Annotated in this window: 97 protein-coding genes (2 of these 97 running past the window's edge); 49 read left to right on the forward strand and 48 right to left on the reverse strand. The window is 65.7% G+C overall.

Going from position 1 to position 113,530, the window contains the following annotated elements; all coding sequences use genetic code 11:
- A protein-coding gene (locus tag AC3FMM_RS11575) for a 2OG-Fe(II) oxygenase (protein WP_488686632.1) crosses the window boundary here: on the reverse strand, nt 1-695 show its 5' portion. It extends 112 nt beyond the left edge of the window; the window shows 695 of its 807 coding nt (coding positions 1-695); the start codon lies at nt 693-695; its stop codon lies off the left edge, out of view.
- A gap of 193 nt (nt 696-888) precedes the next feature.
- Here AC3FMM_RS11575 and AC3FMM_RS11580 point away from each other — a divergent pair, with 193 nt between their 5' ends.
- Nucleotides 889-1,368, forward strand: coding sequence for a nuclear transport factor 2 family protein (locus AC3FMM_RS11580; protein WP_116314280.1), 480 nt, complete (start codon nt 889-891; stop codon nt 1,366-1,368).
- A 53-nt stretch (nt 1,369-1,421) separates the two neighbouring features.
- Here the strand turns inward: AC3FMM_RS11580 and AC3FMM_RS11585 are convergent, their stop codons facing one another.
- Complete coding sequence (locus tag AC3FMM_RS11585; protein ID WP_488686633.1) at nt 1,422-3,194, reverse strand: dipeptidase; 1,773 nt, start codon at nt 3,192-3,194, stop codon at nt 1,422-1,424.
- Nucleotides 3,195-3,447: 253 nt separating this feature from the next.
- Here AC3FMM_RS11585 and AC3FMM_RS11590 point away from each other — a divergent pair, with 253 nt between their 5' ends.
- The 3 genes from AC3FMM_RS11590 to AC3FMM_RS11600 all read left to right on the forward strand — a co-directional run bounded on the left by AC3FMM_RS11590 (nt 3,448) and on the right by AC3FMM_RS11600 (nt 6,389).
- Entirely contained in the window at nt 3,448-4,179 is a 732-nt protein-coding gene (locus AC3FMM_RS11590) for a glutathione peroxidase (RefSeq protein ID WP_116314282.1), read from the forward strand.
- 158 nt (nt 4,180-4,337) lie between these two features.
- Nucleotides 4,338-5,729 (forward strand): dihydrolipoyl dehydrogenase, encoded by a 1,392-nt coding sequence (locus AC3FMM_RS11595; RefSeq protein ID WP_488686634.1) that lies wholly within the window; start codon nt 4,338-4,340, stop codon nt 5,727-5,729.
- 111 nt (nt 5,730-5,840) lie between these two features.
- Nucleotides 5,841-6,389 carry a TetR/AcrR family transcriptional regulator gene (locus AC3FMM_RS11600; RefSeq protein WP_115683161.1) on the forward strand — a complete coding sequence of 183 codons (549 nt, stop codon included), beginning with the start codon at nt 5,841-5,843 and terminating at the stop codon, nt 6,387-6,389.
- 15 nt (nt 6,390-6,404) lie between these two features.
- Here the strand turns inward: AC3FMM_RS11600 and AC3FMM_RS11605 are convergent, their stop codons facing one another.
- A complete protein-coding gene (locus AC3FMM_RS11605; protein WP_115683160.1) occupies nt 6,405-6,743 on the reverse strand; it encodes a BrnA antitoxin family protein in 339 nt (112 codons plus the stop codon).
- Nucleotides 6,727-6,996 (reverse strand): BrnT family toxin, encoded by a 270-nt coding sequence (locus AC3FMM_RS11610; protein ID WP_240072014.1) that lies wholly within the window; start codon nt 6,994-6,996, stop codon nt 6,727-6,729. Before AC3FMM_RS11610 ends, AC3FMM_RS11605 begins: the two co-directional genes overlap by 17 nt.
- Nucleotides 6,997-7,254: 258 nt before the next feature.
- On the opposite strand from AC3FMM_RS11610, the gene AC3FMM_RS11615 reads away from it, so the two are divergent.
- Entirely contained in the window at nt 7,255-9,465 is a 2,211-nt protein-coding gene (locus tag AC3FMM_RS11615; protein ID WP_116314284.1) for a TonB-dependent siderophore receptor, read from the forward strand.
- 157 nt (nt 9,466-9,622) lie between these two features.
- Here the strand turns inward: AC3FMM_RS11615 and AC3FMM_RS11620 are convergent, their stop codons facing one another.
- Nucleotides 9,623-10,297 (reverse strand): SOS response-associated peptidase, encoded by a 675-nt coding sequence (locus tag AC3FMM_RS11620; protein WP_115683158.1) that lies wholly within the window; start codon nt 10,295-10,297, stop codon nt 9,623-9,625.
- A gap of 233 nt (nt 10,298-10,530) precedes the next feature.
- Between AC3FMM_RS11620 and AC3FMM_RS11625 the strand changes: the two genes are divergently transcribed.
- Nucleotides 10,531-12,195, forward strand: a complete 1,665-nt coding sequence (locus tag AC3FMM_RS11625; protein ID WP_116314286.1) for an AMP-binding protein — start codon at nt 10,531-10,533, stop codon at nt 12,193-12,195.
- A gap of 176 nt (nt 12,196-12,371) precedes the next feature.
- Nucleotides 12,372-13,103, forward strand: a complete 732-nt coding sequence (locus AC3FMM_RS11630) for a BON domain-containing protein (protein WP_115683156.1) — start codon at nt 12,372-12,374, stop codon at nt 13,101-13,103.
- A 17-nt stretch (nt 13,104-13,120) separates the two neighbouring features.
- Here AC3FMM_RS11630 and AC3FMM_RS11635 read toward each other — a convergent pair whose 3' ends face one another.
- Nucleotides 13,121-14,212: a GlxA family transcriptional regulator gene (locus tag AC3FMM_RS11635; RefSeq protein ID WP_115713447.1), complete on the reverse strand. Its 1,092-nt coding sequence runs from the start codon at nt 14,210-14,212 to the stop codon at nt 13,121-13,123.
- Between the two features lie 182 nt (nt 14,213-14,394).
- Between AC3FMM_RS11635 and AC3FMM_RS11640 the strand changes: the two genes are divergently transcribed.
- Together AC3FMM_RS11640 and AC3FMM_RS11645 are read left to right on the forward strand one after the other, a co-directional pair.
- Entirely contained in the window at nt 14,395-15,654 is a 1,260-nt protein-coding gene (locus AC3FMM_RS11640) for a M20/M25/M40 family metallo-hydrolase (RefSeq protein WP_115713446.1), read from the forward strand.
- Nucleotides 15,655-15,780: 126 nt separating this feature from the next.
- The gene (locus tag AC3FMM_RS11645; RefSeq protein ID WP_115713445.1) at nt 15,781-16,044 is read left to right on the forward strand and encodes a hypothetical protein; all 264 of its coding nucleotides are present in this window, start codon (nt 15,781-15,783) and stop codon (nt 16,042-16,044) included.
- Nucleotides 16,045-16,067: 23 nt separating this feature from the next.
- Here AC3FMM_RS11645 and AC3FMM_RS11650 read toward each other — a convergent pair whose 3' ends face one another.
- The 3 genes from AC3FMM_RS11650 to AC3FMM_RS11660 all read right to left on the reverse strand — a co-directional run bounded on the left by AC3FMM_RS11650 (nt 16,068) and on the right by AC3FMM_RS11660 (nt 19,450).
- Nucleotides 16,068-17,645 carry a phospholipase D family protein gene (locus tag AC3FMM_RS11650; RefSeq protein WP_488686635.1) on the reverse strand — a complete coding sequence of 526 codons (1,578 nt, stop codon included), beginning with the start codon at nt 17,643-17,645 and terminating at the stop codon, nt 16,068-16,070.
- Between the two features lie 142 nt (nt 17,646-17,787).
- Nucleotides 17,788-18,360, reverse strand: a complete 573-nt coding sequence (locus AC3FMM_RS11655; protein ID WP_115713443.1) for a superoxide dismutase family protein — start codon at nt 18,358-18,360, stop codon at nt 17,788-17,790.
- A 154-nt stretch (nt 18,361-18,514) separates the two neighbouring features.
- A complete protein-coding gene (locus AC3FMM_RS11660) occupies nt 18,515-19,450 on the reverse strand; it encodes a LysR family transcriptional regulator (RefSeq protein ID WP_326347127.1) in 936 nt (311 codons plus the stop codon).
- A gap of 417 nt (nt 19,451-19,867) precedes the next feature.
- Between AC3FMM_RS11660 and AC3FMM_RS11665 the strand changes: the two genes are divergently transcribed.
- The 6 genes from AC3FMM_RS11665 to AC3FMM_RS11690 all read left to right on the forward strand — a co-directional run bounded on the left by AC3FMM_RS11665 (nt 19,868) and on the right by AC3FMM_RS11690 (nt 29,060).
- Nucleotides 19,868-20,776 (forward strand): alpha/beta hydrolase, encoded by a 909-nt coding sequence (locus AC3FMM_RS11665; protein WP_115714255.1) that lies wholly within the window; start codon nt 19,868-19,870, stop codon nt 20,774-20,776.
- 246 nt (nt 20,777-21,022) lie between these two features.
- Nucleotides 21,023-22,264 carry an efflux RND transporter periplasmic adaptor subunit gene (locus AC3FMM_RS11670; RefSeq protein ID WP_115683149.1) on the forward strand — a complete coding sequence of 414 codons (1,242 nt, stop codon included), beginning with the start codon at nt 21,023-21,025 and terminating at the stop codon, nt 22,262-22,264.
- Nucleotides 22,265-22,483: 219 nt separating this feature from the next.
- Complete coding sequence (locus AC3FMM_RS11675) at nt 22,484-25,669, forward strand: efflux RND transporter permease subunit (RefSeq protein ID WP_115713441.1); 3,186 nt, start codon at nt 22,484-22,486, stop codon at nt 25,667-25,669.
- 88 nt (nt 25,670-25,757) lie between these two features.
- Complete coding sequence (locus tag AC3FMM_RS11680; protein ID WP_172581831.1) at nt 25,758-27,275, forward strand: efflux transporter outer membrane subunit; 1,518 nt, start codon at nt 25,758-25,760, stop codon at nt 27,273-27,275.
- Nucleotides 27,276-27,381: 106 nt separating this feature from the next.
- A complete protein-coding gene (locus AC3FMM_RS11685) occupies nt 27,382-28,503 on the forward strand; it encodes a YbhB/YbcL family Raf kinase inhibitor-like protein (RefSeq protein WP_488686636.1) in 1,122 nt (373 codons plus the stop codon).
- An 89-nt stretch (nt 28,504-28,592) separates the two neighbouring features.
- Nucleotides 28,593-29,060, forward strand: a complete 468-nt coding sequence (locus tag AC3FMM_RS11690) for a DUF2127 domain-containing protein (RefSeq protein WP_115683145.1) — start codon at nt 28,593-28,595, stop codon at nt 29,058-29,060.
- Here the strand turns inward: AC3FMM_RS11690 and AC3FMM_RS11695 are convergent.
- Complete coding sequence (locus tag AC3FMM_RS11695) at nt 29,012-30,823, reverse strand: ExeM/NucH family extracellular endonuclease (protein WP_488686637.1); 1,812 nt, start codon at nt 30,821-30,823, stop codon at nt 29,012-29,014. The genes AC3FMM_RS11690 and AC3FMM_RS11695 overlap by 49 nt on opposite strands.
- Nucleotides 30,824-30,977: 154 nt before the next feature.
- Here AC3FMM_RS11695 and AC3FMM_RS11700 point away from each other — a divergent pair, with 154 nt between their 5' ends.
- Nucleotides 30,978-31,268 (forward strand): antibiotic biosynthesis monooxygenase family protein, encoded by a 291-nt coding sequence (locus AC3FMM_RS11700; protein ID WP_115683143.1) that lies wholly within the window; start codon nt 30,978-30,980, stop codon nt 31,266-31,268.
- Between the two features lie 9 nt (nt 31,269-31,277).
- Nucleotides 31,278-31,916 carry a CDP-alcohol phosphatidyltransferase family protein gene (locus AC3FMM_RS11705; protein WP_115683142.1) on the forward strand — a complete coding sequence of 213 codons (639 nt, stop codon included), beginning with the start codon at nt 31,278-31,280 and terminating at the stop codon, nt 31,914-31,916.
- Nucleotides 31,917-31,999: 83 nt separating this feature from the next.
- Here AC3FMM_RS11705 and AC3FMM_RS11710 read toward each other — a convergent pair whose 3' ends face one another.
- Nucleotides 32,000-33,304: an MFS transporter gene (locus tag AC3FMM_RS11710; RefSeq protein ID WP_326347129.1), complete on the reverse strand. Its 1,305-nt coding sequence runs from the start codon at nt 33,302-33,304 to the stop codon at nt 32,000-32,002.
- A gap of 108 nt (nt 33,305-33,412) precedes the next feature.
- Nucleotides 33,413-34,006 carry a TetR/AcrR family transcriptional regulator gene (locus AC3FMM_RS11715; protein ID WP_116314290.1) on the reverse strand — a complete coding sequence of 198 codons (594 nt, stop codon included), beginning with the start codon at nt 34,004-34,006 and terminating at the stop codon, nt 33,413-33,415.
- Between the two features lie 279 nt (nt 34,007-34,285).
- Between AC3FMM_RS11715 and AC3FMM_RS11720 the strand changes: the two genes are divergently transcribed.
- A complete protein-coding gene (locus tag AC3FMM_RS11720) occupies nt 34,286-35,626 on the forward strand; it encodes an MFS transporter (protein ID WP_488686638.1) in 1,341 nt (446 codons plus the stop codon).
- A gap of 24 nt (nt 35,627-35,650) precedes the next feature.
- On the opposite strand, the gene AC3FMM_RS11725 is transcribed toward AC3FMM_RS11720, so the two are convergent.
- The gene (locus AC3FMM_RS11725; RefSeq protein WP_488686639.1) at nt 35,651-37,489 is read right to left on the reverse strand and encodes a bifunctional metallophosphatase/5'-nucleotidase; all 1,839 of its coding nucleotides are present in this window, start codon (nt 37,487-37,489) and stop codon (nt 35,651-35,653) included.
- Nucleotides 37,490-37,617: 128 nt separating this feature from the next.
- Here AC3FMM_RS11725 and AC3FMM_RS11730 point away from each other — a divergent pair, with 128 nt between their 5' ends.
- Nucleotides 37,618-38,049, forward strand: coding sequence for a hypothetical protein (locus AC3FMM_RS11730; protein ID WP_488686640.1), 432 nt, complete (start codon nt 37,618-37,620; stop codon nt 38,047-38,049).
- A gap of 40 nt (nt 38,050-38,089) precedes the next feature.
- Here the strand turns inward: AC3FMM_RS11730 and AC3FMM_RS11735 are convergent, their stop codons facing one another.
- From AC3FMM_RS11735 to tssJ, 9 genes are all read right to left on the reverse strand, one after another.
- A complete protein-coding gene (locus tag AC3FMM_RS11735) occupies nt 38,090-38,527 on the reverse strand; it encodes a hypothetical protein (protein ID WP_473704473.1) in 438 nt (145 codons plus the stop codon).
- Between the two features lie 76 nt (nt 38,528-38,603).
- A complete protein-coding gene (locus AC3FMM_RS11740) occupies nt 38,604-38,864 on the reverse strand; it encodes a hypothetical protein (protein WP_147309753.1) in 261 nt (86 codons plus the stop codon).
- Between the two features lie 98 nt (nt 38,865-38,962).
- Nucleotides 38,963-39,760 carry a PoNe immunity protein domain-containing protein gene (locus tag AC3FMM_RS11745; RefSeq protein ID WP_116314293.1) on the reverse strand — a complete coding sequence of 266 codons (798 nt, stop codon included), beginning with the start codon at nt 39,758-39,760 and terminating at the stop codon, nt 38,963-38,965.
- Between the two features lie 101 nt (nt 39,761-39,861).
- Nucleotides 39,862-40,956, reverse strand: coding sequence for a PoNe immunity protein domain-containing protein (locus AC3FMM_RS11750; protein ID WP_116314294.1), 1,095 nt, complete (start codon nt 40,954-40,956; stop codon nt 39,862-39,864).
- Nucleotides 40,957-40,965: 9 nt separating this feature from the next.
- A complete protein-coding gene (locus AC3FMM_RS11755) occupies nt 40,966-42,717 on the reverse strand; it encodes a hypothetical protein (protein WP_147309754.1) in 1,752 nt (583 codons plus the stop codon).
- Nucleotides 42,718-42,719: 2 nt separating this feature from the next.
- Nucleotides 42,720-45,554 (reverse strand): type VI secretion system Vgr family protein, encoded by a 2,835-nt coding sequence (locus AC3FMM_RS11760; RefSeq protein ID WP_240987815.1) that lies wholly within the window; start codon nt 45,552-45,554, stop codon nt 42,720-42,722.
- A 78-nt stretch (nt 45,555-45,632) separates the two neighbouring features.
- Nucleotides 45,633-46,427 carry a type IVB secretion system protein IcmH/DotU gene (gene icmH, locus AC3FMM_RS11765; RefSeq protein WP_115713431.1) on the reverse strand — a complete coding sequence of 265 codons (795 nt, stop codon included), beginning with the start codon at nt 46,425-46,427 and terminating at the stop codon, nt 45,633-45,635.
- Nucleotides 46,424-47,770: a type VI secretion system baseplate subunit TssK gene (tssK, locus tag AC3FMM_RS11770; RefSeq protein ID WP_025581590.1), complete on the reverse strand. Its 1,347-nt coding sequence runs from the start codon at nt 47,768-47,770 to the stop codon at nt 46,424-46,426. The genes icmH and tssK overlap by 4 nt, the downstream gene beginning before the upstream one ends.
- Nucleotides 47,771-47,809: 39 nt before the next feature.
- Nucleotides 47,810-48,415: a type VI secretion system lipoprotein TssJ gene (tssJ, locus tag AC3FMM_RS11775; protein WP_115713429.1), complete on the reverse strand. Its 606-nt coding sequence runs from the start codon at nt 48,413-48,415 to the stop codon at nt 47,810-47,812.
- A 389-nt stretch (nt 48,416-48,804) separates the two neighbouring features.
- Between tssJ and AC3FMM_RS11780 the strand changes: the two genes are divergently transcribed.
- The 10 genes from AC3FMM_RS11780 (at nt 48,805) to AC3FMM_RS11825 (ending at nt 63,559) form a co-directional block, all read left to right on the forward strand.
- Nucleotides 48,805-49,386, forward strand: a complete 582-nt coding sequence (locus AC3FMM_RS11780; RefSeq protein WP_115714253.1) for a tetratricopeptide repeat protein — start codon at nt 48,805-48,807, stop codon at nt 49,384-49,386.
- Between the two features lie 36 nt (nt 49,387-49,422).
- Nucleotides 49,423-49,938 carry a type VI secretion system contractile sheath small subunit gene (gene tssB / locus AC3FMM_RS11785; protein ID WP_488686641.1) on the forward strand — a complete coding sequence of 172 codons (516 nt, stop codon included), beginning with the start codon at nt 49,423-49,425 and terminating at the stop codon, nt 49,936-49,938.
- Nucleotides 49,931-51,421, forward strand: coding sequence for a type VI secretion system contractile sheath large subunit (tssC, locus tag AC3FMM_RS11790; RefSeq protein ID WP_115700236.1), 1,491 nt, complete (start codon nt 49,931-49,933; stop codon nt 51,419-51,421). The genes tssB and tssC overlap by 8 nt, the downstream gene beginning before the upstream one ends.
- A gap of 94 nt (nt 51,422-51,515) precedes the next feature.
- Nucleotides 51,516-52,019, forward strand: a complete 504-nt coding sequence (locus AC3FMM_RS11795) for an Hcp family type VI secretion system effector (protein WP_012355844.1) — start codon at nt 51,516-51,518, stop codon at nt 52,017-52,019.
- A 61-nt stretch (nt 52,020-52,080) separates the two neighbouring features.
- The gene (tssE, locus tag AC3FMM_RS11800; protein ID WP_115700238.1) at nt 52,081-52,554 is read left to right on the forward strand and encodes a type VI secretion system baseplate subunit TssE; all 474 of its coding nucleotides are present in this window, start codon (nt 52,081-52,083) and stop codon (nt 52,552-52,554) included.
- 97 nt (nt 52,555-52,651) lie between these two features.
- Nucleotides 52,652-54,505, forward strand: coding sequence for a type VI secretion system baseplate subunit TssF (tssF, locus tag AC3FMM_RS11805; protein WP_116314295.1), 1,854 nt, complete (start codon nt 52,652-52,654; stop codon nt 54,503-54,505).
- Nucleotides 54,469-55,560, forward strand: coding sequence for a type VI secretion system baseplate subunit TssG (tssG, locus tag AC3FMM_RS11810; protein ID WP_116314296.1), 1,092 nt, complete (start codon nt 54,469-54,471; stop codon nt 55,558-55,560). The genes tssF and tssG overlap by 37 nt, the downstream gene beginning before the upstream one ends.
- A 78-nt stretch (nt 55,561-55,638) precedes the next feature.
- On the forward strand, nt 55,639-58,368 hold the full coding sequence (gene tssH, locus AC3FMM_RS11815; protein ID WP_116314297.1) for a type VI secretion system ATPase TssH: 2,730 nt from the start codon (nt 55,639-55,641) through the stop codon (nt 58,366-58,368).
- A 40-nt stretch (nt 58,369-58,408) separates the two neighbouring features.
- Complete coding sequence (locus tag AC3FMM_RS11820) at nt 58,409-61,318, forward strand: type VI secretion system Vgr family protein (protein WP_488686642.1); 2,910 nt, start codon at nt 58,409-58,411, stop codon at nt 61,316-61,318.
- 123 nt (nt 61,319-61,441) lie between these two features.
- A complete protein-coding gene (locus AC3FMM_RS11825; RefSeq protein WP_488686643.1) occupies nt 61,442-63,559 on the forward strand; it encodes a hypothetical protein in 2,118 nt (705 codons plus the stop codon).
- A gap of 19 nt (nt 63,560-63,578) precedes the next feature.
- Here AC3FMM_RS11825 and AC3FMM_RS11830 read toward each other — a convergent pair whose 3' ends face one another.
- Nucleotides 63,579-64,445, reverse strand: coding sequence for a formylglycine-generating enzyme family protein (locus AC3FMM_RS11830; RefSeq protein ID WP_488686644.1), 867 nt, complete (start codon nt 64,443-64,445; stop codon nt 63,579-63,581).
- 546 nt (nt 64,446-64,991) lie between these two features.
- Here AC3FMM_RS11830 and AC3FMM_RS11835 point away from each other — a divergent pair.
- From AC3FMM_RS11835 to tssA, 4 genes are all read left to right on the forward strand, one after another.
- A complete protein-coding gene (locus AC3FMM_RS11835; protein WP_488686645.1) occupies nt 64,992-65,138 on the forward strand; it encodes a hypothetical protein in 147 nt (48 codons plus the stop codon).
- Nucleotides 65,139-65,262: 124 nt separating this feature from the next.
- Nucleotides 65,263-66,333, forward strand: a complete 1,071-nt coding sequence (locus AC3FMM_RS11840) for a DUF6708 domain-containing protein (protein ID WP_488686646.1) — start codon at nt 65,263-65,265, stop codon at nt 66,331-66,333.
- Between the two features lie 128 nt (nt 66,334-66,461).
- Nucleotides 66,462-67,601: a DUF6708 domain-containing protein gene (locus AC3FMM_RS11845; RefSeq protein ID WP_488686648.1), complete on the forward strand. Its 1,140-nt coding sequence runs from the start codon at nt 66,462-66,464 to the stop codon at nt 67,599-67,601.
- Between the two features lie 101 nt (nt 67,602-67,702).
- Entirely contained in the window at nt 67,703-68,794 is a 1,092-nt protein-coding gene (tssA, locus tag AC3FMM_RS11850; protein WP_115714251.1) for a type VI secretion system protein TssA, read from the forward strand.
- A 55-nt stretch (nt 68,795-68,849) separates the two neighbouring features.
- Here the strand turns inward: tssA and AC3FMM_RS11855 are convergent, their stop codons facing one another.
- The 6 genes from AC3FMM_RS11855 to AC3FMM_RS11880 all read right to left on the reverse strand — a co-directional run bounded on the left by AC3FMM_RS11855 (nt 68,850) and on the right by AC3FMM_RS11880 (nt 77,494).
- Entirely contained in the window at nt 68,850-69,728 is an 879-nt protein-coding gene (locus tag AC3FMM_RS11855) for an OmpA family protein (protein WP_115713420.1), read from the reverse strand.
- Complete coding sequence (tagF, locus tag AC3FMM_RS11860) at nt 69,725-70,714, reverse strand: type VI secretion system-associated protein TagF (RefSeq protein WP_115713419.1); 990 nt, start codon at nt 70,712-70,714, stop codon at nt 69,725-69,727. Before tagF ends, AC3FMM_RS11855 begins: the two co-directional genes overlap by 4 nt.
- Nucleotides 70,711-74,667 carry a type VI secretion system membrane subunit TssM gene (tssM, locus tag AC3FMM_RS11865; RefSeq protein ID WP_488686649.1) on the reverse strand — a complete coding sequence of 1,319 codons (3,957 nt, stop codon included), beginning with the start codon at nt 74,665-74,667 and terminating at the stop codon, nt 70,711-70,713. Before tssM ends, tagF begins: the two co-directional genes overlap by 4 nt.
- Nucleotides 74,668-74,727: 60 nt before the next feature.
- The gene (locus AC3FMM_RS11870; protein WP_414247758.1) at nt 74,728-76,221 is read right to left on the reverse strand and encodes a hypothetical protein; all 1,494 of its coding nucleotides are present in this window, start codon (nt 76,219-76,221) and stop codon (nt 74,728-74,730) included.
- Between the two features lie 58 nt (nt 76,222-76,279).
- Nucleotides 76,280-76,549, reverse strand: a complete 270-nt coding sequence (locus AC3FMM_RS11875; protein ID WP_018007548.1) for a PAAR domain-containing protein — start codon at nt 76,547-76,549, stop codon at nt 76,280-76,282.
- Nucleotides 76,550-76,636: 87 nt separating this feature from the next.
- The gene (locus AC3FMM_RS11880) at nt 76,637-77,494 is read right to left on the reverse strand and encodes a M15 family metallopeptidase (RefSeq protein ID WP_116314304.1); all 858 of its coding nucleotides are present in this window, start codon (nt 77,492-77,494) and stop codon (nt 76,637-76,639) included.
- A 270-nt stretch (nt 77,495-77,764) separates the two neighbouring features.
- Between AC3FMM_RS11880 and AC3FMM_RS11885 the strand changes: the two genes are divergently transcribed.
- The 9 genes from AC3FMM_RS11885 to AC3FMM_RS11925 all read left to right on the forward strand — a co-directional run bounded on the left by AC3FMM_RS11885 (nt 77,765) and on the right by AC3FMM_RS11925 (nt 90,583).
- Nucleotides 77,765-78,595, forward strand: a complete 831-nt coding sequence (locus tag AC3FMM_RS11885) for a hypothetical protein (RefSeq protein WP_488686650.1) — start codon at nt 77,765-77,767, stop codon at nt 78,593-78,595.
- Nucleotides 78,596-78,746: 151 nt separating this feature from the next.
- Nucleotides 78,747-82,043 (forward strand): type VI secretion system Vgr family protein, encoded by a 3,297-nt coding sequence (locus tag AC3FMM_RS11890; RefSeq protein ID WP_488686651.1) that lies wholly within the window; start codon nt 78,747-78,749, stop codon nt 82,041-82,043.
- Between the two features lie 10 nt (nt 82,044-82,053).
- On the forward strand, nt 82,054-85,047 hold the full coding sequence (locus tag AC3FMM_RS11895; RefSeq protein ID WP_488686652.1) for a phospholipase D-like domain-containing protein: 2,994 nt from the start codon (nt 82,054-82,056) through the stop codon (nt 85,045-85,047).
- Between the two features lie 16 nt (nt 85,048-85,063).
- On the forward strand, nt 85,064-86,470 hold the full coding sequence (locus tag AC3FMM_RS11900; protein ID WP_488686653.1) for a T6SS immunity protein Tli4 family protein: 1,407 nt from the start codon (nt 85,064-85,066) through the stop codon (nt 86,468-86,470).
- Nucleotides 86,471-86,559: 89 nt separating this feature from the next.
- Entirely contained in the window at nt 86,560-87,168 is a 609-nt protein-coding gene (locus tag AC3FMM_RS11905; RefSeq protein WP_488686654.1) for a TetR/AcrR family transcriptional regulator, read from the forward strand.
- A 210-nt stretch (nt 87,169-87,378) separates the two neighbouring features.
- Complete coding sequence (locus AC3FMM_RS11910) at nt 87,379-88,557, forward strand: YbfB/YjiJ family MFS transporter (RefSeq protein ID WP_240987816.1); 1,179 nt, start codon at nt 87,379-87,381, stop codon at nt 88,555-88,557.
- 87 nt (nt 88,558-88,644) lie between these two features.
- Nucleotides 88,645-89,760 carry an NADH:flavin oxidoreductase/NADH oxidase gene (locus tag AC3FMM_RS11915; RefSeq protein WP_115713411.1) on the forward strand — a complete coding sequence of 372 codons (1,116 nt, stop codon included), beginning with the start codon at nt 88,645-88,647 and terminating at the stop codon, nt 89,758-89,760.
- Nucleotides 89,761-89,786: 26 nt separating this feature from the next.
- On the forward strand, nt 89,787-90,209 hold the full coding sequence (locus AC3FMM_RS11920) for a VOC family protein (RefSeq protein ID WP_414247752.1): 423 nt from the start codon (nt 89,787-89,789) through the stop codon (nt 90,207-90,209).
- Nucleotides 90,210-90,415: 206 nt separating this feature from the next.
- A complete protein-coding gene (locus AC3FMM_RS11925; protein ID WP_167330465.1) occupies nt 90,416-90,583 on the forward strand; it encodes a hypothetical protein in 168 nt (55 codons plus the stop codon).
- A 35-nt stretch (nt 90,584-90,618) separates the two neighbouring features.
- Here AC3FMM_RS11925 and AC3FMM_RS11930 read toward each other — a convergent pair whose 3' ends face one another.
- From AC3FMM_RS11930 to AC3FMM_RS11940, 3 genes are all read right to left on the reverse strand, one after another.
- Complete coding sequence (locus AC3FMM_RS11930; RefSeq protein WP_473704491.1) at nt 90,619-92,457, reverse strand: ATP-binding response regulator; 1,839 nt, start codon at nt 92,455-92,457, stop codon at nt 90,619-90,621.
- On the reverse strand, nt 92,454-93,086 hold the full coding sequence (locus AC3FMM_RS11935) for a response regulator transcription factor (protein WP_473704492.1): 633 nt from the start codon (nt 93,084-93,086) through the stop codon (nt 92,454-92,456). Before AC3FMM_RS11935 ends, AC3FMM_RS11930 begins: the two co-directional genes overlap by 4 nt.
- A gap of 311 nt (nt 93,087-93,397) precedes the next feature.
- The gene (locus AC3FMM_RS11940; RefSeq protein ID WP_488686656.1) at nt 93,398-94,762 is read right to left on the reverse strand and encodes a hypothetical protein; all 1,365 of its coding nucleotides are present in this window, start codon (nt 94,760-94,762) and stop codon (nt 93,398-93,400) included.
- A gap of 22 nt (nt 94,763-94,784) precedes the next feature.
- Between AC3FMM_RS11940 and AC3FMM_RS11945 the strand changes: the two genes are divergently transcribed.
- Nucleotides 94,785-95,123, forward strand: a complete 339-nt coding sequence (locus AC3FMM_RS11945; protein WP_488686657.1) for a hypothetical protein — start codon at nt 94,785-94,787, stop codon at nt 95,121-95,123.
- A gap of 86 nt (nt 95,124-95,209) precedes the next feature.
- Here the strand turns inward: AC3FMM_RS11945 and AC3FMM_RS11950 are convergent, their stop codons facing one another.
- Nucleotides 95,210-95,854: an AraC family transcriptional regulator gene (locus tag AC3FMM_RS11950; RefSeq protein WP_115683101.1), complete on the reverse strand. Its 645-nt coding sequence runs from the start codon at nt 95,852-95,854 to the stop codon at nt 95,210-95,212.
- 118 nt (nt 95,855-95,972) lie between these two features.
- A complete protein-coding gene (locus AC3FMM_RS11955) occupies nt 95,973-96,689 on the reverse strand; it encodes a Crp/Fnr family transcriptional regulator (RefSeq protein ID WP_115714250.1) in 717 nt (238 codons plus the stop codon).
- 197 nt (nt 96,690-96,886) lie between these two features.
- Between AC3FMM_RS11955 and AC3FMM_RS11960 the strand changes: the two genes are divergently transcribed.
- Complete coding sequence (locus AC3FMM_RS11960; RefSeq protein ID WP_116314314.1) at nt 96,887-98,521, forward strand: acyl-CoA synthetase; 1,635 nt, start codon at nt 96,887-96,889, stop codon at nt 98,519-98,521.
- Between the two features lie 33 nt (nt 98,522-98,554).
- On the opposite strand, the gene AC3FMM_RS11965 is transcribed toward AC3FMM_RS11960, so the two are convergent.
- Nucleotides 98,555-98,833: a hypothetical protein gene (locus AC3FMM_RS11965; RefSeq protein WP_062803237.1), complete on the reverse strand. Its 279-nt coding sequence runs from the start codon at nt 98,831-98,833 to the stop codon at nt 98,555-98,557.
- Between the two features lie 240 nt (nt 98,834-99,073).
- Nucleotides 99,074-99,322, reverse strand: a complete 249-nt coding sequence (locus AC3FMM_RS11970; RefSeq protein WP_115713404.1) for a hypothetical protein — start codon at nt 99,320-99,322, stop codon at nt 99,074-99,076.
- A gap of 134 nt (nt 99,323-99,456) precedes the next feature.
- Here AC3FMM_RS11970 and AC3FMM_RS11975 point away from each other — a divergent pair, with 134 nt between their 5' ends.
- A complete protein-coding gene (locus AC3FMM_RS11975; protein WP_115713403.1) occupies nt 99,457-100,584 on the forward strand; it encodes an AGE family epimerase/isomerase in 1,128 nt (375 codons plus the stop codon).
- Between the two features lie 147 nt (nt 100,585-100,731).
- On the opposite strand, the gene AC3FMM_RS11980 is transcribed toward AC3FMM_RS11975, so the two are convergent.
- The 5 genes from AC3FMM_RS11980 to AC3FMM_RS12000 all read right to left on the reverse strand — a co-directional run bounded on the left by AC3FMM_RS11980 (nt 100,732) and on the right by AC3FMM_RS12000 (nt 103,688).
- On the reverse strand, nt 100,732-100,977 hold the full coding sequence (locus AC3FMM_RS11980) for a hypothetical protein (RefSeq protein WP_115713402.1): 246 nt from the start codon (nt 100,975-100,977) through the stop codon (nt 100,732-100,734).
- A gap of 110 nt (nt 100,978-101,087) precedes the next feature.
- Nucleotides 101,088-101,456, reverse strand: coding sequence for a hypothetical protein (locus AC3FMM_RS11985; protein ID WP_115713401.1), 369 nt, complete (start codon nt 101,454-101,456; stop codon nt 101,088-101,090).
- A gap of 57 nt (nt 101,457-101,513) precedes the next feature.
- On the reverse strand, nt 101,514-102,206 hold the full coding sequence (locus AC3FMM_RS11990) for an alpha/beta hydrolase (RefSeq protein WP_326347155.1): 693 nt from the start codon (nt 102,204-102,206) through the stop codon (nt 101,514-101,516).
- Between the two features lie 120 nt (nt 102,207-102,326).
- Complete coding sequence (locus AC3FMM_RS11995) at nt 102,327-102,611, reverse strand: hypothetical protein (protein WP_010812500.1); 285 nt, start codon at nt 102,609-102,611, stop codon at nt 102,327-102,329.
- Between the two features lie 150 nt (nt 102,612-102,761).
- Nucleotides 102,762-103,688, reverse strand: a complete 927-nt coding sequence (locus AC3FMM_RS12000; RefSeq protein ID WP_488686658.1) for an alpha/beta hydrolase — start codon at nt 103,686-103,688, stop codon at nt 102,762-102,764.
- 336 nt (nt 103,689-104,024) lie between these two features.
- Here AC3FMM_RS12000 and AC3FMM_RS12005 point away from each other — a divergent pair, with 336 nt between their 5' ends.
- The 4 genes from AC3FMM_RS12005 (at nt 104,025) to AC3FMM_RS12020 (ending at nt 107,063) form a co-directional block, all read left to right on the forward strand.
- Nucleotides 104,025-104,411, forward strand: a complete 387-nt coding sequence (locus AC3FMM_RS12005) for a hypothetical protein (protein WP_488686659.1) — start codon at nt 104,025-104,027, stop codon at nt 104,409-104,411.
- 271 nt (nt 104,412-104,682) lie between these two features.
- Nucleotides 104,683-105,249, forward strand: coding sequence for a TetR/AcrR family transcriptional regulator (locus AC3FMM_RS12010; protein ID WP_115664725.1), 567 nt, complete (start codon nt 104,683-104,685; stop codon nt 105,247-105,249).
- 394 nt (nt 105,250-105,643) lie between these two features.
- Entirely contained in the window at nt 105,644-106,264 is a 621-nt protein-coding gene (locus AC3FMM_RS12015) for a copper resistance protein CopQ (RefSeq protein WP_488686660.1), read from the forward strand.
- Between the two features lie 208 nt (nt 106,265-106,472).
- Nucleotides 106,473-107,063 (forward strand): TetR/AcrR family transcriptional regulator, encoded by a 591-nt coding sequence (locus AC3FMM_RS12020; RefSeq protein ID WP_488686661.1) that lies wholly within the window; start codon nt 106,473-106,475, stop codon nt 107,061-107,063.
- Here AC3FMM_RS12020 and AC3FMM_RS12025 read toward each other — a convergent pair.
- The 7 genes from AC3FMM_RS12025 to AC3FMM_RS12055 form a co-directional block, all read right to left on the reverse strand.
- Nucleotides 107,049-107,801 (reverse strand): alpha/beta fold hydrolase, encoded by a 753-nt coding sequence (locus AC3FMM_RS12025; RefSeq protein WP_115713395.1) that lies wholly within the window; start codon nt 107,799-107,801, stop codon nt 107,049-107,051. The genes AC3FMM_RS12020 and AC3FMM_RS12025 overlap by 15 nt on opposite strands.
- On the reverse strand, nt 107,798-108,817 hold the full coding sequence (locus AC3FMM_RS12030) for a M14 family zinc carboxypeptidase (RefSeq protein ID WP_488686662.1): 1,020 nt from the start codon (nt 108,815-108,817) through the stop codon (nt 107,798-107,800). The genes AC3FMM_RS12025 and AC3FMM_RS12030 overlap by 4 nt, the downstream gene beginning before the upstream one ends.
- A 3-nt stretch (nt 108,818-108,820) precedes the next feature.
- On the reverse strand, nt 108,821-109,522 hold the full coding sequence (locus tag AC3FMM_RS12035) for an HAD family hydrolase (protein ID WP_488686663.1): 702 nt from the start codon (nt 109,520-109,522) through the stop codon (nt 108,821-108,823).
- A 140-nt stretch (nt 109,523-109,662) separates the two neighbouring features.
- Nucleotides 109,663-110,550, reverse strand: a complete 888-nt coding sequence (locus AC3FMM_RS12040; RefSeq protein WP_115714249.1) for a LysR substrate-binding domain-containing protein — start codon at nt 110,548-110,550, stop codon at nt 109,663-109,665.
- Nucleotides 110,551-110,707: 157 nt separating this feature from the next.
- A complete protein-coding gene (locus AC3FMM_RS12045) occupies nt 110,708-112,864 on the reverse strand; it encodes a phosphocholine-specific phospholipase C (protein WP_488686664.1) in 2,157 nt (718 codons plus the stop codon).
- Between the two features lie 48 nt (nt 112,865-112,912).
- Nucleotides 112,913-113,146 (reverse strand): hypothetical protein, encoded by a 234-nt coding sequence (locus AC3FMM_RS12050; protein ID WP_115683086.1) that lies wholly within the window; start codon nt 113,144-113,146, stop codon nt 112,913-112,915.
- A gap of 100 nt (nt 113,147-113,246) precedes the next feature.
- On the reverse strand, nt 113,247-113,530 hold the final stretch of the coding sequence (locus AC3FMM_RS12055; RefSeq protein ID WP_488686665.1) for a hypothetical protein. It continues 1,771 nt past the right edge of the window; 284 of the gene's 2,055 nt are visible here — the last part of the coding sequence; the start codon falls outside the window, past its right edge — the gene reads right to left on this strand; it ends in the stop codon at nt 113,247-113,249.

The following is a 113,530-nucleotide window of genomic DNA, read 5'->3' on the forward strand; positions in this document are numbered from 1 at the left end:
CGCTGGCTGACCGCGAACACCACGGCATCGCCCTGGCGCAGCGTCACCACCTCGGCGCGCGACTGCATGCGCGGGCGCTGCTCGGTCAGCACGAACTCGCCGCCGGTGAAGTCGCGGCCGGGCTCGGAAAGCAGCACCGCCACCTGCAGCGGGAACACGTGCTCGCCGTACAGGTCCTGGTGCAGGCAGTTGTAGTCGCCCGGGCCGTAGCGCAGCAGCAAGGGCGTCGGCCGCGACTGGCCGGCGTGGTGACAGCGGGCGATAAAGTCCGGGTGCGCGGCGGGGTAGCGGACGTCGATGCCCATGGCGGCATTCCAGCGGTTGGCCACCGGCACCAGGTGCGGGTAGAGCGCCGTGCGCAGTGCCGCGACCAGGCCGGGCAGGGGATAGCGGAAGTACTTGTATTCGCCCTGGCCGAAGCCGTGCCGGCGCATTTCGATGCGCGAGCGGTACAGTGCATCGTTGCCATAGCCGGCGGCCAGCGCGTCGCATTCGTCGGCGGACAAGAGGGCGGGGATGGCGGCGCAGCCGAAGTCATCGAGCTCGCGCGCGACCGCGGTCCAGTCGACGCCGTCGACCCGGGTCGCCACGGACGCGTCATGCCGCCGCCCGACAGCCGCGCCACGTGGCTGCGGAACCGGCCGGCGCGGCCCGGCGACTGCCATTTCGGGGCGCTGAATCTGGCTGGTGCCCACTGCGAATCTCCTGTCCTGTGCTTGCATGGTGCCAACTTTAGGGCGAGCCGGTGCGTGACGCACTCCGCCTCTTGCTTTCAAATTCTCTCGCCATCCTGCCTTGACAAGACAGATCTGTCTACCAATAATGAGACAGATCTGTATCACCCCGTGATTCTTCTCAGTTCAATGCCAGTCCCTTAAAGGAGCTTTCATGTCCTCACCATCTGAAATCCGGCCGCCGCTGCCTCCGTTTACCTACGAAACCGCCATCGCCAAGGTCCGCGCCGCCGAGGACGGCTGGAACAGCCGCGACCCGCAACGCGTGGCGCTGGCCTATACCGTCGACAGCGCATGGCGCAACCGCGCCGAGTTCGTCAACGGCCGCACTGATATCGTCGCGTTCCTGCAGCGCAAATGGCAGAAGGAGCTGGATTACCGCCTGATCAAGGAGCTATGGGTGCACGAGGAGAACCGCATCGCCGTGCGCTTTGCCTATGAATGGCACGACGATTCCGGCAACTGGTACCGGTCATATGGCAACGAGAACTGGGAGTTCGATGAGGCGGGGCTGATGCGCAGGCGCTTTGCCTGCATCAACGATGCGCCGATCCGGTCAGAGGACCGCAAGTTCCACTGGCCGCTGGGCCGGCGCCCGGACGGGCATCCGGGCTTGAGCGAGCTGGGGCTGTAATGAATCTTGCCCCTGTCCCGCGCGCGGGACAGGGGCAAAAACGAAAGGCCGGCTTACTGCATCTTGTCCAGGTTGCCGATCCGCACCAGCATCTCGGTGAACATCTGCATATCGAGATTGAGGTCGGCCACTTCCTTGTACTCGCGCGCGTTGTGCGCGGTGTACTTCTTGCCCGGCATGGCCGGCCCGAAATTGATGGCGTTAGGCATCAGCTTGGCGGTGGTGCTGCCGGCGGTGGAGACCGGCTTGGCTTCGAGCCCGGTGGTGTCGCCAAAGATGTTAAGCAGCGTGGACAACCACGCGCCCTTCGGATCGCGCGCCATCCAGTTGCCCTGGTCGTACTTGATCTCGACCGGCCCATGGGTGGCGGCCCAGCCGAAGATGCGCTTGGTGATCTTGCCGCCCAGCTCGTCCGGCGTGCGCCCGCGCGGCATGCGCACGTTGGTGACCACATCGACGTATTCGCCGCGCTCGCGCACCAGCGTGGGCGACATGGTCAGCGGGCCCATGAACGGATCGCGGTAGGCCACGTCCATGCGGTTGCCCAGGTAGTCCAGGCCGTACAGGTCGTTCAGGTAGCGGACCGCGTTCAGGTAGTGGTTTTCGGCAAAGCGCACGCCGCTGGCCTGCAGGAACAGCGCCAGCCGCGGCAGCGGGTTCACGCCTTCTTCGGGCCGCGAGCCGTGCGCCGAGGCGCCGGTGACCTTGACCTCGACATCGTTGCCGGCGCGCTTGACCTCGATCGAGAACTTGCCGCGCGGCGTGTAGCGGCGCACGAACTCGGCGCGCGCCTGTTCCAGCGCTGCGGCCACCGCGGCGAGATCGCCGCCGGCGATGCGCGCGGTGGCGGTTTCGGGAATGGCGTTGGCCGAGGCCGCGCCGCGCATCGCGACGATCGCCGGGCCCTTGCTGTCGGCCTGGCTGGGCACGCGCTTGTCGTCGGCCGCCTTGATGCCGAACGAGACGGTCAGCGTGCCCGCGCCTTTCTCGGCCACTACGGCCGGATACTTGCTGTCGAGCACGACGTTGTACTCGGGCAGCGTAGTGTGCTGGCGGTAGTACTTCATGCCGTCGCCACCGGTTTCCTCGGTGGTCTCGATCATCAGCCGGATGCTGCGCTCGAGCGGCACGCCGCTTTCCTTGACGGTCTTCATCGCGTACAGCACCGCCGCGATCGAGCCCTTGTCGTCGATGGTGCCGCGCCCGTACAGCAGGTCGCCGATGCGCGTCATGCGGAACGGGTCAAGCCTGGTGCCGTCGTCCAGCACCCATTCCTCGGCCACCGCCGGCACCACGTCGGCGTGGGTCAGGATGCCGAAGGTGTCCTTGCCGCCGCCGGGCAGGGTCACCTCGAACACGCGGTTATCGACATTGCGATAGGCCAGCCCGAACTCGCGCGCCATGCCTTCGATCATCTTGCCGAACTCGATGATGGCGGGATTCTCGTGCTGGGCGATCTTTTCCTCGCGCACGGTGCGCAGCGCCACCATCTTGCCGAGCACGTCGATGGCCGCGGCCTCGTTGCGCAGCCGGTTGTAGACCCCTAGCAGCCGGGCGACATTGACCAGGTTGTCGCCCGACAGCGGCGCCTTCGACTGCCACGCCGCCACCGCGGGCGCGACCGTCGGCTCGGCCTTGGCCGCCGCCGCCATGAAGGCCGGCAGGTCGGCCTGGGCCGCCTTGGCCGCAGCCTGGCTGTTGCCGGCCAGTGCTTCCAGCGCCGGCTTCTTCAGCGTCTGGGCGTGCGCGGGAAGGGCCAGCGCAAGCGACAGCGCGAGCAGGGATGCCCACCGATGGCGGTACGGCAGGCGGCAAGGTCGGGTCATTGCGAAGAAGGGAATCGGAGGAGATGCCGCATGATAGGGCACTCCCCGGGGTTTTCCCGAAAAAATATGCTTTTTCGTCCGCGCGCGCCGGAGGTTTCGGACCGATAAGTGGCACCTATGAGCCAATCATAGTCTTTGGCAATCATCGCTGTTGATACGATGAATTGTACAAATCACATCCCGGTCTCCAGAATAGGGCCTTCGCTGCAACCCGCAGCTGAAACCAACCCGATCCAGAACCAGGAGTGAACTGATGCTGCAATCCCGCGAAGGCCAACGCGTTCCCAATGTCGCTTTCCGTGTGCGTGAAGACAACGAGTGGAAGACCGTCACCAGCGGCGAGCTGTTCGACGGCAAGACCGTGGTGGTGTTCTCGCTGCCGGGCGCCTTCACCCCGACCTGTTCCTCGACCCACCTGCCGCGCTACAACGAACTGGCCCCCGTCTTCGCCAGGCATGGTGTCGACGACATCCTGTGCGTGTCGGTGAACGACACCTTCGTGATGAACGAATGGGCCAAGGACCAGGAGTCCGCAAACATCACCATGATTCCCGACGGCAACGGTGAATTCACCGAAGGCATGGGCATGCTGGTGGACAAGGCCGACCTGGGCTTCGGCAAGCGCAGCTGGCGCTATGCGATGCTGGTCAAGGACGGCGTGGTGCAGAAGATGTTCATCGAGCCGGAGGAGCCGGGCGACCCGTTCAAGGTGTCCGATGCCGACACCATGCTGGCCCACATCGCCCCCGGCGCGCGCAAGCCTGACCAGGTGGTGGTGTTCTCCAAGGTCGGGTGCTCGTTCTGCGCCAAGGCCAAGCAGCTGCTCGACGACAACGGCTTCGACTACATCGACGTGCCGCTCGACAACAAAGTGCGCGGCAAGGTGCTGGGCGCTGTGTCGGGCGAGATGACCGCGCCGCAGGTCTTTATCAACGGCAAGCTGATCGGCGGCGCCGAAGCGCTGCAGCAGTACCTGGCCGCCTGAGCTGCAATCAGCTGATTCCCATTCTTGCCCCGAGCCACGGGGCCGGCAGTCGCCGGACCCGATGGCGCCGCCTTGCCCGCGAATCCGGCGCCTGGCGGCGCCATCCAGCCCGCTGATTGACCCAGCCTGACGCTTCAGAACACAAAGGAACCACCGCCATGACCACCATCCAGACCGACGTCGCCGTGATCGGCGCAGGCACCGCCGGCCTTGCCGCTTACCGCGCCGCGATTGCGGCCGGCAAGCGCGCCGTGATCATCGAGGGCGGGCCCTACGGCACCACCTGTGCCCGCGTGGGCTGCATGCCCTCCAAGCTGCTGATCGCCGCCGCCGAGGCCGCGCATGAACTGCGCCACACCGCGCCGTTCGGCGTGCATGTCGACGGCCAGATCCGCATCGATGGCCGCGAGGTGATGGCGCGCGTGCGCAGCGAGCGCGATCGCTTTGTCGGCTTCGTGGTGCGCGGCGTGGAGAACATCGCGCCGGCCGACCGCATTCGGGGCCATGCCCGCTTTATCGACACCACCACGCTGGACGTGGACGGGCACACCACCGTGCGCGCCAGCCGCGTGGTCATCGCCACCGGTTCCACGCCGGTGCTGCCGGCGCCGTTCAAGGTGTTCGGCGACCGCCTGATCGTCAATGACGATGTGTTCTCGTGGCAGGACCTGCCTGCCAGCGTGGTGGTGTTCGGCCCCGGCGTGATCGGGCTGGAGCTGGGCCAGGCGCTGTCGCGGCTGGGGGTGCGGGTGCGCGTGTTCGGCGTCAGCGGCTCGCTGGGGCCGCTGACCGACCCGGTGATCCGCGCCGACGCGGCGCGCAACTTCAACCAGGAGTTCTATCTCGATCCTGACGCGCAGGTGACCGACATGGGCCGCGACGGCGACCAGGTGCTGGTGACCTACCTCGACCGCGAAGGCCGCAGCGTGACCGAGCGCTTCGACTACGCGCTGGCAGCCACCGGACGCGCGCCCAATGTGCGCGGCCTGGCCCTGGAGAACACCGGCCTGGCGCTGGATGCGCGCGGCGTGCCGCTGTTCGACGCGCACACGCTCCAGTGCGGCAACGCGCCGGTCTTTATCGCCGGCGATGCCAACAACATCCTGCCGCTGCTGCATGAGGCCGCGGACGAGGGCAAGGCCGCCGGCGAGAACGCCGCCAGCTATCCGCAGGTGAAGCCGCTGGCGCGCCGCGCGCCGATCGCGGTGGTGTTCACCGACCCGCAGATCGCGATGGTCGGTCAGCGCTATGCGGACCTGGCCGAGGGCAGCTTCGTCACCGGTGAGGTGAGCTTTGAAGACCAGGGCCGCAGCCGCGTCATGCTGAAGAACCGGGGGCTGATGCACGTCTATGCCGACCAGGCCACGGGCCGCTTCCTGGGCGCCGAATGGACCGGCCCGCGCGCCGAGAACATCGCCCACCTGCTGGCATGGTCGTACCAGCAGGGGCTGACCATCGCGCAGATGCTGACCATGCCGTTCTACCACCCGGTGGTGGAAGAGGGCCTGCGCACGGCGCTGCGCGATGCTGCCGCCCAGCTGGAAGGCTGATCGGGCGATTGCTAGACAGGTCTGTCTGTCATAGTATCGAAGCACAGGCCCGGGGCGGCGCCTAACGCAGCTCCGGGCGTTCTCCTGTTTTCGCTACTCCGCTTGCACCACATGGCCACGCCTTCCGCCCGCGACCGCATTCTCGACACCGCCGCCCGCCTGTTCTACCAGGAGGGCTACCGCGCCACCGGCATCGACCGGATCATCGCTGAATCCGGGGTGGCCAAGATGTCGCTCTACCGGCATTTCGCCTCCAAGAACGCGCTGATCGCGGCGTTCCTGGCGCGCCGGCATGACGAGTGGATGGCGTGGTTCCGGCAGGACGTGGAAGCCCGCCTCGCCGAGCGGCCCCGCCTTGACGTGATCGCCGACGCGCTGGCCGACTGGTTCGGCCGCGACTTCCGCGGCTGCGCTTTCATCAACGTGGTGGCCGAGGCCGGCGGCGACGCCGAGGCGCAGCAGCAGGCGGCGGCCCACAAGGCCGACCTCGAGGCGTTCGTCGCCGACCTCGCGGCGCGCCTCGGCCTGCGCGCGCCACAGGCGGTGGCGGCGGAGGCGATGCTGTGCATCGAGGGCATGATCGTGCGCTACCAGATGCAGCCGGACAGCGCGGTGATCGAGGCGGGCAGGCGGTTCCTTGGCCGTTTGCAGGGCGAATGACGGGATCGTCCGGCACTAGCGCCGGGGCAGCATCCGGCGCGCCGCCGCATAGTCGCGCAGGGCCTCATTCATCAGTGTTTGCCAGCCGCTGCCGGTTGCCTTGTAGGCGGCCAGCACGTCGGGATCGATGCGCAGCGTCTGATTGACCTTGCGCTCGCCGGCCGGTTTGGCAGGCCTGCCGCGACGTTTAGCCAGTGCATCGGCTTTATCGTTGCCGAGCAGTTCCCGTGCCGGGCGCAACTTCCCGAACTGCTCTGTCGGCACGGACGTCGCATCGGGGTCTTGCGCAATCCCTTGCGAGATGGCGGCGTCTTCTTCCGGGGTGGGGCGGATGAGGTCAGGTTTCCTGTTCATAGTCTCGCAGCTCTCTTGAGTTGGCTTTACGCAGGCTGATTGCCCTGAGTGTGTCGCCACGCATCGTGAATACCAGGCAATACAGGCGCGTACCAATTGGTCCATATGCGATGTAACGGGCTTCGCCGTATGGCTTGCGGTCATCGATTTTCAGGAGGGCGTTATCGAAGTCAGTCAACCCTGCAGCGGCCAGTGACAACCCGTGATGACGTTGGTTGATGGCGTCCTTTGCCAAGTCAAACTCGATTTCCATTCGGATTTACTGTAGCAGCAGAAAATAAGGCGAGCAATATTTTTATGCTGCAGCGTAAAAATGCGTGGCTGACATCGTACAAAGCGGAAAATCGGTCACCCGGACAAAGAATCCCACGAAAAGTGCGGATCATATGTCTCGTGTCTGACACATTCAGCTACAATTCTGATGTAATCACGAATCATTCCTATTCGTAATTCAGAATTTTCCACTTGTGATGCCGCTTGGCGGTACCGCCACAATTTGACCCCCTGAGTGATGTCTCTGCACCCGAACCGTCGGGCGAAGCCGCGCTTTGCCCGCTCCGCGCTTGTCACCCCATGCCGTCTTTCCCTGACCACCCTCGTGCTGAGCCTGCAGGCCGGCGGCGTGTTTGCGCAGTCCGGCGAAAGCCCTGTGCCTGCCGCGCCGGCGGCCGCAGCCGCGGCGGAACTGCCGGCGGTCACGGTGCGCGCCAGCAGCGAGGATGAAAGCGCCACCGGCCCGGTCCATGGCTTTGTGGCGAAACGCAGCGCCACCGCCACCAAGACCGACACGCCGGTGATGGAGACGCCCCAGTCGATCACCGTCATCACGCGCGACCGCATGGAAGCGCAGGGTGCGCAGACCGTGCAGCAGGCCATCGGCTACAGCGCCGGGGTCTATGCCGGCCCGTTCGGCAATGACGCGCGCGGTGATTGGGGCAAGTTCCGAGGCACGGACTTCACGCAGTATCGCGATGGCTTGCTGAACCAGGTCGGCTTCTACAACAACGTGCGTCCCGACGTATACGCCCTGGAGCGCATCGATGTGCTGCGCGGGCCGTCGTCGATGCTGTTCGGCCAGGGCGCGGTCGGCGGCATCCTGAACCTCGTCAGCAAGCGTCCGCAGGCGGAAGCGGCGCGCGAGATCGGGGTGCAGTTCGGCAACTACAACCGCAAGCAGGTGCAGGCGGACGTGACCGGCCCGCTCGATGCGGACGGCAAGTGGCTGTACCGCCTGGTGGCGCTGGCGCGCGACAGCGACACGCAGGTCGACTACGTGCAGGACAACCGCTACCTGATCGCGCCGTCGCTGACGTGGCGGCCGACCCAGGACACCTCGCTGACGCTGCTGGCCAACTTCCAGCGCGACGTGAGCGGGACTTCGGTCGGATTCTTCCCGTGGCGCGGCACGCTGTACCCGAACCCGGGCGGGCAGATTCCCGACCACCTGTTCATCAGCGAACCCGGCTTTGACCGCTACACCGCTGAGCAGCAGTCGGTCGGCTACGAATTCCAGCACAAGTTCAACGACACTGTGACGGTGCGGCAGAACCTGCGCTACTCGCACAGTTCGGTGGACTACCGCAGCATCTACGCGCGATTCAACGATGCCAATCGCGGCTGGGTGCCGGGCAGCAACACGCTGATGAACCGCACCGTCTACGTGAATCAGCCGACGCTGAATTCGTTCGCGGTCGACACGCAGGCACAGACCAACTTCCGCACCGGCCCGATCCAGCACACGCTGCTGACGGGCGTTGACTACCAGCACGCTGAAATCACGGGGACCACCGGCGTGGGCGGTTCCGCCGCGCCGCTCGATGTGTTCAACCCGGTCTACGGCAATTTCACGCCGCCGGGCACGCGCTCGCTGAGCCCTGCCACGCAGGCGCAAACCGGCCTGTACGTGCAGGACCAGCTGGCCTGGAACAAGTGGCTGCTGATGCTGGGGCTGCGCTATGACTGGTCGCGCGCCGCGCAGGACAACACGCCGTCGGCCAGCCGCGACGACAGCGAACTGACCAAGCGCGCCGGCCTGATGTACCGCTCGGACATTGGCCTGAACCCGTACGTCAGCTACTCCGAGTCGTTCCAGGGGCTGGCCGGCTTCAACAAGGCCAACCAGGCCTTCAAGCCGCTGCGGGGCTCGCAGTGGGAGGCGGGCATCAAGTACCAGCCGCCCGGCAAGAACGCGACGCTGACCATCGCGGCATTCGACATGCGCGAGAAGAACCGCAAGACCGCCGGCGTGGTCAACGGCATTCCGGATTCGGTGCAGGTGGGCGAAGCACGCACGCGCGGCATCGAGGTGGAGGCCCTGGCTTCGCTGACGAACCGGCTGGACCTGATCGCGACCTACACCTACCTGGATGCGCGCGTGATCGACGGCACCCCGGCCGAGGTCGGCAAGAAGCTGGCGAGCACGCCGTCGAACATGGCGTCGTTGTGGGCCAACTATCGCTTCAAGCTGTTCGGGATCCCGGGCTTCGTGGCGGGCGGCGGCTTGCGCTACGTCGGGCCCAGCTATGACGGCAACGACCAGAACCGCGTTGGCGGCGTGACGCTGTACGACGCCATGATCGCCTATGACCACGGCCCGCTGCGGGTCGCGCTGAACGCCAACAACCTGTTCGACAAGCAGTTCCTGACCACCTGCCTCGCCCGCGGCGACTGCTACTTCGGCGCGCGCCGCACGGTGGTGGGCACGGTCACCTATCGCTTCTGAGCCGGACCGGCGCAAAGAATCGAGCCCCCGGCCGGGGTGGTCGGGGGCCCGATCAGCAATCAGACGCCCGTCGGCGTCCAGCAACGAGTGTAGTCGGGAAAAACGCCATGACAAGGGCAGCGGCGGATCGAGCCTTGCCGCCGCCGCGCCGGTCGCGCTAATCCGCGTCGGGAATGGGCGCTCCCTGCACTTTGGGCGCCGGCTCGGCGTGCAGGGCATCGGCGGGCAACAGCCGCAGGAAGGTACGCGCGATCTCGGGGTCCCGGCACGCCAGCCAGTCGTCCCACTGTGCGCGCGGCACGATGACCACGGCGCGCTTCTCGTCGCCCGGCTTGTGGAAGCGCTGCAGCAGCGGGTGCTGCGCCGAATTGACCGTCAGCATGGTGAAGGACAGCGCCTGGTCCGGCCAGCCGCGCCACAGCCCGGCAATGCCGAAGGCCGGCTCGCCGGGCAGCCACACGCGCCAGCGCACCGGCTTGCCCGGCGCGGCACCGTCCGCCACATTATCGGGGTACGCAAACTCGTAGAACGCCGTGGCCGGTATCAGGCAGAGCTGGCCCTGGCGCCAGTAGCGTGCAAAGGCGGGGCGCTCGCCCACGGTTTCGCTGCGGGCATTGGTGGTGTCGTAACGCCGTGCGCCGGGTGGAATGCGCGCGCGCGGCACCATGCCGAACGCGGCCAGGTCGGCGCTGCGCGCACCGCCGTCATCGGCACGCACGATCGGCGCCGCATAGTCGGGGTAGGTCTCGGCCTTGTACACGCCCGCGGGTGGCTCCACGCCGAAGATCTCCCGCAGGATGCGGCGCTGGACCGGGGCATAGTTGGTGCACATGCGCTGTCTCCCGTAGGTGATGCCCGTATCGTGTGGGGCCGGCGGCGCCGCGTCAAGCGCGCCTGGGCGCGCCGTTGATGCGCATGGCAGGGATGGCAAAAACCGTCAGCCGCGCTGGCGGAAACGGTTATTGCCGGATCGGCGGGCCGTAGCGCACACTCTTGCGGCAGCCGTGGCGCGGCCAACGCGCACGGCCACCGACTACAAGGCACAAGCCGGATCCAGGAGACCCAATGCGCGACTACGCCCAAGCTTTCGACGGATTTTCCTATGACGACGCCGTGGCCCGGCAACTGCACGGCAGCCTGGCGGCAATGAACGCCTGCGTCGAATGCTGCGACCGGCACGCGCAGCCCGGCCGCATTGCGCTGAACTGGGAAGGGCGCAACGGCGACGCGCGCAGTTGGACCTTCGCCGAGCTGCAGGCGCTGTCGGCACAGTTCGCTGGCTTCCTCACGGCGCAGGGCGTGCAGCCGGGCGACCGCGTCGCGGGCCTGATGCCGCGCAACGCGGAACTGCTGGTGACAATCCTCGGCACGTGGCGCGCCGGGGCCGTGTACCAGCCGCTGTTTACCGCCTTTGGGCCCAAGGCCATCGAACACCGGCTCAATGCGTCGGGGGCAAAGGTGGTGGTCACCGATACGGCCAACCGGCCCAAGCTGGACGAGGTGGGCGGCTGTCCCGCCATCGTCACGGTGACCGGCACCCAAGGGAGCGCGGAGCAACACGCTCTGAGCGCGGGCGACTTCAGCTTCTGGGCCGAACTGGCACGCCAGCCGGCATCGTTCGCGCCGGTGATGCGGCGCGCCGACGACCCCTTCCTGATGATGTTCACCTCCGGCACCACCGGCCCGGCCAAGCCGCTGCTGGTGCCGCTCAAGGCCATTGCGGCGTTTGCCGGCTATATGCGCGATGCGGTCGACCTGCGCGACGACGACGCGTTCTGGAACCTGGCCGATCCGGGCTGGGCCTACGGCCTGTACTACGCCGTCACCGGCCCGCTGTCGCTGGGCCATGCCACCACGTTCTACGACGGCCCGTTCACGGTCGACAGCACCTGCCGCGTGATCCGCAAATACGGCATCACCAACCTGGCCGGCTCGCCCACGGCCTACCGGCTGCTGATCGCGGCGGGCGAAGCCGTGTCCGGCCCGCTGCGCGGGCAGCTGCGCGCCGTCAGCAGCGCCGGCGAGCCGCTCAACCCGGAAGTGATCCGCTGGTTCGCCAGCGAGCTGGGCGTCACCATCCACGACCACTATGGCCAGACCGAGCTGGGCATGGTGCTGTGCAACCACCACGCCCTGGCCCACCCGGTGCGCATGGGCGCGGCCGGCTTTGCCAGCCCCGGGCACCGCGTGGTGGTGGTCGACGACGCGCTGCGCGAACTGCCGGCCGGCCAGCCGGGCACGCTGGCGCTGGACCTGAAGCGCTCGCCGATGTGCTGGTTCGGCGGCTACCACGGCACGCCCACCGGCGCCTTTGCCGGCGACTACTACCTGACCGGCGATTCCGCCGAGCTCAACGACGACGGCAGCATCAGCTTTATCGGCCGCGCCGACGACGTCATCACCACCTCCGGCTACCGGGTGGGGCCGTTCGACGTGGAAAGCGCGCTGATCGAGCACCCGGCGGTGGTCGAGGCCGCGGTGATCGGCAAGCCCGACCCCGAGCGCACCGAGCTGATCAAGGCCTTCGTGGTGCTGGACCCGCACCACCAGGGGTCGCCCGAGTTGGCCGAAACGCTGCGCCTGCACGTGCGCCAGCGCCTGGCCGCCCATGCCTACCCGCGCGAGGTCGAGTTCGTCGCCGAACTGCCCAAGACCCCCAGCGGCAAGGTCCAGCGCTTTATCCTGCGCAACCAGGAAGTCGCCCGCGCGCGCGCGGCGGCCGGCGCCTGAGACCTGCCGGCACGGCGTGCGCGCCGGTGGCGGCAGGGCCAGCGGCGCACCGCTTCCTATAATGAGGAAGCGGTTGCCGGGTCCCGGGGGTGAAGGAGGCCGCGGCGCCGCTCCCGCGCGCCTGCTGGCAGGGGCGCGCATCCTTCCATCTCCAGACCAACCGGCGAGGCGACAACATGCAGAGTAGCGAAGCGGTGCTGACGCAGGCGCGCGCAGCCCTGGCCCATGTGCCTTATCAGGGCCATGTCCTCCATCCCACCATCCAGTTGCGGCTCTCGGACGGGGCGCTGATCCTCGAAGGCGAGGTGGCCGATATCGTCGACAAGACCCGGGCCGCGGCGACGCTGCGGCGCGTGGACGGCGTCACCAGCGTGATCGACCACCTGCGCGTGGCCAACGGCGGCGCACCGGTTGGCGACGGCGAGCTGCGCGATGCCGTATGCGAGCGCCTGCTCAATGCCGTCGAATTCCACAATTGCAAGATTTGCGCGCGCGTCAAGGGCAAGCCCGAGGCCATGCGCGAACCGGTGAACGAACGCAACGGCTGGATCGAGGTCGCGGTGCAGGACGGCGTGGTGACGCTGTGGGGACAGGTGATCAGCCTGTCGCACATGCGCCTGGCCGGCGTGCTGGCGTGGTGGTCGCGCGGCTGCCGCTGCGTGGTCAATGAACTGGTGGTGGCGCCCGCCGAGGCCGACCGTGACGATGAAATCACCGAGGCGCTGATGCTGGTGCTCGAGACCGACCCCTTCGTCGATGCCGCCCAGGTCAGCGCGCATACGCAGGACCGCGTGGTCACGCTCGAGGGCTGCGTCAGCAACGAGCGCACGCGCCGCCAGGCCGAGCGCGATGCCTGGTACGTGCAGGGCGTGGAGGACGTGGTCAACCACATCTCGCTGCGTCCCTGAGCGCAGCAAGCGAGCGGCTATCGCTGCGCGCCACGCTGCGCGGCAGTGTCTTCCATGCGCCAGTAGCGCCGCCGCGCCCGCAGCGCAAAACGGGCGCGGTAATCCGACATCGACATGCCGGCGGCACGCTGGAACAGCCGGCGGAACGCCGCGGCATCGCTGTAGCCGCAGGCCTCGGCAATGGCATGGGTGCCGTGCAGCGTGACCTCCAGCAACATGCGGGCACGCTCCACGCGCAGCGTGTGCAGGTAGTCCAGCGGCGTCATGCCGGTGACCTGGCGGAAATGCCGCAGCAGCGTGCGTTCGCTGACCGCCGCCGCCTGCGCTACCGCGGCCAGCCGGTAGGGCTCGGACACATGGTCGCGCAGCCATAGGATGGCGCGGTAGACCGGGCTGTCGGCGGTGCGGCCGAGCCAGCGTTGCGACACCAGCGCCGGCACGCTGCGCTGGCGCTCGGGCTGGAACAGCATCAGCCGCGACGCCGCCTGCGCCAGGTCAGGGTCGTGCAGGTGGCCCAGCACGCGCAGCATGAATTCCACCTGCAGCGCGGGCGCCACGCACGAAAACACGTGCCCGTGCACGCTCATGGCCGCGTCGCTGGTCAGATCGCAATGCGGGTACTGGCGCGCCATCCAGCTCTGGAACATCCACGGCGCCCCCACGCTCGCGCCATCCAACAGTCCCAGCTGCAGCGGCAGCACCATCCCCGACGCGCACGCGGCAATCCAGCCGCCGGCGCGCGCATGGCGCTCCACCAGCCGCAGCGCCGCGGCATCGCGCAGCACCAGTTCGCCCAGCTGCGGCGCATTGCTGGCCAGCAGCGCGGGAATGACCAGCAGCGTACGGCTGCCCGGCACGCGTGCGCGCCGCGTCGACGATACCAATCCCGGTAGCTCGGTGGCCAGTGTGCGCCCGTTGGCGCGGCACAGTTGCCAGCTCAGCGTCGGCGCGGCACCGGGGCGCTGCAGGCTGGCCACGCCGGCCACCGTGCGCAGCACGTCGAGCGTGGTGAACAGGCTGCCGGGCATGGCTTGCGGCAGCCAAAGCAGGCGCACGTGGAGCGGGACGTTCTGTGACGAGGGCGCGATGGCGGCGGTGGGGGCTGGCATGCCTCGAGGCGTTCGAATGGTTGAAGATGGGCCGGATGCCGAACGCCGTGGCGGGATCGGCATCCGGATTGGCGATATTGAACCTCCCCATAGTGGCTGGCAAGGACTAGCATCGTGCCGTTGTGCCGCGGCGAACGGCCATGATCGCGGCACCGCCAACAACACCACACCGAGGAGATTCCATGCCGTTTTCCGTTCGCCACGTTGCCATTGCCGCTGCCCTGACGCTTGCCGGGGCCGGCACGCCGGCCATTGCCGCGCAGCCCGATGCCGCGCTGCTGTCCGCAGCGCAGGCCGCGCAGCCCAGGGTCGTGCAGTCGCTCAAGGAGATGGTGTCGATCGAATCCGGCAGCGCCAATGCCAAGGGGCTGGCGCAGATGGCCAGCTATACCGAGAAGCGCCTGCAGGCGCTGGGCGCAAAGGTGGAGCGGCTGCCCGTGACCAAGGGCCCGGGTACCATGGTCAAGGCCACCTTGACCGGCACCGGCAAGCGCCGCGTCATGCTGATTGCCCACCTGGACACCGTGTACCCCGACAACACGCTCGCCACGCAGCCGATCCGCGAGGAAGGCAACCGGCTCTATGGCCCGGGCATCGCCGACGACAAGGGCGGCATCGCGGTGATCCTGCATTCGCTCGAGATCCTGAAGCAGCAGGGCTGGCGCGACTACGCGCAGATCACGGTGCTGTTCAACCCGGACGAGGAGGTCGGCTCGGTCGGTTCGGCCGAAACCATCGCCACGCTGGCGGCGCAGCATGACGTGGTGCTGTCGTGCGAGCCCACCGCGGCCAAGGACGTGGTCAAGGCCGAGGCGCTGCTGCTGGGCGCCTCGGGCACCGCCACCGCCACCATGCAGGTCAAGGGCCGCGCCTCCCACGCCGGCGCCGCGCCCGAGCGCGGCCGCAATGCGCTGATCGAGCTGGCGCACCAGTTGCAGCAGACGCGTGACGCGGCCAGCCTGGTGCCGGGCTCGCAGCTGAACTGGACCCAGGCCCAGGCCGGCACGGTGCGCAACCAGATCCCGGAAAGCGCCGTGGCCTATGGCGACGTGCGCACCACGGCAGCCGGTGCCGCGGAAAAACTGAAGGTGGCGCTGCAGGACAAGGTCAAGTCCAGCCAGCTGGTGCCCGACACCCACACCACGGTGACGATGGAAGAGGGCCGCCCGCCGTTCGTGGCCGACGCGCGCGGCCGCGCGCTGGCCAAGCGCGCGCAGGAAATCTATGCCGAGCTGGACGGCCGCACGCTGGCGCTGGCCGAAGGCACCGGCGGCGCCACCGACGCCAGCTACGCGGCCCGCTCGGGCAAGCCCGCGGTGGTGGAAAGCTTCGGCCTGGCAGGCTTCGGCTACCACGCGCGCGACGAATACATCGAACTGGATTCGATCGTGCCGCGCCTGTACCTGATGACGCGGATTCTGCAGGATATCGGCCGCAACTGAGCCCGCCGTTACCGAGCCCGCCCCCGGACTTTCCCCCATCCCGGCAAAGCTCAGCAGCAGGCCTGCTACAGTGTCATGGCCGCCATGCAGGCGGCCATGACAAAAGAGCTTCCGGGGAGACAGCAGATGAATCGCAAAGGCCTGGTCGACGCCGCCATGGCGCTGGAAGACCTGGCGGCCGGCAACACGCCCGCGCCCGCCCAGGTGGCCGCGGGGGCCGCCGCTCTGGAGAAGATCCACGCCGATTTCCCGGCCTGGCGCGACGTGGGCGATGCACTGTTCGGCCTGAAGGCGCTGGCCGGCGGCAGCGGCATGGGGCTGGACGAGAAGGGGCGCCAGCGCGCCGGCCGGCTGGCCGATGTGGTACGCAGCCTGATCGACCAGATCTGACCGCCGGGCCCGGGCGGCCACTCCTACAGCATCGACTCGATCGGCAGGATCGACAGGAACCAGATGCCGAGACGGCGCCACCAGCTGGTGTTGGGCTCGGTATCGTGGCGGATCACTTCATCGCCGCGCCGTTCCAGCCAGTAAAGTTGGCCGGTCTCGTCCAGCCTGACCTGATAGGCCGCTTGCGGGACCACGCTGGCGAAGGTGGATTCGATCCGGCCCGCCAGCACGGGGCTGTCGATGATAAAGCCGAGTTCGGTGTTGAGCATGGCCGAACGCGGATCGAAGTTGAACGAACCCACGAAGACCCGGCTGCCGTCGACCGCGAAGGTCTTGGCGTGCAAGCTGGAGCCCGAGCTGCCGAAGGGGCCGGCGCGCTCTTCCTTCTTGGGCGGCGCGGCCGCGCGCCGCAGTTCGTACAGGTCCACGCCGGCCTCGAGCAGGGCCTTGCGCCGCTTGGCATAGCCCGAATGCACGGCGGCCACGTCGGTGGCCTCCAGCGCATTGGTCAGCACGCGTACCGCGACGCCGCGCTTGGCCATGTCGGTGAAAAAAGAGGTGCCGCCGCTCGAGGGCACGAAGTAGGGCGAGATCAGGTCGAGCTCGCGCTGCGGCTCGCCCAGGATCTCGCGCAGCTGATGCGCCACCAGCGTGCGGCGCGAGGCTTCGCCCAGCGCCTTGGCGGGGTTGTCGCTGACCATGCGGGTGCTTGCCCACTGGAATTGCAGCGTGCCGTCCAGCATCCGCTGCACGTCGGGCAGTTCGCGCACCGCGGCCAGGTAGGCCGTCGCCGCCGGATTGCGCTCGACCTCGCGGGCGTGCCCGGCCAGCGCCTGCAGCCGTTCCACGCTGACCGGCGGCAGCAGACGGTCGACCGGGTAGGCCGAGGCGCTGGACCAGTAGCGGTCGAAATCCTGCGCCACCTCGCCGGCCGCGGGGCCGACGGCAATCACGTCGAGGTCGGCGAACAGCACGTCGTTGGTGGCGCCAAAGTATTCGTCGCCGACATTGCGCCCGCCGATGATGGTGGCAACGCCGTCGGCGGTGAACGACTTGTTGTGCATGCGCCGGTTCAGGCGCCGGAAATCCGTCAGGAAATTCAGTGCCTTGGGGTGGCGGATCACGAACGGGTTGAAGAGGCGCACTTCGACCTGCGGGTGCGCGTCCATCGCGGCCAGCAGTTCGTCCATGCCGGCAATGCCGTTGTCATCGAGCAGCAGGCGCACGCGCACGCCGCGATCGGCGGCCTCGTGCAGGGCCTCGAGCAGCAGCGTGCCGGTCAGGTCGTCGCGCCAGATGTAGTACTGCACGTCAAGCGTGCGCTGCGCGGTGCGCGCCAGCTGCACGCGCGCGGCAAAGGCGGCGTAGGCGTTCTGCAGCGGATGGATGCCGCTCAGCCCCGGGTGGCGCGCCACTTCGCCGGCCAGCGCCTGGCCCAGCCGCGTGGCCTGGGCTTCGGCCGGCGTCAGCGCAGAGGATTCGGTGCGGGGATTCAGCGGCGGCAGTGCGCAGCCGCCGAGCAGGGCGGCGCAGCACAGCATCAGCGAACCGGCGCCCAGGCGGCGGTGGGGGACGAATGCGGCGTCGGTCGGCAATGGCATTGGGCGTCGGGACGGCCCCTTTGCGGAGCCCTATGTGTTGCGGCGATGGCGCCATGTTGCCATGCCGCGCCGCGGGCGTCGCGATTCGGGCAGCCCGGCGAGCCCGGACACATCTGGTCCAGGCCCGCTGACCGCAGCGCGCTCAGGACGCCGCCACCACGCCGCAGGCAATGCGGCCGCCGGCATTGCCGGTGGGCTGCGTCTTGTAGTCGTCCGGATCCTTGTGCACCACGACCGCGCGGCCGATCACGCTGTTGGCGCCGGTGCCTACCGACAGCGACGGCAGCAGCATGCTGACGCGCACGTTGCCGCTGGCATCGGCGGTGACGTTGTTCATGTCGCCGGCATGGTGGTCCGGCATGGTCATCTGCCCGTGGGCCTTGCCAGTCGGGTTGAAATGCCCGCCCGCGCTCATCGCGTCAGGCGCGGAGCAGTCGCCTTTCTCGTGGACGTGGAAGCCGTGGACCGAATTGGGCGGCAACCCGGTAATCGCGGCGGTCATCATCACGCCACCGGGTTGCTGCTGGAAGGTGACGGTGCCGGCGGTATTGGAGCCGCTCTTGGGCTGCAGCGTGGCCGAAGCCCTGGCACCGCTGGCGGCGCCGGTGGCGGACGGCTGGGCCGCGGACGACGAAGGCATGCCGGAGCCGGCGCAACCGGCCAGTGCCAGGGTTGCGGCAATGCACGCCGCCAGGGGGAGGAGCACTTGTTTCATCGGAATCCTCTTCTTGTCGTGATTTCGGAAGAAACAGTATAGGTCGGCGGCCGCTGAACGGATTTCCGGTTTTGTCCTACATGCCGCCTGGCATACGCGCCGCTGGCGGATCGCCCCAGCGCAGGTTGGTCACGCAGGTCGGCCACGCAACCATTCAGGCCGCCACGGGCAGCGGCTGCTGTGCCGCACCAAAATGCGGATGGCGCGAGAACAGCTCCGCAGCCCAGTTTACGAACACCCGCACCTTGGCCGACAGGTGCCGGTTCTGCGGATACATCGCCGAGATCGGCAGTTCATCGGTCTGCCAGTCGGCCAGGATTTCCACCAGCCTGCCGCTGGCCACATAGGGCTCGGCCATCGCGCGCGAGATGCGGGCGATGCCGTGGCCTTCCAGCGCGCAGCCGAGGTAGACATCGGCGTCGTTGGTGGAAATGGCGGAGGGCAGCAGCACTTCGCTGCGCTCCATGCCGCGCGCCAGCGGCCAGGGCATCTCGCGGCCGGTGCGGTTGGACAGGAAATTGACCGCCTTGTGCTGCGCCAGCTCGGCCAGGTCACGCGGGGTGCCGGCGCGGCTCAGGTAGATCGGCGACGCGTAGAACGCCAGCTGCACGTGGCCGATGCGGCGGGCCACCATGGCTTCGTCCAGCGGCACGCCGACGCGCAGCACCACGTCGACGCCTTCCTGCAGCAGGTCGATCGGCTTGCCGTTGATGGTCAGTTCCAGCTTCAGGTCCGGATAGGCCTGGAAGAATTCATGCAGGTGCGGTACCAGCACCAGTTGCGCCAGCCCGGCGGTGGTGTCGACCGACAGCGTGCCGCGCGGCGAATTGTTCTGGCGCGTCAGCGACTGCTCGGCCTCCTCGACATCGGCCAGGATGCGCACGCACCGTTCGTAGTACGCGGCGCCATCGTTGGTCACGCTGATGCGGCGCGTGGTCCGGTGCAGCAGCTTCACGCCGAGGTGGGTTTCCAGGTTCTGGATCAGGCGGGTCAGCGTGGCCTTGGGCAGGTCCATCGACTCGGCGGCACGCGCAAAGCTGCCGACGTCGACGACCCGGGTGAATGCCTGCATTGATACGAGACGGTCCATGATGAGGTTCCGACGATAGATCCGAACGGCGCGCCGCCCGCGCTCGTGGCGCACGCGGCCTGTCTTGTTGTTGTGATGGGGAGTCTGCCGGTTGCTGGTACGGGACGCGCGCTGGCTGGGCGCGCTGCCGGCATGGGTTCAGTCAGGCGTACGGCGCCGCGGGCGTTCACCCACGGGCCGGGCGCGCAACGGCCTGGCCAACCGCCGCGCGTGCCGAGAGCGGGAGTGAATCACAAAATCCAAGACCTTGTCATGCGTGGGGATTTCGGTTTTCAGACGCATAACAGGCCGGTTTGCGATTATTCCAATCCCGGAACAGTGCATTGGCGATCTCTCGCTTTATCCCATCCTCGTCAATCACCATAATCCGTTGCATCGCAACACTCAAGCGCATTGTCTATGCCGTGCGCCGATGCCATGTCACAGAAGCCAGGCCAACGCTCCGCAGCCGCCAGCGCCGCCACTGCCCCAACGGCAGCCGGGTCGGGACAGGCGCGCGTGGCCGAGCATACGGTGACCAGCGACGGCCGCGAGATCCTGGTGCGGGTGTGCTATCCGCCGGGCTACCCGGCACCGGGCATCGACAGCGCCGCACTGCTGCCCTGGCTGGTGTACCTGCACGCCGGCGGCTTCGTCGACGGCGGCCTGGAGCATGCCTGCCACCTGGTGCAGGACCTGGCCACGACGGTGCCCGCGGTGGTGGTTACGCCGGCGTATTCGCTGGCGCCCGACCACCCGTTCCCGGCGGCGCCCGAGGATGCGCACAGCACCGTGCAGTGGGTGTTGCGCAATGCCCGGCGCCTGAAGGTGGACAAGACCCGCTTCGCGCTGGTGGGCGAGGAAGCCGGCGGCAACCTGGCGATCGCGCTGGCGCAGATGCTGCGCGACCGCGGCACCGCCCAGCCGCGCGGCCAGTGGCTGATCCGCCCGGTGACCGACCCGTGCCTGCAGCATGCCTCCTGCGCGGGTTTTGGCGGCGGTACGGTGCCGATGGAAACGCTGCGCCGGCTGGCCGACAACTATCGCGATTACCTGCCGACGCCGGCCGATACGGTGCATCCGTATGCGGCCCCGGCACTGGCCTCGCGCCTGGCCGGGCTGCCGCCCACGCTGGTGCAGGTGGCCGAACACGACGCGCTGCGTGCCGAAGGCGAAGCCTTCGCCGGGCGCCTGGGCAAGGCCGGTGTGCCGGCCCAAGCCATGATCATGCCCGGCGCCTGCGGCGACGGCGTGGAAGAGGCCCATGACAGCTGTCAGGCATGGGTCGACGAAGGGGCGCGGTTCCTGCGGCGATGTCTGGCCGTGGCCGACGCTACCTCACCTTGACTGAACGCTGCGCTGGCGCCAACGCCAGCCGGCCTGGAGCCAAGCCCGCCGGCTGAGCCGCTCCAGACAACCGCCAGCCGGCTCTGTTTCGGCCAGAGCCAGGACCGCAGCGCGCGCCGTGATGCGCGCGGTCCCAAGTCCGACCATCAGTTTGACCATGGTTCCGATCCGCTCGCGCGGACCGGCAGGCGGCGTTCGGCCATTTGCTTTTCCGGTTGAAGAAAACCCGATCCAGGAGTTTGAGAAATGCAGCAGCAGAAGCGACGTACCCTGATTGCCCTCGCCATCGTCGTGGTGCTCGGTGCCGGCGTGGCCGGTTCGATCCTGCGCCCGTGGCACAGCGGCGAAGCCCACGCCAACACGCCGCCGCCGGCACCGGCCATCGAGGTGGCCGCGGTGGTCGGGCAGACCATCACCGAGTGGGATGAATTCTCCGGCCGCCTGGAAGCGGTGGACCGGGTGGAAATCCGCCCGCGCGTCGGCGGCACCATCGACGCCGTGCACTTCCGCGAAGGCGCGCTGGTGAAGAAGGGCGATCCGCTCTTCACCATCGACCCGCGGCCTTATGCCGCGGAAGTGGCGCGCGCCGAAGCCGCGCTGGCCGCGGCGCAGGTGCGCGCGGCGCATGCCAAGAGCGAAGGCGAACGCGCACAGCGCCTGCTGGATGACAACGCCATCTCGCGGCGCGAGTTCGACGAGCGCATCCATGCCGCGCGCGAAACCGGCGCCAACGTGCGCGCCGCCCAGGCGCAGCTGGAAACCGCGCGCCTGAACCTGGCCTACACCCGCATCACCGCGCCGGTGTCCGGCCGCGTGTCGCGCGCCGAGATCACGGTGGGCAACCTGGTGGCCCCCGGCGCGGCGACACCGCCGCTGACCACGGTGGTGTCGGTGTCGCCGATCTACGCCAGCTTCGAGATCGACGAGCAGAGCTACCTGCGCTACACCGCTCCCGGCGCCGGTGGCGGGCAGGCCAACCTGCCGGTCTACCTCGGCCTGGCCAACGAAGACGGCCATCCGCACCAGGGCAAGATCCAGTCGGTCGACAACCGGCTCGATACGCGCAGCGGCACCATCCGCGTGCGCGCGGTGTTCGACAACGACGACGGCCGCCTGCTGCCGGGCCTGTACGCCAAGGTCAAGATGGGCGGCGGCGCGCCGCATGCGGCGGTGCTGGTCAACGACCGGTCGGTCGGCACCGACCAGGGCAAGAAGTTCGTGCTGGTGGTCGACAAGGCCAACAAGCTGGTCTACCGCGAAGTCGAACTCGGGCCCAACTATGAAGGCCTGCGTGTGGTCCGCAAGGGGCTGAAGCCGGGCGAGAACATCGTGGTCAATGGCTTGCAGCGCGTGCGGCCGGGCGACACGGTGCAGCCCAAGGTGGTGGCCATGGCCTACCGCAGCGAACTGGAGCCGCGCCCGGCGGCGCCTGACCGCAAGCAGGCCGCGAGCGAGAAGGGCGATGCGGACGTGAAGCCGGTGAGTTGAGCGCCATGAACGCTTGCTGAGGGTTTGCTCCCCGTCCCCGTGAGGGGAGAGGAAGTACAAGGCCCAGACAAGCCCGGGCGGCGTTGGAGCATCCAAAAACCGCCGGCCTTGCTTGATGTGGCGTGTTGCCAGCGCCCCTAGTTTTGCATCGCTCCCCAGGCAGTTGATGGTGCCCGCCACAAGCGGGCCGCCAGGGGAGCGCTTTTAGCAGAGACCAACATGAATCTCTCGAAATTCTTTATCGACCGCCCCATCTTCGCGGGGGTGCTGTCGGTGCTGATCTTCCTGATCGGTGCCATCTCGATGTTCAAGCTGCCGATTTCGGAGTACCCGGAAGTGGTGCCGCCGTCAGTGGTGGTGCGCGCGCAGTATCCGGGCGCCAACCCCAAGGTGATCGCCGAAACCGTGGCGTCGCCGCTGGAAGAGCAGATCAACGGCGTCGAGGACATGCTGTACATGTCTTCGCAGTCCAACAGCGACGGCCTGCTCACGCTGACCGTGACCTTCAAGCTGGGCACCGACCCCGACAAGGCGCAGCAGCTGGTGCAGAACCGCGTTTCGCAGGCCGAGCCGCGGCTGCCGGAAGACGTGCGGCGGCTTGGCATCACCACGGTCAAGAGCTCGCCCGACCTGACCATGGTGGTCCACCTGGTCTCGCCCAACGACCGCTATGACATGACCTACCTGCGCAATTACGCGGTGATCAACGTCAAGGACCGGCTGGCGCGCCTGCAGGGCGTGGGCCAGGTGCAGCTGTTCGGCTCGGGCGACTACGCCATGCGCGTGTGGCTCAACCCGGAAAAGATGGCCGAGCGCCAGCTTGCCACCGGCGACGTGATCAAGGCCATCCGCGAGCAGAACGTGCAGGTGGCGGCCGGCGTGATCGGCCAGTCGCCGTCGCTGCCGGGCGCGGACCTGCAGCTGTCGGTCAATGCGCAGGGCCGCCTGAGCACGGTGGAAGAGTTCGGCGATATCGTCGTGCGCACCTCCGCCGACGGCGCCGTGACCTACCTGAAGGACGTCGCCCGGATCGAGCTGGGCGCGTCGGAATACGCCTTGCGCTCGCTGCTGGACAACAAGCCCGCGGTGGCGATTCCCATCTTCCAGGCGCCTGGTTCCAACGCCATCCAGATCTCGGATGACGTGCGCAAGACCATGGAAGAGCTGAAGCAGAACTTCCCCGACGGCATCGACTACAGCATCGTCTATGACCCCACGCAGTTCGTGCGCCACTCGATCGAGGCGGTGACGCACACGCTGTTCGAGGCGATCGCGCTGGTGGTGCTGGTGGTGATCCTGTTCCTGCAGACCTGGCGCGCGTCGATCATCCCGCTGCTGGCGGTGCCGGTGTCGATCGTCGGTACCTTCGGGCTGATGCACCTGTTCGGCTTTTCGATCAATGCGCTGTCGCTGTTCGGGCTGGTGCTGGCGATCGGCATCGTGGTCGATGACGCGATCGTGGTGGTGGAGAACGTCGAGCGCAATATCGAGGAAGGGCTGACGCCGAAGGAGGCCACCTACAAGGCCATGCGCGAGGTCAGCGGCCCCATCATCGCCATCGCGCTGACGCTGATCGCCGTGTTCGTGCCGCTGGCCTTCATGACCGGCCTGACCGGCCAGTTCTACAAGCAGTTCGCGCTGACCATCTCGATCTCGACCATCATCTCGGCGTTCAACTCGCTGACGCTGTCGCCGGCGCTGTCGGCGCTGCTGCTCAAGAGCCACGACGCGCCCAAGGACTGGCTGTCGCGCTGGATGGACCGCGTCTTCGGCGGCTTCTTCAAGCGCTTCAACAAGTTCTTCGGCCGCAGCGCCGAGAGCTACGGTCGCGGCGTGAAGGGCGTGATCCGCCGCAAGGGCTCGGTGTTCGGCGTGTACGCGGTGATGCTGGCGCTGACCTGGGGTGTGTTCCAGCTGGTGCCCAAGGGCTTCGTGCCGGCGCAGGACAAGCAGTACCTGGTGGGCTTTGCCAAGCTGCCTGACGGCGCCACGCTGGACCGCACCGAAGACGTGATCCGCAAGATGAGCGACATCGCGCTCAAGCATCCGGGCGTGGAATCGGCGGTGGCCTTCCCGGGCCTGTCGATCAACGGCTTCACCAACAGCCCCAGCGCCGGCATCGTGTTCGCCACGCTCAAGCCGTTCGAGGACCGCAAGAGCGCCGAGCTGGGTGGCGCGGCCATTGCGGCCGAGCTGAACCAGAAGTACGCGGCGATCCAGGATGCCTTCATCGCGGTGTTCCCGCCGCCGCCCGTACAGGGCCTGGGCACCATCGGCGGCTTCAAGCTGATGATCGAGGACCGTGCCGCGCTGGGCTATGAGGCGCTGTTCGAAGCGACCAACGCATTCGCCAACAAGGCGCGCGCCACGCCCGAGCTGAGCGGCATCTTCAGCAACTACCAGGTCAACGTGCCGCAGCTCGACGTCAGGCTGGACCGCGTCAAGGCCAAGCAGCTGGGCGTGCCGGTGACGGATGTGTTCGACACGCTGCAGACCTACCTGGGCTCGGCGTACGTCAATGACTTCAACAAGTTCGGCCGGACCTACCAGGTCAAGGTGCAGGCCGACGCACCGTTCCGCGCCCATGCCGAGGACATCCTGCAGCTGAAGACGCGCAACGCCGCCGGCGACATGGTGCCGCTGTCGTCGCTGGTGCAGGTCAAGCAGGGCTTCGGTCCGGACAGCGTGGTGCGCTACAACGGCTTTACCGCCGCCGACATGAACGGCGGGCCCGCGCCCGGCTTCTCGTCGGGCCAGGCACAGGCCGCCGCCGAGCGCATCGCCGCCGAAACGTTGCCGAAGGGCATCAAGTTCGAATGGACCGAGCTGACCTACCAGGACATCCTGGCGGGCAATGCGGGGATCTGGATCTTCCCGCTGTGCGTGCTGCTGGTGTTCCTGGTGCTGGCTGCCCAGTACGAGAGCCTGACGCTGCCGCTGGCGGTGATCCTGATCGTGCCGATGAGCCTGCTGGCGGCAATGACCGGGGTGTGGCTGACGCAGGGCGACAACAACATCTTCACGCAGATCGGCTTCATCGTGCTGGTCGGCTTGTCAGCGAAGAACGCGATCCTGATCGTCGAGTTTGCGCGCGAGCTGGAGCACCACGGCCGCACCGTGGTGCAGGCCGCGATCGAGGCCAGCCGCCTGCGCCTGCGCCCGATCCTGATGACGTCGTTCGCGTTCATCATGGGCGTGGTGCCGCTGGTGATCTCCACCGGTGCCGGCGCCGAGATGCGCCATGCGATGGGCGTGGCGGTGTTCGCCGGCATGCTTGGCGTGACCTTCTTCGGGCTGTTCCTGACGCCGGTGTTCTACGTGGCGCTGCGGCTGCTGGCAACGCGCGGCCAGCGCCGCGCGCAGCCGGCGCAGGTCGAACACCAGGCCGTGGCTTCGGCTGAATAACGCATGCTTGCTCCCTTCTCCCACTGGGCGAAGGGAGCCATCTGGACGGGGCCGACCCGCCAGAGCACAGAACAGTCAAGGAATGAACATGATTGCCCAGATCTCAAGGCAGCTGCCCCGAATCGCCACGCTGGCCGCCGCGCTGGTGCTGGCCGGCTGCTCGCTCGCGCCGACCTACAAGGTGCCGGAGACCGCCACCGTGCCGGCCTTCAAGGAAGCCGAGGCCGCCCAGGCCGAAGGCGCGCAATGGAAGACCGCGACGCCGGCCGAGGGCCTGCATCGCGGCGAATGGTGGAAGATCTTCGGCGACGCCGAACTGGACCGCCTGATCGCTGCCGCCGGTGAATCCAACCAGGATCTCGCCATCGCCGCGGCGCGCCTGAAGCAGGCGCGCGCCTTCACCGGCGCCACCGAGGCGGACCTTTACCCGCAGCTCAGCGTGGGGCTGGACCCCACCCGCTCGCAGCCGTCGGCGGCGTCGCAGGGCCTGCCCGACGGCACCCGCGTGCCGCCGCAAACGGTGCTGAAGGCGCGTGCCTTTGCCAGCTATGAGCTGGACTTGTTCGGCCGCGTCGCGTCGAGCGTCAACGCTGCCCGCGCCGACGGCCAAGCCGCGGAAGACCTGTACCGCTCGGTGCAACTCGCACTGCAGGCCGACGTGGCGCAGGCGTATTTCGCGCTGCGCACGCTGGACAGCGAGCGCAACCTGCTCAACGCCACCATCAAGCTGCGCGAGGATGCGCTGTCGCTGCTGAAGAAGCGCTATGACGCCGGGGAAACCACCGACCTCGATCCGGCGCGTGCCGAAGCGGAACTTGGGACCGCGCGTGCCGACCTGGCCGGCATCGAGCGCCGTCGCGCCAACCAGGAGCATGCCCTGGCGGTGCTGACCGGCGTGCCGCCGGCGGCGTTCTCGCTGCCGGCGAGGCCGTTCGATGCCGCGCCGGTGGCGGTCCCCGCCGGGCTGCCGTCCGAGCTGCTGGAGCGGCGCCCGGACATCGCCGCGGCGGAGCGCCAGATGGCAGCGGCCAACGCGCGCATCGGCGTGGCCAAGGCCGCGTTTTTTCCGCGCATCACGCTGACGGGGCTGTTCGGCTTTGAATCGGCCGACCTGTCCAACCTGTTCAAGTGGTCCTCGCGCACCTGGATGCTGGGCCCGCTGATCGGATCCAGCATCGCGCAGACCGTGTTCGACGGCGGCCGCAACAGCGCCAACCTGGCCGGCGCCCGTGCCGCCCACGAGGAAGCGGTGGCGAGCTACCGCCAGACCGTGCTGGTGGCCTTCCGCGAGGTGGAAGACAGCCTCGCGGACGTGCGCTGGCTCAGCCAGCAGGCCGGCGCGCTGGACAGCGCACTCGGCGGCGCCAGGCGCGCGGCGCGCATCTCGCGCAGCCGTTACGATGCTGGCGCGGTCGACTACCTGACGGTGATCGATGCCGACCGCACCGTGCTGCAGTCGCAGCGCGAGGCCAACCAGGTTGCCGGCCTGCGCGCGGCCGCCACGGTTTCGCTGGTGCGTCGCCTGGGCGGAGGCTGGGGACCGCTGCCGGCATCCGTGGCCGCGGCGCCTGCGGCCGAGGGCGCCGCCGCCCCGGTGGCGCGCTGAGCCACGCACGGGACTGGCGCGATGCCGGGCAGTCACTACACTGTAAGCATCGCGCCATGCGCCAGGGATGCACGGGTGCGTCCCGGTTGCGTCCGGTCCCGCTGCCATGCTTGTCCGACACAGGAAACTGCTCTGGGGTTTCGTCTTCGCCGCGGCCACGGTGGGCGCGCTGCTGGCACCGCTGCCGGGGCTGGACCGCACCGCCATCCATGACGAGGTAGTGATCGCGCGCCCGCTGGCGCTGGTCTTCGATTTTGTCGCGACCCCGCGGCACTGGCCCGCCTGGCATCCGGCCTCGCTCGGCGTGGCGGGCGCCACCGACCATCCGCTGGAGCGCGGCGAGCGCGTCGCCGAAACGTTCATGCTGGCGCGCCGCGGCGGCGTGGTGGTCTGGACGGTGATCGAAAGCCAGCGGCCGCGCACGTGGTCGATCGAGGGCGTGGCCGCGGGGCGCCGCGTCGGCACCATCACCTACCGGCTGACGCCCGCCATCACCCCCTCGCTGGCGCCGGCGGCCGAACGCACGCGCTTCGAGCGCGAATTCCACTACCGTTCGCCGACGTTGCTGTTTGCGCTGATCAATCGCCTGATGCTGCGCGACCAGTTGCAGGCCGAGTCCACCGAAGCGGTGCGCCGGCTCAAGGCGCTGCTCGAGGCCGAGCCGCCGCCATCGCAGCGCGGCGCCTTGCGCGCGGCACCGATCCGGCCTAAGTTGGAGCCATTGCGCATTGCCTCCAGGGAGGCCCATATGCCGTTCCAGCTGCAATCGACTGCATTTGCCCCGGGCGGCGCGATCCCGGCCCTGCACACCTGCGAGGGCGCCGATACCTCTCCGCCGCTGGCGTGGAGCGGCCTGCCGCCCGGCACGGCAAGCCTGGCGCTGATCGTCGACGACCCGGACGCGCCCGACCCGGCCGCGCCGAAGATGACCTGGGTCCACTGGGTGCTCTACAACCTGCCGGCCGACACCGCCGCGCTTCCCGCCGACATCGCCAGGGCGGGGCTCCCGGCTGGCACGCGCGAAGGCCTCAACGACTGGCACCGCGCGGGCTACGGCGGCCCGTGTCCGCCGGTCGGCCGGCACCGCTATGTCTTCAAGCTCTATGCCCTGGATGTGGCACTGCCCGACATCGGCAAGCCGGACAAGGCCGCCCTGGAGCGATCGATGCAAAGCCACGTGCTGGCCAAGGCGGAACTGATCGGCACTTACCAGAAGTCACGCCCGTAGGCGTCGCGCCCGGGGCCCACCCAGCCCTCGCGTTTGGCGATATTGCACAATACCGGCTTTGCAGATCTTGCATCGACCGGAGATACCGCATGGCAAAGCAGGGCGCACTGGGCCTCAGGAGCATTGCGTTGTTCGAAGCGGCCAAGGGGCTGCTGGTGATCGTGGCCGGGCTGGGCCTGGCCGCACTGCTGCATCGCGATGCCCAGGCGCTGGCCGAAGCCATCATCCAGCGCTGGCATGTCAATCCGGCCAGCCGCTATCCCACCATTTTCCTGTCATTGCTCGAGCATCCCGACAATGCGCGCCTGTGGGCCATCGGCGGGTCCGCCGCGGTCTATGCGCTGATGCGCTTTGCCGAGGCTTATGGGTTGTGGCGCGGGCTGGCCTGGGGCAATTGGCTTGGGGTATGGTCGGGCGGCATCTACATTCCGCTGGAACTGTACGAGGCCCTGTTCCATCCCAGCTGGCTGCACGGCACGCTGGCCGCGGCCAACCTGCTGGTGGTGCTTTACCTGGCGCGCGGGCTGCTGGCGAAGTCGACCACCAAAGGGTCGTGATCGGAAGACCGGTACGGGTCGGGCGCATAGAAGGCCGGCGCGGCGCTTGAGCCCGGGGCTGTGGCATAGGAGAAGGCGACGGGCTCGTCGGCATTGATATGCCACGCATGTACGGCCACCACGTGGGCCGCGGCTGTGGCGTCGGCGAGTACATGGTCCAGGTAGCCGGCCTGCGCCGCGTAGACGTAGCTGTAGGCGTTCGGACCGGCAAAGCGCGCCACCAGGTCGGCGTAGCCGCGCCGCGCCAGCAGGCGTATCGGGTCTTCCATCGCGTAGCTGTTCAGGTCGCCGATCACCAGCACGCCCGCGTCGGCGACGCCGGTCGGCGCGGTGCCCAGCCAGCGGGCCAGGATGTCGGCGGCCTGTACGCGCGCGGGATTCCAGCAGCCCTGGCCGTCGCCCTGGTCGGCTTGCGCGCCGGCAGCCTCGACGCAGTTCTTGGATTTGAAATGGTTGACCACCACCGTCACCGTCGCGCCACCCGCCGCGGCGCGGAAGGTGGCCGCGAGCGGCTGGCGGCTGCGCTCGCCCAGCCATGTGGTGGCCACCCGGCCGGCGGGCAGCGCGGTGCGCGCGTTGTACAGCAGCCCCACGGCGATGGCATCGGCGCCTAGCGCGGGGGTGCCGGGAGCGGCCACGCGCCAGTCCGGCCCCAGCTGCGTGGCCAGCTGGCGGATCGCGCCGGACCGGCCGTAGCCATTGTTCTGGACCTCCATCAGGCCGATCACGTCGGCGTCCAGGCCGCGCAGCGCGGCCACCAGCTTGGCCTGCTGCCGTGCCAGCGCGGCCGTGTCCTGCGCGCCGCGGTTGCCGGGCGCATCGAGGCCACCGCCGTGGCCATCGCCATTGAAGTAGTTCTGCAGGTTGAAGGCCGCCACGCGCAGCCCGGTGGCGGGATGCCGCGGCGGGGGAGCGGGGCGCGGGTTGGCGCGTTGGTACCCCAGTGCGCCGGTACCGCGCGCCGGCTGCAGCCGCCACTGTCCGTGGCGTCGCTCCAGCACGCCCTGCACGCCGGTGACGGTATCGCCGGCGCGCAGCGGATGTTCGGCCGACAGGCGCGGGGACGGGTAGGGCACCACGGCGGGAAACTGGCGTGTCGAGCCATCGTCAAGCAACAATCGGTTGCGCGCGTTGGCCGCCGCGGCTTGCCGCGCGGCTGGTCCCGGCAGGGCCTGTTGCGTGGGTGCGAGCGGGCGCCCGTGGCTCAGCACCACCGTGCCATAGCGGCCCAGTTCATGGGTATCGCTGACCGTCAGCGTCTGCGGCAGGCGAACCAGCATGCCCTCCATTGCAGCCAGGTCAGACTCGCTGGCAAGCGGCAGCGTCAGCGTCCGCGGCGCCACGGACAGGCCCTGCGCGCACACCACGGGCGAACCTGACAGCACCAGCTGCGTTTGTCCGAATCGTTCTTCGATCCTTCCGGACACGCGCACCATGTCGCCCGCATTGGCCCGGGCGCGTGGCGCGTAGACAAACAGTCCCTCGGGCAGGCCCGGCCGATGCACGCGTTGCGCGTCCGCGGTCTGCAGGAAGAAGCCGCGCAGGCCGCCGTCGCCGCTGAAGTCTGCCGTGACGATGGCCTGGACTTCGACCGTGCGACCGGCAAGCGGCGAGACCTGGCCGGGGCTGCGGATATCGGCCAGCGCGGTCGCGGGGCTGTCGCATGGCTGCATTGCAGCATCCGCGCCGGACGGCAAGCCCATCAGGCAGGCCAGGTACAGGGCGGGCAGCGCAATGCTGCATTCAGGCAGGGGCGGACGCATGGCGGTTTTGGCAGGTCGAGGCAAGGTGGACGATGCTAACCCCTGCTTGTAACGGAATGCTTGCCGCGGGCAAGTGACGTCGCGATCGTGCTAAGGTAGTAGAGACTCGCCGGTACCCGACCGGCGCCGGCAACCACTTCATCGCCACGACGACATGATCAAGGAAATCGCGCAAATCACCATCAAGCCCGGCATGGACAAGCAGTTCGAACAAGGTGTGAGCCAGGCCACGCCGCTGTTCCTGCGCTCGCACGGGTGCCACGGGGTGCAGTTGTTCCGCTCGATCGAGCAGCCCGACCAGTACACGCTGGTGGTGGATTGGGAAACCGTGGACGACCATATGGTGCTGTTCCGCGAATCGCCGGAGTTCCAGCAATGGCGCGGCCTGGTTGCGGAAACCTTTGCCGCGCCGCCCAACGTGCACCACGAGTCCAAGGTCCTGTAAGCCCGCGCCATGAACACCCGGCCCGAACGCCCCCGCCATTTCTCGATGCTGCGCGAACTGCAGCTGGCCGATGTCTTCACGCTCGGCAACGCGGCCTGCGGCATGGGGTCGGTGTTCTTCGCGATGTTTTTTGTCGCGGAGCAGCAGCTGGCGCATTTCTATACGGCCGCGGCGCTGGCGCCGCTGGCCTTTATCTTCGACGTGCTGGACGGCCGCATCGCGCGCTGGCGCCATGCGCATTCGGCACTGGGGCGCGAGCTGGACTCGCTGGCCGACGTGATTTCGTTCGGCGTTGGCCCCGCCACGCTGGCCTTTGCCGCCGGCATGCGCGGCGGCTGGGACCTGGCGGTGCTGATCTATTTTGTCTGCTGCGGCGTCAGCCGGCTGGCGCGCTTCAACGTCACCGCCGAATCGCTGGCGGCCGGCAGCGACAGCGGCAAGGTGGCGTACTTCGAAGGCACGCCCATCCCGACCAGCGTGCTGCTGACTGCCGTGCTGACTTGGTGCGCGTCGCAAGGCCAGCTGGGCGGCGAACTGCCTGGCGGCGCATGGGTATTAGGCCCCGCCGTGCTGCATCCGCTGGTGCTGCTGTTCGCGCTGTCGGGCACGCTGATGGTCAGCAAGACCCTGCGCATCCCGAAATTCTGAATGGCCGGCGCACATGGCGCCGGCACTCTCTCGTTTTCGTCCTTCTCTGCCAGCTCTGAGGCGAACAGCGCCTCGCGCCTTGCTCAGGCGCGCGCACCCTCCGTGGCCACCCCCGCACGCTGGCGGCTGACCATCAGCGCCATCAGCGCGGCCACCAGGCAGGCCGCGCCTGCCGCGTAGAGCGCCGGCGTATAGGTCAGCAGCAGCGTACGGCTCAGGCCCGCGCCGAACGCGGCCACCGCCGCGCCGATCTGGTGTGCCGCGAAGATCCAGCCGAATACCATCGGCGCGCGCTCGCGCCCGAACGCCGTGGCCACCAGCTTGACCGTCGGCGGCACGGTGGCAATCCAGTCCAGGCCGTAGAACATCGCAAAGATCGACAGTCCGTACAGCGTGAAGGTGGAATGGGGCAGCCAGAACAGCGACAGGCCGCGCAGCGCGTAGTACCAGAACAGCAGCTTGCGGCTGTCGTAGCGGTCGGAGAGCCAGCCTGACAGGATGGTGCCGACAAAATCGAACGCGCCCATCATCGCCAGTGCCGAGGCCGCCGGTACCGGACCCATGCCGAAGTCGCCGCACAGCGCGATGAAATGGGTCTGGATCAGGCCGTTGGTGCTCAGACCGCAGATGAAGAAGGTGCCGGCCAGCACCCAGAACGCCTGGGTACGCGCTGCGTCGCGCAGCACACGGAACGGGCCGCTCAGCGTGAACGGCACAGCGGGCTGAGGTGCGGACGGCACTGGCGTGGAGGCCGGGACTTCGCCGAACGCGGCCAGGCCGACATCGGCGGGGCGGCTGCGCATCAGGCCGAATACCAGCAATGCCAGCACCGCGCACGCCGCCAGCACCGGCAGCACCGCCACGCGCCAGCCCATTCGTTCGATCAGCCAGGCCGCCACCGGCAGGAACGCCAGCTGCCCGGTGGCGGCGCTGGCCGTCAGGATGCCGATGACCAGGCCGCGCCGCGCGCTGAACCAGCGGTTGGCGACCACGGCCGCCAGCACCAGCGCAGTCAGCCCGGAGCCGACCCCCAGCATCAGTCCCCATGCCACAAAGAGCTGCCACAGCTCGGTCGACACAGTGGCCAGCGCCATGCCGCCCGCAATCAACGCCAGTGCGGCACAGACTACGTTGCGCACGCCGAAGCGGTCCATCAGCAGCGCCGAAAACGGCGCCATCAGCCCGAACAGCGCGAAGCGGAACGCCAGGATCGATGAGATCTGGTCGGTGTTCCAGCCCATCTCCCTGGTCAGCGGCTGCAGGAAGGCTCCAGGCAAGCCCAGCGCGGCCGAGGTGGTGAGCATCACCAGGAAGGTCAGGGCGGCAACCAGCCACGCGTAGTGGATGCCGCGCCGGTCGAGCCGGCGGGAAAGGGCTTGCGCAAACATGGGGCTCTCGTAGTGGGGAATCGCGGGACGGTTGAAAAAGGCATGGGAAGGGCAGTCCAGCCGCGCGCGGCGGCGGGATGCCTGTCTGGTTTTGGGGAAAGCGCGGGACTAGCCGGTGCTGCGCAGCAGGTGGGCGCGCGCCGCATCCAGCATTTCGTCGGAGAGCGGATCGCCTTCCGTTGCGCGCGCGAGCGTGAGGGCGCCGACCAGCAATGCCATGCGCACCAGCGCCTGGTCGTGGCGTTCTTGCGGGTCGTCCGACGACACGGTCTGCGCCATGTCATCGACCAAGGTTCGCAGGCCGTCCGCATAGGCCTGGCGCACCGGCTTGCCGGCGGGCTCGCGAGCGACATCGACAGCCAGCGCGGCGGCCGCGCAGCCGATGCCGGGATTGGCGCAATGCCCGGCGCTCAGATAGGGCTCGACCAGGTTGGCGAGCATGGCCTTGCGGTCACCGTCCGCACGGGCGAGACGACGCTCCCAGCGCGCGGTCGACTCCTCGAACGCTCGCTTGCAGGCCTGCGCGGCCAAGGCGTCCTTGGACGCAAAGTGGCCGTAGAAGCCGCCATGGGTCAGGCCGGCACCGGCCATCAACTCCGCCACGCTGACGCCGCTGAGGCCGCGCTCGCGGAACAGCCGCGACGACGCTTGCTCGATCGCCTCGCGATTCTTGTCGGTTTGCTCACGTGATGCGCGTGCCATCTGTCCACCTCGCTTAGGATCCGGCTTTCGCGAAGTTTAGATGATGCCCATCATTTATTCAATAGATGTTGAGCATCATCTATTCTGGTGTCGACCACGGCAATGTACATACATAGGAAGACGTCTTCAGCAAGGTGAAGGGTTTTCCCGTATCGTCTTGCCTGTTAAGCGCCCCTGGCCCAGGGCGACGCCCTTGCGCCGCCGACCTAGCCGCGGCGGCAACCGGTAAAGACAGTGTCCAGCACAGCCCCTCTCCAGTCCGTCTCAGCGGCGGACGCCATGACCTCGCGCGAGCGGCGCGGCATGGCCGCCATCCTGATTGCCGTCGCCCTTGCGACCCTCGATACCGCCATCGCCAATACGGCGTTGCCCTCGGTTGCGGCGGACCTGCGTGCCACGCCTGCCGCCTCGGTGTGGGTGATCAACGCCTACCAGCTGGCGATGGTGGCCACCCTGCTGCCGTTCGCGGCGTTGGGCGGGGTGGTCGGCCACCGGCGCATCTACCTGGGCGGCGTGCTGCTGTTCACGGCCGCCTCGGTGGTGTGCGCGCTGGCGTGGTCGCTGCCGACGCTGGCGGCGGCGCGGGTGCTGCAGGGCGTCGGCGCGGCCGCCATCATGAGCGTCAATACGGCGCTGATCAGCGCCATCTTTCCGACGCATCGGCTTGGCCGCGGGCTCGGGCTGAATGCGCTGGTGGTGGGCGTTTCGTTCGCGGTGGGGCCGACGGTGGCGTCGGTGATCCTGTCCGTTGGCACGTGGCCGTGGCTGTTTGCGGTCAACCTGCCGATCGGCCTGCTGGCGCTGGCGATCGGACGCGGCTCGCTGCCGCAGACGGCGCGCAGCACGCACGGCTTCGATCGTGTGGCAGCGGTGCTCAGCGTAATTGCCTTCGCCGCGCTGATCCTCGCGCTGGGCGAGGGCGCGCAGCGCGCGCCGCTGCACTTGTCGCTGGCCGCGGCCGGCGTCTTCGTGGTGGCGTTCGGCCTGCTGCTGTGGCGCGAGCGTGGCCATCCGGCGCCGATGCTGCCGGTGGACCTGTTCCGGCGGCCGATGTTCGCGCTGTCGACGGTGACCGCGGTGTGCTCGTTCGCGGCGCAGGGCCTGGCCTTTGTGTCGCTGCCGTTCTACTTCCAGCACGTGCTGGGGCGAGGGCAGGTGGAAACCGGCTTCCTGCTGACGCCCTGGTCCGTAGTGGTGGCGCTGATCGGGCCGTTGGCCGGGCGCCTGTCCGACCGTTACCCGCCGGCCGTGCTCGGTGGCGTGGGCCTGGCCGTGCTAAGCGCGGGCATGCTGTCACTGGCGCTGATGCCGGCCAACCCCAGTGCGCTCGATATCGGTCTGCGCATGTGCCTGTGCGGCGCGGGGTTCGGCTTCTTCCAGTCGCCCAATCTCAAGGCCTTGATGACCAGCGCCCCGCGCGAGCGCAGCGGCGGCGCCAGCGGCGTAGTGGCCACGGCCCGGCTGCTGGGGCAGGCCACGGGGGCGGCGCTGGTGGCATTGTGCTTCGGCATCGCCGGCGACCATGGGCCGGGTCTGGCGCTGGCGTTGGGCGCGGCGTTTGCCGGGGCGGGTGCCGTGGCCAGCTGGATGCGGCTGGCCGCTGACACGCCGCGGCCATAGCGGCGCGGGCCGCCGCTCGCTCCTTCAGTTCAGGCGCGTGATCCGGTTCGCTGCGCCGGGACTGACAGGGGATTTTGCCCTGAAGTAAGCTTCGAAGACGTCGATATCGACCGGCCCGGCCTGCTGGTTCGTACCCTGCTTCAGCACGGTGAAATTGTCGCCGCCGGAGGCCATGAAGTTGTTCACCGTGACGCGGTAGGTCCTGGCCGGGTCGATGGCGACGCCGTTGAGCCGTAGCGATGCCGGGTCGACGCGATTGCCCTGTCCCGCGGCGGCGCCTGCCGGCTTGCTCGCGTCCCAGGTATAGGTAAAGCCGCTGGAAACCTGCAGCACGCGACCGCCCGCAGGTTGCGGCGCCTCCCATTGCTGTTCCAGCAGGCGCAGGATCTGCGCGCCGGTCAGGTCCATCGTCACCATGCTGTTGCCGAAAGGCATGACGGCGTAGAGCTGCCCGAACGTGGTCTGGCCATTGGTGGCGGCGTCGTACGTCAAGTTCTGGCGCAGCCCGCCCGGATTGGTGAAGGCGATCACCGCCGGCCCGAACGACGCATCGGAGGTGCCGGCCAGGTAGGCGTCCGCCGCCAGGTCGCCCAGTGCCGACTCGCCCGCCGCGGTCTGGGTGCGATCGATGCTCGCGGTGATGGCGCCCACCACCGCATTCTTGATCGGCGCGGTCAGTTCCACGTAGCGATTGACCATTGCGTCGACCGCGCTATCCCTGGCCAGCGCCGTATAGCCCGCGGGCAGCGGGATCGGCTTGCCCTGGCTGTCCTTGATCACCAGATCGTTGACCGCCACGCGGTTGTTCGCCAGCTTGGAGGAGACCCGGCGCGTGGCCGGATCGATGGTGATATCGATTTCCGAAGCCAGTCGGCCATAGAAGCCCGTCTGCGTCAGCAGCTTGCCGTCCGGCCGGGTACAGACATATTCCTGGTGGGTGTGGCCGCTGATCACGATATCCACGGCGGGATCGAGCTTGTCGACGATCGACACGATGGCACCGTTCAGTCCGGGGCAACTCTTGTCGTTCACCGTGCCCGCCGTCGTGGCTCCGCCTTCATGCAGCAACACCACGATCGCATTGACGTTCTGCTGCCGCAGTTCCGGAATCAGCTTGTTGACCGTATCCGCCTCGGACTCGAACGTCAGGCCTGCGGTGCCCGCGGGCGTCACCACCGACGGCGTGTCCTTCAGCGTCATGCCGATAAAGGCCACCTTGGCCCAGTCAAAAGTCTTGATCCGGTAGGCCGGCAGCAGCGGCTTGCCGGTCGCCTGGTCGATGACATTGGCGGCCAGGTACTTGAACTTCGCCCCGGCGTAGGCGCCGTTGGTCATGCACGTGTCCACGCCGACAATGCCGCGCCGGCCGTCGGCGGACCGCGGAAAGCAGCCCCCGTTCTGCAGCCGCAGCAGTTCATCGCGGCCCTTGTCGAACTCATGATTGCCTACCGACGAGATCTCCAAGCCCATCTGGCCCAGCACATCAATGGCCGGCTCCTCATGGAACGCCCCGGAAACCAGCGGCGAAGCGCCGACCATGTCGCCGGCAGCCACCACCACGTTGTTCGGATTCTTCGCCTTCAGGGTCTGGATCAGCGCGGCCAGGTACGCGGCACCGCCCGCCGATACCCGGGTACCAACCGGGTTGGCGGCATCCTGCACCACCACGCTGCCGCCCGGCGCTTCCAGATTGCCGTGGAAATCATTAAGACCGATGATCTTCACCGATACCGGAGCATCCGCCACCGGAGCGGGGCTTGACGGCGCCGAACCGCCCTCATCATTCCCGGAACCGCAGGCGGCAACGATGCCTGCAAGAGCGAGCGCACCCAGGCTCGCGACGAGATACCGTTTGCGTGTCATGTGGCCAATCCTTTGGGAAGCGGCTGCAGGCAGCCACTCTATGGGCCCATCGTGACTGCTTCATGACGCGGGGATGTCATGCCATGGCGCTAACCTGAAACGCCATCAATGCCATGCACCGAACGCCAATGCATCCCTACCTGATCGCCTGCGCACTGGCCGTGTGCGCGGGCATTACCCAAGCCGCCACCACGGAACTGCCGCCAGCCGTGGCGCAGGCAAGCCGGCATGCCATGGCGGCTTGCCAGGAATACATGCATGACGACGCCGACGAGTACCGTTCCTGCATCGACGCCGTCGCCCGCGAGATTCCTCGGGGGCGCAAGGATACGATGGAGCGGCTGCTCGGGCATTACTACTATGCGTGGGTTGGCGCCAATAGTTCGGCGCGTTTGTCGCTGCCGGGGGCCGAGGCGGCGGCGCGGGTTTATTTGCGGGAGTTTCGGGCCTTGCAGCGCAAGCTGGGGGTGGATGACAAGACGCTGTGCAAGGCGGTGGAGGGGGATTGTGGGCAGAGGGTGGGGGTGATTGAGAGGATGGAGCGGGAGAGGGGGCGGTGAAAGGCTCGAGGCGTAGCTGCGCGCGAAAGTTGCACGCGGACTATTCGCTGTACGCCCGGAGCAAGTCGCGTATCTCTTCCTTGGTCAATTGGCCCGAGCCGAGCACAGCTGAAAAGTCATGCTTCCCTAGTGGAAAGCGTGTGAGCAGCGCATGCAGGCTGTCTTTATCGAAGGGCGTTGCAGTGAGTGGGTCTAGCCAGAATTTTTCCGTGGCGTCCCGAGGTTCCAGCTTTGTGCTCTCCACATTGATGTAGACCTTGTATCGGACAAAACCCTCGGGGAAGGTGCGATCGAAATATAGAGACGTCCCCCGGGGCAGCATTGCGGCAGGGCTATCCGAGTTTCCGCCGGTAAGCATCAACGGATACTGCAGCTTGTGCACCTTCGGAGTTTCTTCGTGCGCGAGTTGGTGTACCACGATTGCGCCAACTATGGCTCCGAGGAGTGCGGAGAGGACCGGGGATAGTAAGCGCTTCATGGTGCTATCCATCCTTGCGGATGCTCATTCGTTCTCGCCAATTGGCGCGTCCAAGCTGCTGGTGACGAGGTTCGCGTCACGCAAGCGTTTGGCGTAGGCCCGCGGTGTACTCCAACTTCCAAAGCCAGAAGGTATTGAGGTAGACGCTCGCTTGAGCGCTAACGCGATAGCGAGGTGAGAGTTCGTGACGCTGAATGCTGTCGAGGCAAATTACAATACTCTCCACCAGATCTTTTCGTACATTTTTGTACAGGTCGGGGTAGAGGAACTGCTGGCGAGCTTCGCCAGGCAGATCTGATATTTCAGCTAGCAGCAATGGTGGAGTTTTTCTTGCCATGTTGATTGGCCTTCGTGCGTGGTGGGCCCGGATATGATCTAAACTCGATCAAGTCACCATCGCTTCAGTAGCGTTCCGCAACAGCATCCTGAGCAGTCTCACTGTGTCTTCGCCCAAGAGACCAACTCATTTGGATAGTAAAGACAAGGGTGGAGACTGCTGTCGTCCTCAATACCGAGCAAGAGTACCGCTGCCGCTGCTTCAAAGGACCAATAGCCGTAGTAGCCACTGGTACGTCCTTGGGCATCCGGTTTGTGAGTGTCGTACCACGGCGCTCCGACGAGGTCCTTGTACCAGCGCTTAAGAAATTTCTGTAGGTGCCTGAGCGCATCATCATTGTCGGCGGCGTCCATCGCGTCGGCCAAGGATTCGAATGGCTTCGTCGCCAGCAAGGTGTGACTCTCGTAGCGATCCATGGGTGCATACGAGAGAAATTCTTCGATCAGAAAATCCGCAGCGACATTCGTGTTGTCCGGGCCGTCCAGCAACCCGGCGATCCTGGGGAGCAGATCCCGACGACGCAGAAGGTAGCAGAGACTTATCAGGCCCAGGCAAGGGCAATATCCATCGAAAGAATCGACTCGAAAGCCGATGGCGTTCGGGTCTTGATGGTAATCGCGAAGTTGCCGGGTTGCGGATTCGTGAGCCACCACGACCCGTTCAAGATCGTCGCAAAGGTCTTCGAGAGGCTCACCACCGGTATATTTCAATACCAGGAGGTTGAACAGATCGGAAGCTATCATGCGATAGGAAATCAGCCAGCCCTCCGCTTGGGAGGCGCCGGAGCCGGCGGGGCCCGATCTTAATAGTTCGATTCCCTGCGGAATCTCGGCGAGGGCGAGGTGATAATTCTCTTCGCTCAGGAACTTTTGACGGCGCTTTGCTTGAAAATTCATAACGCTTATCGTCCCCGATGCTACTGCCCCGTAGATAATTTCGAATCGCTCGTGAAGCGGCCCTCTTGTCGCATTTTCTTTGCGTAATTCTCGAGGTCTGATTAGCTGCGGCCGGACTGGTCCATATCCCATTGCCATATCGTTGCACCGAAGTCGCTATCCTTGATGTCCGGCATCATCTCGTCCTTCGCAAACCAACGCCGACTCTTTATTTTTGCCGGTGTCATCCACCACCCCGCTTGTGGGCACGGCTGGCCCGAATCACAGCGCAGCCGACTAAGCGGGTAATCGTTTGAATCAAGGGGGGTACTGAAATCGCTGGTGACAATATTTTTTTCGCGAAGCTGCCTGCCGTAGGCTACGAGATCCTTGGGGTACACCATATGATCGATGCCGCTGTCATCAATATCTAACAGATAGCTCGTCGCGCCAGCTTCGAAAGCCCAATATCCATAATAAAACGATTCGTCATTTTGGATTTTCTTGTGTCCATCGTACCATCGGGCGCCGTCCTGGTATCGGTACCAAGCCTTCAGGTAATGTTTTATTAGTCGAATTGATTCCGTGGGATCTTGTTGAAAGTATGCTTCGACGAGGGTCGCATACGGCTCCGCGAAGATCACTTCGTCCATGTCGTCCTGTGGATCCGGGACGAAGTCGACGATCAACTGCTCATACAAGGCATCGCGATAGCGGTTGCTTGCCATTGCTGCAATGATTCTCTTGATAGAGCGTCCGTCACGGATGAGGATGGCAATGCTTAAGAGTTGTAATGCGTTTTCGTATTCGATCTGATTGAAAAAGTCAACCGAGCAAATTGTCAGTTCAGTGTCACCGCGGTCCTTGAATTTTTCTTTCAGATAAAGGCGGTACGGGATATTGAGTTCGTTCCATCGGCAAAACTCTTCAACAATAGAGGCGAATTCCCTTGCAAGGTGGTCGAGATCGGCTCCGGCAGTGTAGTCAAGCATCCATAGCCAAAACATCTCCTCGTAGAGACCCCCTTGCGCATCCCGAAGATAGCCAGGATGCGGATGATTCTGCTTGAGCCGAACATTATCCTTGCAGGCTTCTATGCCTTCAATCAGTCGAGCCCTAACGTTCTCATACAGCGGCTCGTACAAAAATTGTTGACGGCGGGAATTTTTAAAGGAAGCCGACGACGGCAAGAGAGAGGGTTGTTTCCGTTCTGCCATAAAAATGCTTTAGGGGTTCCGTCTTGTGCTTGAATTGCGCCTTGAGAGCGTGCCCGATGTCTGTCTTCCTCGATTGCGCGTGCCGACTAATTTTCGCTCGCGCTCGAAGATATCGTTGAGCTCATCATGCTCATGATATGAGAACTGGTCTGATAATCCGTGTGTCGGCTTGTGTTCGTCGTGTAATGCTAGGTCATACACGTCACCACCCGATAAAGTGATGGCTCCGATCTTCGCGCTGGCAGCTACATGCTCAATAATGCCAGGCGAAACTCCTTTTTCTAGGGCGCGACCTGCCCCGGGTGCGTAGCCCTTCGGAGGGCTGGCACTCGGAATGGCGAAAAATACATAGGTAAAGCGGTGTTCTTCATTTCCTCGAAGCATCGTTGGTGAGACGCTCCGCCGCAACCATGGGAGGGACATTTGTAGACCCTTGCGCGGCTGTGACAGCATGCACCAAAGCGCATACTGACGCTCTGTCAGACCAGCCGGTGGCGGAATTCTTGCTGAGCGCTTTCCATCAACTCTTTCACGCCAGCTTTCTGCCGCCTTTCCGAATAGTGCCCCGGCGGACTCACTTGCTTTTGCCTCAACAAAGTGGAAAACGTTGTTACCCATCGACCATACCCCGTCAACCCCGTTTTGATTGACTCGCACCAAATGATCAGGTATCAGTTCTGTAGGAGTAGCAGGCATATTTTGCTCAGTGACTAGGCGTTTCGGGCCTTTCCATTCTGCGCCCTTATGTCGCCCCTCCACCTTCCCATGCGGCCAAGCCTCGGGCGCATGCAATCTCATGTGGTAATAGTGTGCCATGTGTTCGCCAATCAGCCCCTTGTAACGGTTGCCGATGGCTTTCCAGGAGGCGCGGGTGACCCGGGTGGCCGTTGTCATTGGCCCACCGCCTCGTTCAACCTGTTGCCGATTGGTATCTCTTTGTTGCTTATGCTTCGCTTGCTGCTGCTCCGCCGGCGGTGATGAACGACGTTGCGTAGGGGCATCGCTTCTTGCCGCAGGCGCTTGCCTTGATTGAGAACTGGAACGGGACGGCCCGTTGCTGCCCCGAGCCCCAGCTTTGCGGCTAGCAGGCGAAGAGGAAGACGACGCTGCGGCAACCGCGAGTTGTGCAACGCGATAGCCATCCTCTCCAACCAACTCAGTCACGAATTGACGTAACGCCCGAATCCCCTGCTGGATGCCGGTATGGAGTGGGCCACGGATGGACTTAAGGCCGGGGCGCAAGTCCCGGGCAAGGCCCTCCAGGGAATCCGGCACCCACCACCTCGATTTTTCCAGTTCTGCCAGGAATTGGTCACAGGCGGTAAGGGCTGCATCCATCTGCTGGATGGCCAGTTGAGTATTGCCGGCCCAATCAAGCGTTTTGATGAAAGTGATCGCCTTGCCCTTGGCTTTCCCAAGCATGGCGCTGATGAAAGCCTCTCCCCGCATGGTCCCGCGCAAAGCGGCCCGCCGTTTCCACAGCGGCTTTACGATGGTTTTGAACAGACTGCCCAGTTCGGGCACGCAGCCAAACGCGGCAAGCGACAGGTCTACCCAATCGTCCGTCTTACAGTTATTGGCGCCCTTGTTAGAAACGCGGTAGATCATGCCGGATAAGTCCCGGACGTCCAATACCTGGTCTGCGATCGGAATCAGGGAGATCAATCCCCCGACGATCATCGCGGCATTCCCCGGTTCCTCCTCGAAGTCACCGAGCACCAAGTCCTTGCAAAACTTGCTGATATCGTCTGTCAGGCTCATTGTCAGCTCTTCTCGGCCGCGCGCAGGTCGCCAGCGGCCACTCGCTCCAATCTCTCCGCTTCGATTAGTCGTTCGGCTTCTGGTTGTGCCTTCTTGTACTCTGTCGATTTTTCGAGCGGTGGCGCCTTCCAGGGACGCTCATCTTCGCCAAACTCAACGTAGTAGGGCAAGTTTGGCACGCCTTCAACCCTCGCAAAGCCTTGTTTATCGAGCTTGCCTTCGCGAATCGTGTTGTCGCTGAAGACAATTTTGTAAGGCGCGCCTTCCACGGGCTCAAGATCGTCGTATTGGAAGTTGAGGTCGATGGCGTTGGACAGAGTGGAGGTGCCCACCGGCAGCGCCGCCAACTCCGCCGGACTCCCCCCAGCCCCCACCAACGGATGCCCAGCCCCCTTCACCGACAACAACCCCGGCGTCTCAAACGTAATCGCATTCCCATCCAGCACGATCCGCGACGAGCCACCGTGCAGCACTACCTTCTTCTGCGCCAGCACCTCGATGCCGTCGGTCGATGAAGTCACCGTCACGGCCTTGTCGGCCATCACTGCCAGCGCATCGGTATGGGCCTGGATGGAAACCGGTCCGCCGGCCGCAATGGCGCGAATCCCGTTGTGCTGACTGAACAGGCTCACGCCCTTGGCCGCGGCCGCGGCGACTGTGTTGCCGGCGCCGACATGCCAGTCAGCCTGCGCCAGGCCCAGCAGATGGCGTCCGGCAAAGATACTGGTGGTGGCTTGCGTGGCCAGCGCAATCGAGCTGGGCGATTCCGCGACAAGCCATGGTTGCCCGAAGTGCTCGGCAGCGGTGCCGGTATCCGGGCGCTTGGCGTCCTGCTCGTTGACGCGGTCCGGATAGCAGCCGTCCTGCTGGGGGTCGATGGCCTTGGTCAGCGGCTCGAAAGCGGCGACGGCGCCCAGCGGCAGCGCCTGCTGCGAGGTGGCGGCATCGGACAGGCGCTGGGCGGTACGCTCGGCGGCGGTGATTTGCCCGCGGGCTTCCCGGATGTCGAGCATGGTGCCGGCGGCCCTGGCCTGGACCGTGGTCGACAGCAGCAAGCCGTTGCCGGCGCGCACGATGGCCCACGCGTCGGTGCGCAGTTCGGCCCCGGTGCCGCGCCAGGCGCCGCGTTCACCGCTGGCGGGAGCTTGCGCGATCACGTAGCCAAGGTTGAGCTGGGTGTCGGCGGCCGAACTGGCCAGGCGCATGCGCAGCTGGCCGGTGTTGTCGTCGACGATCCACTGGTTGTAGCCGCCGTCGCCAAGGTTGTGCGAATGCCAGCCGGACAGCGCTGTGTTCAGCGGGGCATCGGTGGTGGGCCAGGGCAGGGCGTCCTGTTCGTTGTGCAGTTGCGCCACCACCATTGGGCGGTCGATGTCGCCATCGAGGTAGGTCAGCATGACCTCGGTGCCGGCGCGGGGGAGGTGATGCGCGCCCCAGTTGGGGCCGGCCGCGGCCGTGGCCACGCGCACCCAGGCGGTGACCTGGCTCAGGTCGTCCTGGGCCGGGTCGGCGGCGGTGTCGGCTCTGGGGTCGGCCATCGGCGCACGCAGCCAGGGCAGGCGCACGCGCACGCGGTGATCGCGCTCGGTGGTCAGCGGGGCCCCGCCTTCGGCGATGACGACGGCAGGCTGTCCTTCCGGTGCGGTGGGCTTGGGCGAGTACACCGGCACGATCGGGGCATCGGCGCGCACGGCTTCGAAGCGGTTGCGGTAGCTGCCCGCCTCGATGTCGGACAGGCCCAGCAGCAACGCCACCTCGGCCCCCAGGTTGTTGGCCGCTTCATGGCGCACGGCCAGCGTGACGAATTCGTTCGCGGCGGTGTCGAAGTGCCCGGTCAGCGTGAAGCGTTCACCGGCGCCCAGGGCGCGGACGCTGCCTTCTCCCTCGTAGCGCAGGTAGCGGCTTTCATGCGCTTGCGCGCGCAGCTGCGCGGCGCGGCGGGCGGCGTCGGCGTCGGGGAAGCGGTACGTGCCGCGCGATTCGAAGGACTCCAGCGTCGGCCATTCGCCCAGGCTTTCGCTGCCGGCGTCGCCGGCGGTGGCGGCCAGGGACTTGTAGTCCCATGAAGCGACGGTAACGGCGTTGGTGCCAGTGGCGGCCTGCAGCGACCAATGGTCGATGGCATCTTCGCGCTCGGTGGCGTCGCTGCGGTGGAAGCGGATGCTGGGCTGCGCGCAGGCGGGGCGTTCGGCCTGGTTGTCGAAGATCACCAGGCAATGGCGGGACTGGGCCTTGTCGTCCTGGCCAGACGCCTCCGCGTTGTCCTGCTGATGCTCGAAGCGATAAGACAGGCCTTCTTCCGCCAGCAGCCGCGTGACAAAGGCAAGATCGGTTTCGCGGTACTGGCAGCAGACCGAGCGCTTGCGCAGCGGCTGGCTCACCGCCGTGCGGAATTGGGCCAGCGGGTAGTCGGCCAGCACGTCTTCGACGATCTCCAGCGCGGTCTTGTCCTGGTAAACATAGCAATCGGTGCGCGCGCGCAGGCGATCGAACCAGGTCCCCACTGTCAGCCGGTAGCGAGCCAGGCCGCCGTCGCCGCCGATGGCCGCGCAGCTCTGCACATAGCCGTGCCAGGCGCGGCGCGTGCCGTCGGCCAGCATCAGCCGTAGCGTGATTTCCTCGGTGGCCAGGCGCGCGGTGTCCAGGTGTGCCGACGGGCTAAGGCAATCGATCTGCAGCTGGAACGGTGTGCAGACACCCTCGCGCGCGACGAAGCGCTCCACTACCAGGTCGTCGGCGGTAAGCGCCGTCTCCAGCGTGATCTGGCGCGTGCGCTGGCCCAGCAGCCCGGACAGGGCGGCCATCACGGATGACGGGTAAGAGGACAAGGGCTTCATCGGAGCAGGGTCGCGCTAGAGGGTTCGGCATACGGGCCTGGATACGGCAGGACCGCCTTCGATGGCATCAACGCGGCATCAGGGCAGCGAGATGGTCAGGTGCGAATAACGCGGCCCCAGCTTGATCACCTGCGAGTAGCCCTGCAGCGTGTCGCTGGTCTGCGAGCGCAGCGTGGTCGACAGCCCCAGGAAGGCCAGCAGAGCGATCAGTGCAAAGACCGCGCCGAAGATCCACAGCGGGGTCTCGCGCTTGAGCGCGTGCGAGATCTTGTCCGGGATCGGCCATTGCGGGGCAAAGGCGGCGCGCTTGCCCTTGATCGCCGAGATCTCGTCGCCCAGCCTCGCGGTCAGATAGGCCAGTTTTTCGGGGCCCTCCAGAATGTACTTGCCGCGGAACCCCAGCAGCAGGCACATGTGGAAGACTTCGAGTGCTTGCAGCCGTGGCGCGCCGTGCGCGCGCAGTTCTTCCAGCTTGGCGAAGAAGCCTTCGCCGGCCAGTTGCTCGCCGAACAGCACCAGTTGCAGCGGCCGCCGCTCCCACGTGCTGCGGATGCTGAAGCTTGACGCCAGGATGGTTTCGTCGATGGCTGCGCAGAAGGCGTACTTGGCATCGAAGATGTCTTCGGCCGCCACATTGAGCCGCTTGGCGCCGCGCTCGAAATCATCGAGGAAGTCGCGTACCTTCTGCAGGAACTCTTCGGCGCTGCCGGGCTGCTGGCCATTGCGCAACAGGAACAGCATGAAAAAGCCATCGTAAAGCAGGTCCAGCAGCGTGCGGGCGTGCATGGCGCCGTCGGCGGAACCCGCGGCGGCGGGAGAGGGCTGGCCGGCCGGCGAGGCGCCGAACAGCGAAGGCGTGGAGGTAGCGCTCATGAGGTCACCGCGATCAGTTCAAGTTTGAGTTCCCGGATGCCGGCCGGGGTGTAGATGGTGATGGTCTGCGCCTGCAGCATGCGGTCGTAAAGCGCGCCGCGCGCCTCGATCGCGAAATAGCACGCGCCCGGACGCACCGGGATCGCGGGCGGCACCTGCGGCGTGTAGGTCAGCGGCACGCCCGGCATCGAGGACAGCACCAGCTTGTCCACATCGTCCGGGGCGCCGACCTTGAAGCGGCTGGGGATGGCCTCGACCAGTTCGGCCACGGGCATGTCCGCGCTGACCGACAGGTAGAAGCTGGTCTTGTCGTCGATCTTGCCGGAATCCAGGCGCCCCAGATGGAACGAAGGACGGGTCTCGTCCAGCGCGATCGAGAAGTAGCGCGTGGAGATGACGGTATCGAGCAGGTCGCGGATGATGCTGTCCAGCCGCGCAAAGACCGGGCCGGGACTGTCATGGTCATAGACCGGAAGATCGGCCAGCGTGTGGCTCTTCGAGAAGGTCATCAGCGCGCCGGCCAGGCGCAGCATCTCCTGGAACAGCCGCTCCGGATGCAGTTCGGGATGGTGGAACAGGTGCGCCAGCGCAGCGAAAGAGGCGTTGGCAGTGTGCAGCAGCCAGAACGACGCGATATCGCCCGAGCGGAACTCGATGATGTTCTTGGTGGGCTCGCGATGGAAGCCGTACAGCGCATTGACCTTGGCCTGCAGCGCGTCGATCAGCCGGCGAAGGCGCAGGTACAGCACGGCCGAGGCATTGATCGACAGGCTCGGAGCGACAAAGGTCTCGTCCAGTTCAAAGCCGCCGGTCGCGGTACGCCGGATGCGCACGACCGGCAACGAGATGAACTGGTCGCGCGGCTCGGTTTCGGCCACCAGCCGCACCGCCTTCTTCAGGTAGGTGATGGCTGCCGGCTCCGCTTCCGTGAACAGGTCCGACGTTTCGGTCTGCAGGCCGACATAGCGGGACGACAGCGATCCTTCCGCGTCGTCGCGGTAGTTGCCGCCGGCATCGTGCAGCGGCTGCAAGGCCAGGTAGAAGGTGAGTTCCGAGGTGCCGGCGGGAATTGCGTCGAGTACCACGGGCGGTGGCAGTTCGTCGGCCTGGGGCGCGGAATACAGTTCGCCGTCGGGAAAGAACAGCGCCAGCTCGGTCACGCGCAGCACCCCGCTGGCGAGCGCATCCGTGTCAAAACTGGCATTGCGCACGCCCCAGCCGTAGGGCTGGATCACTTGCGCGGTGGCGTGCAGGCGCGACTCATGGTATGCGTCCTGGCGCTGGAAATGCTGGGGCCGCAGGAACAGGCCTTCGCCCCACAGAATCTTGGCGGAATAACTCACGTTTGCCTTTGTTGTCCTTGTTGGTGCCTGTCGGCTACATCAGGTACGGCAGCCGGCTGCCGAGACCAGGTTCAGGTTGCCGCTGGCTGCGGCGCCCGCCGGCGTGATGGCATCGCCCACGGTCAACGTCATGGCGCAGGCGTGCAGGCCGATGGTCACGCCGGACTTTTCGCTCCTGGCGCTGTCGAACGCGAATTTCCAGCGCTGCGGGGCAGGGCTACGAAACAGCGCCACCACGCCGAAGGTGCCCGCCTCGCGCGTGATCTTTTCCACGATTTCATAGCGCTGGCCGGGAATTAGAGTCATCTCTCTAACTTGTACCAGGTCAGCGCCGAGTGTCTTCTGCTCTCGTTGCGGATCGATGAAGGTATCGAACGGTGCCTGCAGGAAGCTGGTGGGATCCTTCAGCTTGTAGAGCCGCACCACGATGGCAGCCGGCCGGTTATCGGCTGCCGCATTCAGGTTGTTGCCGGCGTACAGCTTCAGCGGGACTTCGCGCGGCGGCTTCTGGGATTCCGGCAAGTTGGACGGCTTGAGGCCGACAGCCTCCAGCGCGCCGCTGGCTGCGCCCGCCAGCAGCGTGCCGCCGACCGAGCAGCCTGTTAGCGCCGCGATGCAAACGGCCGCAGCCAGGCCCGCGCCCATCCTGGCGCGCTGGCCCGTGGCGTGGCGGGGCGGGGCTTGAACTGCAGGCTCGCTGTACGGCCCCCGACTGAATTCAATGTGTCGCATGACAGAAGTAAGAACTATCTAATTCAGCAGACGGAGACTTATCCGACAAAACGATAGAGAACTACCAAAAAGTACTAATGCTGACAATATCCGCCGATCTGTTGTCAGCCGTAAGCGGCAGAGTGTACTATTCCGGCCAATTCGGGTTCAACACAGTTCTGACATTATTGGCATTTGGCACTTTTCCCCAGAGGGATCTTGCCAGGGCCAGCCCCGAATCGCCCCGCCGCAATCTTGAACTTTCACAGAGACTCGCCGTGAACGACTACAAGCCCAAGTCCGGAATCCATCGCACCCTGGTGATGCTGGCCAGCACCGCCGTGCTGCTCGCCGGCTGCGCAACCTCCAACCCGGGGCCGCAGAGCGATGAGTCGTTCAAGCAGAGCATGTCCGAAGCCGAAGCAGCCCTGGCGAGCGGGCAGCGCGAGCAGGCCATCAACCTGTTCGAGCAGATCGCCAAGAACAATCCGACGCGCGAAGAACCGTGGTCGCGCATGGCGCAAATCGAGTTTGGTGCCGAGCACTATCCGCAGGCGATCGTCGCGGCCGAAGAAGCTTTGCAGCGCGACGCCACCGACCGCAAGGCCAAGAGCGTGCTGGCGGTCAGCGGCCTGCGCGTGGCGCGCCGCTCGCTGCAGGAACTGCGCGCCGACAGCGCTCTGGCTGGCGACGTCCGCTCCGACGCCCAGTTGCTGGCCCAGATGCTGCGCGACACGCTGGGCGAGCAAGTCCTGTTCCCCCGCGACAAGAATGCCGCGCCCGCGGCGAAGCCGGTGCCGCGCCGCCGTGCCGCGCCTGCCAAGCCGACCGCAGCCGCGGCCCAGCCGGCACAGCCCGCGGCTGCGGGCGGCGGCAGCGCAGACCCGTTCGGCGCCCTGCGCTGATTCCCAGACCGGATTCCGCCAGATCGGAGAGTAGTGATGGCCAAGAAAGAAAGTGTCCAGAAGCGCCTGCAGAAGGTGCGTCCCCCGCGTGTGCAACTGACGTACGACGTCGAGAAGGGCGATGCCATCGAGCAGAAGGAACTGCCTTTTGTCGTGGGTGTGGTGGCTGACCTGTCGGGCCAGTCGGAAGTGGCGCAGCCCAAGCTGCGCGATCGCAAGTTCGTCAATATCGACCGCGACAACTTTGACGACGTGATGGCCGGCATCGAGCCGCGAGCGGCATTCCAGGTGCCGAACACGCTCTCCGAAGAGGGTGGCAAGTTCGGCGTGGACCTGAAGTTCCATTCCCTCGAAGACTTCAATCCGGAAGCCGTGGTCGAGCAGATCGAGCCGCTGCGCAAGCTGCTCGAAGCCCGCTCCAAGCTGGCCGACCTGCGCAACAAGCTGGCCGGCAACGACAAGCTGGAAGACCTGCTTTCGGAAGTGCTGACCAATACTGAGTCGCTGCAAAAGCTCGGTGCCAATGCCAGGAACGGTGGCGACAATGCTTGATAACCAGTCCGCTGCAGTAGCCCAGCCCGGCGTGGCTGTCGGCACATTGAACCTGCTCGACGAGATCGTCGAGCAAAGCAAGGTTGCAAAGTCGGATTCCGAACATGCGCGCGCCAAGGACATCATCGGCGAGCTGGTCAGCCAGGTGCTGGACGGCACCGTGGTGGTGTCCGACAACCTGTCGGCGACGCTCGATGCGCGCGTGGCCGAGCTGGATCGCCTGATCTCGGCCCAGCTCAGCGCCGTGATGCATGCGCCGGAGTTCCAGAAGCTGGAGAGCACGTGGCGCGGCCTGTCGTACCTGGTCAAGGAAACACAGACCGGCACGATGATCAAGATCAAGGCATTGAACGCGACCAAGCGCGACCTGGTGCGCGACTTCAAGACCGCCATCGACTTCGACCAGAGTGCGCTGTTCAAGAAGGTCTACGAAGAAGAGTTCGGTACCTTCGGCGGCGCGCCGTTCGGCGCGCTGATCGGCGACTATGAAATCACGCGCCAGCCCGAGGACGTGTATTTCATCGAGCAGATGTCGCACGTGGCCTCGGCCTCGCACGCTCCGTTCATTGCGTCGGCGTCGCCGGAGCTGCTGGGGCTGGAGACCTTCGCCGACCTCGGCAAACCGCGTGACCTGGCCAAGGTGTTCGACACGGTCGAATATGCCAAGTGGAAGTCGTTCCGCGAATCCGAGGATTCGCGCTACGTCGGCCTGACCATGCCTCGTTTCCTGGGGCGCCTGCCGTACAACCCGAAGGACGGGACCACGGTCGAGGGCTTCAATTTCGTCGAGGACGTGGACGGCACCGACCATGGCAAATATCTGTGGTGCAACGCCGCCTGGGCCTTCGGCGCGCGGCTGACCGCGGCCTTTGAGGATTTTGGCTGGTGCGCAGCCATCCGCGGCGTCGAAGGCGGCGGCCTGGTCGAGGACCTGCCGACGCATACCTTCAAGACCGACGATGGCGAGATCGCACTCAAGTGCCCGACCGAGATCGCCATTACGGACCGGCGCGAGAAGGAGCTGAGCGACCTTGGCTTCATCCCGCTGGTGCACTGCAAGAACTCGGACTATGCCGCGTTCTTCGCCGCCCAGTCGGTGCAGAAGCCCAAGAAGTACAACACCGACAGTGCCAACGCCAATGCCGTGCTGTCGGCACAGCTGCAGTACATCTTCTCGGTGTCGCGCGTGGCGCATTACCTGAAGGCCATGATGCGGGACAAGATCGGCAGCTTTGCTTCAGCGCAGAACGTGGAGAGCTTCCTGAACCGCTGGATCTCCCAATACGTTCTGCTGGACGACAACGCCAGCCAGGAGCAGAAGGCGCAGTTCCCCCTGCGGGAAGCCTCGATCCAGGTGTCGGAGGTACCCGGCAAGCCGGGCACCTACCGCTCCGTCGCCTTCCTGCGCCCGCACTTCCAGCTTGATGAACTTTCGATCTCGCTGCGGCTGGTTGCGGATTTGCCCAAAGCGGCAAACTCCTGACCGCGATCCCTGCGGGGGAATGCGGGCGCAGTACCTAGCAATGCCGGGAAACTGGCAAGAAGCCTAAATAGCGATTTTCATCGAGGGTCTTTCCATGAAGGATATCTACGTCAAGTTCGGCAGCCCGGCAATCAAGGGCGAATCGCAAGACAAGGACCACAAGGACTGGATCGAGGTCAACACCTGGAAGCACAGCATCACGCAGCCGCGTTCGGCCACCGCGTCGACCGCAGGCGGCCATACCGCCGAGCGCTGCGAACACGGTGAGATGGTGTTCACCAAGGATCTGGACGTGGTCAGCCCGTTGCTGTACCAGCACGTGTCGGGCGGCACCACGTTCGACGAAGTCACCATCGACTTCCTGCGTGCCGACGGTGAAGGCAAGCGGGTCAAGTACCTGGAAATCAAGCTGAAGAACGCCATCCTGGGCGCGGTGTCGGCCAACGTCGTTGCCGAAGGCATCCCCAGCGACAGCTTCACGCTGAAGTACGCTGCCGTGCAGTGGAAGTACACGCAGCAGAAGATCGGCGGCAACCAGGGCGGCAACTCGCAGGGCGCCTGGAGCCTGACCAAGAACGACAAGACCTACTCGGTCTGACGTTCCTGCAGTCAAGTCTCGCCGCGGCAGCGTTGCCGCGGCATTTTGCTTGTTCACGCCCATGAAAGGCTTTGAGCCCAGCCTGCTCGACAAGCTCTTCGACGACGAGCCGCACGCGCCGCTGCCCAGCGCGTTGCGGCAATTGTCGCTGGAGGAGCTGAAAGCGACGGTGGCCCGCGACATCGAGGCGCTGCTGAATACGCGCATCGTCCATGAGGATGCCGATTTCAACGGCTTGCCCGAGTGCCGCCGGTCGCTGCTGACCTATGGGCTCAATGACTTTGCCGGGCTGAGCCTGGCCAGCTTCGATGACCGCCAGTACATATGCCAGTCGTTGCGCAATGCAATCGAGCGTCATGAGCCGCGCTTGCAGAACGTCAGCGTCGCGCTATCGGTCAACGAGCGGGCCACCAGCGTGCTGTGCTTTGGCATCAGCGCGGTGCTGCTGGTGGGCCCCGCGCGCGAGCCGGTCAGCTTCGATGCCATGCTGCAGCCATCGACGCTGCAGTACTCGGTCACGCGAGGGCGGGGCTGAGGCGCGGCGACCGGATCTGGTTGCTGCGGGCACTGCCCGCCGCCCGACTGCCAACGCGCGCCACCTGCGTCACTAGTGCCACCACCGGCCACACAGAATGGAAGACTTGCTGCCATATTACGAACGAGAGCTGGCCTTTCTGCGCCGGTACTCGCGCGACTTTGCCGAGCGCTATCCGAAGATTGCGGCGCGCCTGGCAATGTCGGCGGATGGCTGCGACGACCCCCACGTCGAGCGGATGATCGAATCGTTCGCCTTCCTGTCTGCGCGCATCAGCAAGAAGCTCGACGACGAGTACCCCGAATTTACAGAAGCGCTGCTCGAGGTGCTGTACCCTCACTACCTGAGCCCGTTCCCCTCCTGTTCGATTGCGCATTTCGACGTGGCCGGCATGGCTGCGCAACTGAGCGCACCGGTCACGGTGCCGCGCGGCACGTTGCTGACCACGCGGCCGGTGCGCAAGGTCGAGTGCCGTTTCCGCACGGCCTATGACGTGACCTTCCTGCCGCTGCGCGTCGCTGCGGCCGGCTTTGAGCGGGCGGTGTCCGCGCCGTCGACGGTCAATCTGCCCAAGGGCGCAACCGGGGCCATCTCGATCGAACTGGAGTACCTGGGCGAGCAGGGTGGCTTCGATGCGCTGGGCCGCCAGGCCGTACGCGTCTACCTGGATGGCGAGCCATCATTCGTGGCGGCGCTGGGGGACGCACTGTTCCTGCATGTGGCCGCGGCGTACGCGGAAGAGCGCCCCGGAGTGTGGAAGCGCCTGCCGCGTGTGCCGCTGCGCGAGGTCGGTTTTGGCGCGGATGAGGCGCTGATCGACACCCCGGCGCGCTCGCATCCGGCGTACCGGCTGCTAAGCGAGCATTTCGGCTTCGCCGAGAAATTCAATTTCTTCGATCTCGACCTGGATCCGGTTCAACGGGCGTTGTCGCCCGGCGCCGCCGCGGCAGCGCGCCGCGTGACGCTGCACCTGGTGCTGACCGACGTCCGCAGCGACAGCAACACCGCGCGCCTGCTTGAAGGGCTTGGCGCTGGCCACCTGCGACTGCACTGCACGCCGGTGGTCAACCTGTTCCGGCAAAAGGCCGACCCGATCCGCATCGAACACACCGCCACCGCTTATCCGGTGGTGGCCGACAGCCGCCGCGCGCACGGCTTTGAGATCTATTCGATCGACCAGGTGCAACTGGTGCGTGAAACTGCCGCCAGCCACGACGTGGTGGAGTTCCGGCCGTTCTATTCCCTGCACCATGGCGAAGAACCGGGCGAGGCCGGCCACTACTGGATCGCCCGCCGCAATGCGCTGGTGGCGGAACGCAGCCCCGGCTTCGAGACCGAGATCTCCATTGTCGATTCGGACTTCGATCCCGCCAGCCCGCGCACGGAAACGCTGAGCCTGAGCGTCACCTGTACCAACCGAGACCTGCCCGCGCTGCTGGCGTTCGGCCAGCCCGATGGCGACCTGACCATGGAGGGCAGCTCGATCGCTCGCCGCATCAGCTTCCTGCGCAAGCCGACGCCGTCGATGCGGCTGAGCAGCGGGCGCTCGTCGCAATGGCGGCTGGTATCGCTGCTGGCGCTGAATCATCTGTCCCTTGTGCAGAACGGCCTGACGACGCTCAAGGAAATGCTGCGCCTGCACGACCTGCCGCGCAGCGCGATTTCGGCGCGGCAAATTGAAGGCATCGTCGGCCTGGACTACAAGCCGACGACGCAGTGGCTGGCCGGCAAGCCGTTCGCCACCTTTGTGCGCGGCCTTGAGATCCAGCTGACGCTGGACGAGGATGCCTTCGTCGGCACCGGGCTGCATCGCTTTATCCAGGTCATGGACCACTTCTTTGGCCTCTATGTCCACCTGAACAGCTTTGTGCAGCTGGTCGCGGTATCGCGCCGCGGCGGCAAGGAACTGGCAAGATGCGCACCCCGCAGCGGCGAATCGATCCTGGTGTAATCCGCGCGCTGCTGCGGCAGCCCTACCGCTACGAGTTCTTCCAGGCGGTGCGGTTGCTCGAGCTCCACTATGCGCGCGAAGGTGCGGGCACACCGGAGCAGGTGCTGGCCACGCGCGTCGCCTTTCGCAATACCCTGTCGCTGTCGTTCCCGCCGAGCGAGCTGCAGTCCATCGAGGCTGCCACGGCGCTGAATGGCGAACTGGATAGCGATGCGGCTTTTGCCCAGGCCCTGGCCGATGGTGCGCTGGATCAGGTGTCGATCACGCCCACCTTCTTCGGCATGCTGGGGGCGCAGGGTGCGCTGCCGCTGCACTACACCGAGATCGTGGCGGAGCGCGAAACCCTGCGCCGCGACCGCGCTGCACGTGCGTTTTTCGATATCTTCTCCAATCGCGCCACCGCGTTGTTCTACCAGGCGTGGAAGAAATACCGGCTGCCGTTCCAGCATGAAGTCGACCGCAACCGGCATTACCTGCCACTGCTGCTGTCCCTGGCCGGCATGGCGGACAAGTCCATGCGGCGCGGCTTGTCGGCCACGGCCGGGGTCGTGCATGACGAAGCGCTGGCCGGATATGCCACCGCCGTGCGCCATCGGCCAGTGTCGGCTTCCTATTTGCAGCAGGTGCTGTCCGATTACTTCCAGGCGGAAGTGCGCGTGGAGCAATTCGTTGGCGGCTGGTACCAGGTGCCGCCGTCACAGTATTCGCGTCTCGGCGGCACCAACAACTTGCTGGGCGCCACCGCTCTTGCCGGCGCGCGCGTCTGGCAGCGGAACCTGCGCGTGCGCATCTGGATGGGGCCGCTGGGGCGCGAGCAGTATCGCAATTTCCTGCCCGGCGCCGAAGGGGCGCTGGCCTTGCGCAAGATGGTGACGGTGCTGTGCGGCGCGACGCTGGAGTACGAAGTAGGCCTTGTCCTGCGCGCCAGCGACGTGTCCGGATGCGCACTTGGCGCCCAGGGCAGCGGCAGGCTTGGCTGGGATACCTTCCTCAGTACCAGGCCCGCACGCCATGACCGCAGCGATGCGCGCTACACGCTTGCGCCGGTGCACTGAGCAGCTTTGACTTCGTCCCGATTTCGCCACTAACGCGCGCTACCAACGCGATTCACACCTACCGGAGCCCAAGCCGCCATGGCCATTCCCCTCAAGACGTTGATCGCCAAACTGAATGCAAGCTGCCGGCAGGCCGCGGAGCGCGCCGCGTCGCTGTGCATGGCGCGCGGCAACTATGAGGTCGACCTGGAGCACCTGTTCCTGGCGTTGCTGGAAAACGCGCGCAGCGATTTCTCGGTGGCGGTGCGCGCCAGTGGCATCGATCCTTCGGCGCTGCAGCGCGACCTGGAAGCGGAAATCGCGCGCTTCAAGGACGGCAACACGCGCACGCCGGCTTTTTCGCCCTATCTGCCGAAGCTGTTCGAACATGCGTGGCTGATTGCGTCGCTCGACTCACAGACTACCCGCATCCGATCCGGCCATCTGCTGCTGGCCTTGCTGACAGAGCCGGCGCTGGCGCCGCTGGCGGTACGCGGCTCACATCGCTTTGGCGAGTTCGATGCGGACCGCCTCAAGCATGATTTTGACAAGCTGACCGCCGGTTCCGAAGAGCGGGAGCAAGCGGTGGACATTGCCGATGGCAGCGGCACCACGGCAAGCGCCAGCGGCGCCACGGCGGCGCCCGCGCTGACCGCGACGCCGGCACTCGACCAGTTCACCGTCGACCTGACCCAGTCGGCCCGCGATGGCCGCATCGACCCGGTGATCGGGCGCGATGCCGAAATCCGCCAGGTCATCGACATCCTGATGCGGCGCCGGCAGAACAACCCGATCCTGACCGGCGAGGCCGGCGTCGGCAAGACCGCGGTGGTCGAAGGCCTTGCGCAGCGTATTGCGGTGGGCGACGTGCCGCCGCCGCTGCAGGGCGTGACCGTGCGTACGCTCGACATGGGGCTGTTGCAGGCCGGTGCCAGCGTCAAAGGCGAATTCGAGAATCGCCTGAAGAACGTCATCGAGGAAGTCCGCAAGAGCCCCCAGCCCATCATCCTGTTTATCGACGAGGCTCATACCATCATTGGCGCGGGCGGGCAGGCCGGGCAGAACGATGCCGCCAACCTGCTCAAGCCGGCGCTGGCGCGCGGCGAGCTGCGGACCATCGCCGCGACCACATGGAGCGAGTATAAAAAGTACTTCGAGAAGGACGCCGCACTGGCGCGGCGCTTCCAGGTGGTCAAGGTGGATGAGCCCAGCGAAACGCTGGCTGCGGCGATGCTGCGCGGCATGGTGCCGCTGATGGAGCGCCATTTCGGCGTGCGCGTGCTGGACGAAGCCATCACCGAGGCGGTGCGCCTGTCGCATCGCTACATCAGCGGCCGCCAGCTGCCGGACAAGGCGGTCAGCGTGCTCGATACCGCTTGCGCCAAGGTGGCGCTGGGGCAGAACGCCACGCCAGGTGCGATCGAGGACGATCGCAAGGCGCTGGAACGCCTGGGCGTGGAGCTGGCCGCGCTGCAGCGCGAGCAACGCGCTGGGGCGGCGCACGCGGAGCGTCTGGCAGCGTTGGAAGCACAGCGTGCCGAACTGGAACAACGCGTGGCCGCGGCCGATGGGCGCCTGGCGCAGGAGCGCGAGCTGGTGGCGCGTATCCAGGCACTGCGCACGGCACGAGAGCAGGGCAACGATGCCGAGGCGGAAGCATCCGCCCCGGCCATGGCCGCCAACAGCGATGTGGTGACGATGCCGCGCAAGGGCAGCCGCAAGGCAGCCGCCGCGGCTGTGGAATCCGACGAACTCAACCGGCTGCTGGCGGAACTTCGTGCGCTCCAGGGTGAAGCGCCGATGGTGCCGTTGCAGGTGGACGGTCACGTGGTTTCGGAGATCGTATCGGCATGGACCGGGATTCCCCTTGGCCGCATGGTCAAGGATGAGCTGCGCACGGTGCTGAACCTGAAACCATTGCTGGCCGCGCGCGTGATCGGCCAGGACCATGCGCTGGATGCAATCGCCCAGCGCGTGCGCACCGCCACCGCGAACCTGGAAGATCCCAACAAGCCGCGCGGCGTGTTCCTGTTCGCCGGCCCGTCCGGCGTGGGCAAGACCGAAACCGCGCTGGCGCTGGCAGACATCCTCTATGGCGGCGAGCGCAAGCTCATCACCATCAACATGAGCGAGTACCAGGAAGCGCACAGCGTGTCGGGGCTGAAGGGATCGCCGCCGGGCTATGTCGGTTATGGCGAGGGCGGCGTGCTGACCGAGGCCGTGCGCCGCAACCCGTACAGCGTGGTGTTGCTGGATGAAATCGAGAAAGCCCACCCGGATGTGCTGGAGATGTTCTTCCAGGTGTTCGACAAGGGCGAGATGGACGATGCCGAAGGGCGGCCCATCGATTTCCGCAACACCATCATCATCCTGACATCGAATGTCGGCTCGTCGGCCATCATGCAGGCTTGCCTGAACAAGCCCGCAGAGGAACTGCCTGACGCCGATGCCCTGGCCGAGGTGTTGCGGCCGACGCTGTACAAGGCCTTCAAGCCGGCCTTCCTGGGGCGTACCAAGGTCGTGCCGTACTACCCGATCCCGGATGACGTGCTGGTCGAAATCATCACGCTCAAGCTCGGCCGCATCCGCGACCGTGTGGCCGCCAACCACCAGGCGGAATTCCAGTGGGACAACGCGCTGGTCGAGGCGGTGCTGGCGCGCTGCACCGAAGTCGATGCCGGTGCGCGCGCGGTCGACCATATCCTGAACGGCACGCTGCTTCCGGAAATCGCGCAGACCGTGCTGGTGCGCATGGCCGAGGGTGGCGGCGTCGACAAGATCAAAGTCACCACCGGCAAGAACGGTGAGTTCAAGTACCGCATCAGCTGATATCGGCATGCGCAGACTCGTGACATCGCGGGAGTAATTCATGGTTTCAGCGACCGACCTGGCCAAACTGCTTGGCGCCGCTTTCTCGCAGGCCAACCGCTTGCTGCGCCTGCAGACGCCCCTTGGGCAAGACGCGTTGATGCCGGAGCAACTGCAGGCGGCAGAGCAGCTGGATGGTGGCGGGTTCCGCATCGAACTGACGGCGGTGTCGGATAACGCCGGCATCGAGGTGCAGAGCCTTCTGGGCCAGGCGGTGCGCGTTGACCTGCTGACCCAGCGCAGCCGCGCCACGCTGCGGCCCTTCCATGGCCACGTTACCCGCTTTGAGCGCGTGGGCGCCAACGGCGGGCTGGCGCGCTACCGGATCGTGGTGGAGCCCTGGCTGGCCTTCTTGCGCCATCGCCGCGACAGCTTCCTGTTCCAGGACATGTCGGTGGTAGACGTGGTGGACAGCGTGTTCGGCGACTACAACGGCCAGGGCAAGCTGGTGCCGGCGTGGCGCTGGGCGCTGCGCGATGCTGCGGCCTATCCGCGCCGCAGCATCGTCACGCAGTACGAAGAAAGCGACTTCGATTTCGTGACGCGCCTGCTTGCCGAAGAAGGCTTGTTCTATTACTTCGAGCATGAAGCCGCCGATGGCGAGGCACTCGGCACGCACCGCATGGTGATCGCCGATGCCAACGATGTCTTCCAGGACAACGAACAGGCCAGCATCCGCTTCGGCCGCGCCGATGCCACCGCTGCCGAAGACGTGATCGACCGCTGGCAAGGCGTGCGCAGGCTGCAGACCAATGCCGTGGCCGTAGCCAGTTGGGACTATCGCGCCAAGGCGGTGCGCAGTGCCGAGGCCGGTGCGCCGGCCGAGGGCAATTCAGCCGTCCCGGCCCTGCAGGATACCGACTATCCCGGCCAATACTGGTTCGAGGACGGCGATCGGGCACAACGCCAGGCACGGCAACTGGTGGAGGCGCTGGAAGTCCGGCGCCTGTCGTTCTCTGGCGAGGGCAGCGTTCGCACGTTGGCGCCCGCCAGCCGCTTCATGCTGACCGGCCACTTCGACTACGAGCGCGTGCAGGAAGACGACGAGCGCCGCTTTGTGGTCCTGGCGGTGACGCACGCGGCCCGCAACAACCTGAACGAGCGCTTCCGGGGCGTCATCGATCAATTGCTCGGGACAGGCCAGCCTGCCGCTGCGCCAGCCGACGGTACGTCGGCCGCCGCGGATGTGCCGTTCTACCGCAATCAATTTACGGTAGTGCCGGCAAAGATCCCCTACCGCCCGCAGCGGCTTGACGGACAAGGGCGGCAGCTACACCCGCGTCCCACCGTCACCGGCGCACAGACTGCCATCGTCGTCGGCACGGACGGTCCCGTGCATACCGACCGCGACCATCGGGTAAAGGTCCAGTTCCACTGGCAGCGCGGGGCCCGCTCGGCCAGCCGTCTCTCTCATCCTGCGGGCGACGACAACGCCCGCGCCGAAGCCGGTTTGGGCACCTGGGTGCGCGTAGCGACCCCGGTTGCAGGCGCAAACTGGGGCGGCGTGGCACTGCCGCGCGTCGGCCAGGAAGTGGTGGTGGAATTCCAGCACGGCGACATCGACCGCCCGGTCGTGATCGGTGCCGCCTACAACGGCCGCGGCCAGGCCAGCGCCCAGTACAACCAGAACCAGACCGGCGCTGCCAATGCGACCGGCAACGCACCGGCGTGGTTTGCCGGCAGCAATGAGGCCTCCGATGGCAAGCAGGACGGCAACGGCAAGCCCGACGGCCAGCAAGGCCATGCCCACAAAGCGGTGCTGTCCGGCATCAAGACCCAGGCCCTGGGCCACAGCCAGGACGGTACCGGCGGTTACAACCAGCTGGTCTTCGACGATACCTCGGGACAAAGCCGCACCCTGCTATCCACCACACAAGCGGCCTCGGCCCTGACGCTGGGTCACCACCTTGAACAACGCGACAACGCCCGCCAGGCAGCACTCGGTCACGGCGCCGCGCTGGAAACGGCGGACAGCGGCGCCTTGCGAGGCGGCGCAGGCATGCTGCTGACCGCGCACGGCGCCGGTACCAGCGTGCCCTTGCTCGACAGCGAGGGCGCCGCGACGCAGGTGGAAGCCAGCGCCGAACTGCTGACCTCGCTGGCCGATGTCGCGCGCAAGCAGAAGGCGGACTTGCCGGACGAGCCGGCTCCTTCCGAACTCCCCGCCATCGCGCAACTGAAGCACACCACCGAAGTGCTGCGCCATACGGAAACAGGGGCCGATGGCAAGGCCAGCGCCACTGCCTATAACGAGCCCCACCTGCAGGTGTCAGCACCCAAGGGCATCGCCTCAACCACGCCCGCCGATGCGGTGCTGGTCGCGGGTACGCAGCTGACCGTGGCGGCGCAGAAGGATGCCAATGTGGCGGCGGGTGGGAATCTGTCGGTGGCGGTGGCGGATGGGCTGAGCTTGTTTGCGCATGGCAAAGGTGGGGGTGAGTCCGCGGCGGGGATTGCCATGCATGCGGCGAGCGGGAAGGTGGGTGTGATGTCGTTTGAAGGCAGGGTCAGCATAGCAGCCGACAAGGTCGTTTCTCTTTCGTCTGTGCAGGGCATAGTCAATGTCGAGGCACGAAAACACGTGCTGTTGAATGCTGCCGGGGCCCAAATTCGCGTCGTCGGTAGCCAAATTGAAGTACATGCTCCGGGTATGACGACTTTTAAAGCGGCGCAGCATCTTTTCACTGGGCCTGCGGGTTCCGAAACGGAAAACACTTTACCTAAGGCCAAGCCCGCGTACCACGAGCAATTTGTTCTACGTGATGAAATCAGCAATGAGCCGGTCGCATTTCGTCATTATCGAATCGAAGATGCAAAGGGCACGCTACTGGCCCAAGGAATTACCGATGAGCACGGTCGAACGATGCGTGTTTATACGGAAAAACCAGAAGAAATCAAGGTGTTCTACTGAGCGGATATTGCCATGTACGACGACAAGACATCGACTCCTGACAATGACACGTCCGCCGGATCCGCACCAGACCGAGAGACTCCACGAGAGACGGCTCGGACTAATCCTAGGCCGAAGAGCGAGGTGGTCACCAAGGTTCGGCCTGAGCCTCTTCTGGTCTTCAGACCTGAAACAGGAGAGTTCATCTGCGTACCCGCCGAAGAGGTGACTGCGTTTGAAAATGCTTGCGCATTGCTCGACCGGGTTATTGAGGCCTTCCACGCTGCGAATGAAAAGGTCGATAAGCTGGCAGAGCGCTTGCACAAGTTACAGACGTCGCCGTTATCAAGTCCAGCAGAACGCAGCACGGCAGAGCAATCCCTGATGAAGGCATATCAGGAAGCTAAGGCAGCGCAAGAGAAGTTGCGGGGGACGCTCGAGCCGCTTGACAAACTGGACGGGGGGCATAAGTCCATCGTTGAACTAATCCCGATATACAAGGACAAGGCGGGGCGGGAAAAACGGAGCTTCCGTAAATATACGGCACGATATGTACGGTCGGACAGAATCAAGACCGCATGGGACAGATACGTGCCGACCGGCTGGGAGCAGTTGAAAGGAACCGCTAAAGAGCAGAAATCTGGCGACAAAGCGTTTCTTTCGCGTGCCAACGGGACTACCAAGATCGATACGAAGGAACTAAAGAAAGGCCTCACCGAGCTTGAGAGAAAGTTCAAGACCGATCTGATTAAAATTGATTCCCATGCAGTGCAAGGAATACTTTTTCCCTGGGCGGAAAGTTGGAATAAGAGCCTTCAATATGATCGCGCCAACTCCAATCCGGACGCTGCGCTCAAAAACAATGTCGATCTTACCGCTCAGGCCCAGTTGATGCGCTATTTTGCCGGCGTCGGTCTCGCTGCTGAGTGGGATCCGAAGAAAGGCGAATGTGCTTTGAAGGCGGGAGCCAGGGCAGAGTTTGCGGTGGCGGAAGCCAAGGCCTCTGCCAAGTTCTATTTTCCGGACAAGGTTGGCTGGATTTGGCAACTGACAGATAAGCAATCAGACAAGTCGACTGCGATTCGCTTCGCGGCTGAACTCGGCCTATCCGGCATGGCCGGAGCGAGTGTCGTCGCGGAACTAGGCGTCGCCATTAACTATAAGGACGAGAAACGAAAGGAGCTCGGCCTCTATGGTGCAGCTGTCAATGGGGCCGGTGCCAGACAACGAGAACTAAAAATCAACCAACGACCCATCGACCCGGCCGTAAGCGGCGAGTTGGAGGCGTTTGCTGGTGTGAAGGCCGAGCTCAAGTTACTTGGAAGTGTTCAGTGGCTAAACCCTGAAGACTTAGCTGGAGGGTATCAGGACTTCGCGAAAGTTGGTCCGGCAGTCACCGGCATGCTCGGTGCAGGTGCGGGATGCATGCTTGAGCTTACATATGCGGCAGGAAAGTTTCGTTTCCGGGCCATGGCGAGTGTTTGTCTTGGTGCGGGCGCGAAGGGTAAGTTAGAACTCGAAGTGGATGTTGGCCAAATTGCGCAGTTCTTTAAGTGGTTTGCTTACCAACTTTACCATGCGGATTATACGCAATTGAAGTTCGTTGCTAGAGCGACCTTTGATCTGATTGTTCGCATCCATGTCATGTTGGTTGAGGGCTCTATCAAGGATGTCAGGGAGGTGGTGGGCTGGGCGCAAACCACGATTCAGACAGCATTTAACAAACTGATGGTCGAGTTCGAAAAAGAAGAGCGCAGAGTCAAATTAATGGAGCGTATCCTTTCCACTGATTCAAAAATAATAAGGGAAACGGTTCCTGAAGCCAAGGGGGTTATGCTGTATCAGCTAACTAGACATGATTGGCGAATCGATGGTCTGGATACACGTAATCATAGGGGGCGATATTATGGTCGTAGAAAAGATGCGGTTAAGAAGATCCTTCGCGAAGCGCAGACGAAAAGAGATTTCGATAACATTGTTCAGCACATGACGCGGGACGGAAAAAAGGGAAATTATACTGAAAATCGCGCGCATATTGAGAGATTCTTAAATATGGGGATTATAATGGATGCTTCAGATGACGAGGAGATTGACGGCTTCTATTATCGACTGCAAGCGTCCCTCAAGCTTGAGCCCACCAGAGGATATCCGATGTGCTCAAATAACACATCTGCCTACCTTGCACAATGCGGTGTCGGCGGTGACCATCCAATGTTAGTCGATATCGGATCGATGCCAATGCCAAGCACCGCTCTAGCATAAAGAGTGCGAAAGCTGGCCGTCACTCTATTCTCGTGGTCGAGTTGAGTACGCAGCGAAAGCCGATGTCTGCTTCTCGATCTGAAAACGGTTGTTTGCCTATGTAAACGACCTTCTTATTTGGGGGGGCTTTTTGCCGATACATCGTCACAGCGGTAGCGTAATCGCCCTCCAATCCGCGAATAACCTTCTCTTTTCCAGTCTTAGGTCCTTGCGGATTTTTCCGTGGGGACTGTTGGTAGTACGTCGCAGAGAACCAATCATTCACCCAATCTCGGCCGTTGCTTGACATGTCATAAAGACCGATGGGGTTTGGCGGAAATTTAGCTATCGGGTATACATTTGGAGAAGATATTCCAGGCATCATCGACTCGCGTTGCTCGTAACTCGCAACATTGCGTCCCTCTTCGTAATGGCCATTATCAGTCGCCCATGGATGATATTTTCCGCCGCTTCTGGCTGCATATTCCCATTGTGCCTCTGTTGGCAGATCGAACGGCAAATTTGTCAACTTACCAAGCCACAGGCAATAGTTTTTGGCTTCTTGCCAATTGACTCCCGCAGGAACATTTGGAATTTTTCTGTAGTCTCTCTCGTTGGCAAATTCCGCAATTCTACGAGCACCAGTTGACTTCGTGTAGATGTCGAATTCCTCATAAGTCACCTTGTACTTGCCGATGGAAAAGCTATCCAGATCAACGTCATGCAAGGGTTTAGATTCGTCCTGACTTGTGTATGGCAACTTATCTAGAGTTGATATGGATCCAAAGTCCCCCATCTTGAAAGTGCCACCTTTGATATAGACAAGATTCGATTTCGTTTTTTTTATCAACGTGAGGGCATCCGCGTTCGGTTCTAACGCCAGAGGCGACGCGATGGTAGGTGTCAAAAGCGAGGCTGCTAGCATAGAGCGGAGGAGAGTTTGGGCCGGTTGCATGGTTAGAACGTTTCTATTGGTAGAGTATGCATTCTGCAAGAAATGCGTTAAATTTTCTAGTGCATGTTTGACACTAATTTTTTGCTCAGCCACATCATAGAGACATCGCTAGTCGAGCGCCGACGCCGGTGTCCCAGAGACTTGATACTACGATTGATTACCAAAAAGGCTTCGTAGTTGACTTGGTATTTCCCAATGGAGAAACTGTCTAATTCCACTTCATGGAGAGGCTTCGATTCGTCTCGGAGGGTAATAAGGGAGTCTATCTCCGGTGGTAATTGACCAAAAATCTTCCACCTTGAATGTCCCGCCTTTAATAAAAGGAAGGGTTGCCTTGGTCTTGTTGGGGAGTGCTCGTACATCATCATCGAGCTGGAGTGCCCCAGGATGAGGGGGCAAAGAACGTGATAGCAGAGGCTATCAAGGCGTAGGTACTAGAACGGCGAGCGTGTTGCATGTCTTCGCATCCCAAATAGCGGTGGGTGGGCTGAATTATGTGTGACATCGCCAGAGGTCTCTAGTCATATTGACAAAAGTAACAAATATGACCACCATGCGTTGCGCGGCCTGCGCGGCCTGCGCGGCCTGCGCGGCCTGCGCGGCCTGCGCGGCCTGCGCGGCCTGCGCGGCCTGCTCGAGCCCTGAGGTGGTTGCGCTGGCGGTCCCGTGACCATGTGTCACTACTGTCGGCGGCAAAAACTGGCGTGCCAATCATCGGATCAAGTGGACGGAGGAGGGGCTGCCATGACGGGCCGTGGTGAGGATCTATATGAAAGAGGGACAGTACGCCGGATGGCTGACGCGATACAAGGTAAACCGCCCACTACATGCCTATGAAGATGAAGAGCACTTGGCCCCAAGGCTGCCGATCAAGGACCTTCCGCCGAGCGATCATGGTGTTCTGAGGGTCAACTCGACCTTCGTCGAGTATATGGATCGCTTCTTTCTGGTGCGAGGTTGGGCTGCCATGGGCGGAGCGCCGTTTGTCGCAATGGGGCTTACGTTTGTGTGGCTCATCGCCTCGACAATGTACGCGCCGCGGGAAGATGGGACTCCGCGCGATCCTTCGTTCATTACTGCAGATTGGATATTTCTAATCGCGTGGTTGTTGTTCGCGCTGTGCGTTATAAGATTCATCTGGCTCAAAGACTTCTTTCGCTACACCCATTACCCGATTCGCTTCAATCGCAAGAACAGGACCGTCTACGTTTTTCGGCACAACGGCCCAGGTGGCGTAATGACCGTACCTTGGGACAAAGCCCATTTTTTTATCGGACGCTCCAGCCCCGCCATGGGCGGGCAGAGCACCTTTACTTTCGACTTGCGCTGCAATGTCCTGGATGAACAGCGGATTGTGCGCGATACGTTTGCCGTTGGCATGGATGGCAGCAGCAGCCGCGGGGCAGTACTTGAGCATTGGGAGATGGTGCGCCGTTACATGGAAGACGGCCCACAGAGCCTCCCGTTTCCACCACTGGCGCTTACAGTTTCGACGGAAGCAACGTTGCGAAATATGGTCATCACTCAGGTCAGCGGACAGTTTTCGGGTCTTTTAAGCATCCTGATGTTGCCCATCACGTTGCCTTGGGCCCTGTTTCGTTACCTGGCCATGAAAACCTGCCAACGGCCTGCCTGGCCGGCGGATGTTGAGGCGGCGTGCGCAATCGACCCGAATGATCCCTTTGTCCTTGAGGAGCCGCGCTACGCAGGCGATGCCAAGACAGGCGGTCCTGCGGGTGACGAGCGGTTTTTGGCCTACCGCGAGCGAGCGCTGAAGATGGCCCTGGAGTACGATGCAGAGCGAAGGAGTCGTCTCGGTCCGGATGGGACAGCTGCCTAAAGGGATTCGAGTCCTGAATCGTGCTATTGGATGCTGGCGATCTGGGCCTTGGCCAATTTGACGACCGCCTCCCATTCTCCCGGTTCAAATTGCCGGACGGAAAAGCAGAAACAGGCAAGGGGGGTATCATGTTCGGTCGCGAATACGAATACGCACGCGCAAGGCGTCGGTCCGTCGCCAAGGGCCGTGAATTGTTGAACATTGAAGGACAGCGCCGCTGGCGTGTCAACGAGGCGGGCGCAGCTGAAGGGGTGTTTGTCCCTGGCCGAGGCGTCTATGCGCAGAACGATGCCTACCTGGAACTTGCCAACCCGGGCTTCGGTGTGCAGAGCATGGTGACGTCATGGGCGTTGCTGGTACTGCTTGGCTGCCTGTTCACGGTTTGGGTCTGGTATGGCCTGGCTCTCCACCCGCTGCTGTCTGGCAGGATATTTTTCCTGGGCTGGTCCGAGCCCTATGAATCGGCGATGCTTCCGTTGGTGATCGGAGGCTGGACGATTTTGTTGTTCCTCTCGGCCGGCTTCGTGTTCCTCGTAATCATGATGTTCGTTGGTCTGGGAGGGCGTACGGCATTCTTCGGCCCCCTGCGCGGGCGTATTCGGTTCAATCGCAAGACGCGCCAGGTCTATGTCTTGCGCCCAGACTATTGTGGCGGCAACAAGGTGTTTGCATGGGGCCGGCTGGAGGCCGTGCTGAAGCCCTTTCCCGCACGCATGGAGCCCAAAGTGGTCCGCTACAAGCAGGCCCAGCCACTGGCGCTTTACCACCCGCCATTCAAGGCTGAGGATCCCGCCGCGGAGGGCGAGGACGTTATCTTTATCGAGTCCGCGACGACCGCGTACTACCCGGACGGCGTTGCAGGCCTGTGGGAATACATTCGCCAATATATGGAGGAAGGTCCTTCGGTCGACGTGATCCCACCCAATGCGCCGACGACATTCAAACAGGTACCCCGCTACCTGCCACCTGCCTACAGCACCTACTGCGGAATGCCAAGCGCTGCGCAATGCAGGCTGGAGATGGATGCGTCGTTCTATCTACCCCTGTATATGGCCCTGGCGCAATCCACTTGCGCGTGGCCGCGCTTTCCGAAGGCCTGGGAGAGCGATTCGGGTATTGGAGAGCCAGAGGATAGGCCGGTGCAGACAGGTGCTGTGATGACTGCGATGGTGTATCGCGCAGAAGGCAAGCTGGCCCAGGCAGATGAAGTGGAGTTCATGAGGCGCTGGGGTACTGCAGAGGGCCTCGACGAGGCGATGGTGCGTTAGCTTCGTTGTTTGTAATTTGGATACGATGGGTAACTCTTTGAGACTTAGATGGCCCTTCCAGCGGTACACTTCCCCCTTGTTTCCAAAGCTGATTGACCATCATGGCTTCCCTCCAGTTCGACCGCCTGCTTGCCCCCCTTCCTGGCGACCAACCCTGTGGTGAAGACCTGCTCTTCTCTGCTGAATTCGACCGCATTCAGGAGGCGCGCCGCTTCGATGACCCGTCGCTGGACCAGGGTGACTGGGTGACGGATATCAAGGAGGCTGACTGGCGCGAGGTCATCGGCATCGCCACCACGCTGCTGCAGGACCGAACCAAGGACCTTCGCCTTGCGGTCTGGCTGACCGAGGCGCTCTCCAAGGAACGCGGGCTCGCCGGGCTGCGCGACGGCTATCACCTGACGGCGGAACTTTGCAGCCAGTACTGGGATCACCTGCACCCGGTGATGGAAGCCGATGATGTCGACTACCGCACCGGCAGCGTAACGTGGCTGGCAGGGCGATCGAGCCAGCTGATCCGCGAGATTCCGCTGGTCGATGAATCGGCCGGCGGCTACTCGTACGTTGACTGGGAGGTTGCGACGCATCTGGCCGAAGCGATCCGCCGCGACCCTGAGCAGGCGGATGAACTGGCACAGGGCAAGGTCAGCCAGGAGCAGTTCGAGGCGGCGCGGAAGAAGACGCCGGCGGCATTCTATACGGCGCTGCATGCAGACCTGGTGTCCTGCGAGGCAGCCCTGAAGCTATTGGGCGATGTACTGGACGAGCGGGCCGGCGAACATGCGCCAAGTTTCCGCCAGGCGCGCGAGGCGCTGGAGGCAGTGCGTATGCTGGTGGAGCGCTTCGTCGGCAAGCCGGTGGAGCGTCCCGCCGGCGCAGAGGCAAACCAGGCATCGTCCTCGCCTGCGCAGAGCGGGCATGCAAGCGTGTCGGCTGACGCTGCCGATGCCATGCACTCCGGTCCCATTCGCACGCGCGCCCAGGCACTGGCGCAATTGCGTGAGGTCGCGGAGTTTTTCCGTCGCACGGAACCGCACAGTCCAGTGGCTTATCTGGCCGCACGCGCTGCGAAGTGGGGGGACATGCCGCTGCACGCGTGGCTGCGCACGGTGGTCAAGGACGATGCCACGCTGTCGCAGATCGAGGAGCTGCTCGGCGTTACCTCAGATCCTTCGGCTGATCACGACGCGTAATTCCAGGCCACGCCGGCAGTATCGATGCGCCGGCGTGACGCACAGCAATGCCGGATTACTGCCCCGCCCGGAACTCGATCCTCCGGTTCTTCGCCCGTCCTTCCTCTTTGTCATTCGGCGCCACCGGCTGGTCCGGACCCACACCCACCGCCGTCAGCATGCCGGGCTCGCCGCCCTTGCCGATCAGGTAGTTCTTCACCGTCTCCGCGCGTGCCTGGCTTAGCGTCAGGTTCAGCGCGCGGCTGCCGGAGTTGTCGGTGTGGCCGACAATCTCGATCTTGCGCCCGCTCAGGCGCGGCAGCACCGCGGCCATTTCATCGAGGATGGCGCGGCCCTTGGGCGTCAGCGTGGCGGCACCGGTCTCGAATTCGATGATCCGGTTGGCCAGGGTCTGGTCCAGCAGGTTCTGTTCGGAAGCCGGCACGCGCAGGCCATTCTTCACCGTATAGCTCTGGCCCAGGCCGGTGGCCATGTCGCTGGCGATCTGCTGGCGCTGGGCCTCGTTGCGCACGTCGCCGTGCACGGATACCTGCGTGCCATCGATGCTCAGCTGGCCGCGGCTGACCTGCTTGATTTGCGGCGAGAGGATCTTCTGCACATTGGCCGACCAGTTCGGGGGCGAGACCACGTTGCCGACTTCGATCTGGTCCACCACGTTGGCGCTGCCATACAGCTCGCGCAGGCGCGCCAGGACACTGGCCTTGGTGGCTTCGTCAGGGACCGCGCCGCCTGCGACAACGCGGCCTGAAGGGGCCGCTGCGGACGCGGCAGGCGTGGCGGTGGTGCCGGGATCGCCCGGCGCGGCATGGCCGGGCAGCATGACCAGCGCCGCGAGCAAGCCCGCAGCCAGTGCAGGCGTGCGTGTTCCAACGGCGGCGGAGGCAGCCTTGACGTGGGCCACCCGGTTGCGTACTGCATTGACACCCATGCTCATTCCCCGGCAAAGACTTCACGGAAGGTGTCGAGCGCCAGGCGCAGCGACAGCTGCGGCTGGTCCATGTAGCTGACGAACTTGGCCATGCCGTAGTCTCCGTTGACGTGTTGCTCGACCCATTCCGGGTCATCGATATTGATGTTCTGCTCGGCATAGGCCAGCGGCGAGATCACGCCGTGCAGCGTGCGTGACGAGGCACCGTTGAAGCCGATCACCAGCCGCTCGTTGCCGCCAATCTGCCCGAGGAAGATCGACAGTTCAAAGTCGGCCCGGTGCAGGAAGCGCGAGACCAGTTCCAGCCAGAAGCTCGCCACCAGGCTGCGGTAGAGCGGGTCGGCGGGCAGCGGCAGGGTCAGGCCCTTTTCCAGGTGCGAGGAGCCGGACGACATCAGCGGCTGCAGCAGGATGCCGAGCGCCAGCAGCGTGCGGCGCAAGCGCACATGCTGGCCCTGGCCGGCCAGCATGTGCTCCAGGCCAGCCACGGTCTGGAAGTCGATGAAGTCGGCAAAGCTTGCGTCGTGGCTCTGCGCGCCGGCACCGGTTTCCACGCCCAGCTGGGCCTGGGCCAGTTGCTGCAGGCCTTCGGTCGCATCGGATGCCTGTGCGAGCGCATGCATCTGCTGCCCGGCGCGCGTCCACAGGCGGGCCAGCGCCAGCGGGCTGCGGGCGATAAATTGCAGGGGGCGCTCCACCTCCATCGCCGCTGCCGTCAGGAACGGAAAGCGCCGCGACGACAGGTCGCTGCTGGCCATCAGCGCACCCGCGATGGCGAGCTTGCTTTGCGAGCCCAGGAAGGCAAAGTGCATTGGCTTCCACGCGTCATAGCAAGCCTTCCAGGCCGGGTCTTCGGCCAGCAGTTCCATGCCCTGCGCGAGCCAGCGGTCCAGCGTATCGAGCAGCTGGGTATTATTGGCACTCTTGACGAAGTCGCCCCGGGACGGGATTTTGCCGAAATAGGACAGCTGCAGTTGGGTCGGCTGGCTCATTGCGCCGTACCTCCTTGGTTGACTTGGGCCGAGGCCTGCGCGCTGCCCTGCATGCTGGCCTGCGGGTTCGGAACAGGGGGTGCGGACGGAGGCGCCGCGGGGGAAGTCGACGGCGAAGCGGCCGGGGGCGTCGCGGTGTTGAGTGGCGCATTGGCGTCGGCGATCGCGGTCGGCAGGCGCAATCCGCGCAGGCCCTGGCTCTGCGGCGAGTCGGAAGCGCTGGCATTGCCCGCGGTCTGCGGGCTGCTGATGATGCGCAACGCCACGCTGACCGCGATGTTGTCGCGGCTCCAGGTCAGGTCGAAGGCGCCATCGGGGCGGCGCTTGCGTGCAGCGGTCGCAATCAGGCGCTCCAGGCCGAAGCGGCCGGGCTCGTTGAGCAGCTCGACGGAGCGGCCGTCGAAGGTCGTCGCCGTGATCTTTGCACCGGGCGAACCCTGCGGGTTGGGCCAGACAAAGTTGGCCCACTGCGCCGGCGTATTGCGATAGCGCAGCTGCTGGCCGTCGATCTCGACGGTGTACTCGGTGGTGCCGGTCGCGGGCGTCGGCAGGATCTGGAATACGGTCTGCTGCGCCGCAGCAGCCGTGGCGCCGCCACCGCCGCCCGCCGCGCCGCCGGTCAGCGGCGCCACCCAGCGCGTGAAGTTGGTGGTGAACTCCGGCGCCAGCGTCAGGCCAAGGTCGCCCCAGGTGCGCGCGGCCAGCATGTCGCCGCGGCGCACCGACAGCGGGCCGATGGTGGCGGTGGTGAACTTGGCGATGGCGCCCTCCGGCCCGAAGATCTGGCCGATTTCTGCCGCGCTGGCTTCGATCTTGGCATCCGAGGCAAACGGATACTTTGTCGCCAGGGTCTGGCTGAATGGCTGGTACACCTGTGCGTTCCAGACCTTGTTGATCTCGACACTGGCCGGGCGGATCACCACGGCGTAAGACTGCAGCAGCGGGCGCACCAGCAGCGGCCGCAGCGCCTGGCGCTGGCTGTCGGTGAGGCCGGTCATCATCTGCTCGTCGACATACTTCAGCGCATCGGCCAGCTCCGAGCCATTGCCGTCCAGCGTCTGCTGCATCAGCTGGCGTGCGCCGGGGCCGGGATCGCCCTGGTTCTTGAGCTGGTTGAAGCGCGTGCGCACCTTCGACAGCGATTCCATGTAGCCGCGCAGCATCGAGTTGTTGTCATGCATGACGACGATGCGCGCCAGGCCCGAGAACTCCTTGCCGACCGGGCCCATCGGGATGGTGCCGGCGGCAGCGTTGGCGCCGCTGACATCGACATTGACGCTGACCTGCGAGGGCGTGCCACGCGAGATCAGGCGCTTGAACCAGTCGAGCATGCCGGACTTGGCTTGCTTCAGGCCGGCATTGAGCAGCGAGGGGTTGTCCCACGAGGTCTGCTCATACGCTGTGTCCAGCACCTTGCGGATCGGCGAGTTGGCCGGGTCGCCCAGCAGGTTCATGCTGGCCACGGCCTGCTCGAAGCTGCCGAAGTCCTGGATCGTCACGCCCTGCATGAAGCGCTGCCATTCCCGCGCGTACTCGGTCTTGTACATGGTGACCAGCGTCTTCTGGATCTGCTCCGGGCTGCCTTCCAGGGTCAGGTCGTCGCGCGCGGCGACGTTGAGCACCCAGTCCTTGCTCTGCAGTTCCTTGCTGGCGGCCTCGCGGATGGCGGGCTGCACGTAGCCGAGCCAGGCTTCGCGGGTGAAGGTGCCGGGCACGGCGTAGCTGCCGGCGACCACGGAGGCGCCGGTGTCGCCCACGATGCGGGCGACGGTCATCGGGGCAAAGCGGGTGGAGGCGCGGGCCTTGATCTCGGCGTAGGCGCGCTCGCGCGCTGGCATGCCGCGCACCACGCGGCGCAGGTTTTCGCGGGACTGGTCGACCAGCGACAAGTTGCCTTCCAGCAGCGGCCAGTTGTCGTCGTTGACACGGGCCAGGAAGAACGACAGGTTGCGCTCCGCCGATCGGATCAGCTGCTCGCGCGGCATGTTGCCGCGGTTGTCTTCCAGCCAGCCGCGCCAGAAGCGCGTCATCTGGTCAGTCAGGTGCGCGACCTCGACGTGGCGCTTGTCGGCCAGCATCAGGTAGGTCTTGAGCGCGTTGTACGCGTCTTCCACGTTGGTGGGGGAGGCGTCGGTGTAGCGCTTGCCAGCGGCGGGCGTGGCGGCGCTTGCCGTTGCCGTGGCAGCGGGCGCGGAAGCCGGTGCTGACGACGGCAGCGACGTCGCGCCCACTGCGCCGGTTTCCGGCGGGCGCACCATTGGCGCAAGCTGCTCGGGATGCGCGTTGACTTCCGCCAGGAAGGTCTCGATGGCGCCGCCGACCGGTTTCAGCATCACCTGGCGCAGGCCGTTGTAGTACTCGTCCAGCAGCTTGTGCTGCAGCGTGTCGCCCTGGTACAGGCCCAGCGACAGCGCCAGCGGATGGTCGGCGCGGAAGCGTTCCAGCTGCTCGATGCGGTCCTGCAGGATGTCCAGCGCTTCCAGCCGCGCCTGCAGGTCGACGCGGTTCTGCTGCATCTTGACGATCTTGTCCAGGTCCGCCTGCACGTTGGCGGTCAGCTGCCGGTTGCCAAGGAACGACCAGGTCCAGCCCCCCAGCAGCAGGCCCAGCACCAGCACCAGGCCAAAGAAGGTGGCAAAGCGCAGCCGCGTCTTGGCGGGGCTGGCGAACTGGCGCACGGTGCGGCGGTCGGCAAAGATGACCTTGGAGAACAGGTCGCGCAGGAAGAATCCATTCTTCGAGAACACCTCCCGGTTGCCGGCCACGCCCTCCAGCTTGAGTCCGAATCGGCGGGCGATGCGCTCGGCCGAGACGCTGGTGGTGCTGGCCTCCTGTACCGCGCTGGTGAAGTAGAATCCGCGGAACACGGGCTTGTACTGGAACGGGTTCTCGTCGAACAGCGTGACCAGGAAGGCGCGCAACGTGGGCTTGACCGAGGCGAACTCCAGCGGAAAGCTCAGCAGCCCCGGCGACAGCTTGCCGTTGCGGTGCTGCGCGATCTGCGCCACGCTGATCTCTTTCAGGCCGTCGCACAGTTCGTCGAAGCGCTGGTCGAACACGGCTGCGACGTCGCGGCGCTCTTCGGGAGCGAAGGGCAGGGTGGCGCCCCAGACCCGGTCGCGCTCCTGCTTCTCGTTGTCGCCGAAGAATTCGGTAAAGCCGGTGATCAGGTCGGCCTTGGTGAACATCACATAGACCGGCGCGAACACTTCCAGCCGCTCGGTCAGTTCCTGCACGCGCTGGCGCAGGTTCTTGGCCAGGTTGATGGCGAACTCGGGCCGGTTCTGCGTCAGTTCCGGAATGCTGACCGTGACCACGATGCCGTTGATCGGCGCCTTGGGCCGATAGCGCTTGAGCAGGTCCAGGAAGCCGAGCCATTCGCGCCGGTCTTCCTCATGCACGGCATAGCGGCCCGCGGTATCGAGCAGGATGCCTTCGGTGGTGAAGAACCAGTCGCAGTTGCGCGTGCCGCCAATGCCGTGGATCACGGCGCTGTTCTTGTCGGCGAACGGAAACTGCAGGCCCGAGTTCAGCACGGCCGTGCTCTTGCCCGCCGCGGGGTTGCCGATCACGATGTACCACGGCAGCTCGTAGAGCGCCTCGCTGCCCGACATCTGCCCGAGCTTCGAGGTTTTGATGGTCTTCACGGCGCTGGCCAGGCGCGTGCGCAACGCCTCCACCTCGTCGCGCTTGTCGGGCGGGGCGGCCTTGGCGGCCATGTCGGCCTGCTGCTCGAGGATGCCCTCGAGCTTGCCGCTGGCCCGGCGCGCGCGCCAGCGCTTCCACAGGTAGGTGGCCAGCCACGCCAGCAACAACACGCCCAGGACGATGGCGACCCAGGCCAGCCCGATTTCGAGGGTCTGCGCCATCAGCAACAGGAAGACGGTCAGCACGACCACGCCGAATACCGACAGCGTGCGTGTGTGGGTCAGGAAGTTAAGGATGCGATGCATGTTGCCTTTGGCTTGGGAGCAATACGGGATTCGGGGGCGCGGTGCGGGTCAGGCTCTGGATCACGCCGGCAGGATCGCGACGGCGCCACGCTGCTGCGCGTCGCCGGCGCTCAGTGCCAGCACGGGCCGGCCGCCATCGAGCGCCAGATAATGGGCCACCACCACCGGCAGCAGCGCACCGGCAGCGCCGGCGTAGCCGCACGGCAGGCCCAGCGCCAGCAGGTCGGCAACGGGGTCCAGTGTGGGGAAACGGGTGCTGACGACCTGGGCGATCTCGACGGTGCGCACGGGGTGGACGCCGGTGTCTGTGACGATGGTTGCCACTGCCGCCGGGGCTTCTTCGGACTGCGGCCCGGTGTCTGCTGCATCCTGGGGCGCGGCTTCGGCCTTGCCGGCAATGATCTCGATCGCCTGGGTGACAGCCTGGGCCAGTGCCTCGAGCCGTGGCTGGCCGTGGTCTGCCGTAGGTGCTTCCAGGCGGGCCATTGCCGTGCGCGTGATGAGGATCGGTGCGCTATCGGCTAGGGCGTCGGCATCCTCGTCCGTGCCGGTCTTGGCCGCCCCGGCGGCAGGCTGGTGCGCGCCCAGCAGCACGCCGGCGGCGGCCTCGCCCGGAGTCCGGCCGTGCGGGCACCGCGCACTGAAGAGCTGGTCTTCCTGTTCCAGCGCTTCGACGGCATTGGCGCCGATCAGCGAATCGGCGGCCACCAGCATGCGCAGCGCCGGCTGGCCGTCCACCGGGCGGTTCACGGCCTGGGTGGCGCGATCCAGTAACAGCAGGGCATCGCCGTCGCCGCGCGCGGCCGTGGCTTCGAGTGTGAGTCGTGCGGCTGGCCAATACTGGGACAGGCGCTCGCGCAGCCAGTCCCCTGCCGCGGCCTGCCGCGTTTCCGGCCAGCCGCGCGGCAGCAGCATCGTGACCACCAATGGCGCGGTGCTGTCCGGCACGGCCATGTCGTGGCCGGCAGGCGCGTAGACCGCCGCCTGCATGGCGAGTTCGTCGGTGACCTCGGCTGCCAGCGCGAGCGCCCGCAGGGCCTCGTCGTCCCAGACAAGATCAGGCGTGCGCGCGGCGAATTCCGTGTGCAGGCTTTCGATATCGATCGACTCGATCTGGGCAGCAAAGACAGGTGCGGGCAAGCCATCCATCGCCACCAGGCCAGGTCGGTTGCCGGCCTTGGCGGCCTCCGCCAGCGCATCGGGCGCGTTGCCGGCGGGTGTGCGCACGGCAGTGGCAAGCAGCGCCGCGCGCCAGTTACGGGTCGGATCGTTGGCCTCCGCATGCGCCCCCTCCGCGGCATTGCCGGCTTCTCCCGGCGCCGCAGTGGCGGGCGTTTGGCTGGCGGCCGCGACATTGGTACGGATCCCGTCCAGGGCACGCTTGATGACCAGGTAGGCAGCCACCATGCCCGCCGGCATCAGCGCCAGGTGCGTGACGATGTCCGTGGTGGTCGGCATCCGGTTGATCGACTGCCACCAGGCAATGGTCGCGACCCACACCACGGCGAACACCGCGAACAGGATCAGCGTGGACTTGATCAGTCTTGGAAACATGGTTTCGTGTCGAGAAGCGGCGGAAACGCGTTTGAAACGGCCGTTCGTTGCCGGGACTTCATGCGCTGCCGGTCACGCCCTGGCTGGACAGCAAGGTTGCGCCACAAGCGGTCTTGTCGCCGTGGCGCGCGGCGGCACGGCCGTCGATGATCACGTTGGGGTCACCGGTGACGATGACGGTTGTGCCGCCATGGCCGGAGCGAGGGCAGGTAACGCGATCTCCCACGCACGCAATGCCCTTGCCGTTGGTGCTGGTGTTGCCCGAGGCCGTGATCACCACGCCGCCGTGGTCGGTCTTGTCGCCCAGCAGAATGAAAGGACGTGCCACTACGCTCTCCCCAAATTGCGCCGGCCAACCGCTGCCGGTCCTGTATCCATGTTCCTGCCAGCCCCGCCATGCGGGGCGATCGTGCCGCTATTGCTGCGCCGGCCGTTTGCCAAGCACTCCCGGCCGGCGCAGCTCGACGTGCCCGAGATCCATCATCTTCCAGCGGCCGCCCCAAACCAGACCGGCCGACTCGGCGGCACGGCCATACAGCTCGTAGCCGCGCATGGCCCACGGGTCTTTCTCGCTGATCACCAGCTTGCCGTCGCGGTAGAAGGCACTGTCCGCGGCCAGCCCGAACTGGTGGTAGCTGTGGTAGGCGCCGGCCTGCGTCACATGGCTGCCCATCGCCGCCAGCTTGGCCTGCCGTTCCGGGCTGCGGTAGCCCTCCAGCAGCGCCATTTCATAGCCGTGCTCGTCGCGCATGATCTTGTAGACCAGCAGCAGCCTCTGCCTGAATTCGGCATCCAGCTGTTCCCAATCCCGGCTGGCTTCGCGGATCGCGGGGCGGATCAGCTCCACCTCGCGCGTGGTGAACACCTCCGGCGGCAGCGGTGGCGGCGGCACCAGCCGCTCGCCGTTGAGCAGCGCGGCGATCTGCGGGTCCGGCTCGCGCACGCCGTCATCGTCCTCGAACTGGAACACCTGCCGGTGACGCAACGCCAGCGCCAGCACCGGTGGCAGCGTCACCACCCCTGCAGCCGCCAGCACCAGCGCGCGGCGCTTGGCCAGGAAGTCCCGGGCTGAGGCCAGCGTCGAGGTGGCGTTGCCGACCGAGTGGCGGATCGAACTGGCCGATTGCGAGCCTGCCGTCGCCGCACTAGTGCTCAGGCGGCGCCATTGCGAGCTCGCCATCGCAAAGCAGCGCTGCCGTACTGCGGGAAGAAGCAGCACGGCAGCAGCGGCAACCATCAACACGAAATAGAGGACCAGTGCGACAAAGACCATGCTTACCTGCTTGACCGGGCTGGCCCCGGGCGGTGAAGGTCCGCAAGGGCGCCGAGCATATTCAGTATTTTTTACATCTGTATTCGATTTGATCTCAATCCGCGGTGACGTGCCCCGTATCGGGTTTGTCTTTCGACGATGCCAGCCGTAGAATCCGGGAGTCTAAGGCCAAAATGATCGAATCTGCCATATATGACACAACGGGTCGGTAATTGTAAATCCGGCCGGTAGCGTCCGCCGCGCATTTTATTTCAAATTTCTTGATGACAGATGAGCAATAGCGACGATGTGAAGCCGTCAGCGCCACCAACGCTCTTTGGCAGCGAGCCTGGCGCCGACGCCGCCGGGCAGACCCGCATCCTGGCCAGCCTGGAAGGCCGCGTGCCCATGGCGGCCAAGGCTCCGGCCAGGAAGCCCGCTGGGCGCTACCTGGGCGCGGGCCTGGTCGCTGTTGCCGCGACGGCCGTGGCCGGCTGGCTGTGGCTGGACACGGGCGCCGACGCGCCCGTATCGATCCAGGTGGGCAATTCGGCGGTCCCCGCACAGCCTGTCGCTGGCGCAGCAGCGCCCGGCGGGCAGACGCTGCCCGACAATGCGCCGGCGCCGGTCGCTTCCGCCGCGTCAGCGGAATCCGCTCAATCAGTTGCCGAGAATTCCCAGCCGCAGGCCGCAACCATCGTTGATGCCGATAACAGTGACCCTGCGCTGGATCGGTTAGGCAAGGTGGACAGCGCGGCGGTTGCTGCAGGTGCTTTGGCGGGAGCGACGACGCTGGCCGCGCTGACCTCCCTGGGTAGCCAGCCAGCCGTGGCCGGGTCGAAGACTGCTGAAGTCAGCAAAAATACCAAAAAGACAGCGACGTCGAAGACAGCGGCGGCGGTGGAAAAGGGCACCACCAGTACCGCTGCGAACAGCAAAGAGAAGAAGACCGTCGCCAAGACCAGCACCTCCGCCAAGTCGAAAACGACACGTCGCAAGCCATCTGCCACGGCGGCTGACCCCGATGCCGAAGTCCTGGCGGCACTGCTGTCGCAACCCGAGGGCAAGCCGATCAGTACGGCGACGGCCAGCACGCGGTCTACCGCCAAGGCGCGCAACTGAACCCCGCGGCGGTTCGATCGAAGTACAGAGAATCGGTGTGGCGGGCCGGCATGCGCCACACTGTGCTTGCAATCCAGGCGGGCGCCAGCAACGGTAGCCCTGCGGGCATGTCGGGCCCTGAAGCAGTTGCGGCTGCACGAATGGACAGCGAATGGATGTAACCACTCTTTACCAACATCTTTTCAGCGCGGCGCACCGCCTGTATGCGCTGGAAGGTGAAGGCGCGCTGGGCGAGCTCGCCGTCGAAGCCTGGATCGGCCGCGAAGGCGTTTCCGCGCTGGCCGAGTCGCGCATCGTCGCGGTCAGCGCCAACGCCGATATCCCATTGGACAGCCTGCTTGGCCAGCGGGTCACGTTGCTGACCACCCTCGCCGGCGGCGGCCAGTCGCGCCGCACCGGCCTGATCCGGCAGGCCGAGAAGCTCGGCGCCGACGGCAGCCTGGCGCGCTATCGCCTGACGGTGGTGCCGTGGCTGTGGCTGACCACGCAGCAGCGCAACAGCCAGGTGTTCCAGAACCGCAAGCTCGACAGCATCATCGAAAGCGTGCTGCAACCCTATGCGCCGCATGCGCAATGGCGCTATGCAGCGGGCGCCGAAGCGCGCATCGCCGCCATCGGCGAGCGTACCCATGTCGCGCAGTTCCGCGAAACCGATTACCACTTCCTGTCGCGTCTGCTGGCCGAGGCCGGGCTGAGCTATACCGTCGTGGAAGACGAGGAAGCCCCTGGCGGGCATGCCGTGGTGATCTTTGCCGACAGCGCGCAATTGCCGGAAGATGAAGAATCTGCGGCGGGTGGCGGCATCCGCTTCCATCGCGCGCACAGCCAGGAATCGGCCGATGCCATCCAGCAGCTCGCGTGCGAGACCCGCGCGACCGTGGGCGGCGTGGCGGTGACGGCATGGGATCCGGAGGCCAAGCGGGCCATCCGCGGCCACGCCCCGGCACGCTATGTTGGCAATGCGGGCCGGGCGGTCAGCCCGGATCCGTACCTGTCCGTCAGCCTCTCCTTGGCGCCGGACGCGGCGAGCGCGCAGCGCGTTGCCGAGCAGGTGATCGAAGCCGTCGAAGCCCGCGCGCTGCTGTTCACCGGCCGGGCCTCCGTGCGCACGCTGCGCAGCGGCACGCGGCTGACCGTCAATGGCTGCCCACACCTGCCGCCGCAGCAAGACGATGCGGCAGGCTACCCGCTGCTGCTCGATGCGGTGGAGCAGTGCGGCATCAACAACCTGGCCGCCGACACGCGCGCCGCACTGGCCGATCGCATGGGGCCGCTCGAGGCGGCCTTGTGTTTCGACACACCCCCGGCCGCACCGGACGCCGCAGAGGCAACGCCCGGCTTGCTGGGCGTGTTGCCGGATCAAGAGCCCGTGCGCCTGGCTCCCACGCAAGCGCTGCAGACGGCAGCACGCGAACAGGGCTACGCGGCCATCTTCCGCGCCATCGACGCCCGCCGTCCCTGGCGCGCCTGCGTACTCGACGTCAATTGTCCGCGTCTTTACAGCCGGTCCGGTCCGCTGGGGGTGCATAGCGCGATCGTCGTCGGTCCTGACGGCCAGTCCCAGGCGGATGGCAACGCCGAACACCACGCCAGCCCCGCGGGCGAGATCCGCGTGCGCTTCCACTGGCAACGCGGCGAGCGCGCCGACGACCGCAGCAGCCGCTGGATCCGCGTCGCACAGCGCCAGGCCGGCGCCGGCATGGGCTGGCAATGGCTGCCGCGCATCGGGCAGGAAGTGCTGGTCAAGTTCGCCGACGACGACATCGACCAGCCATTCGTCATCGGCGCGCTGTACAACGGCCAGGGTGAAGCGGGCCACGCGCCCACGCCAGGCGGCAAGACCGCAGCGGCAGGCGGTGACAGCCAGTCCCTGTACGCGCAGGGCACGGACAGCGCAGCCAGCGCGCAAGGCAACCTCGCCGGTGGCCACAGTCCCGCCTGGCACGGCCTGGGCGCGCAGCCCGACGGCCACCGCAATGCCGCCGCGCTGACGGGTTTCAAGAGCCAGGAGCACGGCGGCAAAGGCTACAACCAGCTGGTGCTGGACGACAGCGACAGCCAGCTGCGCACGCAACTGGCCACCACGCTGCAATCGACCCAGCTCAACCTTGGCCACCTGATCCACCAGCAGGACAACCGGCGCGGCAGCTTCCGCGGCCAGGGCTTTGAGCTGCGCACCGACGGCCACGCCGCCGTGCGCGGCCAGGCCGGCCTATTGCTGACCACTTACCGTGACGCCGTTACCGGCCGTGCGCTGCCTACCGGCGACAACGCCGCCGGCATCGCGTTGCTGCGCCAGGCGGGCGATCTCGTCAAAACCCTGAGCCAGGGCGCGACCACGCACCAGACGCAGGCGCTGTCGACCGGCAAGGATGACGAAGCCCCGTTGCCGAAGCAGACCCAGGCTGCGTCCGGCATGGTCGATGGTCAAGCGCTGGAAACGGCCAAGGAGGATGCGTCCAGCGGCAACACCACGACCCCCGGCAAGGTTCCGCACCAGGGCGCGGCCATGGTCCACCTCAACGGCCGCGCCGGGCTGGCGGTGGTTGCCGGCCAGGACCTGCAGATCGCCAACGGCGAAAGCGTGGTACTGGCCAGCGGCCAGGACAGCAACATCGCGGTAGCCGGCCAGGGCCGCGTGCACGCCGGGCAGGCCATCGGCGTGGCGGCAGGACTGTCGGGCGCGGGGGACCACAACATCGGCCTTCAGTTGACGGCGGGGCAGGATGATATCGATATCCAGGCGCAGCACGATCTGCTGAAGCTGGCGGCACGGGATGACCTGACCGTGGTGTCGGCCAACATGAACGTGGATTTCGCCGCGGCGAAACGGATCCGCATTGCCACGGCGGGCGGGGCGTCGATATTGATCGAGGGCGGGAATATTACGGTGGAGTGTCCGGGGGCGATTACTTATAAGGCGGCGCAGAGGAAGTTTGAGGGGGCGGTGAATAGTGCCTACCCGCTCCCGGAATTTCCGCAAGCTCCGATGTCTTACAAGCCCATGGAATTCCGCATGCGCCTTGCAAATACCCCGGGCGAAGGCGGGCACGCGCTGGCTCACGCGCCCTGGAAGATCGCTGTTGGCGAAGCGCCGCTGGGACTCGGCATGGTGGCTGACGACCAACTGGTGGCACATGGCGTTACCGACGCGGATGGCAACGTGGTCCTCAGCCAGGCCCAGCAAGAAGCCCTGGCGCGGGCCTATTGCGCCAGTCCAGCCAACACCTGGCTGGTATATCCCGGCCAGACCGTACGCGTGCACGTTGCCGAGCAGGATCCGTCGTGGACGGACGAGGAGGCAGCACGCCACGCGCTCAATGCCGGTGATTTCAGCGGTGGCTTGCCGCAATCCATGTCGGACGACAATACCCAGCAACGCCTGCGCTATGCGCGCGATGCGCTGACTGCGGGGTCGCCCAATCAGATCTACAAAAAAACTCAGTAAATAAGAAGCTATGGGTGCGCCAGACAAGCAGGTGTATCAGATCCTTGGTGAAGACCAGAAGGCCGCAAAGACGGCGACGTCTGCGCCCGGCTGCTTCGTGCACGGCAAGGACGTATTTTCCGAGCCCGTGAAGGGCAACGCGGTGCAGTTCTTTGTCACGGGGACAGAGTACTTCGACAACGTTGCCAAGGCGATAGAAGGCGCGCAGTCGAGCGTGTTTATCACCGGCTGGCAAGTGAATTTCGATGTCGTGCTGACCGGCAAGAAGACGCTCTGGACATGCCTTCGTACCGCCGTCCGAAACGGGGCCAGCGTTTATGTCATGCCCTGGATGTCTCCCAAGGTCGGCGTCGACACAGGAGACCTGGAGACCGCGCTAACGGTGATTCAGCTCAACGCCGGGCTGCCCGCTCCGCGAGCCTTCGTCCTGCCGGCTGTATCGCAATGCGATCAACCCGGTGCATTGGGCATTGCCTTCTCGCATCACCAGAAGCTGGTGGTCATCGATAACAAGTCTGCGTACGTGGGCGGCATCGACCTTGCTTACGGCAGGCGGGATGATGGCAAGTATTCGCTTAAGGCAGACGGGCGGCAGGGCAGCGAGTTCTATAACAGTTGCGTACCACCGATTCATAGCCTCAGCAGCGTAGAACAAACGGCATACCTGACACGCGCCGAACTGGTGGCGGCTTGTTTCGATAACAAGGCGGGTCGTGCGGCGCAATTCTTTCTATCCGCACCAATGAAGCCGCTGGCTGGTGCGATGGACGTGTATTCCGCGGCGAGCGACAAAGTCAAGGACGTCAACAAGCAGATCTCTGACTGGTGGGTGACCAGCGACGTCGTGCCGGAATTCGTGCGAAAGGCCCAGGACAAAGTCATCGACGCCGCACAGGAAACCGCAGCCAGTGCAAGCAAGTGGGCCCACCAGCAGCTGGGAACGACCCTTCAGACCAAGGTCGAAAAATTGCGCGAGTACGGCGGCGCGCAAATAGCGGACGCCAGCACCGCGCTGATGGCGTGGCTGAACGGCGCCACGCTGGACAGCTTGCCGCCCAGCCTCCTGCAAAATACAGCCGATACGATCCAGGCCTTTGTCATGCGCCTGGTACTCGCCCTGCAGGCGGAAGGCAGCCAGCGCAAGCAGTGCTATGCGAACCTGGAAAAACTAGGAAAACTCTTGCCGGCCGGCGGAAAGTGCCCCGACAGCAGTGTGCAGCCTCGCATGCCATGGCATGACGTGCATTGCAGAATCGAAGGACCATCGGTGTATGACCTGAGCCGCAATTTCGTACGGCGCTGGAATGGCGTGGCGCTGCAGTATGAGCGCAGCGATGGCAAGACGGTCGACGCGCTGCTGCGGCAACTCGGCATCGCGGCCCGTCTCAAGGCCCCCCGCATCGGGGCTGCACACCGGCCTGTCCGATCCAAGACCCAGCCAGGGTCATGCTGGGTCCAGGTCCTCCGAAGCGCCCCGAAGAAGATGCGGGTGGCCGAGGCTGCCGGAGAGGCGGAAAAGACTACGCCGAGCATTGCGGAAAGCAGCTGCCTGAGCGCAATGCTGAAGAACATCGAGGGCGCGTCGCATTTTATTTACATCGAGGGTCAGTTTTTTCAGTCCGATTATGGGACCACCATGATTGGAAACGAGGAAGCGGGCGGCGGTGCCCCGGCCTCAGGACCGATGCATGCGTTGATGGACGTCAAAGGGTCGCCGGGATATCAAAAATATGCCGCGCAACTCGGCATACTTGGTGTGCCGCCCGGACAGATCTATAAGTCCCTCAAATGGAGCCAGATCGACGACGTGCAGCGGGACATCAGGGGCGGCGGCGCCGACTTTGTCAATGACCTGAAGCGGGTCATGGCCACGCAAGCGCAAATCGCGGGATTCAGTGCCCTGGGACCGTCTCAAAAGTCCCTGAAGAATCCGATTTGCAAGGCGTTGGGTGACCGGATTACACGGGCCATCTACGACGGCAAGCCGTTCCATGTCTACATGGTGTTGCCTGTACACCCGGAAGGGACACTGGACACGATCAACATCATGACGCAACAGCATCTGACGATGCAGTCGCTGGTGTTTGGCAGCCATAGTCTGGTGAATAGGATTCGGCGCGCGTTGCTGGCGATGAGGTATGTGCGTGAGCGGAAGATGGAGGTGAAGAGGGCGAGGGATACTGCGGAAAGCGCCGCTCCGGACGAGCTCGATAGAAATATCCTTCAGGCAGATTGGGAGCAATACCTTACGCTGCTCAACTTACGAAACTGGGACGTAGTAGGTGGACGGCCCATTACGGAGCAAATCTACGTACACAGTAAGTTACTGATTGTTGATGATCGCGTCGTGGTAATTGGAAGTGCAAATATTAATGATCGTAGTCAGTTGGGTGATAGAGATTCGGAGCTTGCAGTAGTCATTCACGATGACAAACCGATGTCGGTTAGATTGAATGGTAAAAATTTTCAATCTGTCGGAACCTTTCCATACAACTTGCGAAAGGAATTATGGAAAAAGCATTTTGGCTTACTTGGCGGTGCATCGCCAGCGGCAAATCTCGGTAATTCCGTCGTGCTAGACGGGCCCAGTGACCCCGCTACTTGGCAGGCAATCAAGCAAGTTGCATCACTGAATGCGAGGGCCTATGAAAAAGCTTTTTCATTTGTCCCAAAAGTGAGCGCACCTACGTCAATTTGGCCCAGTTGGCATGCGAGTCAGCATAAATTAGGCGGTTATATGCCATTTAATGAGCGTTTTTGGCGTAGCCCACAGCCGCGCGACGAAGGTTTTACGTGGGATGCCAATAAGCTGCTACCTGAGAAAAATCCAGTCGGGATTCTTGGCTTCATTACTGCGTTTCCCATCTTGTGGACGTTGGGGGAGAATAACGACTCCAAGATGAACTTGACTACACTGGCTAATGTTGTGCCAAAAGTGGAAATTGATAAGACGCAGCAAACGGCAGCGCTATCTTCGCCAGGTTCAGAAAGAGTCAGTGTATAAACACGGAGATTTATTGGTGAGAAATAGAATTTTCATGGGTAGATCACGTTTTGTAGCCATTTTAAGCGCTGCAGTGACATTGAGCGCCTGCGGACAGCAGGGGCAAGCGGAAGAAGCGGAAACCACGTTCGGTGCAAACGGTTCCGGCAATCGTGTGGAAACTCCCGATCCCAGTAATAATGATAAACTGGCAGCAATATCTTTGGGATATGTCAGCTCTGAAAATAACCGAGTGGAGTGCTTTGGGCGATTGATGTTCGATGTGCCGGGTGGTATGCCATTTGATTGGGCGATTCCTTATAAGGCGAGTAATCAAGATACTTTCGATAACCTAATCCAGTACTTTGAAAATGGAACTGGAAAGGGGCGTATCGAAATAGAGACTAAAGAATTGCTCACCACCTTCGCTATCTACGGCCCAGTAACACAGGAGTTGCGCGAAAAATTTCTAGGCTATAGAGCACGTATGAATGCGGCGTCGTTGAGTGGCTTGTTAAGCGCACTCAAGCAACAAAAGAAGACCGAGGACATGTACAAAGAGCGGCCGGAACTTCTCGGTCCTGGTATTAAAGAGCATGTTGCGGAGGAGCGAGCAAGGCTTGAGAAAGACGTTGCTGAAATTAAAGCCGATCGCTACCAAAAAGCGATCGACCTTGGAAGGGAAAATAGCATGGCACTGCGTCACGATCAGCGTCGTGGAGGAGCTTCTTACCTGCGCGGTGCCATCGTATTAGGCAACCATTTGGTCGCCTTTGAGTCGATGCTGAAAGGAGATATCCCGCAGTTCGAAGAGCCAAGCGAGGTTCAATGGCAAGTCGCCGAGAACGCCCTTCGCAAACTAGTCGGTCAACTTCAACCTCGCAATCTCTACGAGATTCCCAAGGATCGCGGATTTTGCCTGCCCTATGCGTTCCTGCGCGACGATGGCACCTATGGCAACAAGATCTCCACTTCCTTTCGCTTTGGTGACAGCCCCGCTGTCATCTACACGCTCAGCGTTGCCGCGATTCCTGGCGGTGGAGCATCGGAGACGACGATATTGAACGCGACCGGTCGCTCGGCGACCGGATTGCTGAGCCAGTTGCCTGAAAACACAACAGTGAAGCAGCGCCTGGGTCCTCGTCCCGCAAAGATTGGAGCACTGACCTCAGAGCAGGGAGGAATCGTGGTGGAAGCAAAGCGTCCGGGCCAACCACCGCGGGAGGGCTATCACGTGTACACCGGATACGCCGGCTGGGCGGGTTCGCAAATCTTGCCGACCATCGAGGTGGTGATGGAGTCGGCAGCCCGTGCTTCCTACCCGAAACTGACGAAGGACGCACCACCATACGAGCAAGCCCGCCCGCGTTTGGATGCCTTGCTCAAGAGCATCCGCTTGCGGCCCACCACACCGCCAATGCCAGAGCTAGTTGGGATCCAATAGCGGGGAAGCAGGGCACGAGGAATCCTTGCGTTTTGTATCGATCGCTCTATAATCCCATTCCATAGCGAACGATACAAAACCCACGCCCCATGCCTCGCCCCCGCAAATTCAACGAACAGGCCGCCCTCACCGCGGCCCTGGACGCTTTCTGGGCCCGCGGCTACCAAGCCACATCCACCCGTGACCTGACCAGCGTCATGGGCATGAACCAGCCCAGCCTGTACAACGCCTTTGGTGACAAGCGTTCGCTGTTCCTGGCGGCGTTGGATGGTTATCTCGACGGTACGGTGCGGGAACGCATGGCGAGGCTGGAGGCGGCGTTGTCCCCTGCCGCCGCCATCACGGCTTATTTCTCTGAAAGCATCGAGCGATCACTTGGCGATCCGCTGCACCGTGGCTGCCTGCTGGTGAACACGGCGCTTGAGGTGACGCCCGAAGCCCCGGACGTGCAACAGACCGTGGCGAGTGCCTTCGAGGAAATTCGTGATTTCTTCCGTCGCCAGTTTACCGCCGCCCAGCAGGCCGGCGAGGTGGACGTGGCTCTCTCCGCAGACGAGGTTTCCGCGCAATTGCTGGCCGTCCTGCTCGGCATGCGCGTGCTGGCGCGCGCTGCGCCGGAGCGCGAATTGCTGGAGGGCGGTGTACGGCCGACGCTGGCATTGCTGGGGTTGCCGCCGTTAGGTACCGGCACCGGCTGATCTCTGCCGGCATTTTCCTGATTTTTCTTCCGTAGACACCTTGCACGCGGCCCGGCCGTGTGCGGGTGAGCTGCATCCCTTTTCCGGCCCCATGCACGGGGGGCGGTGGCCCCGTCTTGCCTGCCGCAAGGCAAGCGGTTACTGGAGAACATCATGTCTCGCCCTGTCTCTGCGCCGCAGCAGTGCGCCATACCCGCAGCACCGCTCAGCATGCGCGACCTCTACGCGGCCTTTTCCGGTCTTTGTGCCAGCCTGGTGGCGATCGGTCTTGCGCGATTCGCCTATACCGCGCTGGTGCCTCCGCTGATCCAGGCGCACTGGTTTCCCGCGGCGCAGACAGTGGCGCTGGGCGCGGCGAATTTTGCGGGCTATCTCGCAGGGGCCTTGCTGGGTCGGCCGCTGGTGTCGGTCTGGTCGAACCGGGCGGTATTGCGCGGGTTGATGGTAGCGGCGACGGTGGCGTTCTTTGCCTGCGCGTGGCCGGTGTCGGTGGCCTGGTTTTTTGCGTGGCGTTTTCTTTCGGGGCTGGCAGGCGGCGGCATCATGGTGCTGGTGGCGACGTCGATCTTGCCGCATGTCCCGGCGCCGCGGCGCGGCCTGGTGATGGGGACAATTTTTCTCGGGCTGGGCCTGGGTATCGCGGCCTCCGGCACGCTGGTGCCGCATCTGCTGCAGTTCGGCCTGCGTGAGACGTGGCTGGGATTGGGGGTGTTGTCGCTGGCGCTCACGGCGTTGAGCTGGTACGGCTGGCCGGGCCAGTTGCCCGGTGCCCCGGCGAGCGCGGGCACTGCGACAAGCGCTTCGGCTGCGATCTTGCCGGAAGCCCGCCGCAAGCTGCGGTGGCTTTACGCCCAGTACGCGATCAATGCCTTCGGGCTGGTGCCGACGATGCTGCTGCTTGTGGACCTGGTGGCCCGCGGGCTGGGCCGCGGCAGCAGCGTGGGCGCGTCTTACTGGGTGCTGTATGGCATCGGCGCGATTGCGGGGCCGCTGGTCTGCGGCTTTGCCGGCGACCGGATCGGCTTCCGGGCGGCTTACCGCGGCGCGCTGCTGCTGCAGGGGCTGGCCACGGCGGTGCTGGCGCTTTCCGGTCATCCGGTGGCGATCGGCGTGGCGGCGGTGGTTCTCGGTGCGTTTACGCCGGGTATTGCCCCGCTGGGACTTGGCGCCATCCAGGAAACGCTGCCGCACGACCCGGTCGCGCAGCGCGCGGCGTGGAGCCATGCGACCAGCGCCTTTGCGCTGTTCCAGGCGCTGGCGGGGTATGGCTATGCGTGGATGTTCGCGCATTCCCGGGAGAACTACGCGCTGATCTTTGGCTGCGGAGCGGTGGCAGTGGCGCTGGCTCTCGTGTTGGGATGGGTTGCGCAGCGCCCTGCGCGAGCGTGAGCCGCTGCCTGCAGCCACGCCGGCATCGGCCTAGAATCAGAGTTCCTGTCCGCAACGGCAACAAGATTCCCGCTAGGAGCACAACGCATGAGCCAACTGTTCGAGCCGCTAGCCATTGGCGGCCTGACCCTTGCCAACCGCATCACGATCGCGCCGATGTGCCAGTATTCCGCGCACGACGGCAATGCGGGCGACTGGCACATGATCCACCTGGGTTCGCTGGCGCTGTCGGGCGCGGGCATGCTGATTGTCGAGGCCACGGCGGTGTCTGCGGAAGGGCGCATCACGCCGTATGACCTGGGCCTGTATTCGGACGACAACGAGGCGGCACTGGGCCGCGTGGTCAACGCGATGCGCGCGCATTCCCCGATCGCCATCGCGATCCAGCTGGGGCATGCCGGCCGCAAGGCGTCGAGCCAGGCGCCGTGGGACGGCGGTCAGCAGATTGCCCCGGACGCGCCCTTGGGCTGGCATGCGGTGGCGCCTTCGGCGGTGCCGCATGGCGCAGCGGAAGCCGCGCCGGTGGCGCTGGACCGCGCGGGGATGGACAAGGTGCGTGATGACTTTGTCGCCGCGGCAAGGCGCGCAGCGCGGCTGGGGCTGGATGGCATCGAGATCCACGCCGCGCATGGCTATCTGCTGCATCAGTTCCTGTCGCCGCTGGCCAACCACCGTGACGATGAATACGGCGGCAGCCTGGAGAACCGGATGCGCTTCCCGATTGAAGTGTTCGACGCCGTGCGCGAGGCGTTTCCGGCGCAGCGGCCAGTATGGATGCGCATCTCGGCAACCGACTGGGTGCCGGGCGGATGGGATATCGAAGGCACAGTCGCCTTGTCGAAGGTGCTGAAGGCGCGCGGTTGCGCGGCGATCCACGTGACCACCGGTGGGGTCTCGCCGCAGCAGGCGATCAAGCTCGGGCCCGGATACCAGGTGCCCTACGCGCAGCGGGTGAAGGCGGAGGTGGGACTGCCGACCATTGCAGTCGGCCTCATCACCGAGCCGGAGCAGGCCGAAGCCATCATCGCCAATCAGGAAGCCGACGCGGTATCGCTGGCTCGTGCCATGCTGTATGACCCCCGCTGGCCCTGGCATGCCGCCGCGCGGCTGGGTGCGAGCGTGCAGGCGCCGAAGCAATACTGGCGTTCGCAGCCGCGCGAACTGAAAGACCTGTTCGCCGGCGCGGCGTTTGGGCAGCGCTAGGCAATCGATGATAGTGGAGGACCGCCATGAAACCGAGGATTACGCTGATTACGCTGGGTGTCGATGACTTGCAGCGTGCGGTGCGCTTTTATCGCGACGGGCTCGGCCTGCCTACCGCGGGCATTGTCGGCGAGCAGTTCGAGCACGGCGCGGTGGCGTTCTTTGACCTGCAGGCCGGCCTCAAGCTGGCGCTCTGGCCGCGCGCCAGCCTGGCGCATGATGCCGGACTGCAGGTAACGCCGCGCGCGCTGACCGATGTCGCGCTGGCCCATAACGTCGCCGACAAGGCCGAAGTCGATGCGGTGATGGCGCAGGCACTGGCCGCCGGTGCCAGCGTGGTCAAGCCGGCACAGGACACCTTCTGGGGCGGATACGCCGGCTACTTCCACGATCCGGACGGGCATCTGTGGGAAATTGCATGGAACCCCGAGATGCTGCCGGCCGATTGAGCCGAGCTGCCCGCTGCTGGTGCAGCGCCGCAGAGGGATTTCCATAATTGCCACGCGCCGCCGAAGTGCGGACTATCCTTGCAACAGACAGCCATAGCATGCTGTCAACGGAGCGCCCCCACGCAGTTCCGCAATACCCCACGCATCCCGCCCCGTTGGCAGCCCACCGAAGTAAAGCAATAAGAACAATGGCAAGGGAGACGTCCATGCAAGTCTATGACAGCCTGCTGTATGTGACTGCGATGGTGCTGGTGTGTTTGTATGTGTATCTGGGCATACTGTCCCGCAGCACGGCGATCAGGCTCGGCTCGCCGGCGATCGTGGCGGGACTGGTGCTGGCCTATTCGCTGTCGCCGCTGCATTCGGGCGGTTGATGGCCCTGGCCCCGGCGTGACCGGGGCGTCGTTCACTACGTCACCGCCGCCTGGCGGTCCGCTGCGCCTCTGCCCTGTGCCGGGAATTCCCGCAGCAGGGTGTCGATGGCCGCCTGCAATTCCTGCGGCACCACCGGCTTGTGCAGCAATGCCGTGCCGGTCGCGTGCGCGGTGCGCAGGCGGTCGGCCGCAGTATCCCCCGTAATGATGATGGCCGGCACGTGCCGGCCCAGCCGCTGCCGGATCGCGTCCAGCGCCTGCTGGCCGGTACGGTGTCCGCGCAGGCGGTAGTCGGCCAGAACCAGCCCCGGTGTGAACCCGGCCAGCGACGCCAGCGCCTGTTCTTCGGATTCGACTGTGCGGCACTCGCAGCGCCAGGCCGACAGCAGCTCGGACATCGCGCTGCGGATGGCCTCGTCATCATCGATCACCAGCACACGGAGCCCATCGAGCGCGCGCGCTGCCGGCACCAGCGGGCTCTCTTCCGGGGGTTCCCATGCCTGCCGCAGGCTGAAGCGAAACACGGAGCCGCGCCCCGGGCTGGACGCGAGGGTCACGCGCGTCTGCATCGTCCGCGCCAGGCCCTCGACAATGGCCAGCCCCAGCCCGAGCCCCTTGCGCTGGTCACGCTCGGGATTGCCCAGTTGATGGAATTCCCGAAAGATGTCGCGGTGCTGTGCGGCGGGAATGCCGATGCCGGTGTCCCAGACTTCGATGGTGGCCAGCACGCCGCGCTGGCGGCAAGCCACCAGCACGCCGCCTTGCTGCGTGTAGCGGATGGCATTGGCAATCAGGTTGCGCAGCACCAGTTCGACCAGCGTGGGGTCGCCATGCAGTGTGACGGTGGTATCCCGCGTGCGATACACCAGCCCGCGCGCCTCGGCCTGCGGTGCGAACTCGTTCTCCAGCTTGTGCAGCAGGGGCTGGAGTCGGAACGCGCGCGCGCGCGGGGTGATCACGCCGGCCTCGAGCTTGGAGAAGTCCAGCAGCGAGTTCAGCATCTCGCGCGCGGCCCCGGAAGACGCTTCGATATGCGCCAGCAACTGGCGCTGGCGTTCATCCAGCCAGGTGCGGCCCAGCGATACCAGGAATAGCCCCATCGCGTGCAGCGGCTGGCGCAGGTCATGGCTGGCGGAGGCCAGGAATACCGATTTGGCGCGGCTGGCGTCCTCGGCCGCGTGCTGCGCGGCCTCGGCGCGCGCGGTCTGTTCGCGCAGCTGCGAGATCAGTTCCACGTTCTCGAAGCGCAGCGCAATCGATTGCCGCGCCACACGCGCATAGTTGCGCGCGAAGACCAGCAGCACGCACAGGTACAGCGGCGTGCCGAGGAACATCGGCAGGTATTCGATATCGCCGGTGGCCAGGAAGGCGATCCATACCGGTACGATCGCCGGCACGAAGAAACCGATCGCCACCGGCAGGCATGCCGAGAATACCGCGAGCGCGGCAGCGCTCATCCCGGCGATCAGCGACAGGATGCAGATCACCACCGCCGGCATGCGCACGTCCAGGTATAGCCACGCCACCAGTCCCCACAGCGCGCCGATCAGCACCAGCATGGCGGTCATGCCGCGCGCATAGCGCGGGGCGCCGGCTTCGGTCAGCCGCCCGGGCAAGCGCAGCCGTCCAAAGTAGGCCACGGCGCAAACCAGTACCATCGCGCCCGCCCAGGGCAGGGCACCGGGGCGGTCCCCGTTCAGGGTCAGGCCGATCGCCAGGATGAGGGCTGCCAGCGAACAGCCTGCCATCGCGCAGCCGAAGCTCTGGTCGATCAGGTTCATCTGCGCCGCGAGCAGGCGCGGCGCATCGTAGCGGGGCAGCCAGCGCAGCGGGCTGCGCGCGGGGGCGGCAGGGTCGTTTGTCTCCACCGTCATCGCACCGCCTGTACCAGGCCGCGCCGCTGGGCTTCGAGGATGGCTTCAACGCGGCTGACCACACCGAGATGATTGAGAATGGCCGCCACATGGACGCGCACGGTGTTCTCGGACAGGCCCATATGGTAGGCAATGACCTTGTTCGAGCGGCCGAGCATCAGCTGATGCAGCACCTCCAGCTGGCGCGGTGTGAGCGTGCTCGCCGCGTAGGCTTGCTGGGGCGGTGCCGCGGCATCGGCCTCGCCGGAAAAATGGGTGCCGCCGGCCAGGCAGCACGCGATCGCCTCCTCGATCTCGCGTGCGTCGGCGGACTTGGGCAGGAACCCCGAAATCTCGCGCCGTACTTCCGGCGGGATGGTTTCCAGCCCCGAAGTGCCCGACACGATCAGGATGCGCGCCGCCGGGAAATGCCGGCGCAACACCTTGACGCCCTCGATGCCGTTCAGGCCCGGCATCTGGATATCGAGCAGCATGATGTCGAGCGCCGCGCCGCCGTGGTCCTGCACCGCCTGCATGACCGAACCGGCCTCGAGGATATGCGCCACGCTCGGGCTGTCGGCCAGCACCAGGCGCAGGCCGGTGCGGAACAAGGTATGGTCGTCGATCAGCAGCAGGCGGGCGTGGGGCATTGAACGGAGGGGGCGGAGGGGCGATCCATTGAACAAGAATCGCGGGCGCTTGTCCATGCAACCAGTGTGGGGGCGCAACTAGTCCGGAAAGATTATTGGCGCGCGGGAAACCCGGTGCAAAGATGCGAGCGTGGGCAGTTCCGCGACGTGCCCGCACCACTTTTGTTACCCACTACCACCCGGCTGTGGGTATTTTTTTGAGCGCGCCACGTTAGGTGCCGGTGTAAAAGAAAAAAGCCGGCACCGCATGGCGGCACCGGCTTTACCAGGCCCGGGCATAACACGCCCGGGCCGGCGCCTCGCGGGGCAAGTTACGGGCGATTCACAGAGATATCGTAGAACGATCCGTTCACGGCGATTCCCAGGCCCAGGCCGATATTGCCCGGAACCAGCGAGATCATCTCGGAAGCGTTGCTGCTGGCGGCACGATAGCGCAGGCCGTTGGCCGGGCTGTTCACCTTCCAGCTGTCCAGGCGGCCGTCTTCCACGCGCTTGCGCGTGTAGCTGCCGGTCTGCGCATCCACCACAGTCACGACGGTCGACCACGTGCCGGCGTTTTGCAGCGTGGGCACCAGGCCACCAAGCATGACCGTGTCCCAGTACGAATTGGTCGCACCCACCACCGGCAGGGGACGTACCACCTGCTTGGCGGCGAACATGAAGCCATCGTCGTGGGTGATGACGACCGTCACCTGGCCGTCGGTGCCCTTGAATGCATAGGCCAGCTGCGAGCCGAAGCTGTCGGTGATCCTGAAACTGCCGTCGGCGTTGGCGCTGAGCGTCGGCAGTTCTTCCGGCAGCCATGCCTCGCAGGTGTTCACGCCGGAGCAGTCGGCACCCTTGGTCAGCTTGCCCGCGGCATCGATGCTGAAGGTGACGCGGCGCGATGCGTAGGGGGTCCCGCCGTGGTCCCGCTCCATGCCGAGACCGTTCCAGTCGCCTGCCAGGTCAGCCAGGGCAACGGCCTGTGCGGGCAGCAGCAGGGTGGGCAGATCGCTCATCGGGCCTGCGGGCGGCACTGCCAGTGCGATGCCCGACTTGGCCACCATGACGGTATTGGTGGTCCCGTTCGTGCCCGGCACGGTGAAGCGGCAGTTGTCGTTGGCAACGGCGGTGAAGGGGACGCTCTCGTTGCCGACCTGCAGCTTGAGCGCGGCCGCGTCGAGGTCGCCGGCTTCCGCTGCCGCGGAGCCCAGTCCGATCACATGGTATTTGCCCGTCTTCAGCCCGGCGCAGCTCGACGCCGCCGGCTGCAGCGCGGTCTGGACCGCCGCGGCGTCGGCATTGGCAGCCACCGCGGAGGACAACTCACCCAGCGTGGTCTGCGACGCTTCCAGGCGATCGCCCAGCTGGTCCAGCAGCTTGTCCTGGGCATTGCCGGCGTTGGCGCCGTTGGCGGCCACCAGCGGATCCTTGAGCGGGTCGACGCTGGTCAGGTCCACCACGCCGGTCAGCACCAGGCGCACCGCTTCTGTGGCGCTGGTCAGGTTGTCGGAGGTCAGCTTGGCCTGCGCGGTGGCGTCGAACTGGTCGAAGAAGGCCGTGGTGCTGCCCTGCGCCAGCGATGCGGTTACCAGTTCGGTCAGCGGGGTGATGTTGGCCACGGCGGTGGTGCCGGTGCCGGCCTCGACCACTGAATGCAGCGTGGTGCCGTCAGGCGTCTTGACGCTGAGCACGCATGGGCGCGTGGCGCCACCGATGCTGAGCGTGAAGCTTCCGTCCGCGGCGGTAGTGGCCGTGCCGCTGCCCGTTGCGCATTTGGCCTGGACCGTGGCACCGCCCAACGCCGCGCCCACGGCTGCGGTGCCGGTGATCCTTGTAGCGGCGGGTGCCGTGGTCGTGGAGTCTCCTCCGCCGCCTCCGCAGGCCGTCAGTACGGCCGCCGCCAGACCCGTCAAAAACAGATGTTTTGTTTTCATCCCTGTATTGATTTCTGTGGTTTTTGTTATGGCAGGGCGCTGCGTGATGGAACACTGGCTCATGCAGGACCTCGCCCACGGGGCGGCTTACCCGCCCCGCGGGCGCGATTTTCCGTGAGGTGCCTGATGGCGGCCAACCCGCGTTGAGGTGATTGACAAACCACGCGCGGCGTGGCGGGCGGCTTGCCGCCAAGGAAGGACCAATCAGGCAGCCGCCCGTACCAGCCCCGGCCAGGTTGCCGTGGGCGCGAGCGTGCGGCCGCCAGCGCGGCAATCTTCGAGCAGCCGCATGGCGTCGATGCCGAACCAGTCGTGCCAGGCGCGCGCCAGCGCGTTGGCTGAACGCAGGCCCGCATGCGTGGCCAGCTGGTCCAGCGCGGGCACCAGGCCGCCGGCGCTGGCCAGCGCGTGCAGCGCATGCGCGGCGCGTTGCTCGCGCAGCAGCGGATGCAGCGCCTCGCCTTCGGCAAAGAGGCGCGCGCGCACCAGGCGCGCTGGCACTTGCCATTGCGCCGCCAGGCGCTCGGCGTTCCAGTCGGTGTCGGGGCGGGAAAAGACCAGGCCGGCGAACTGGCGCGACCACGGGCGTTCGGCGGGCTTGCCGGCCAGGCGCGGACAGTCGCTGTCCGGCACGGCGGTCAGGACGATGGCGCAGGGTTGCTGCCAGGTGCCAGGCAGGTCGCAATCGAAGTGGGCGAAGGCGTGCACCACGAACGGATCGCCGGGCCGCACTTCGCGCCGCGCGTTGGCATCGCGCAGGCTGGCGGTGCCGTGCAGGGCTTGCACATGGACGGCAAAGGGAAAGCGCAGGCGGGCAAAGCGGACGTGGTGACGGCTGACAAGCGGCATGCGGAAAACGACCCGGAAGCTGGCGGCGGTGCGGCGGGTAACTGTCGCAGGATTCCGCGGGCGGCGCAAGCCGCGGACAGCGGTTTAAGGCCGGCCCGGCCCCTGGTTGGCGGCCGCGTTACAGGTCAGACATCCCGAAGTGGCGCAGCCGTGGCAGGTCGGTCACGCGGATGCTTTGGTACGACAGGTGCACCATGCCCGCATCGGCCAGCCGGCGCAGCGCCTGGTTGACGCGCTGGCGCGAGAGCCCGGTGAGCAGGCCGATCTCTTCCTGCGACAGCTCCAGGACCGGGCTGGTGCGCGGATACAGGTCCGGATGGAACAGCTGGGCGATGGCCTGCGCCACGCGCGCATCGGCACCCAGCAGGCGGTCGTTCTGCACGGTGGCGATGAACTGGCCCATGCGTTCGTTGAGCTGGCGCACGACAAAGCTGGCGAATGGCAGGCTCTGCGCCAGCAATGTGTTGAAGACCGGCTCGGGCACCAGCAGCACCTGCGAGTCGCGGATCGCGATCACGTCATAGCGGCGGTCTTCGCGCTTGATCACGCTGCCTTCGCCGCACCAGCCGCCGGCCGGCACGCCAGAGAAGGTGCAACCACGGCCATCCGGCGTGTACACCGCCAGCTTGATCAGGCCGCTGTCGACGCCGATCCAGTGGCGCGAAGGCTCGCCGCGCCGGGCGATGAAGCAGCCCGCGGCAAAGGACTGCAGCAGGGTTTCGCGCGCGGCAAGGGCTTGGTGTGCCGGGGCCAGTTCGCCGAACCAGGCATGGCCGGCGAGCACCGCGGCGGGCGCCGGGGCGGGGAGGGAAGTGGGGTGTGCGGGTTCGCTCATGGCGCGGACGGGCGGGCTGCGCCGCATCCTGTAAGAATCGTGTAAGCCTTGCCTGGCGCGGGTTTGCGGCAGCTTTGTCGCCTCGACGACAGTGCGCCGGCGTGTGCGATGATAGCCTTGTGCCGGAAAAAGTGACAGCGCCGCAAGGCGCCCGAATGACAGCGCCCGATTGACCCGATAAGGCGGAGACACCAGCAATGCCAACCGATTTCGACAGCGGCCTGGCCCGCAACGCGGCCAATTTCGTGCCGCTGACTCCCATTGATTTCCTGGTCCGCGCCGCCGAGGTGTATGGCGACCGCCTGGCCATCGTGCACGGCCCGCTGCGCCAGAACTGGCGCGACACCTATGCGCGCGCGCGGCGCCTGGCCAGTGCGCTGGCACGCGCCGGCGTCGGCAAGGGCGATACCGTGGCCGCGCTGCTGCCGAATACGCCGGCGATGGTGGAAGCGCATTTCGGCGTGCCGATGGCCGGTGCCGTGCTCAATGCGCTGAATATCCGCCTCGATGCCGCCAACCTGCTGTTCATGCTGCGCCATGGCGAGGCGCGCGTGCTGCTGGCCGATACCGAGTTTGCCGACGTGGCGCGGCAGATGGCGCTGGAGCTTCCGGGGCTGAAGGTGATTGCCGTGCACGATGTGCTGGGCCCGCAGGCGGCGCCGTTCGGCGAGACCGATTATGAAGCCTTCCTCGCCGGCGGCGACCCGTCGTACACATGGCAACTGCCTGCTGACGAGTGGGACGCGATCGCGCTGAACTATACGTCGGGCACCACCGGCGATCCCAAGGGCGTGGTCTACCATCACCGCGGCGCGGCCATCAATGCCATCTCGAACATCCTTGAGTGGGACCTGCCCAAGCATCCGGTCTACCTGTGGACGCTGCCGATGTTCCACTGCAACGGCTGGTGTTTCCCGTGGACGGTCGCGGCGCGCGCGGGCGTCAACGTGTGCCTGCGCAAGTTCGAGCCCAAGCTCGTGTTCGACCTGATGCGCGACGAGGGCGTGACCCACTACTGCGCCGCGCCGATCGTGCATACCGCGCTGGTCAACGCGCCCGCTGCGTTGCGCGAGGGCGTGCGCGGGCCGGTGCGCGGCATGGTGGCCGGCGCCCCGCCGCCGGCCGCGGTGCTGGCGCAGATGGAGGCGATGGGCTTCGAGCTCACCCATGTCTACGGCCTGACCGAGGTCTATGGCCCGGCCGCGGTCTGCGCCGAGCAGGACGACTGGAGCACGCTGTCAGAGCAGGACCGCGCGGTCAGGAAGGCGCGCCAGGGGGTGCGCTATCACCTGCAGTCGCAGGTGGCCGTGCTCGATCCCGATTCGATGCAGCCGGTTGCGGCCGATGGCGAGACCATCGGCGAGATCATGTTCCGCGGCAACATCTGCATGAAGGGCTACCTGAAGAACGAGAAGGCCACGCGCGAAGCCTTCGCCGGCGGCTGGTTCCATACCGGCGACCTGGGCGTATGCATGCCCGACGGCTACATCAAGATCAAGGACCGCAGCAAGGACATCATCATTTCCGGCGGCGAGAACATCTCGAGCGTGGAAGTGGAAGACGCGCTCTACCGGCATCCTGCCGTGCTGGCCGCCGCGGTGGTGGCGCAGCCCGATGCCAAGTGGGGCGAGACGCCGTGCGCCTTTGTCGAACTGAAGGACGGGGCCAGCGTCAGCGCAGAAGAACTGATCGCGCATTGCCGCACGCTGCTGGCGGGCTTCAAGGTGCCCAAGGCGGTTTACTTCGGACCGTTGCCCAAGACCTCCACCGGCAAGATCCAGAAATTCGAGCTGCGCCGCAAGGTGAAGTCGGATTCGGCCATCGACGTCTGAAACGCAAGCGGCGCCATACGGCGCCGCGTCCGTTCAGCGCGCCCGCACCTCGGGCGGCGTTGCGGTCCTGGGCGGTTGATGCCAGTCCGGGCCGATGTCGGGGAAGACCTCGCATTCGCCGCGCACGATGCTCTCGATGGTGGCGCATACGCATTCGGTGCCGCGCGGTCCCACGCAGACCAGGCTGCGCGGATGGTCGCTGTGCTGCGGAATGGCGTAGACCCGCATGCCCTCGCGGAACAGCGGGTGCTTGGTGAGGCGTTCGTTCATCAGTTCAACGAAGCGCTGGGGCGTGACGACCGGCTTGTCCATTGCATGCTCCTGCGGCCCTGGCCACCGTACCCGTTTCTTGGGGCGGCATGGCGACCAGGTCAGTAAAGGCCAGGAAGATGACAGGCAGGTGGCAGAAAAGCGCACCGGGCAGCAGCGCGTGCCCGGGACGTGGCCGGAATGAAGAATCGCGGGCAATGCATCACCCGCGTTGCCACTGCCACGCTTCCAGACTAGGTCACGCGGCGCGTAGTGCAAGTGAATCGCGGAATTTCGCGGGTATCAGGTGATGCGCAGTTCGCCTGCGGCGCGTGGGCCGTTCAGGATGCCGTTGCCGGCGGCCCAGCACGCGGCTTCGGCTTCCGCATAGGACCGGTAGGTGCCCGGTGCCGCGACCGTGCAGTCCTCGTCGGCGGCGCCGCACCGTTCTTCCATGACGATGCGCCAGGTGAACTGGCCCGGTGCGTCCTCGAGGACATGGAGCACCAGGGTGCGGTGATTGTCGGTCAGCGTGAGAGGCAAAGTCGACATGGGTGTCTCCCGTTCGCAGGTAGGCGCATTGATGCTAGCAAGTGCCAGCCGCAAATGCCATGAGGCATTGCGGGCGCGCCATGGCAAGATACGGCCTTTGCGGCAATCGCCGCGCCGGATCTTGTCGCCTGAACATGCCTCTCTCGCCCGAGCTCAACCAACGGATCGCCGCCCTGACGGCACATTACGATGCCGTCGTGCTGCCGCTGTGGACCGCCTCCGGCTGGAATCCCGACCTGCTGCTGCCCTATGAAGCGCTCGACGGCGCCAGCGCCGCGCCGCTGCCGCCGTCGCGCTATCGCGCCATGGCGTGCGCGCGCCAGCTGTACGTGTTTTCGCTGGCGGGCCAGCAGGGGCATGCCGATACCCTGTTCGGCTCGTTGCAGGCCTACTTCGGCAATGGAGAGGGCGCGTGGATCTACAGTGTCGACCCTGCCGGCACGCCGCTCGACAGCACACGCGACCTCTATACCCATGCCTTCGTGATCTTTGCCTGCGCCGCGTATTACGCGCGCTTCGGCAACGCGGATGCGCTGGAGGTGCTCGATGAAACCGTCGACATCGTCGAGGATCGCTTCGCCGACGGACAAGGCCTGTACCACGCCGCACTGACCGAACACTTCCGGCCCAAGGGGGCGGGCGTGCTGCAGAACCCGGTCATGCACCTGACCGAGGCCTACCTGGCCGCGCTGGATGCTACCGGCGACGAGTGGTATGCGGAACGGCTGCGCGAGATTGCGATGGCGGTGCACGAGCGTTTTGTCGATACCGCCAGCGGCTGCGTGGCGGAGCTGCCGCAAGGCAGCGCGGATAACCGCATCGAACCGGGGCACCAGTTCGAATGGTTTTCGCTGGTGGCCGGAAGGCCCGCGCTGTTTGGCGATCTGCCGCTATCCGATGCCCTGCGCCGCGCTTTCGCGTTCGCGCAGCAGCATGGCGTGGCGGCGGGCACGCTGGGCGTCTGCGCCGCGCTGGATGCGGGCGGCGCGCGGATCGACGGCACCGAGCGCATCTGGGCGCAGACCGAGTTCGCGCGCGCGCTGGCAGTGGAAGGCTCGGCGCAGTCGCTGGCTACGCTGGCAGACTGGGCCGCGCAGTTCCGCAACCGTTTCCTGTCCGCGCAAGGCTGGCATGAGTGCCTGGCGCCGACCGGCGACGTGGTGCGTGCGGAGATGCCCTCGACCTCGCCCTATCACCTGGCGACCTCTTACCAGGCGCTGGCTGCGGCGGCAGGGCTGCAATGGCCCGCACCGGCTGCATGACCCACGGGCCAGGGCGTTGTCAATTCTTTGCAGTTGCCGGGAAAGCGCGCGTCTACACTCAAGCCCGCGCTCCGGCCCGCATCGCAATCCTTCTCAACTACGTGGTCGTCGTTCTGAAGTTGCGGGCCGGGGCGCGCCTGCCCTGGCTCAGCGCGCGCTAGCCTGCTGCAGTCGTTCGGAATGCCGGGCCGGCTGAGGGCGCTGCGACGAGGGTGAAGGGGCATTGGCCTGGATCAGGCCAGCGCCGGCCGGCTTGACGCGGACAGCCATTTGCTCGACGCGCTTCTGCGCCTGGGTCTCGGCGTGGTCGTTCAGGATCAGGCACAGCAGCGTCAGCAAGGCTGCCGCGATCATGCTCAGCGCAATCCAGGCCAGGCAGTGCTTGCGTTCCATGGTGGCGGACAGTGGGGCGTCATTGGTGCGCGAAGTTTAAGCGCGCGTACGCCGGGCGATTGTCAACCTTTGCAAACGCAGCCGCTTTGCAGGCCTTCCGGCCGTCGTCCTTATTCCGTGACGCCGTGCTCGTGCAGCAGCCGCTCGCATTCCTCGAGCATGTCGTAGGCGAACGCGGACTGGTAGTTGGGGTCTAGCGCTTCCATCATCTCGTGCGCGGCATAGAGGCCGGCTTCGCGCGACAGGGTCTCGGCGAGCTGCCGCGCAAACTGGTCGCTCAGTTCGGACAGCAGGCGCCGTTCCGACAGCGGCAACTGCAGCTTGGAGCGCGACAGCCATTCGCCGGCCAGCGTGGCGCCCTGGGCATCGGTCATCCACTTGCGGTGTTCGTAGTAGGCCGACAGGCGTTCCGCGGCCAGCGCGAACAGCAGCGCCTTGCGGGTATTGAAATCGATCCGGCGAGGTGGGGCGAGGGGCATGCTTGCAGCTGGGTGCGGACCGGCGCAGCGGGCCGGCCGTGGTCATGTCGAAGGCGGTCAGGCGGGCGCGGCGCCGGCCTGCGCAAAGCGCGAAGCCAGCCAGGCGCCGATCTCGGCAATCTCTTCCAGGCAGACCGCATGGCCCATCGGATAGGTGTGCCATGTCACCGGATTGGGCCGTGCCTGCACGAAATCGCGTGCGGCCACGCCCATGGCCAGCGGCACCACGTCGTCCTGCGTGCCATGGGCGGCGAACACCGGCGTGGCCGCGTTGGCCGGGTTGGCTTCGGCAGCGAGCGTCGCCGGTGCGGGGATGTAGGTGGACAGCGCAACGATGCCGGCCAGCGGCTCCGCGTGGGTCAGCCCGGCGGTGTAGGCGATGGCGCCGCCTTGCGAGAAGCCGGCCAGCACGATGCGCCCGGTCGGGATGCCGCGCGCATTTTCTCGTGCGATCAGCGCGCGGATGGCCTCACAGGATGCGCGGATGCCGGCCTCGTCGGCGCGGCGGCCTGCCTGGTCCAGGGAAACGATGTCATACCATGCCGGCATGACATAGCCGCCATTGCAGGTCACCGGTATTGCCGGCGCATGCGGGAAGATAAAGCGTACGCCCGGCGCGGCCGGCAGCCGCAACTCGGGCACCACCGGGGCGAAGTCGCTGCCATCGGCGCCCAGTCCGTGCATCCAGATAACGGCGCAGCCGGGATTGGGCGCGGTTTCAATTTCGATCGCGGGCAGCAGTTCGCTCATGGGGCCGGTTCCTGTGGAGGGTTTGCCTGCGCCACGCGGACGTCAGGCAGCGCGAGTATCGCACAGGTCCGGACCTTCATTGGCGCATGCCCGGGCACGCGCCAATGCATGGGGGCGGCTTCAGGCCGCGGACGGAACGATCGGCACCGTGGTCAGGCCGGGCGTGCGCGCCGGCAGCTCGGGCATGGCGGGCGGTGTGGCGCGGCGCTTGTCGACCACGTCTTCGACGCCCTTGGCCGCGACATCTTCCAGGAACGCCACCATGTCGCGGTAGTAGGCGACCTGCATCTGTGCCTCGAGCAGGCGCCGTTCGGCCTGGAATAGCGTCAGCCTCATGTCTTGCAGTTCCCTTTCGGCGATTTTTTCCGGGGTCGGCGGACTGAACAAGTTTGCAAGCCAACGCATGGCAGTACCTCCAGTGCTGTCAACAGCGAGTTTGCGGGCTTTCGCCATGAGGACAAATATAGACAAGAAATCGCGACAGCGTCCCTCGGACACTTGGCCGTGGCGCCTCGCCCACAAGGATGATTGCCGCTTGCGGGACTCTACGTTAGATTAATCGGCCATGATGTGCCCGGCATCACGCGCTTGCTGCAATGGCGCTTCGGGGCCGATTGCGTGTGCGTGCATGAAGCGCAGGATCGGCGGCCAGAAGGTGTCGATATGCTCCGGCAATATGGCCGCATCGTGCGGCATGGCATCGTGCATGACCAGCGCATGCAGATGCCTGGCGGCGCTTGCCACGCGCTCCGCGTGGGGCGGCACGATGACCACGTCGTCACGGCTGTGCACCACCAGCAGCGGCCGTTCCAGCTTGCTGGCGCGCGCCGCGTTGTTCCACGGATCCGGCAGCAGCCACGCAGCCCATGCGGGAATGCGCCCGGTCTGCACCGCGGCCAGCCGCGCCGAGCTGAAGCCCGCGGCTATCACATAGCCATCCGGCTGTGGATCGAAACGCCGCGCCACATCGAGCAGGATGCCCGATCCCAGCGAATGTCCCAGCACCACGCGCCGTTTCGATTGCGGGGTGGCGGCGATGAACTGTCCATAGGCAACCAGTGCATCCTGCCGCAGCCGGCGCACGCTTGGCCGCCCGGTGCTGCGCCCATAGCCGCTGTAGTCGAACACATAGGAAGCGATGCCCGCATCGGCCAGCATGGCCTGCACCGGCGCCCAGTCCGGCAGGCATTCGTTGTCGCCGTGGCACACCAACAGGGCCGGTGCCTCGGGGTCTGCCACCGGCATGAAGGCCGCGTGGAGGATGCGGTCGCCGCTGGCGAAGGTGGCGTGCCGCACCATAGGGGCTGAATTGTCGGGGGGCTCCGCCAGGCTTGTCTCATCCGTCGGCGTGACAAAGGCTTTGCGCTCCAGCGCACGAAACAGCAGATGCCGCGCGACCCCGGCCACCACGGCCATGCCTGCTGCCGCGGCCAGCCATCGGTGACGCGCGCTTTGAGAAGGGGGGCTGGGGTCGGGATTCATTTTCTTCAGGCTAGCAGGCCGGGCTCTGCAAGTGAAGAATTGTTCATTCGGAAGCGCTTTTCCCGGGCGGGTGAAAGCGGCTATCCCTTCGATAGAAATCTTTTTCCTTGACTATCTACCTATCAGTAGATAGCATTCAATCCATGGCACCGCTGCACCGCCAAAGAAAGCAACAAGGCGCGGAAAGTGGCGATTCCATTGCATGACCTGAGTGGTCATTTTTTCAGGCCCGGAAGTCTATCTACTAGTAGATGCGAGCCTGGAAAGCGACCCACTGAATCGCCACCAACACAGAATTTGACGCGATCCCGAACCATCGCACCCCAGGAGCCCATCATGACCAAGACCGCCAAGACCATGATCACCGCCGCCACCCTTGCCGCCGCGCTCGTCGGCGGTGTGGCGCAGGCCGCCAGCGTGAACGCCAACGCCGGCGACAAGTACGGCTACAGCTATCGCGTCGGCAGCGCCGATGCCTTTACCGACGGCGCCCGCACCGGCAAGTTCGACCCGTTCACGGAGGGTGCGCGCAGCGGCAAGTTCGATCCGTTCACCGAAGGCGCACGCGTCGGCAAGACCGACCCGTACACGGACGGCTTCCGCACCGTGGCTGGCCTGGACCGCATCGGCGTCTCGGCCGAGCCGGCCCGTAGCTTCGACCCGTACACCGACGGTGCGCGCGTCGGCAAGGCTGATCCCTACACCGACGGCGCCCTGGCCTGATTGCCGCCGGCATCGGCCGGCGGCCCACAACTTACGATGGCGGCACGTGGCCGCCGTCCGATGGAGTCCATCATGAGTTTGCGTGACAGCATCCTGTTGCTTGGCGGATGGCTGGTACTCTGCGTGACGAGTGGCTCGATGATTACCTTCGCCGCGCAGGTCCTGCCTGGCTAACGCCCATGTAGTGCACTGTGCCCCGAGGCTAGGGAATTACCCCAGCCCCGGGGCATTTCAACTTGAGCGTCTATCTTCGCGTAGATAAACTGCTTGCATGAAAACCCAATCCGTACGCGAGCAATTGCTCGAGCACACCCTGATCCTGATCCGGCGGCGCGGCTTCAACGGCTTCAGCTACCGCGACCTGGCGGAACTGGTGGGCGTGAAGACCTCCAGCATCCACTATTACTTTCCGACCAAGGAAGACCTGGTCCAGGAAGCGGTGAAGGAATACAGCGCCCGCCTGGCCGAGCGCATCAACGGCATCGATACGACGCTGCCGGTCACCGAGCAGGCCGCCATCTATCTGGCGCCATTCCGCGCCAGCTGCGGCTCGGACCAGATCTGCCTGTGCGGCATGCTGTCGACCGAGACGCTGTGCCTGCCCGAATCCGTGCACAAGATGCTGCAGGGCTTCTTCCTGCTGAACGAGCAATGGCTGGCCGGGCTGCTGGAGCGGGCCCAGCCGCATCGCAGCACGCCGTTCCCGGTGCCGCCGGCGCGGCTGGCGCAGGTGGTATTCGGCTCGCTGCAGAGCGGGCTGATCGCGGCACGCCTGTTCGGCACATCGGACCGCGTTGAAGCCGCTGCCGACACGCTGATGGCTGCGGTATCCGGTTGAGTTTGCGCGCGATATCAGTGGCGCGTCTGAAGCCGTCATGGGGTGCAAGCCGCATGGCGGTTTTTTTATTTGCCTCGCGCGCCCGCCGCTTTTCGGCATATCGCTTCAGAAACAAGAGCTTAGAGCGTCATGGAAGGGGGCTATCGCAGTCATAGAAATGTTTTTCCTTGACTCTCTACCTAGTAGTAGATAGTATCAAGTCCATGGAAGCGCTGCACCGCCACCGACAAGCAAGACCAGGCGGAACGCAGGGTCCCATTGCACGACCGGAAGCGGTCATTTTTTTGAGACCGGTTATCTATCTACTGATAGATGCGGAATCGGAAGAAGGACTGCAACAGCCACTGATACCGAATTTGACGCGATCCCGAACCATCGCACCCAGGAGCCCATCATGACCAAGACCACCAAGACCCTGATCACCGCCGCCACCCTTGCCGCCGCGCTCGTCGGCGGTGTGGCGCAGGCCGCCAGCGTGAACGCCAACGCCGGCGACAAGTACGGCTACAGCTACCGCGTCGGCAATGCCGATGCCTTTACCGACGGTGCCCGCACCGGCAAGTTCGACCCGTTCACGGAGGGTGCGCGCAGCGGCAAGTTCGATCCGTTCACCGAAGGCGCACGCGTCGGCAAGACCGACCCGTACACCGACGGCGCGCGCACGATCGCGGCCACGGTGCCGGCCGACAGCTACGGCTACAACTACCGCAGCGGCAAGGCCGACCCGTTCACCGATGGCGCCCGCGTGGGCAAGCCTGACCCGTACACCGACGGCGCCCGCACGGTTGCCGGCCTGGATCGCAGCGGCGTGTCGGCGGCGCCGGCCCGCAGCCTCGACCCGTACACCGACGGTGCGCGCGTCGGCAAGGCTGATCCGTACACCGACGGTGCCCGCACGGTAGCCGGCCTGGACCGCAGCGGCGTGTCGGCCGGGCCGGCCCGCAGCTTCGACCCGTACACCGACGGTGCGCGCGTCGGCAAGGCTGATCCCTACACCGACGGCGCCATCGCCTGAGAGCCGGCCGGCCTGGCGCCGGCCATCGACATACACCGGGCCGCCACGGTGCGGCCCCGCTTCAGGAGTTGATCATGCGTTGGCGTGACACTGCGCTGATCCTGGGCGGATGGGTAGGACTTTGCCTGGCAAGCGGGTCCCTCATCACGCTGATCGCACAAACGCTGCCGGCCTGAATGGCCCGGTGGCAAGCCGAGGAGTGGATGCCATGACTACCCCAACCGTACGCGAGCAACTGGTCGAACACGCGCTGGTGCTGATCCGCCGCCGGGGGTTCAACGGCTTCAGCTACCGCGACCTGGCCGAGCTGGTCGGCGTCAAGACCTCGAGCATCCACTATTACTTTCCGTCCAAGGACGACCTGGTGCTCGAAGCGGTGCGCGAATACAGCGCGCGCAAGCGGGCACGGCTGCAGGCCATCGATACCAGCCTGCCGTGCGCCGAGCAGGCGCGGCAATACCTGCAGCCGCTGCGCGATGGCGCCTGCACCGACCAGGCCTGCGTGGTGGGCATGCTGTCGGCCGACGTGCTGGCCATGCCTGACACCGTGCGCGCCGCGATGCAGGACTTTACCCGCCTTAACGAGCAATGGCTGGCGCGCCTGCTCGAACAGGCCGCCGCCCGGGGCGCGGCGCCCCCGTTTGCGCTGCCGCCGCAACAGTTGGCGCAAGTGATATTCGGGGCGCTGCAGAACGGGCTGATCAGCGCGCGGCTGTTCGGTACGTGGGATCGCGCAGATGCCGCGGCGGCGCTGCTGGTCAGCGCCATGCCAGTGGAAGAGGCGCTAGCCGAAGCGTGATCCGGCGCGTGCGACCGCATCGCATACCCATTGCGGATCGTCATGCGGCAGGTCATGCCCGGCCCAGTGGTGCGTCAGCAGGGGCACGTCCCAGGCCTGCGCGATGCGCGCCGAACAGGCCGGGTTGACCAGGCGGTCCGCCGCCGAGGCCAGCAGCAATACCGGACAGCGCGGCGGCTCGGCCGGTGCGCAGTAGCGCGCGGCGGCCAGCAATTGCGCCAGCGCCGCCTGCCGGCTGACCGGTGCGTCCGCCGCGATGGCCTGCCACTGCGCAACATCGGCGGCCTGCGTGTCGGTGCGCGCGCAGGTGATGGCGTGGATGGTCGGCTCGCAATACGCGCGATCCCGCCAGCGCTGCGCCACGCGCAGCAGCCTGCCCCAGTTGCGCGGACGCAGGCGTTGCACCGGCGTGCAGAAAGGCCGCATGCTGGTGTTGACCAGCACCAGGCCGCTCACTTCCTCCGGATACGCGCTCGCCCACTCGGTCGCAGCCATCGCCCCCAGCGACATGGCCAGCACGCGGTACGGTCCCGGCGCGCCGGCGGCGCTCAGCTGGCGCCGCACCGCCGTCACCATGTCGCGCACGCGCCACGGCGCGGGCTGCGCCGACAGCGCGCCATTGCCGGGCAGGTCAGGCAACAGCGGGCGTCCCAGCCCGGCCGCCTCCCAGCGCGCCGGCAGCGTTCCCCAGTGACGCGATTCGCGCGTCAGTCCCCGCAAGAATACCCATCGGCTCATGGCGGCTCCGTGTGCCAGTGCGCGCGTGCCTGCCGCAGCAGTTCGTCGCGCTGCGCGCCGCGGGGCAGCCAGCGGTCCGACGCAAAGGCGATGCGGCCCAGAAAGTCGAACAGGCTGACATGCCGGCGCAGCACGCGCGCGGTGCGGTGCGCCTTGATCGGGTTGAAGATGCCCTCGCGCGAGAACAGCTGGCGCGGGTTTTTCTTGATCCACAGCCACGAGCCCAGCTCCAGCGTCATCGGCAGGAACAGGTTGCCGCGCGGGGCCAGGTCATAGGCATGGTCCCACAGGTCGCCGTGCAGCAGGTACTGGTGGCTCTGCGGCTCGAAGGTATAGCCATGATGCGGGTGGGCCTGCTCGAACAGGGTCTTGAGCAGGTACATCTCAGCCAGGTGCGGCATCGGCCGGCGCGTGCGCGCGTACGGAAACCAGATGCTGTCGCGCCAGCCGTAGCCGGAATGGCAATCCACCGCAAAGCTGAGCGGGCGCGGCAGCAGTTCCTGCCGGACCACGCGCAGCAGGGCGCTGCTTTCGAGCTCCATCGGCGCGCCGGCGGCGCCGCGGTACCATGGCAGCCAGGCGCCGATGCGCTGCCCGCCGGCCAGGAAGGGCACGCGCGCGTCGGCATCCTGCGGGCCGTTGCGCATCAGGTCGACGCCGTTGGGGTTGGCGCGCGTGCCGGCCCACATGCCGCCCGGGTTGACGATGGGCATGAACACCAGCCGCACCGCTTGCAGTTCGCGGTGCAGCAGTTCGTCCCAGGCGAGGCGCGACAGCACCGAGCGCAGGTAATCCAGCACCAGCTGCGTGCCGATGCGCTCCAGCCCGTGAATGCCGCCGAAGATGCCGATGGCCGGCGCGAGCGGGTCGCGGCTGCCGAGCGTGGCGACATGCACGCCAAAGCGGTGGCCCTGGACGGTGGTTTCGCACACCACCTGCGTATCGAGCACGTGGCTCCCGGCATCCAGCAAAGTCCGCAACTGGTCATATTCCGGGAAGTCGGCGCGCGGGTGCATGGGTCAGGCGGCCGGCACGCCTGCCGCCGCGAACAGCTGCATGACCGGCCAGCCACGCGCCCCGGCTGCGTCGCGCAGGGTCGGGTCGGGATTGACCGCGACCGGGTGGCCGACGCTCTCCAGCAGGGGCAGGTCGTTGCGCGAGTCGCTGTAGAAGGTGGCGTTGGTCAGTTCCGCGTGCGCAAGGCCAAGCGTATCGAGCCACGCCAGCACGCGCAGCACCTTGCCCGGCCCGTAGGCAGGCACCCCGGCCAGCGCGCCGGTGAATTCGCCGTGCACGTCGTGCTCGGCCTCTACCGCCAGCAGGTGCGGCACGCCCAGTTCGCGCGCGATCGGCTCGGTGATGAAGCGGCAGGTGGCGGTGACGATGCAACACAGGTCGCCGGCGCCGAGATGGCGGGCCAGCAGCTCTCGCGTGGCGGGCGGAATGGCGGGCACGATCACGTCGCGCATGAAGTCTGCGCGCCATTGCGTCAGGCGCTGGCGCGGATGGCGTGCCAGCAACCCCAGCGCAAAGCGCGCATGGGCGGCAAAGTCAAGGCGCCCGGCCTGGTAGGCGGCCAGCCAGCGCGCGTTGTGCGCGTCGATCTCGGCCGCGTCGGCGCCGCCGACGGCGACCAGGTAGCGCGCCCATTCGTACTCGCTGTCCAGCGGCAGCAGGGTGTGGTCCAGGTCGAACAGGGCGAGGCGAGGTGCGGCAGGCATGCGGGAGGGCTCCGTAGGCGAAACCGCCAAGCTTGGCGCGGCGCGGTGACCGCGCGGTGATGAAGGACCGAAGTTTTCCGATGCCGGCATCGGCGGCTGCAATGCGGCAGGCCTGGGCGCTTTTTCCACCATGCGTTGCTTCAGGCAGCCTGGACCGCGGCGGCCGGTTGGTCCAGCGCCACGCAATCCAGGAAGGCGCCGACCAGCCGCGTCTGCCGCCGGCTCTGCAGGCAATACAAGTATTCATGCAAGACCGGCGCGCCCGACGCAAACGGTACCACGCGCAGCAGCGGGTCGCGCGGCACCTCGCCCAGCGGCACCACGCTGGCGCCCAGGCCCTGGCGGATCGCCTCGTAGATGGCCTCGCGGCTGCCGATCACGGTGTGCGGCGGCAATTCCAGCCCGCAGGCCGCCAGCGCGGTTTCGATCGTCTTGCGGGTCATCGAGCCGTGCTCGCGCACCAGCAGGTGATAGCCGCGCAACTGCGGCAGGTCGATCTGCGCCAGCCGCGCCAGCGCATGGTCGGGATGGACCACGAGCACCATCGGGTCGCTCGCCAGCCGGATGCAGGCCAGGCGGTCATCGTCCACCGGATGCGAGGACACCGCCGCGTCGATGCGGTACTCGAACAGCGCTTCGAGCATCTGTTGCGAGTTGCCGATATCCAGGCTCACGTCGATCGCCGGGTAGCGCTGCCGGAACGCCGCCACCGCGCGCAGGATGTAATACGGCCCGGTGGCGCCGATACGCAGGTTGCCAAAGCGCAGGTTGCCCGCGTTGCGCAACAGGTAGTCGGCATTGCCTTCCTGCTGCATCAGTTGCTCGACCACCGGCATCAGGGCCACGCCCACGTCGCTCAGGTCGACGCGGCTGGCGCGGCGATGGAACAGCTCCACCCCGTAGCTTTCCTCGAGCTGGCGGATGCGTCCCGTGACCGTGGGCTGGCTCACGCGCAACTGCCGCGCCGCCATGGTGATGCTGCCCTGGCGCGCCACTTCGAAAAAGGTCATCAGCAGGTCGCCTAGCATGATCATCCGCGCGGAGTTGGGGGGAAGGGTCCGGACCGGGCCGGACGACCGCGCAGTCTAGCGGCCCAATATGACAAAACGGCTACGCCCGCCCGGGCCGGTCCGCTTGGGACCGGCCGGGGCGGGGCCTGGCGTTGTGCCGGGTCGACGGGTTGCGTCAGCCGGCCGCGCCCATCGCCGGATCCGACACGCCGTCCTTGCCGGTTTCGATGCGCCCGGCAAAGCGGCGCGTAAAGCCGCCTTGCGCGGTGGTGACAGTGAAGTCGTACCAGTTGCCCTGGCGCGCCACCGGCCAGTGCTGCTGCAGCTGCATGCCGGCGGGCACCTCGTAGGTCCACGGGCCGTCCGTGCGGTAGGCGTTGGCCTGGACCGTGAAGGTGCAGGGTGCGCTGCCGGTGTTGATCATGTCCACGTACACCGCGGCGTTGGCGATGTCATAGCAGACCCGGATCTCCGGCGCGCTGGCTCCGGCCGCGGTCACCGCCGCCACGTCGCCGCGGAAGGCGCGGTGGAATCCGTTCGGGCCCAGCACCCACAGGTCGTACTTGCCGCCGTCGCTGGCAAAGACGTCCCAGCTGCCATGCAGCTCCTTGCCGGGCTCGACCATATAGCGGCGCGGCACGCGGTCCAGGTGCAGCCGGTCGTAGACGTGGAACACCGCCGTCGCCGTACCGGTGTTGCTGAACAGCAGCCACACCGCGCGCTGGTCGCGGGCGTCTTCGCGCGCGCTGACGTGCAGTTCATAGGGCAGGGCGCGCGACGGGCGCGTGCCGGAGTCCTGCTGCGGCATCTGCTGGCTGCCGGCCGGGGGCAGCGGCACCTGCGGCAGAACGCCCTGCGCGGTGCGGATGGCGTCGGCGCTTGCCTTGTCGCGGCTGGGCAAGTCCGGCAGGGGGTTGGTGTTGGGACTGACGAAATTGAAGGCCGAGGTCAGGTCGCCCGCCACCGCGCGACGGAAGCCGCTGATATTGGGCTCCGCCACGCCGAAGCGCGCTTCCAGGAAGCGCAGCACCGAGGTGTGGTCGAACACCTGCGAGTTGACCCAGCCGCCGCGGCTCCAGGGCGAGACCACGTACATCGGCACGCGCGGGCCGGGGCCGTAGGGGCGCTTGTCGACGTGGTACTCCGGCTTGAGCTGATCCGGGTCGAGGGTGGTGGCGCCAGCCAGCGTGTCGCCGTCATAGGCCGGCGCGCACGGCGGCGGCAGGTGGTCGAAATAGCCGTCGTTCTCGTCGAAGTTGATCAGCAGCACGGTCTTGCTCCAGACCGCGGGATTGGCGGTCAGGGCGTCGAGCACTTCCTGCGTGTACCAGGCGCCCTGCACCGGGCTGGACGGTCCGGGGTGCTCCGAATACGTGGCCGGCGCGACGATCCACGACACCTGGGGCAGCTTGCCCGCGGCGATATCGTCGCGCAGCGCCTGCAGGAAGCCGCCGTCGGGCATGGTGTTGGCCACGCCCTTGAGCAGCGGGCTGACCGCATCATCGGCGCTGGTGTACGGCGGATACGGGCTGCCGTTGGCCTGGTTGCCGCGCGCGGCATTGGCGTCGCGATATTGCTTGAAGCCCGCGAGCGGGTTGTCGGTGAAGTTGTCCGGCATGTTCTGGTAGACCTTCCAGCTCACGCCGGCGGTTTCCAGCCGCTCCGGGTAGGTCTTCCAGGTGTAGGGCGTGTTGGAGCCCGTGAACGAGTCGCCGCTGTTGTCGATCACCGGGCCGCCGAAGTCACCGGCCGCATCGTTGGTGCCGGTCCAGTGGAACAGGCGGTTGGGGTTGGTGCCGCCATGGAAGCTGCAGTGATAGGCGTCGCACAGCGTGAAGGCATTGGCCAGCGCCACCTGGAAATCCAGTTCGGCCTCGGTGTAGAAGCCCATCGACTGCGTCTGCTTGTAGGTGGGCCACTTGTTCATGCGGCCGAGGTCCCATGCGTTCTGCGCGTCCGGATAGGAGTGCGGGGTGCCGCTGACGCGCTGCGCATTGCCGGCGCTGCTGTCCAGGTGGTAGGGCAGCACGGTGCGGGTGGTGCTGCCGTTGGTATAGGTCTGCTGCCAGACGTTCAGGCCGCCCGCCAGCGGGATCGGGAAGCGGTCGCCAAAGCCGCGCACGCCGCGCAGCGTGCCGAAGTAGTTGTCGAACGAGCGGTTCTCCTGCATCAGGATGACCACGTGCTCGACGTCGCGGATGGTGCCGGTGGCGTTGTTGGCCGGGATCGCCAGCGCGCGGCGGATCGACGGCGGGAAGGCCGCCAGCGCGGCGGTGGCGGCGGCGCTGCCGCCGGCGAGCTTGAGGAAGTTGCGTCTGCTTTGGGGGTTCATTGGATTCGTGCCGGATGGTTGCGGGGAGGTAGACAGGCCAGGCCGGATTCAGGGCGCGCAGCGCAGCTGCGGCTTGACGGCCGGGGTCTCGCCAGGCTGGTCGCTGCCGTTCCCCTGGCCGGGGTTGCCGCCGGTGCCGGGCGCGCCGGGGGTGGTCGGCGCCGCGGCCGGAGTGCCGCTGGTGCCTTCGCCGGAGTCGCCGCCGCAGCCGGCGAGCGCCGCGCTCAGCAGCAAGGCGGCCAGCCAGTGCGGCCGGGCCAGGATGGAAGGTCGGAAGGTCATGGTGTCAATCTCCTGCAGGGGGATCGGGGTGTGGAGAGGGTCAAGGCCGGCCGGCACCCCGTTTCCGCCGGGGAAACGGGGCGCTGCCGGATTCGGGGATTCAGGGGTTCAGCGTCGACAGCGGCTGGCGTGCGCCGGTGATGGCCTTCAGCTCGTCGAGCGTCAGCACGCGCGTCCACATCGCCAGGTCGTTCAGGCCCATCACGCCCTTGAGCGCGCCCGGGTTGTTGCCGACGTAGTTGTGGGTGGCATCGTCGTTGACGCCCCAGCCGGTGCCGAGGCCAACCAGCTTGGTCACGTCGGTATTGGCGATCGCCTTGTTCTCGGTCTTCTGCAGGCCCAGCACCGGGTCGACGACATAGGCGCTGAAGCGCTTCGCCGCTG

Source organism: Cupriavidus sp. 207A1, assembly GCF_057798955.1.

Excerpts from the sequence above, each read along its gene's own strand:
- AC3FMM_RS11580 (WP_116314280.1), top strand. The coding sequence starts at position 889 with ATGTCCTCACCATCTGAAATCCGGCCGCCGCTGCCTCCGTTTACCTAC.
- AC3FMM_RS11585 (WP_488686633.1), bottom strand. The coding sequence starts at position 3,194 with ATGACCCGACCTTGCCGCCTGCCGTACCGCCATCGGTGGGCATCCCTG.
- AC3FMM_RS11590 (WP_116314282.1), top strand. The coding sequence starts at position 3,448 with ATGCTGCAATCCCGCGAAGGCCAACGCGTTCCCAATGTCGCTTTCCGT.
- AC3FMM_RS11595 (WP_488686634.1), top strand. The coding sequence starts at position 4,338 with ATGACCACCATCCAGACCGACGTCGCCGTGATCGGCGCAGGCACCGCC.
- AC3FMM_RS11600 (WP_115683161.1), top strand. The coding sequence starts at position 5,841 with ATGGCCACGCCTTCCGCCCGCGACCGCATTCTCGACACCGCCGCCCGC.
- AC3FMM_RS11605 (WP_115683160.1), bottom strand. The coding sequence starts at position 6,743 with ATGAACAGGAAACCTGACCTCATCCGCCCCACCCCGGAAGAAGACGCC.
- AC3FMM_RS11610 (WP_240072014.1), bottom strand. The coding sequence starts at position 6,996 with ATGGAAATCGAGTTTGACTTGGCAAAGGACGCCATCAACCAACGTCAT.
- AC3FMM_RS11615 (WP_116314284.1), top strand. The coding sequence starts at position 7,255 with ATGTCTCTGCACCCGAACCGTCGGGCGAAGCCGCGCTTTGCCCGCTCC.
- AC3FMM_RS11620 (WP_115683158.1), bottom strand. The coding sequence starts at position 10,297 with ATGTGCACCAACTATGCCCCGGTCCAGCGCCGCATCCTGCGGGAGATC.
- AC3FMM_RS11625 (WP_116314286.1), top strand. The coding sequence starts at position 10,531 with ATGCGCGACTACGCCCAAGCTTTCGACGGATTTTCCTATGACGACGCC.
- AC3FMM_RS11630 (WP_115683156.1), top strand. The coding sequence starts at position 12,372 with ATGCAGAGTAGCGAAGCGGTGCTGACGCAGGCGCGCGCAGCCCTGGCC.
- AC3FMM_RS11635 (WP_115713447.1), bottom strand. The coding sequence starts at position 14,212 with ATGCCAGCCCCCACCGCCGCCATCGCGCCCTCGTCACAGAACGTCCCG.
- AC3FMM_RS11640 (WP_115713446.1), top strand. The coding sequence starts at position 14,395 with ATGCCGTTTTCCGTTCGCCACGTTGCCATTGCCGCTGCCCTGACGCTT.
- AC3FMM_RS11645 (WP_115713445.1), top strand. The coding sequence starts at position 15,781 with ATGAATCGCAAAGGCCTGGTCGACGCCGCCATGGCGCTGGAAGACCTG.
- AC3FMM_RS11650 (WP_488686635.1), bottom strand. The coding sequence starts at position 17,645 with ATGCCATTGCCGACCGACGCCGCATTCGTCCCCCACCGCCGCCTGGGC.
- AC3FMM_RS11655 (WP_115713443.1), bottom strand. The coding sequence starts at position 18,360 with ATGAAACAAGTGCTCCTCCCCCTGGCGGCGTGCATTGCCGCAACCCTG.
- AC3FMM_RS11660 (WP_326347127.1), bottom strand. The coding sequence starts at position 19,450 with ATGGACCGTCTCGTATCAATGCAGGCATTCACCCGGGTCGTCGACGTC.
- AC3FMM_RS11665 (WP_115714255.1), top strand. The coding sequence starts at position 19,868 with ATGTCACAGAAGCCAGGCCAACGCTCCGCAGCCGCCAGCGCCGCCACT.
- AC3FMM_RS11670 (WP_115683149.1), top strand. The coding sequence starts at position 21,023 with ATGCAGCAGCAGAAGCGACGTACCCTGATTGCCCTCGCCATCGTCGTG.
- AC3FMM_RS11675 (WP_115713441.1), top strand. The coding sequence starts at position 22,484 with ATGAATCTCTCGAAATTCTTTATCGACCGCCCCATCTTCGCGGGGGTG.
- AC3FMM_RS11680 (WP_172581831.1), top strand. The coding sequence starts at position 25,758 with ATGATTGCCCAGATCTCAAGGCAGCTGCCCCGAATCGCCACGCTGGCC.
- AC3FMM_RS11685 (WP_488686636.1), top strand. The coding sequence starts at position 27,382 with ATGCTTGTCCGACACAGGAAACTGCTCTGGGGTTTCGTCTTCGCCGCG.
- AC3FMM_RS11690 (WP_115683145.1), top strand. The coding sequence starts at position 28,593 with ATGGCAAAGCAGGGCGCACTGGGCCTCAGGAGCATTGCGTTGTTCGAA.
- AC3FMM_RS11695 (WP_488686637.1), bottom strand. The coding sequence starts at position 30,823 with ATGCGTCCGCCCCTGCCTGAATGCAGCATTGCGCTGCCCGCCCTGTAC.
- AC3FMM_RS11700 (WP_115683143.1), top strand. The coding sequence starts at position 30,978 with ATGATCAAGGAAATCGCGCAAATCACCATCAAGCCCGGCATGGACAAG.
- AC3FMM_RS11705 (WP_115683142.1), top strand. The coding sequence starts at position 31,278 with ATGAACACCCGGCCCGAACGCCCCCGCCATTTCTCGATGCTGCGCGAA.
- AC3FMM_RS11710 (WP_326347129.1), bottom strand. The coding sequence starts at position 33,304 with ATGTTTGCGCAAGCCCTTTCCCGCCGGCTCGACCGGCGCGGCATCCAC.
- AC3FMM_RS11715 (WP_116314290.1), bottom strand. The coding sequence starts at position 34,006 with ATGGCACGCGCATCACGTGAGCAAACCGACAAGAATCGCGAGGCGATC.
- AC3FMM_RS11720 (WP_488686638.1), top strand. The coding sequence starts at position 34,286 with ATGACCTCGCGCGAGCGGCGCGGCATGGCCGCCATCCTGATTGCCGTC.
- AC3FMM_RS11725 (WP_488686639.1), bottom strand. The coding sequence starts at position 37,489 with ATGACACGCAAACGGTATCTCGTCGCGAGCCTGGGTGCGCTCGCTCTT.
- AC3FMM_RS11730 (WP_488686640.1), top strand. The coding sequence starts at position 37,618 with ATGCATCCCTACCTGATCGCCTGCGCACTGGCCGTGTGCGCGGGCATT.
- AC3FMM_RS11735 (WP_473704473.1), bottom strand. The coding sequence starts at position 38,527 with ATGAAGCGCTTACTATCCCCGGTCCTCTCCGCACTCCTCGGAGCCATA.
- AC3FMM_RS11740 (WP_147309753.1), bottom strand. The coding sequence starts at position 38,864 with ATGGCAAGAAAAACTCCACCATTGCTGCTAGCTGAAATATCAGATCTG.
- AC3FMM_RS11745 (WP_116314293.1), bottom strand. The coding sequence starts at position 39,760 with ATGAATTTTCAAGCAAAGCGCCGTCAAAAGTTCCTGAGCGAAGAGAAT.
- AC3FMM_RS11750 (WP_116314294.1), bottom strand. The coding sequence starts at position 40,956 with ATGGCAGAACGGAAACAACCCTCTCTCTTGCCGTCGTCGGCTTCCTTT.
- AC3FMM_RS11755 (WP_147309754.1), bottom strand. The coding sequence starts at position 42,717 with ATGAGCCTGACAGACGATATCAGCAAGTTTTGCAAGGACTTGGTGCTC.
- AC3FMM_RS11760 (WP_240987815.1), bottom strand. The coding sequence starts at position 45,554 with ATGAAGCCCTTGTCCTCTTACCCGTCATCCGTGATGGCCGCCCTGTCC.
- icmH (WP_115713431.1), bottom strand. The coding sequence starts at position 46,427 with ATGAGCGCTACCTCCACGCCTTCGCTGTTCGGCGCCTCGCCGGCCGGC.
- tssJ (WP_115713429.1), bottom strand. The coding sequence starts at position 48,415 with ATGGGCGCGGGCCTGGCTGCGGCCGTTTGCATCGCGGCGCTAACAGGC.
- AC3FMM_RS11780 (WP_115714253.1), top strand. The coding sequence starts at position 48,805 with ATGCTGGCCAGCACCGCCGTGCTGCTCGCCGGCTGCGCAACCTCCAAC.
- tssB (WP_488686641.1), top strand. The coding sequence starts at position 49,423 with ATGGCCAAGAAAGAAAGTGTCCAGAAGCGCCTGCAGAAGGTGCGTCCC.
- tssC (WP_115700236.1), top strand. The coding sequence starts at position 49,931 with ATGCTTGATAACCAGTCCGCTGCAGTAGCCCAGCCCGGCGTGGCTGTC.
- AC3FMM_RS11795 (WP_012355844.1), top strand. The coding sequence starts at position 51,516 with ATGAAGGATATCTACGTCAAGTTCGGCAGCCCGGCAATCAAGGGCGAA.
- tssE (WP_115700238.1), top strand. The coding sequence starts at position 52,081 with ATGAAAGGCTTTGAGCCCAGCCTGCTCGACAAGCTCTTCGACGACGAG.
- tssF (WP_116314295.1), top strand. The coding sequence starts at position 52,652 with ATGGAAGACTTGCTGCCATATTACGAACGAGAGCTGGCCTTTCTGCGC.
- tssG (WP_116314296.1), top strand. The coding sequence starts at position 54,469 with ATGCGCACCCCGCAGCGGCGAATCGATCCTGGTGTAATCCGCGCGCTG.
- tssH (WP_116314297.1), top strand. The coding sequence starts at position 55,639 with ATGGCCATTCCCCTCAAGACGTTGATCGCCAAACTGAATGCAAGCTGC.
- AC3FMM_RS11820 (WP_488686642.1), top strand. The coding sequence starts at position 58,409 with ATGGTTTCAGCGACCGACCTGGCCAAACTGCTTGGCGCCGCTTTCTCG.
- AC3FMM_RS11840 (WP_488686646.1), top strand. The coding sequence starts at position 65,263 with ATGAAAGAGGGACAGTACGCCGGATGGCTGACGCGATACAAGGTAAAC.
- AC3FMM_RS11845 (WP_488686648.1), top strand. The coding sequence starts at position 66,462 with ATGTTCGGTCGCGAATACGAATACGCACGCGCAAGGCGTCGGTCCGTC.
- tssA (WP_115714251.1), top strand. The coding sequence starts at position 67,703 with ATGGCTTCCCTCCAGTTCGACCGCCTGCTTGCCCCCCTTCCTGGCGAC.
- AC3FMM_RS11855 (WP_115713420.1), bottom strand. The coding sequence starts at position 69,728 with ATGAGCATGGGTGTCAATGCAGTACGCAACCGGGTGGCCCACGTCAAG.
- tagF (WP_115713419.1), bottom strand. The coding sequence starts at position 70,714 with ATGAGCCAGCCGACCCAACTGCAGCTGTCCTATTTCGGCAAAATCCCG.
- tssM (WP_488686649.1), bottom strand. The coding sequence starts at position 74,667 with ATGCATCGCATCCTTAACTTCCTGACCCACACACGCACGCTGTCGGTA.
- AC3FMM_RS11870 (WP_414247758.1), bottom strand. The coding sequence starts at position 76,221 with ATGTTTCCAAGACTGATCAAGTCCACGCTGATCCTGTTCGCGGTGTTC.
- AC3FMM_RS11880 (WP_116314304.1), bottom strand. The coding sequence starts at position 77,494 with ATGGTCTTTGTCGCACTGGTCCTCTATTTCGTGTTGATGGTTGCCGCT.
- AC3FMM_RS11885 (WP_488686650.1), top strand. The coding sequence starts at position 77,765 with ATGAGCAATAGCGACGATGTGAAGCCGTCAGCGCCACCAACGCTCTTT.
- AC3FMM_RS11890 (WP_488686651.1), top strand. The coding sequence starts at position 78,747 with ATGGATGTAACCACTCTTTACCAACATCTTTTCAGCGCGGCGCACCGC.
- AC3FMM_RS11895 (WP_488686652.1), top strand. The coding sequence starts at position 82,054 with ATGGGTGCGCCAGACAAGCAGGTGTATCAGATCCTTGGTGAAGACCAG.
- AC3FMM_RS11905 (WP_488686654.1), top strand. The coding sequence starts at position 86,560 with ATGCCTCGCCCCCGCAAATTCAACGAACAGGCCGCCCTCACCGCGGCC.
- AC3FMM_RS11910 (WP_240987816.1), top strand. The coding sequence starts at position 87,379 with ATGCGCGACCTCTACGCGGCCTTTTCCGGTCTTTGTGCCAGCCTGGTG.
- AC3FMM_RS11915 (WP_115713411.1), top strand. The coding sequence starts at position 88,645 with ATGAGCCAACTGTTCGAGCCGCTAGCCATTGGCGGCCTGACCCTTGCC.
- AC3FMM_RS11920 (WP_414247752.1), top strand. The coding sequence starts at position 89,787 with ATGAAACCGAGGATTACGCTGATTACGCTGGGTGTCGATGACTTGCAG.
- AC3FMM_RS11925 (WP_167330465.1), top strand. The coding sequence starts at position 90,416 with ATGCAAGTCTATGACAGCCTGCTGTATGTGACTGCGATGGTGCTGGTG.
- AC3FMM_RS11930 (WP_473704491.1), bottom strand. The coding sequence starts at position 92,457 with ATGACGGTGGAGACAAACGACCCTGCCGCCCCCGCGCGCAGCCCGCTG.
- AC3FMM_RS11935 (WP_473704492.1), bottom strand. The coding sequence starts at position 93,086 with ATGCCCCACGCCCGCCTGCTGCTGATCGACGACCATACCTTGTTCCGC.
- AC3FMM_RS11945 (WP_488686657.1), top strand. The coding sequence starts at position 94,785 with ATGCTGAGCGTGAAGCTTCCGTCCGCGGCGGTAGTGGCCGTGCCGCTG.
- AC3FMM_RS11950 (WP_115683101.1), bottom strand. The coding sequence starts at position 95,854 with ATGCCGCTTGTCAGCCGTCACCACGTCCGCTTTGCCCGCCTGCGCTTT.
- AC3FMM_RS11955 (WP_115714250.1), bottom strand. The coding sequence starts at position 96,689 with ATGAGCGAACCCGCACACCCCACTTCCCTCCCCGCCCCGGCGCCCGCC.
- AC3FMM_RS11960 (WP_116314314.1), top strand. The coding sequence starts at position 96,887 with ATGCCAACCGATTTCGACAGCGGCCTGGCCCGCAACGCGGCCAATTTC.
- AC3FMM_RS11965 (WP_062803237.1), bottom strand. The coding sequence starts at position 98,833 with ATGGACAAGCCGGTCGTCACGCCCCAGCGCTTCGTTGAACTGATGAAC.
- AC3FMM_RS11970 (WP_115713404.1), bottom strand. The coding sequence starts at position 99,322 with ATGTCGACTTTGCCTCTCACGCTGACCGACAATCACCGCACCCTGGTG.
- AC3FMM_RS11975 (WP_115713403.1), top strand. The coding sequence starts at position 99,457 with ATGCCTCTCTCGCCCGAGCTCAACCAACGGATCGCCGCCCTGACGGCA.
- AC3FMM_RS11980 (WP_115713402.1), bottom strand. The coding sequence starts at position 100,977 with ATGGAACGCAAGCACTGCCTGGCCTGGATTGCGCTGAGCATGATCGCG.
- AC3FMM_RS11985 (WP_115713401.1), bottom strand. The coding sequence starts at position 101,456 with ATGCCCCTCGCCCCACCTCGCCGGATCGATTTCAATACCCGCAAGGCG.
- AC3FMM_RS11990 (WP_326347155.1), bottom strand. The coding sequence starts at position 102,206 with ATGAGCGAACTGCTGCCCGCGATCGAAATTGAAACCGCGCCCAATCCC.
- AC3FMM_RS11995 (WP_010812500.1), bottom strand. The coding sequence starts at position 102,611 with ATGCGTTGGCTTGCAAACTTGTTCAGTCCGCCGACCCCGGAAAAAATC.
- AC3FMM_RS12000 (WP_488686658.1), bottom strand. The coding sequence starts at position 103,688 with ATGAATCCCGACCCCAGCCCCCCTTCTCAAAGCGCGCGTCACCGATGG.
- AC3FMM_RS12005 (WP_488686659.1), top strand. The coding sequence starts at position 104,025 with ATGACCAAGACCGCCAAGACCATGATCACCGCCGCCACCCTTGCCGCC.
- AC3FMM_RS12010 (WP_115664725.1), top strand. The coding sequence starts at position 104,683 with ATGAAAACCCAATCCGTACGCGAGCAATTGCTCGAGCACACCCTGATC.
- AC3FMM_RS12015 (WP_488686660.1), top strand. The coding sequence starts at position 105,644 with ATGACCAAGACCACCAAGACCCTGATCACCGCCGCCACCCTTGCCGCC.
- AC3FMM_RS12020 (WP_488686661.1), top strand. The coding sequence starts at position 106,473 with ATGACTACCCCAACCGTACGCGAGCAACTGGTCGAACACGCGCTGGTG.
- AC3FMM_RS12025 (WP_115713395.1), bottom strand. The coding sequence starts at position 107,801 with ATGAGCCGATGGGTATTCTTGCGGGGACTGACGCGCGAATCGCGTCAC.
- AC3FMM_RS12030 (WP_488686662.1), bottom strand. The coding sequence starts at position 108,817 with ATGCACCCGCGCGCCGACTTCCCGGAATATGACCAGTTGCGGACTTTG.
- AC3FMM_RS12035 (WP_488686663.1), bottom strand. The coding sequence starts at position 109,522 with ATGCCTGCCGCACCTCGCCTCGCCCTGTTCGACCTGGACCACACCCTG.
- AC3FMM_RS12040 (WP_115714249.1), bottom strand. The coding sequence starts at position 110,550 with ATGCTAGGCGACCTGCTGATGACCTTTTTCGAAGTGGCGCGCCAGGGC.
- AC3FMM_RS12045 (WP_488686664.1), bottom strand. The coding sequence starts at position 112,864 with ATGAACCCCCAAAGCAGACGCAACTTCCTCAAGCTCGCCGGCGGCAGC.
- AC3FMM_RS12050 (WP_115683086.1), bottom strand. The coding sequence starts at position 113,146 with ATGACCTTCCGACCTTCCATCCTGGCCCGGCCGCACTGGCTGGCCGCC.